A 115343-nucleotide genomic window follows, 5' to 3' on the forward strand; every position below is an offset into this window, starting at 1 on the left:
TCGTAGTGGAAGCCGAAGGCCAGCGCCTCTACGTGGCCGGCGACACCATCTGGTGCGAGGAAGTGCGCCAGGCCCTCGACCTCTACCACCCTAATACCATCATCGTAAATGCCGGCGCAGCTCAGTTCCTGCAGGGCGGCCCCATCGTGATGACGGCCGCCGACGTGGCCCAGGTAGCCCGGCACGCCCCACAAGCCACCGTGTATGCCGTGCATCTCGAAGCCGTAAACCACTGCGCCGAAGACCGCGCCACTACGAAAGCCTACTTGGCCCAGGAAGGTCTCACCGCGCGGGTCCACGTCCCCGCCGACGGCGAGTGGCTAAAGGTCTAACGGGAGGTAGAGACGCATATTTGCGTCTCGTCGTCCGCGCCCCCTGCGTAGCGCCGGACTACCAGCGTCTAGGCACACCACCAATCATTCAACGCCGAACCCGCGGCTCTACCTCAGTCATCCGTCATCCTAAGCCCTGCGAAGGACCTTCCTCGCCTGTATAGCAAACCCCATTCAACGCACAAAAGCCCCTTACCACGCAAGTAGTAAAGGGCTTTTGTCACGTTGGTAGGAGCTACAGGGGGGTAGGTGAGGAGGGGCCTTCACGCCACTTCGTTCCGTTCAGGATGACAGGCGAGACGACGCCAACTGTGCTACGCCGCGCCGGCGCCCTTTCTGGCTTCCCCGGCAGGCGTGGGGGCGGCCAGGCGGTAGAGCTGCTGCTTGAGTGGCTCCGCAACAAAGGCCACTTTGGCGGCTTTGCTCAGCTGCTGGCCAAAGCTGTAGGCCACATTCTGGAGGCGCACGTAGTCGTCGGAGCCTTCGGTGTTGCTGCCTTTGCGCATTTCCTGGTCGGTATCGGCCCGGTCGAGGTCTTTGGCGAGTTGCTGGAGGGCGGCCAGCTTTTCGGCCCCGAAACCATGCTTGCTTAGCTCGGCCTGGTCGCGGGTGGCGCTGCCGATGGCGCCGGGCAACAGGGCGCGCATCTTGTCGTGCTTCTGCCGGGCCTGGGCGTACTGCTTTTTGCCGTACTGGTCGAGGCGGCCGGCATTATTAGGAAAGGCCTGTTCCACATAGTAAAACAGCGCCTGCACCTGGGTGCGGGCCTGGTCCATGAGGGTCGTCACCTCCTGGGTGTCCTCTTTCAAATCGGAGCGCAGGGCCGTGCCCGAGGTAGCCGCATCGGCCGCTTCCAAAGCCGCCAGCCACTGCTGGCCGAAGGCGGCGGTAAAGGTGGGGTTGAAGGCCGCAAAAGCCGCCAGATCGTTGAGGTAATGCCCATGCATAGTGCGCATATCCTGGCGCATGACACTGTCGGGGCTGAGGTACTGCCGCGCCTCGGGTTTATTCTTTTTCATAAGGATAGAAGGATGGGAATGAATACTATCCGTAACATTAGCTAAAGCCGGCTAAGCTGGCAATAGACTGCTAGCCAGCACAGTATGCAAAGGCTTATTGCCGCTATGAACGGGAAGTACAGCGGTACAAACGCCCGTCACGCTGGCGTTAATGATCTTCTAAGCACCGTGCACGACCTTCCAAGGGGTGTGAACGATCTTCTAAAGCCCGTGCACGACCTTCTAAGGGGCGCGAATGATCTTCTAAGCGGTGTGAACGATGTTCTAAGCGGTGTGAACGATGTTCTAAGCGGTGTGAACGATGTTCTAAGCACCGTTAACGTTCTTCTAAGGCCCGTGAAGCATCCTCTAAGCGCCGTGAATGATCTTCTAAGCAGTGTGAAGAAGCTTCGAAGTAGCGGGAGTAACCATAGGAGCGGCGGGGGCAGGGGAGAAACGGAACCGGCCCGCTGTGGGCGGCCCGGACTTAGTAATGCTTAATTTTAAAACTGTGCAAATAGCTTCTGACTTCACGCCGCTTGTTGACTCTCTTAGTAAAGTCAGCTTCTGGATCTACATATCCCTTGCTACGAACTGCGCCGCCAACCACAATAACATCCGGACGGCACTTGTGCATACGAGTCGCTACTGTGTCAGCCTCGACAAATGGTAGCCCACCTCTAATGTCTAGAACCCGAAGTTTAGGGAATTGACAAAACTCAAGTGGAGCAGTCTCAAAATTGTTGAATAAATAATACTCTCCTCCACCCCGACCCTGAAGATGCAGATATCCCCCTGCTGGCAGCTCTTTAAAGTGGAATTTGTATTTCCAGGCGCGGGGATAAAGCCAGAGGTTACGCAACTTCATGCCCAGCAAAATGACCTCTACATTTTGAATGTTATTTAATGAGGTCGGTAAGCTACCTAATTCTTGGCCACGTAAGTCAAGTACGCGCACTTTATCAGGTTCTTGAAGGGCAACTTCTACGTCGTCGTACACTCCCCGCCGTTGCGCCTGCAGGCCCAAGCAGGCAAAACAGCCTAAGAGCAATAGAAATACTTTCATCTTGGCATTGGGTTAAGCCGGTTGCCCAGCTTCGATAGAGTCAGTCTTGTACAGTCACTCGGCACAGCCAAGCTACTGCGAGATAATATGCTGCAAGAGGTTGCTGACCTCAGTAGTAAAGGTTTTTGTGTCAAAATCAGGGTACTTTTTCTGACCTAGGGCAATTAGCTCAAAAGAGGATAGCAACCTTTCAATTAGTAATTGATATAACAGTCCATTAGAAGCTTTTACAGCTTCTTGGTAAGGCAACGCTATATCATAAGTTAAATACTTCTCAAGAGTATAAGGCGCATAAGTACCCTTGTATGTACGCTTAGCTCTTTGATAACGAGGTCGTCTGACCTTGAAGAAGGTATTGAACTCAGGAGATACGCAGATTACACCTATGCATAATTCCTGTATATCATTACCGTAGCTCTTATCTAAAAGCAACGATTTAAGGTCGGTATTTAATGCTGCTACTACAATATCGAGTCGGTTGCCCAATTGCCAACTGGTTTCTAGGCTTAAGAAGAACTTCATATAGAAGAACCAAATAAAAAGAAGAGCAGTCGGACAAAAAGGCCGACTGCTCTTAAATATGAAATCTTATACCAGCTCTGCCTACTCCCCCAGCTTCCGCAGAATCTCCTGGGCCGCTACGGCAATAACGGTTCCCGGGCCGTACACGCCGACGACGCCAGCGTTGTAGAGGAAGTCGTAGTCCTGGGCGGGGATGACGCCGCCGGCAATGACGAGAATATCTTCGCGGCCGAGCTGCCTCAGTTCCTGAATCAGCTGGGGAATCAGGGTTTTGTGGCCGGCGGCGAGGCTGCTCACGCCCACTACGTGCACGTCGTTCTCGGTAGCCTGGCGGGCTACTTCGCCGGGGGTTTGGAACAGGGGCGCGATGTCCACGTCGAAGCCCACGTCGGCAAAGGAGGTGGCAATGATCTTGGAGCCCCGGTCGTGGCCGTCCTGGCCCATTTTGGCCACCATCATGCGGGGGCGGCGGCCTTCGGCGGCGGCAAAGGCATCGGCGGCGGCGCGGGCCTTGGCAAACTCTTCGTCGTAGTTCATCTCGGCCGAGTATACGCCCGAAATAGCCCGGATAGTAGCCTGGTGGCGGCCGTACACCACTTCGAGGGCATCGGAAATCTCACCCAGCGTAGCGCGCAGGCGGGCGGCGTTTACGGCTAGTTCGAGGAGGTTGGCGGCGGGACCCCATCCCCCGGCCCCTTCCCCTCTGGGAGAAGGGGAGCCTGACGATTCGGTTCCAGTTTCAGGCCCACTTGCGTCGGGCTCCCCTCCCTTGCGGGGAGGGGTTGGGGGAGGGGTGGCCCGGGCCGCATCCGTCAGGGCTTGCAGGGCGGCTTTCACCGCGTCATTATCCCGCTCGGCCTTGATCTTGTTGAGGCGCTCAATCTGGGACTCGCGCACGGCGGCGTTGTCGATATCGAGCACGTCGATTTGCTGCTCTTCGCCCAGCTGCCGGTCGGTGAGGCGGTACTTGTTGACGCCCACCACGGTTTCCTTGCCCGAGTCGATGCGGGCCTGCTTGCGGGCCGAGGCTTCCTCGATGCGCATCTTGGGCAGGCCGGTTTCAATGGCCTTGGCCATGCCGCCCAGCGCTTCTACTTCCTGAATGAGGGCCCAGGCTTTGTCGGCCAGTTCGTGAGTGAGGCTTTCTACATAATAGGAGCCGCCCCAGGGGTCCACGACGCGGGTAATGTCGGTTTCGTGCTGCAGATACAGCTGGGTGTTGCGGGCAATGCGGGCCGAGAAGTCGGTGGGCAGGGCAATGGCCTCGTCGAGGGCGTTGGTGTGCAGACTCTGGGTGCCGCCCAGGGCCGCGGCCAGGGCTTCCACGGCGGTGCGGGCCACGTTGTTGAAGGGGTCCTGCTCGGTGAGCGAGTAGCCCGAGGTCTGGCAGTGGGTGCGCAGGGCGAGGCTCTTGGGGTTCTGGGGGTTGAACTGCTTCATGAGCTTGGCCCAGAGCAGGCGGCCGGCGCGCAGCTTGGCAATTTCCATGAAGTGGTTCATGCCGATGGCCCAGAAGAAGGAGAGGCGGGGCGCAAACTGGTCCACGTCCATACCCACGGCCAGGCCGGCGCGCACGTACTCCAGACCGTCGGCCAGGGTGTAGGCCAGCTCGATATCGGCGGTGGCCCCGGCTTCCTGCATGTGGTAGCCCGAGATGCTGATGGAGTTGAACTTGGGCATATTCTTCGCCGTGTAGGCGAAGATGTCGGCAATGATGCGCATGCTCGGCGCGGGCGGATAGATATAGGTGTTGCGCACCATAAACTCCTTCAGAATGTCGTTCTGAATGGTGCCCGCCAGCTTCTCCGGGGCCACGCCCTGTTCCTCGGCGGCGGTAATGTAAAAGGCCATAATCGGCAGCACCGCCCCGTTCATGGTCATGGACACCGACATCTGGTCCAGCGGAATCTGGTCGAACAAGATCTTCATGTCCTCCACTGAGTCGATGGCGACACCAGCCTTGCCCACGTCGCCTTCCACGCGGGGGTGGTCAGAATCATAGCCCCGGTGGGTAGCCAGGTCGAAGGCTACGCTAAGCCCTTTCTGGCCGCCGGCCAGGTTGCGACGGTAAAAGGCGTTGCTTTCGGTGGCGGTGCTGAAGCCCGCGTACTGCCGGATGGTCCAGGGATTCTGCACGTACATCGTGGCGTAGGGCCCGCGCAGGTAGGGAGCCACGCCCGCGCCGAAGCCCAGGTGGTCGAGTCCGGCTACGTCCTGGGCCGAGTACTGGCTCTTGAGCGTGATGCCCTCGGGCGTAGTAGTGCCGGCGGTGGTGGGAGTAGCGGCAGGCAGGGGCGCGGCGTCGTAGGGAATGTGGGCGAAGTCGGGTTTCATCGGGGCAGGCAGAAAGGCGGAAAGGGCGCTAATGGGAATCGGAATGCGGCAGGCAAGATACTTGGTTTAGGCCGAAAGAATATTTCCAGGGAGGGTAGTAATCAAGGAGGAATATTCTATATTTGACTATTATTATCCTTTACTCATTATTCACTATTTGAATGAAACAACAACTATCCTCCGTATTCTCGTGCGTGCTATTCGTGTTAGGAGCCGCCACTTTGCTGTTTTCCACTACCGCTCAGGCCCAGTCGGGGCCACAGCCGGGCTACGTCGTGTCCCTGGCCGGCGACACGCTGCGCGGCACTATTAAACCGGGCCGGGCAGAGCGCAACGCCGTGCAGTGCGACTTCAAAGCCGCCGGCCAAACCGAAAGTAAGATATATAAGGTAGGGGAGCTGCGGGCCTACGGCTCTTCCGTGCTAGCCTACGAAAGCCACCCCGTGCCCCGCTCCGCCGATACGGCTACGGTGCTGGTGCCCCGGTACCTGGAAGTCGTTACCCGGGGCCCGCTCACCCTGTACGCGCTAAGCTACCAGAGCAAGCCCCGTTTCTTTATCAGCGGCTACCGGCCCGGCAAAGTGGTCGAGCTGATTCAGCGCACCAACACCGTACAGCGCGGCGCGCAGCAGTTCGTCGTTACCCAGCGTCTCTATCAGGACACGCTGACCAAGGCTTTTCAGGGCTGCCCGGAGGCATCCCGGCAGGCCAAGGTGGTTGATTTCGGCGTCAATGAGCTGGAAAAAGCCGTGCGCAAGTACAACGCCTGCGCGGCACCCGGTTCAGTCGTCAAAAAGAACTCTCACCACGGCAACATTGCCTTTGGCATCATCGGGGGAGTAGCGGTATTCAACCAGATGAACATGGGCAACAACACCGGGGAGGACGAGCTGCACTGGCAATACGATGGGAATACGTACCTGACGGCCGGCCTGGAGGTCGTATTTACACCCGGCTTCAAAGGCGCCCCGTTCACTATTCACTCCGGCGTGCTGTACGAATCGGCGCGCACGTTCGAGTCGGACCACAACTTCTACCCCCTGCTGGCCTCTAAGCAGACGACCGAGCTCCAACTCAACTACCTGGTAGTGCCAGCCATGATTCGCTACTCCCTGGGCCACGGGCTGGTGCGTTTCTACGCCGAGGCTGGCCCCAGCGCCCGTTTTCTGGTGCACGTGAGCAAGGATGAGAAGATATACACGCCCACATTGGCCGGCAGCCCGCCAATTGTGCGGCCGTTGCTGGGGAGCTACAACAACCTCAACATCGGCTTGGGGGGCGGCCTGGGTTCTGAGCTGCATTTGCCCAACGGCCAGCAGATTTCCCTGGGCATGCGGGCCGAGAATGTCTTCGGGCCTTCCAACTACACCTCGGGTTCGGGCTTGCGCAGCGTCAATCTGCTGCTGGGCTACTTATTTACCAAGTAAATCAGGCTCATCAACCACAAGCAAAAACTCCCGGTGGAAGGCAGGCAAGCTGCTTTGCACCGGGAGTTTTTGTTTAGCGGCCCTGCAGGCGGGCCAGCACATCTTCGGTGCTGTAGCCCTCCACGGTAAATTCCTTGAAGCCGAACAGCGACACAGCCTCCTGCATTGTGGCCAGGTCTGCGGTGAGCAGGGTAGGGGGAATGAAGTCGGGCTCATCGACGGGCACACGGCACACGATGCGGGCAAAGTGGCCGAACTGGTCAGGGGTGGCATACATGAGCGTGGCGGCTTCGGGCGTCGAAAACAGCACCGACAACGTGCCTTCCGGATGACTAGCCTTCAGCGCCAGCCGCTCCTGAATCGGCAGCAGCCGCAGAAATGACTCCAGAATCACCTGGTTGGTATGGGTGCCTAGCAGCACTACGGCGGCGCGGCGGCGCTTTTTCTCGCGCCGCTGAAAGTGCAGGGCCGTAGCCAGGCGCAGCACTTCTGAGGGGTAAGCGGCCCGCGTCGAGTCGAATTCCTTGCTGCGCAACAGGCGTTTGGGGTTGTAGTCGAAGCTTTCCTGCGGGTTTTGAAACCGATTGGTGCCCACGATTACCTGCTCGCCGCTGGCAATGCGCTGAAATTGCGTTTGGGCCACCAGATGCAGCTCCTGCAGCACCATGCCAATGGCCGAGGGTAGGCCGCCGGCCGCTTCCACCCGCTGGAAAATGGCCCAGGCCTCACGGGCTACTTGGTCGGTAATGGTTTCGAGGTAGTAGGAGCCGGCGGCGGGGTCGGCCACACGGTTGAGGCCGGCTTCCTCGCGCAGAATCACGGGCAGGTTGCGGGCCAGGCGGCTCGAAAACTCGTTGGGACTCTGGTAGAGCCGGTCGAAGGGCGCCACGCTCACGGCATTGGCACCGCCGAGTACGGCGGCCATAGTTTCGGTGGTTACCCGCAGCAGGTTGGTATGCGGGTCGAGCGTCGTTTGGGACCAAGTGGCGGTAGCGGCAAAAATGCGCAGGTCCGCGGCAGCTTCGGCCGGTAGCCCGTAGGCGTGTAGCAGCGTGGCCCACAGGCGGCGCAAAGCCCGCAGCTTGGCAATTTCAAAGAAGTAGTTGGGATTCAAAGCAACCTGCACCTGAAACGCAGCAGCTACCTGCGCCAGCGTAACCTCTTCCGAAGGCAGCTGCTCGAGGTAGGTAGCAGCGGCGGCCAGCACGAAGCCGATTTGCTGCGTGACGGTGCCACCGCGGTTGGCAAAAAAGGCCCCGTTAAGCGTCAGGGCCCGAAATTCGGGAAAGTCGCGGGTCAGGGTCAGGATTTTGCGCAGGTCGCTGAGTTGGCCGGCTAGGTCGGGTGTGTGGTCGGTGATGGGGTCGAAGCGCAGAAAGCCACGTAGCACCGGCGTGCCGGTAGCCAGCAGCCGCTCCACAAAGCCCGCCGCACCCATCCGGATGGAATAGCCCAGGTAAGTAGTAGCCAGCGGCAGCTTGCGGCCCAGGTATTCCACATCAAAAGCCAGGGCATCGGTCAGCTCGAAGAAGATGCCATCGGCCCCCCGTTGCAGAGCATCGGCGGCCTGGTCGATGGCGTGGTGGCCCGTGTCGGCGGCGGCTACGGCGTAGGTCGGCACGTTAAGCCAGTCGGTAGTGGCAGCCCCCGTAAGGCCAGTGGCGGGCAGGCCGGCCAGCGCCTCACGGTGGTAAAACGGCTGCACCGTAATACCCTCGGTGGTGTGCCATTCCAGGGTTTCGGGGTCGGCGCCCTTCAGGTCGTGGCGGATGCGCTCCTGCCAGGCAGCGGTAGTAATAGAATCGAATTCAGAAAACGAGACAGGCGTAGAACGCGGTGCATCGGCCATAGAGAGGAAGATAAAGCCGGGAAACAGGGCCAGCGGCTGGAATGGGCTAAAGATACCGGATTGGGCGCATACCGTTGCCACATAGCCGCTGTTGGCACCAGGGAAGTTTGCCGTAGCTTTGTCGGCTATGGCCACACCTAGTAGTATGGTTTGGGCCATTATTTCTCTTTTTATCTTTTGTATGAAGCACCGTTTACTGCTGTTGTCCTGCTTGGCCCTATTGAGTTCTAAGAGTATAGCGCAAACCAATTTCCGGCCCGGTTACATCGTGCCTCTCTCCGGCGACACCCTGCGGGGTGAAGTCGATGCCCGCGGGGCCCAGCGGAACGCCCGGCTGAGCCGGTTCCGCTCATCGCCCACGGCACCCGTTGCCGAGTATCGGGCCACGCAGCTGCGGGGATATGGCTTCACCAACGACCGGGTATACCAGGCTGGCACGGTTACGCTGGCTGATTCGTCCTACCGCTCGCCCAGTGGGGAAATGCGGGCCGATACAGTGCAGCGCGCCGCTTTTCTCGAAGTCGTGGTGCTGGGCCCAGCTAGTCTACTGTTTCTGCGCGATGAGAGCAGCAACGACCATTTCTACCTGCGGATGGCGGCCGGGCCAGTGCAGGAGCTGGTGCAATCGACGCAGCGCGTGAAAGTAAATGGCAATGTTTACCAGCAGAAAAACGAGGAGTTTCGAAAAACACTGGCTGCTTCATTCCAGGCGTGCCCAGCCGTGCAGCCCGGCATCGTCTCGCTGCGGCTGGGGCTGAATGAGCTGACCAAAGTGGTACGCCAGTATAACGAGTGCATCGGTACTGCGTCGGTAGCGCCGGCCAGCACCACGCGCCAGAATCGTCTGCGAATAGGCCTGGTAGCCGGCGGCGAAGCCAGCCGGCTTTCGTTGCAGAATACGGCCTCAACTCCGGCCACCGATATCAAAGCCAAATCGACGGTAGGGCCGGTGCTGGGTGTATCGTTGCAGCTGGCTTTGGCGGGCGTCAACCAAACCATAGCGGTACGACTGGAAGCATTGGCTGAGCGCCAGGAATACGCCCATTCTACTAGTGCCGTCGATGCCAACGGCTTCGGTCCGCAGCAGGAGTTTCGCTTCAACTTGGCGAGTCTGCGCGTGCCGCTGCTGGTGCGCTATACGTTCCCGCGGGGCCAGATTCGGCCCTTTGCCCAGGTCGGCTTCGGCCTTAGCTACTGGCTGAAAACCCAAAATGAGAGTCGGGCCCGCTACCTGTACGGCGCTACCAAGCCCGAATTCGCGGCCTGGGCTCCCATCGTGAAGGAGCCGCGCAAGCTGGAAGCCGGGCTCCTCGGTGGCCTGGGCCTGACGACGGCGCGGGCCGCAGGCCGCAATGTGGCGCTGGAGCTGCGCTACGAACAGTCGAACGGCTTCAGCGACGGAAGGGCCGTGCCGGTTCGTATCGGGCGGTACTTTCTGTTGTTAAGCTACGATCTGACCAAATAGGCCGGACCGGATGGGTCGGTTTTGGTGCCCGTTGAGCAGTACCAGGTATGCTAAACACCTCGGACAGGCGTTACCCTCACCAAATAACTCCAGCGGCGTTACCTTTGCCTTCCGCCTATTCTCCTTTTGCATGTTCTTCTCTCGTTCCCACTCTTCGGCTCTTGGCTTGCTGCTGGCAGCCACCCTCACTTTTGGCTGCCAGCGGGGCGGCTACCAGGCCAAGCCGGCCCTGGCGCCCATCACGGCCCAGCCCGTGGGCAAAACCCAACCCGAAGACCCCAAAGCCGCGGCCACCATTGAGCCCTACAAGCAGCGCGTAACGCAGCAGATGAACGAGGTGCTGGGCGTAGCCCCGGTTGCCATTACCAAGAATGCGGGCGAGTCGCCGCTGGGCAATTTCGTGGCCGACATCCTGCGGGCGCGGGCCAACCAGGCCGTGGGCCAGCCCATCGATATTGGAGTAATGCACAACGGCAGTCTGCGCACCAATCTGGCCGCCGGTCCGCTTACCATGGGCTCCGTGTTTGAGTTGATGCCCTTCGAGAATGAAGTAGTGGTACTCGAAGCACCCGGCCCGGTGATGCAGGAATTTTTCACCTACGCCGCCCGCATGCACATGGCCGTTTCGAACGTGACCTACACCGTGGGGGCCGATAACAAGCCGGTAGACGTGCTCATCGGTGGCAAGCCCTTCGACCCGGCCCGCGCCTACACCGTGGCCATTTCCGACTACCACGCTGGCGGCGGCGACCAGATGACATTCTTTAAGGCCCTCAAGCCCCGCGGTACTGGCATCCTGATGCGCACGGCCATCATCGACCATATCCGCAGCCTCACCAAGCAGGGCAAGCCCGTGGAGGCCAAGGTAGAAGGCCGGGTGAAGGCAATGTGAGAAATGTGCTGGAATGTGTTTTGAATGTGGATAATGTGCTAATGTTCGTTTTCCATATTTCTCCCATTCTCCACATTAACGCTTGAGCTCATTTCTCCCATTCAACACATTTCCACATTCCTCACATTCATAAGATGAATCGTCGCGAGTTTCTCAAGCATACGTCCGTGGGTGCCGCCAGCCTGAGCTTGCTGGGGCTGAGCCTGCCTGCGGTAGGCCGCGATACTAAAAACGTGCGCCTCACCATTCTGCACACCAACGATATGCACTCGCGCATCGAGCCGTTTCCGGAGGGTAGCGCGCAGTGGGCCGGCATGGGCGGCATGGCGCGCCGGGCCAGCCTGATTGCGCAGATCCGGCAGCAGGAGCCCAACGTGCTGCTGCTCGACTCGGGCGACATCTGGCAGGGCACGCCGTATTTCAACTTCTTCAACGGGGAGCTCGAATACAAGCTCATGACCCAGATGGCCTACGACGCCAGCACCCTGGGCAACCACGACTTCGACAACGGCTTGGAAGGCCTGAAAAAGCAACTGCCCAACGCCGGCTTCCCCTTTCTGATTGCCAACTACGACTTCTCCCAGACCATTCTGGCGGGCCAGTTCAAGCCTTATAAGGTGTTCGAGAAAGGCGGGCTGCGCATTGGCGTGTTCGGTATCGGCATTGAAATGAGCGGCCTAATTGCCGACCGCAACATCGGGGGTACCAAGTACCTCGACCCCGTGGCTACGGCCCAGGCGATGGTAGCGCAGCTGCGCGGCCCCGAGCGGTGCGACATGGTAATCTGCCTCTCCCACCTGGGCTATAAGTACCAAAGCGCCAAAATTGACGACCATAAGCTGGCTGCGCAGGTGCCCGGCATCGACCTGATACTGGGCGGGCACACCCACACCTTCCTGGAAAAGCCCGACGTTATTGAGGGCCCCAACGGCCACCGCACGCTCGTCAACCAGGTGGGCTGGTCGGGCATCAACCTGGGCCGCCTCGACTACAGCTTCGAGCATGGCACCAAGCGGCTGGCCGTGGCCAGCTCGGCCGTAGTGCCTGTAACGACGGCGTGAGAAAAGCAAGGAAAACAGCGTTTTTTTGTATCCTGACTTTTCCACATTTTTGTCTCCCCCTAGAAAAAACGGGTCAATAAAAACCCGTTTGCTACCCTATTGTCCGCCCCGTAAGCACTTGTTGCTTTTGTCATAACTAATTGATGCTGAAGGATTGCCGAACTGTATGGGCCAACTGTCTTCGCGTCATCAAGGCTAATATTGGTGAGCAAAGCTTCCGCACCTGGTTTGAGCCAATCGTGCCGGTGCAGCTCCACAATAACGTCCTGATCATCCAAGTGCCCAGCCAGTTCTTTTATGAATGGCTGGAGGAGCACTATGTCGATGTATTAAAGAAAGGTATCTACCAGGAGCTGGGGCCAGAGGGGCGGCTGGAATACTCCATCGTGGTAGACCAGGGCAACAGCCAGAATAAGCCGCGCACCGTCAACATTCCGACTTCGCGCAAGGCTGCTGCGCCTACCCAGGCCGCCACGCCGGCCGCCGCCATTGCCGCCAGCGCCCTCACCGGCTCGGCCCGCAACGTGGCCGCCGCTGCCGCTGCCCCCGATACCAGCAACACCCTGCGCAACCCCTTCGAAGCCACCAAGGCCATCGACCGAAACTACGTGAAGTCGCAGCTGAACGGCACGTACTCGTTTGAGAACTACGTGGAAGGCGACTGTAACCGCCTGGCCCGCTCGGCCGGCCTCGCCGTAGCCAATAAGCCCGGCACCACCAGCTTCAACCCGCTAATGATATACGGCGGCGTGGGCCTGGGCAAAACCCATTTGGTGCAGGCTATCGGCAACCACATCAAGGCCACTTCGCCCGATAAGTTTGTGCTGTATGTGTCGGCCGAGAAGTTTACCAACCAGTTTATCGAGAGCCTGCGCAACAATGGGGTGCAGGATTTCGCCAATTTCTACCTGCTCGTCGACATCCTGATTCTCGACGACGTGCAGTTCCTTTCGGGCAAGGATAAAACCCAGGAGATGTTCTTTCACATCTTCAACCACCTGCACCAGGCCGGCAAGCAAATCGTGATGACCTCCGATAGGCCCCCGCGCGACCTGAACGGGCTGGAAGACCGGCTGTTGTCGCGCTTCAAGTGGGGGCTGACGGCCGATTTGCAGAGCCCCGACTTCGAGACGCGTATGGCCATCATCCAGAACAAGATGGAGCAGGATGGCATCGACATTCCGCCCCAGGTGGTGGAATACCTGGCCCACTCGGTGAATACCAACGTGCGGGAGCTGGAAGGCGTGCTGATTTCGCTGGTGGCCCAGTCAAGCCTCAACCGCCGGGAAATCGACCTGGAAATGGCCAAGCAGGCCCTGCGCCACATCATTGAGGAAGTGGAGGCCGAGGTAAACCTGGATTTCATCCAGAAAACCGTGGCCGAGTATTTCAGTATTTCCCTGGATTTGCTGAAAGCCAAAACCCGCAAAAAGGAAGTCGTGACGGCGCGGCAGGTGGCCATGTACTTCGCCAAGGAGCACACCAGCCACTCGCTCAAGAGCATTGGCTTCCACTTCGGCGGCCGCGACCATAGTACCGTCATCCACTCCGTCCAAACCGTTTCCGACCTGATTGACAGCGACAAAAACTTCCGCAACACGATTGTGGACCTGCGCAAGAAGTTCGTGAAGAAGTAAGCCCTACTATTGCATTGCCCATAAACAGGAAGGTCCTGCCGAGCCACGCTCAGCAGGACCTTCCTGTTTAAAAACGGATTTTGCCGTTATACCCGCGGGGCCGGGGCCGTTTCGCGGAGCGTGATGTTGTATTGGGCCGCAAACTGGCGGATTTCAGCGCGGAAATTCTCCCGGCGCTTGGGGCCTTTCACTTCGCGTAGGTTCAGGGTGTAGAGGTCGTTGGAGCGCAACCGGATGCGCAGCTGCATGGGCGCCAGGTCGATGGCCTCGATGTTTTCGGCGGCAAAAACCTGCTTGGGGCGAAACAAACCGCCTTTGTGCACGATGTAGCCGGGCGTAAACTCCAGGTAGCTCTGCGTGCCAAATACCGGCGCATTGTGCACCAGCACGTAGCCCAGATACACGAGGCTGAACACCAAGAACACGTAGTGCAGGAAGTGGTAGTCCTGCATGCCCTGGTCGGAAATAATCAGGAACAGGGTGTAGGCAATCCAGAGGCCACCGATGAGCAGCTGGCCCCAGAACGGGACCTTGGAGGTGTCGGCGGGCCGCAGCCGGATGCGGGTGGTTTTGGTAGCGCGGGGCATAGAAAGTAGAAGTCTGACCACAAAGTAAACGAAAAACCGGCAACGCGACGGGCGCGGCCGGTTTTCCATTACGGGTTGATTGGGAGAAGTTGATGGTTGGTAGTTGCACAAATAACAATCAACTCCCAACAATCAACAATCTATTTCAGCGTCGCCGAGGCCAGTTCCATTTCGGGCACGGCGCTCAGCAAAGCCGAAATGGGACAGTGCAGCTTGGCGTTTTCGGCCTGCTTCTGGAATTCTTCCTGCGTGATGCCTTCCACTTCGCCTTCGGTAGTCAGCGTGATTTTAACCACTTTGGGAATCTCGCCGGTGGTGTCGAGCGTCACTTTCGACTCGGTCCGGATCTGCTTGACCTGGGCCCCGGCTTTGGTGAGCTGCCCGGTGAGGAACATGGTGTAGCAGCCCGCGTGGGCCGCGCCGATGAGTTCCTCGGGGTTGGTGCCTTTCTCGCCGGCAAACCGGGCTCCCACCGAGTACGGGGCTTTTACCGTGCCGCTCTGGGTCGTGATTTCGCCGCTGCCTTTGATGTCGCCGGTCCAAACGGCATTTCCGCGCTGATTGATCATAGTGCTGTTGGTGTAGTTGAGGTTGTGTAGCTGAATATACTGATTCCGGGCGGCGGAGTTGGTGCAATTCCGCTTTGTGTTCCATCTTGCCTACTTTCCCGCCGCCATGAACCCGTCTACTTCAACCCAACCTACTGCTTCAGCCCGCTTTAGGCTGCTCCTCATCGGGCTGGGCTGGCTGGGTCTGGTGCTGTTTGCGGTAGATTGGTTGGTAGACGGTTGGAAGTTTGAAACGACCAGTTACGCGCTACTGCGCGTTTTTGACTTAATCAAGAACGTTCTGTTTGCCCTGTGGCCCGTGGCCGTTTGGCTGCAGCTTAGCGCCCGAATCAGTGACGCCTGGCGCTTCTGGGCTGGTATTTTGCTGGTTCTGGTAACAATACCATGCTGGCTGAGCTGTGGCTTTTTGCTCGTATTTGAGGACAGCGCGGTTTGGGAAGATGAAAAGGTGCAGTATGAGTCGGCCGACCCGCCCGTACGTATCGTGCAGCAGTACCGCGACACGTTTCCTACCAACCCCACCCAGTACCGGGTCGTAAAAATTACGCCGCTTTGGGGCCCTTGGCAGCACGTGGAGCCCGCCGATTCGGCCCGCTTCCCCGAAGAGCACTACCGCTAGATAGTACGCCTGCCGAACGACAACTTACCATTTTACCAACTTCACCATCTCCCCGCATGGGTCTGAAATCTGCGCTGAGCCGCCCGCTGGCCGCCTATATCACCCACCGCTACCAGCAGTGGCAGCAAGACCCCATAGCTACCCAGCAGCGCGTGTTCCGGCAGTTGATCGACAAAGCCAAGAACACGGCTTTCGGGCGCGACCATGACTTTGCCGGCATCCGGACGCCCGCCGACCTGGCCCGCCTGGTGCCCGTGCGCGACTACGAGGCCCTGGCCCCGTATTTCGAGCGGGTGAAGGCCGGGGAGGCCGACGTGCTCTGGCCCGGCAAGCCCGAATACCTGGCCAAAACTTCCGGTACGACTTCCGGCGCCAAGTATATTCCGCTCACCAAAGACAGTATTCCCAACCACATCAACGGGGCCCGGGATGCCCTGTTTCACTACATCCAGCGCACCGGCAAAAGCCGCTTTCTGGACGGCAAGCTGATGTTTTTGTCGGGCTCCCCGGCGCTGGAAACCGTGCATGGCATTCATACCGGCCGGCTCTCGGGCATCGTAAATCACCACGTGCCGGCCTACCTGCGCCGCAACCAACTGCCCACTTACCGCACCAACGTCATCGAGGACTGGGAAACCAAGCTCGACCACATCGTGGAAGAGACGCTGCCCGAAAACATGACCCTGATTTCGGGCATTCCACCCTGGGTGCAGATGTACTTCGACAAGCTGACGCAGCTGACCGGCCGGCCCGTGAAGGATATATTCCCGCAGTTCGACCTGTTTGTGTATGGCGGCGTCAACTTCGAGCCCTACCGGGCCAAACTGTTTGAAACCATCGGCCGGCCCGTGGACAGCATCGAACTGTTTCCGGCTTCCGAGGGATTTCTGGCGTTTCAGGACGAGCCCGGCAACCCCGGCCTGCTGCTGCTCCTCGACGCGGGTATTTTCTACGAGTTCATCCCCGCCGAGCGGTTTTTCGAGCCCAACCCGCCCCGCCTGACCATCGGGGAAGTGGAGCTGGACCAGCAGTATGCGCTGGTACTCAACTCCAACGCCGGCCTCTGGGGCTACAGCCTCGGCGACACAGTGCGCTTCGTAAGCAAAGCGCCATACCGCGTGGTGGTGTCGGGGCGCATTAAGCACTTTCTGTCGGCTTTCGGCGAGCATGTCATCGGTGAGGAAGTGGAGCAAACTCTGCGCGAGGCCATGAGCCGGTTTCCGGAAGTGGAAGTGGTGGAATTCACCGTGGCCCCGCGCGTAAGCTCCGACCCACAGCAGCCAAGCCGGCACGAGTGGCTCATCGAGTTTGCCCGCCCGCCTCACGAGCCTGCCGCATTTGCCGCCGCCCTCGACGCGGGCCTGCGCCGCCGCAACGTGTACTACGACGATCTGCTGACCGGCAACATCCTGGCCCCATTGCAGCTCACGGCGCTACCGGCCGGCGCGTTTCAGCGCTATATGAAAAGCCTGGGCAAGCTCGGCGGGCAGAACAAGGTACCCAGGCTGAGCAACGATAGGGGTATTGCGGAGGGGTTGTTACGTTAACCATTCGACGTAATGTTTAACTTTGAAAAGCAGCCAAGCCGAATCGTCTTTGCTGTCAGTATGGACGATGATTGGGACTGCACATTTGATGTGACGGTTGCCTACGGCACTATTGAAGCGCATATGCATTTCTATGGACAGCCTGATACGTGGAGCCAGTTTGGAAAGCAACTGCTTAACTTTCCGCGTAATCCTGCTGATAGTGCCGTATTTGAAGGGGGCGTCAATACAAAAGGCTACGACTTCATGTGCCTCAAAGCATATTGCTACGATGCCGGAGGACATACAGCCTTGAAAGTTATTATTGATAATAATGCAGAGGAGCCACGAGAGTGTCGGATCGAGTTTTCAATCCTCTCCGAACCAGCTTCTCTTACTCAACTAGGTCGCCTGTTGGCGGGCTGGGATGTCCGAACTGTTTCAGAAAGAATATGGGAAGCCCAAACGAGCTAAAAGCAAGCCTCTACGCCCTCTGCGAGCAATACGCTCAGGACCGCCTCGACGCCATTCAGGCCGCTATTCAGGCCGCTCAGGAGTCGGCCAACAGCGAAACCAAGAGCAGCGCCGGCGACAAGTACGAAACCGGCCGCGCCATGGCCCAGAATGAGCGTGACCGAAACCTAGTGCAGCTTCAGCAGGGCCGGCAGCTCCAGGGTGAGCTGCAGCGCATCGACCCCGACCGCGCCTGCGACACGGTGCGGCCCGGAGCGCTGGTACGCACCAGCATGGGCTGGTTTTTCATCAGCATCAGCGCCGGCAAGTTCCCGGTGGCGGGTGTTGATTACTTTGCCGTATCGGCGGCGGCCCCGGTGGCGGCGGCGCTGAGCGGCAAGCGCGCCGGCGAGGAAGCCGTGTTTAACGGGAAGAAAGTAAGGGTGGAGGAGGTGCTGTAGCCCGAAGCAGCTGCAAGCCAGTGCGCAGCCTGACTCCGTGGCTCAGCCGTTGGCCTGCTGTTGCGGTAATGCGTGGGTTACATATGGACTTACTTGAATATCTGGTAAGCTGAACAGTATCGTTAATAGATATTGCTCAGCTTATTTTTAGTTCAGTGCTATAATTTCTTCGAAAAAGCGCTTAGTATTGTTAGCGCGACCAGCCTGCCGGTTTCGCCACTCCGCCCTTTCCACTCACACCTGTATTGCAAGTAGTATTTGTGCCGGCCGTTTCGACGGCCGGCCAGATAAGCGCATGCCTTTTCCTGGCTTCCAGTGTCGGCGAATAGCAACAGGTATTTCTGTGCCTCCGAATGCCGTTGGCTCGGGCACCGGGCATCCTTACAGCGACTATTTTCTTATTCCGCAAAGCGGCTCAAGGCTGGTTTGCGACCCTGTTATCCCCGTGCGGGACGGCTATCTGCTAGCTGCCACCACTGCTGCTGCCCGCCGCTTTATCTGCCTTTATTTACCGGTTGGGCCGCTGCGCCCGCCCCGGGTTTTTCAATACCATTCACCAACTATTCCAAATCCAATGAATCTTGATGTTGCCGTTATCGGTGGGGGAGTGTCGGGGGCGTACTGTGCCTGGCGCTTGCAGCAGGAAAAGGCTGGCAAAGCCCGCGTCGCCTTGTTTGAGTACAGCAACCGCATCGGGGGGCGGCTGTATTCGGTTACCATTCCCGGGATGCCCCACGTGAAGGCCGAAGTGGGCGGTATGCGCTACATTCCCGACTCGCACGTGACGGTAGCCAACCTGATTGACCACTTGGGCTTGCCCACCCAAAACTTTCCGATGGGTGCGCCCGCGCCGGTGGGAGCCAACTGCAACCTGTATTATCTACGTGGCAAGCACCTGCGCCTGCACGAGCTCACCGACCCGGCCAAGGTGCCCTACAACCTCTCGTGGGCCGAGCAGGGGCTAGGCCCCACCAACTTGCAGGTGCAGGTAATGAACGGCATCTACCCTGGCATGAGCGGCCTGAGCCTGAGCCAGCTGATGCAGCTCAACGCCTTCGGTAAGCCCATGTGGAAATACGGCTTCTGGAACCTAATGGCCCGCACGCTCAGCAGTGAGGGCTACCAGTTTATGAAGGATGCCGGCGGCTACGACGCCAACGTGGCCAATGCCAACGCCGTGACCCAGCTGCCCGCCACCGAATACAGCGACAAAACCGAGTTTCTGACCCTGCGCGACGGTTACGACCAGCTGCCCATCACGCTGGCCAAGGAGTTCAACGATAAGTTTGCCGGCGCCATCCCCAAAGGCCAGCGCATTCATATGAACCACCGGCTGGCCGAAATCATCATCGGTACCGGCGAGTACCCCTACACGCTGTACTTCGAGCCCACCGAAACCGACCAGAAGCAGTGCACGGTGGTAAAAGCCGCGGCGGAGCGCATCACGGTGCGGGCCAAAAAGGTAATTCTGGGTTTGCCTCGCCGCTCCCTGGAACTCATCAAGAGCAGCTTCTTCGAAGACCCCGAGCTGAAGAAGAACATGGGCTCAGTGCTCATTCAGAGTGCCTTCAAGCTGTTTCTGGCTTACGAGCGGCCCTGGTGGCGCGCCCTGGGGCTGGTGGCCGGCCGCTCCGTCACCGATTTGCCGGTGCGGCAGGTATTCTATTTCGGCACCGAGGCCGAGCAGCCCCACGGCCTGCCCTATATGAACTCGCTGATGATGGCCAGCTACAACGACATCAGCACCGTGCCCTTCTGGAAAGGACTGGAAAAAGGCAAGGAGTACCCCGGCTACATTCCCGCCTGCATAGAGCCCGGCGTGACGGACGTAATACCGGACATGGAGTTCCGGGCCACCGACGAGATGGTGCAGGCCGCCAACCGGCAGGTGGCCGAAGTACACGCCCTGCCCGAAATTCCGATGCCGTATTCGGCCGTGTATCACAGCTGGAACGAAGACCCCTACGGCGGCGGCTGGCACGAGTGGAAAGCTAACTACCGCCTCGACCAGATTATGCACCAGATGCTGAAGCCCGTGGCCGACCAGGATATTCACATCGTGGGTGAGGCCTATTCCTACGACCAGGGCTGGGTGGAAGGCTCCCTCGATACGGCCGAGGCCATGCTCCAGAAGTACTTTCGGCTCGACCCACCCGCCTGGCTCGATGCCAGTGCCTACCCACTGCTGCCCGAGGCCAACCCGACGCCCACCGGCGCGGATACCCAGGCCTGCATCCCGTTTGAAGACGCTACCGACACGCTGGCCAAGATTACGCCTAGTTGCCTTGTGCCCGTGCAGCCCAGCTAAACCACTATTCTAAATTCAACCGCAGCTATTCTTTCAACTTCCTTATGACCGTTTCCGACTACATCCTAGCCCGGCTCAAGCAGCTTGGGCTGGAACATATCTTTGCCGTGCCCGGCGACTATGCCGGCCCTTTTCTCACGGTGCTCGACCAAACGCCCGGCATTATCCGGGTGCCCAACATCAACGAGCTGGGCTCGGGCTACGCCGCCGATGGCTACGCCCGTTTCCGGGGCATCGGGGCCGCCTGCGTGCAGTATGGCGTGGGCACCTTCAGCCTGCTCAACTGCACGGCCGGCTCCTACGTGGAGCGGGTGCCGGTGGTGGTCATTTCGGCCAGTCCCAAAACCTCCGACCGTAAGCTGGAGCGCGAAAAAGGCATCCTGTTTCACCACAGCACCGGCAACCTGCGCGCCGACCAGCTGGTGTTTCAGAGCGTGACGGTAGCCTCCGAAATCGTGCGCGACGCCGCGGTGGCCCCCGCCCAGATTGACCGCGCCCTGACGCTGATGCTCACCCACCAGCGCCCGGTGTACATTGAAGTGCTCAACGACGTGTGGGCCCAGGAGTGTGCCAAGCCGGTTGGAAGCTTGGCGGCCCAGCCCCCCGTCAGCGACCCGGCGGCCCTGGCGGCGGCCTTGGAAATGGCTTGGAACCGGATTCAGCAAGCCAAGCTGCCGGTGCTGTGGGCGGGCGTGGAAATTCAGCGCTACGGCCTCCAGGACACGTTGCAGAAGCTGGTGGATGTGAGCGGTATGCCCTTTACGACTACCAGCGTGGGCAAAACAGTGCTCGACGAAAGCCAGCCGCAGTTTATCGGCACCTACGCCGGCCCCGCTTCCCCGGCCCTGACGCGCGCCGTAATGGCCCAATCGGACTGCCCCATTGCCCTGGGTGCCATCATCACCGACGACTACCTCGACATCATGAAAGCCCCGTTCGGAACCATGATTGAGGTGACGGACGAGGAAACCCGCATCGGCTACCAGCACTACCCCTGCGTTACGCTCCCCGATTTTCTCCGCGGCCTGCTGGCCCGCTTCGAAGCCGCCGGCCCGAACCGGGTTTACGAGCTGCCCGTCGTAACGCCCGACGCGCAGCCGCCGCTCACCGGTCCGCTTACCTACAACACGTTCTATGGCGCGCTGAGCGGGTTTTTGCAGGCTCGGCAGCTCCTCAACGACACCGTGCTGGTGCTGGGTGAAAGTACTTCCCTGTATGTGTTTGGCAACCTGATGGGGCTGCCGCGCAACAGCTTCGTGGCGCAGGCTGCCTGGGGCTCGTTGGGCCACGAAACGGGTTGCGCGCTGGGCGTGGCCCTGGGCAGTGGCAAGCGCCCCATCGTAGTGGCCGGCGACGGTGGCTTTATGATGGTGTGCCAGGAGTTGTCGAGCTTGGCCCGGCAGGGTTCCAACGCGGTGGTATTCGTGATGAGCAACCAAGGCTACGCCATCGAGCAGGCCTTCGTGGATATCAACGCCTTTAAACCCGGCCAGGAATTCGCCGAGTTCGACATGCTGCCGGCCTGGGACTACGGGGCCCTGGCCCAGGCGTTCCGGGTGCGCGGCTACCGCGCCGAAACCGTGGAGGAGCTACAGCGCCTGCTTCCCGAAATAATGGCTAATACGGATGTGCCCTGCTTGGTGGAAGTCGTGATACCCAAGCACGACCTGGCCCCGCAGCTGGCCCGCCTGGCTGGGGCGCCGGCCGCCACCGAGTCGCGGCAGCAGCACAAGCTGGCCCTGGCCGCTTCCCGACCCGCTTAGGCTCTGTGGTTATGTCGTCGTCGACTTTCAATGGGGCTACTTTGCTCTCCTGTGCGGCCTTACCGCCGGTCGGGGTAATTCTGGTGGCCGATGCGGTTCCGCTGCTGCGGCAGGGGCTGGTGCAGGTGTTGGCGCAGGCCCATGCCGGCTACTGCCTGCTGCAGGCGGGCACTACGGCTGAATTGTTGCTGCTCACCCAGCAGCTCAGCCCCGCGCTGGTACTCACTGCCGCCGACCTGCCCGGCGCGCCGCCCCGGGCCGAAGGCCTGCTCACGGCGCTGCGGGAAATCAAGCCCGACTTGCCGGTAGTGGCGCTGACCGACCCCGTAGCCACACCCGAGCCGGACCTGCTGCGTCTGCTGCGGCACAACGTGAGTGGTCTTTTGGCGCGCTCCGCTTCCATTTCGGAAGTAAGTGAGATGGTGAGCAGCGTGCTGCAGCGGGGGCGTTTCTACAATGAGGCCACCCTGCGGTTGCTGCAAAGCCAACTGGCAGGCCGGCCCCGGCCCGCCCGCCTGCGCACCGAGCTTTCGAATCGGCAGCTGGAGGTGTTGCAGCTTATTGCCGAGGAGTACTGCAACGAGGAAATTGCCGGCTTGCTCTCCACCAGTGTGCGTACCGTGGAATACCATCGTAGCCAGATGCTGCAGAAAACCGGCACCCGCACCACGCTCGGATTGGTGCTGTATGCCCTGCGTCAAGGCGTGTTTGTCGATAAGGCGCTGAGCTAACCGAAGCTGCTAAAATCCTAGTGCTGGTACTAGGACTCAAACTTCTAGTGCCAGCACTAACGCGGCGGGCCACTTTCAGTGACAGATTTGTCAAGGGCTTTTCCCGCTAACCTTTCTACTCTACTTTTCCCCTCATGGCTACTCCACTTACCCTTTACGTCCCCATCAAGCAGGATCAACTTTCACAGGCCGCCGCTGCATATGCCCAGGAGAACTTTGTGCAGAACGTGAAAGCCGGCCTCGACGCGTCGGGCATCGTGCACTACGCCCGCCTGTCGCTGATTCCGAACCCCTCCGGCAGCGGCACCCTGGGCATCCTGCTCGATACGGTATTCGATGGCCCCATGAATCCTTACCTCGACTACTTCTGGCAAAACGACGGCACCAAGACTGCTTTCCAGGGTATTGCCGCCATTGCTCTCCATGCCCCTGAGCCGCCGGTAACCGACCAGACAGGCTTCGAGAACTTCATCGACAAAAATAACCTCAACAAGAAAGCCACTGACCTCTACCAGGCCTACGCGCTGACCGTCGAGATGATTGTGGGCTCACCGGAAGCGGGGGAGTAAACGGCCCGTTGCAACTGAGACCGGGCCGGTTTCGGCCGCTGCCCGCCGCGTTTGCCATTAGTCCGGAATCAGCCTGCCCGTCAGGCTGATTCTTTTTTTGACCAGCCTTTTCGTCCGCCCTTCATGACCACTGCCAGCCCTATCCCCAGTAAAGCCAATATTCAGGGCTTCATCGTCCGCGGCTACACGCACCCGTATTCCAGCCACCTGCTCTACCACTTCGGGGCGGCTGCCCAGACGGTCCCGTTCTTCAAGGCCCTCTGCGACCGGGGTATTCAGGATGCGCAGGACTGGGGGGCGAACAAGCCCGCCACCATCCTCAACCTCGGCCTGACGGCCACGGGACTGCTGCAGACCGGCACCCTGAGCGTCCCCGACCTTCAGGACTTTCCGCCGTCCTTCCAGCAGGGGCCCGACTCCCAAGGGTCGCAGGCCTCCCTGGCCGATGTGGGCCCTAGTGCTCCGGACCAGTGGTGGTATCAGAACTTCAAGACCGAAGACCTGCACTGCATCGTGCACGTGTACGGCCTGACCGAGGCCGACCTGGCCGCGGCCGTGGGCTACGTGGCTACTGCGGCCACCGCGGCCGGCGTGACGGAGCTGTTTGCCGCCCGCGACAACAAAAGTCGCCTGAACCAGTACCCGCTGCCCGTGGATGAGATTCACTTCGGCTACCGCGATGGTATCTCCGAGCCCGCCCTGCACTGGCGCACCGACGCCACGCCCGGCCCGCTCGACTATAGCGACCTGAATAACTTTCTGATCGGCTACCCACAATATGCCAAGCCCGGTCCCGGGCCCACCAGCCCCGGTAAGGCCGCCGACTTTGCCAAAGACGGCTGCTACAATGCCTTCCGGCTGCTGTACCAGGACGTGGCCGCCTTCAACACGCTCATCGAGTCGCAGGGAGCAGATAAGATGGAGTGGACGGCCGCCAAGCTGGTGGGCCGCTGGCGCAACGGCTCCCCGCTGATGCTGAGCCCCGACGCGCCCAGCCCGCTGACCCAGGACGCCGAGGACTTCCTCTACTATACCCCGGCCCCGGCCAACCCCGCCGACGCGGGCAATACCAGCAAGTGTCCGTTTTCGGCCCATACCCGCGTCACCAACCCGCGCGACCAGCAGATGGCGTCCTCGGAAGGCAAAACGCCGGTGCGCATTATCCGGCGCGGTGTACCCTATGGCGCGCCGCTGCCGCCCGGCTCCGCCGACGACGGCGTAGACCGTGGCCTGATCGGGCTGTTCTTCTGCGGCAACTTGGCCGCTCAGTTCGAGAAAATCAGCTCCTGGATGAACGTCAACAATTTCAGCACGAAGTTTCCGACGCCCCCGGTCCGGTCGTATCCTCAGGACGCCCTGCTTGGCAACCGCACGGTTCTTCCGAATGGAATACCTATCAATACCAGCTTTATCATCCCGCCGGCCACCCCGGGAAGCTGCCCGGTAACCACGCTCCGCAGCCTGCCCGAGCTGCTTATTACCCGCGGCTCGGCTTACCTGCTGCTGCCCAGCATCAGCTCTATCCGCCAGCTGGCGGGCCTGCCACCGCTGCCAGCGCTGCTGCGCGCCGCCAGTTCCGATACCGTATTTGGTCAGCCCCGCAAGCCCCGGCCGCTGCTGCCTATCGAAGATGACCACGTTGCCACCTCTCACTACTAACTCTTTCCTGCCATGCCCAATCCTCTACAACTAGTCCCCAATGACCTCAAGGCCGCCATTCAGCAGGCCATTGAAGTGGAGCTCAGCACCATTCCGATTTACCTATACACTTACTATTCCATTAACCGGGTACCGAATCAGCAGGACATGATTGTCTCGCTGACCAAGCGGTATGAGCGCGAGGGTCTGAGTCCGGCCGAGGCGGCTAAAAAAGCCCAGGACGTATCGGTGCAGGTGATGGTGCACGCCAATAAGGCCGGAGCCATCATTATGAGTGTGGCCGTGGAGGAGATGCTGCACATGGGCTTGGCCTGTAACCTGAAGCGCGCCCTGGTGGGTATGCCGAAGCTGGTGGGCAAGTCGCCGGCGAAGTACCCGGCCCAGCTGCGCGGGCACGTACCCGGTCTGTCGATTCCGCTGCGCCGCTTCGGCCTGGCCCAGCTCGACATCTTCAAGCAAATTGAGTTGCCGGCCAAGCCCGCCAAGAAGCTACTGACGGCCGAGCCTGAGGAGCCCACCCAGGAGTGGACCTCCCTGGCTGACCTCTACGGCTGGGTCAGCAAGCAGATTACCAGCAATGTCACCCCGGTCGACTTCACCAAGTTTGCCGACTGCCCCCAGCTGGAGCCCAACCGCGACTATTACGCCACTAACAACGTTAATACGCTTTACTACGACAAGGACCACAAGCCCAAATTCGTCAACAACGATGTGAAGCCCGGCAACCCGCACAGCGGCGGCGACCTGATCCGCATCGTGGACGTGAAAACGGCCCTGGCCGCCATCGACCTGATTGTGGAACAAGGCGAAGGACACGAAGACGAGCCCGCACCGCAGGCCACTGCCAACCGCCCCTGGAAAGGCCACGCCCACGCCGAAGCTGGCGAGCAGGCCGGTGAAGACCCCACCCAGGCTGAAAACGAGGATGACGACGCGGAAAAGTCGCACTACAAGAAGTATTGCGAGCTGCGCGACGAGCTGGCCGAGATGATCGGCGAGAAAGACGGCTCCCCGAATGCCTACATGCTCGACTACTTCGTGAAGCAGGTGCCCGACAACCCGACCACCGCCAGCTACCCCGCCGACGTGCAGACGATGTCGAACCTGATCAACGCGGTGTATACCTACCTGTTTATGATGACTGAGGCCTGCTACCTGCACGACGTGCCGAAGCAGAGGGAAATCTTCAATTTCGGGATGCACAAGGGCATGATATTCATCCTGAGCACCCTCTGCGACCAGATGACCTACACCAAGCTGCCCGGTGGCGGCGTGGCGGCGCCCACGTTTGAGAACTATGTGTTCCGCTCCGACAGCAGCCCCAAGGCCCAACTGCTGGAGCTCTACCACGCCATGCCGGCCAGCGTGAATCCCAACCCGAACGTGCTGGCCCGCATGAAAACGCTGCCCGATATGGCCAACGTGACCGAGCGAGTGCTCAGCTTCGCATAATCCCTTCCACCGCTTTTTGCTTTGCTACCAATGGATACTCCTAATACCACCCCGCCCGCCAACCAGGCCGGCAAAACGGGCGCTGAGAATGGCTGCGGCGCCCCGCCTACTCCCTTCGTGCCGTTGGAGCTGCACGCCTGCATGGGCCTGAACGCCTGCCAGGGCCACGACCGGTTCGGGACCAACAGCTGCGCCGGCTCGGGCTCCTGCGCCACCACCGAGCACATCTGCCACTCGCTCAACAACTGCCGCGGGCAGGGCGGCTGCGGCCTCTTCGGCAGTGCCGAGGAGCAGGACAAGCCCGGCATGAACGACTGCGCCTGGAAAGGCAGCTGCGCCACCCCGATTCAGGCGGAGCGCTTCAGCACCCAGGGTAGCAACAAGGGGCAAAGCGTGTGGTTGCGCGCCCGGCAGCTGTTCGAGGAGCGCCTGACCAAGGAACACCGTGAGTTCATGCCGGCTCCCTTCCCCAAGGGCCCATCCACGAAGTGGCTGAATGAGCAGGGCCCATTCGACGGCTGCGGCTCCAGCGGCGACCCGGCCGGTACCTTCCAGAACGGTGGCAAGCCCCAGGGCGTCACCCCAGGCCAGTCGTTCCGGGCCGGCCGGAAAGAAGGCTAGGCGCGACTCGGCGCCATAATATCAAGCGCCGGGTCGAACAGCTTGCCCAAAAGCCTGTCATGCTTCGGCAAGCTTAGCATGACGGTCTATATTGGTCGGTAATTCCCTTAACCAGAGTATTCGAATGGACGCTACTTACTACCAGCAGCAGGTGCAAAAGCTGCCCAAGCTCGGCCTCGGGCTGGGTTTGCGGCACGCGCACTTCAACTACATTCTAGAGCAATGGCCGGCGGTAGACTGGTTTGAAATCATTTCCGAAAACTTCATCGACTCCGGCGGGCGGCCCCGCTACGTACTCGACCAGCTGGCCGAGCGCTACCCGCTAGTGATGCATGGCGTGTCGTTGTCGGTGGGCAGTACCGATGCGCTGAACTTCGATTATCTGAGCCGGCTCAAACAGCTGGCCCGGGCCATTCGGTCGGCCTGGGTGAGCGACCATCTGTGCTGGACTGGGGCTATGGGCCTGAACACCCACGATTTGCTGCCCGTGCCCCTGACCGAGGAAACGCTGGCACACATCGTGGGCCGGGTGCGCGTGATTCAGGAGTTTCTGGAACGGCCCCTCATTCTGGAAAATCCCAGCACCTACCTCAGCTTCGCCCACTCCACCATTTCGGAGCCGGAGTTTTTGGCGCGGCTGGCCGAGGAAACCGGCTGCGGCCTGCTGCTCGACGTGAACAACGTGTATGTGACCTGCTTCAACAACGACCTCGACCCGCTGGCCTACATCGACGCGCTGCCCGCCGACCGTATCGTGCAGATGCACCTGGCCGGGCACCAGCACTGCGGCACCCACATCATCGACACCCACGACCGGGAAGTTTTGTCGCCGGTGTGGGCTTTGTTTCAGCGGGCCTGGCAGCGCACCGGCGGCGTGGCTACGCTATTGGAGTGGGACAGCCAGATTCCGCCCTTCCCTGAGTATCACGCCGAGCTGCTCAAGGCCCGGCAGTTTATGAACGAGCTGCCGCCGGCGCTGACCGCGCGGCCGGTGGTGGAGGCCGAAACGGGCGTGGTATCCAATCCGCTGAGCTTTCTGACGCCCGGTATCATGACTGAAGAGCCGATAATTGCTTCTTCGCGTGGCTGAGTCGGCGTTTACCCTGGCGCAGGTGCAGCACTGGATGCAAACGGTGCTGACAGATTCGGCCGGGCTGGGCGCGGCCATGCGCGGCGCGGCGGCCCAGGCGGTGCTGCCGCTGCAGCCCGCCGATATCGAGCAGCTCATTGCGCCTTCGAGCCGCATGAGCGGCGGGCAGCGGCTGGCAGTGTACCAGCGCGGCTACTTTGCCCGGCTGCTGGAGTGCATGGCCGGGCAGTTTCGGGTGCTGAAACAGGCGCTGGGCGAGGAGCTGTTCGAGGATTTTGCCCGCGAATACCTGGCCGTATATCCATCTGAAACTTATACCCTGGGCGAGCTGGGGGCACGTTTCGCGCAGTTTCTGGCCGAAACCCGCCCCGACCTTGACGCCCCGCCGGAAGAGCGCGAAGCCTGGCCCGACTTCATGATTGACCTGGCCCGGCTGGAGCGCGCCGCCTTCGTAGTTTTCGACGCGCCCGGCAGTGAACAACAACCGGCAGTGGATTGGTCAGCGGTGGCCGACGCGGCGCTGCGGCTGGCTCCGGGCTGCGAGCTGCTCCGCTTCCGCTACCCCGTGAATGGCTACTACCAGGCCGTGTACCGGGGCGAAAACCCGCCGCTGCCGCCGGCTCAACTCAACTTTTTGGCCATTACCCGCGTGAATTTCCAGTTGGTAATGTTCGAGCTGCAGCCGCTGCAGTTTCAGTTTTTGCAGCAGCTACAGCAGGGTCGCACCGTGCAGGAGGCCGTGGCAATGCTGGCTACACAGCTGGAAATGGGGCAGGTGCCGGCCGAGGTGCTGTGGCGGATATGGCGGGCAAAATGGCTGCCACGGGGCTTTTTTGTAGCCAGTTAATAGTTTCTTGCTACTGGGCTAAGCTATTCGGAACTCGCCGCCGCCCGCCAGATCCTCATCAACTTCAGAAGTATTGAAGTACCATAGGTGACCTGCATAGTCAGCTACCAGAGTTTCCCATCTGTTGATGCGGACAAACCACGCGGGTTGGTGCTCCAGACTTTCTACCAAATCATCGTAGCTAAATTTAGCCGCAACCTCGAAGAAAACGGCTGTATCGACTACCAGGATAAGCCCGGTATCGGAGCAGAACTGCTGCAGATTGTCTGTTGTGTTTTCGGCGCTGTCGAAATAGTGGATTCGGGCCACATCAAAGTCTTCCGTATCAGCCGTGAAGAGTGCGTACGGAATACTGGTGTCGGGAAAAATTATCCTCCTTAAGGCAGTTAAATCCCGACTTGCCAGTGTGGATGCGGAAGCTTCGGTGAAGTCACTGACGTACAGCGAATCGATAAAAATATACGTCTGGCCGAGCGTAAGCTTTAAGTGGCGTGGCATAGTATCACAAGTAGCTTGCCTACAGCTTCGGCAGCAAGCCCGAAATGCCCTTTATGTTGAGCCGCACAAAGCTCTTCACGCGGCCGAATTTGGCGGTAGTTTCTTCCAGCTCCTCATCTTTCTCCAGCTTGCTGGGCCGGTGCGTATCGAGCAGGCTAAAGATGGAATCGGCAATGTCGATATAGCCCAGAATCATCAGCAGCAGCAGTTTCTTCTCGTCTTCCTGGTAGCTTTTGGTGCGTACGGCCTTTACCAGACTGTCAAGCTGGTTGGTTTCGTCGATGAACAGGTCGCGCAAGTACAGGCGCTGCTGCTGGTAGTCAGCCAGGATTTCGGGCTCTACCTGGGCGGCCGAAAACGGGAAAGAGGTGGTGAAGGCCGTGGCGGCGCGAAAGTCCTTTTCGGCCGCGTATACGGTTTCAAGGTGCTTCTGCAGGCTGGCCCAAAGCCCGTTGCGGGCTTTGTCGAAGGCGGAAGGAGTAGCGGCGGGAGTTGGGTTTTCCATAATGAGGTAAGGATACGTGGGCAAAAGTACGCTGTTGCGCCGCCCAAAGCCGCCGTCCGCCGCTGCAAACTGAAAGTTCGGCTTACTTTTGTCTAAGGCCGCCCCACCGCGCCCCGTAGCTGTACCTCTCCATGTCTTCTCTCCCCAAACGCGTTACCCTGCTGGGCTCTACCGGCTCCATCGGTACCCAGGCCCTCGACGTTATCCGGGCCCACCCCGGCCGCTTTCAGGTAGCGGCGCTGTCGGCCCACGCCAACGCCGAGCTGCTGATTCAGCAGGCCCGCGAGTTTCATCCCGCCGTCGTTGTCATCGGCGACGAGCAAAAATACGAGCTGGTAAAAACGGCTCTGGCTGGGCAGAACACGGACGTGCTGGCCGGTAGCGCCGCCCTCACCGAAATTGCCGGCCGCCCCGATACCGATATCGTGCTGACGGCCATGGTCGGCTACTCGGGCCTGCTGCCTACGGTGGCCGCCATCCGGGCCGGCAAGGACATTGCCCTGGCCAACAAGGAAACCCTGGTGGTAGCCGGCCAGCTCATTACCCGCCTCGTGAAAGAGTACGGCGTGGGCCTGTACCCCGTCGACTCCGAACATTCGGCCATTTTCCAGTGCCTGGTAGGAGAGGAGCGCAACCCGATTGAGAAAATCATCCTCACCGCTTCCGGCGGTCCATTCCGGGGCCGCACGGCCGAGCAACTGGCTACCGTTACCAAAGCCCAGGCCCTAAAGCACCCCAACTGGGATATGGGCGCCAAAATCACCATCGATTCGGCTTCCCTGATGAACAAGGGCCTGGAGGTAATTGAGGCCAAATGGCTGTTCGGACTCAACGACGACCAGATCGACGTAGTGGTGCACCCGCAAAGCATCATCCATTCGCTGGTGCAGTTTCAGGATGGCTCGTTGAAAGCCCAGCTGGGACTGCCCGATATGAAGCTGCCGATTCAGTACGCACTGGGCTTTCCCGAGCGGCTGCCGTCCAGCTTCCCGCGCTTTTCCTTCCTCGATTATCCGCAGCTTACCTTCGAGCAGCCTGACCGTGCTACCTTCCGCAATCTGCCGCTGGCGTTTGAGGCCATGCGCCAGGGCGGCAACGCGCCGTGCGTGCTCAACGCGGCCAACGAAATAGCCGTGGCGGCCTTTCTGCGCGACGAAATCGGGTTTCTCGAAATGCCGACCTTAGTGGAAAGCTGCCTCACGAAGGTTTCGTACCTTGCCGAACCGTCGCTGGACGACTACGTGCAGACCGACCAGGAAACGCGCCGCGTGGCGCACGAACTGGTTGGCCGCCTGTAAGTGTTGTCTGGCGTAAGAACGTCATGCTTCGGCAAGCTCAGTATGACGGACCCTATAATTTCCCTTTCTACCCAATACCAAGTTTCGCTTTGGAAGTATTAATCATGGCCGGCCAGATGTTGCTGGGCCTTTCTATTCTGGTGGGTTTGCACGAGTTCGGGCACTTCGCCGCCGCCAAGTACTTCAAGATCCGCGTCGATAAGTTCTACATCTTCTTCGACTTCCTGTTTCCGATGCCGGGCGTGATGAACTTCGCTCTGTTCAAGAAAAAAATTGGGGAGACGGAGTACGGCCTGGGCTGGTTTCCGCTAGGTGGCTACGTGGCCATTCACGGCATGATCGACGAAACCACCGACGCCGACCAATTGGCTTCCGAGCCCCAGCCCAACGAGTTTCGCTCGAAGCCGGCCTGGCAGCGCCTCATTGTGATGCTGGGCGGCATCATCATGAACGTCATTACCGGCATCGTCATCTTCTCGGTTCTGACCTTCAACTACGGCGAGAAATACCTGCCCGCTTCCGAGGCCCGCTACGGCGTGGTGCCCAACAAGCTGGGTGAGGAAATGGGCTTCCGCACCGGCGACAAAATCGTCAAGATCAACGGCCGGCCCTTCACCGAGTTCGACGAAGTGTACAGCACCGACGTGATGCTGGGCACCAACAGCTACTACACCGTAGACCGCAACGGGCAGATCCTGGACATTCCAATTCCCAAGAATTTCATGGACCGGCTGTCTGATAAGGACCAGACGCCGTTTGTGCTGCCCCTGAACCCATTTGTAGTAGACCAGGTGGTGGCGGGCAGCGGCGCGGCCAAAGGCGGTTTGCAAACCAACGACCGGATTCTTTCCGTGGCCGGCAAGCCCACCCAGTTCTTCCCCGAGCTGCAGGAAGCCCTGAAAGCCAATGCCGGCAAAACCGTACCGGTGCAGGTGGTGCGCAACAATCAGCCCACCACCCTGCAGATTGCCGTCGACGAGGAAGGCCACATCGGCTTTATGCCCAAGTCATTGCTGAAGGAAGCTACCCGCACCTACAGCTTAGGTCAGGCTATTCCGGCCGGTACCAAAAAGGCATTCGGCGTGGTAACGACCCAGATGAAAGCATTTGGTAAGATTTTCCGGGGCGAGGCTTCGGCCCGCAAGTCGCTGGGTGGGCCCATGGCCATTGCCCAGCAGTACGGCGGCGTGTGGGACTGGATGCGGTTCTGGACCCTGACCGGTATGCTCTCGATGGTGCTGGCCTTTATGAACCTGCTGCCCATTCCGGCCCTCGACGGCGGCCACGTGCTGTTCCTGCTCTACGAGATGGTAGCCGGCCGCAAGCCCTCCGACTCGTTCCTCGAAAACGCCCAGAAAGTGGGTATGGTCATGATTCTGGGTTTGATGGTCTTCGTTATCTTCAACGACTTCTTCAAGCTGCTGTTCTAAGCAGCCTACTGAACGAAAAAGCTCCTGTCTTACTTAAGGCAGGAGCTTTTTCATTTCGCCTGTTCTCGCGCTATGCGTCGATTATTCTTTATTCTGGCCGGCTGCCTGCTTAGCCTCGCCGCCGTGGCCCACGCCTACCACGCCAGCATTATGGAGGTGCGCTACAACGCGCCCAAGCAACAGCTGGAAATAGCGCTGAAAGTTTTCACCGACGATTTTGAAAAAGCTCTTTCTGTTGGCCAGCCCCGCCCCATCAGCTTCGAGCAAACGCCCAAAACTCAGGTAACCCAGCTCACCACCGAAATGCTGCGCAAGTCTCTGGCCTTTGGCACCAAGCCCGGCGAAACGCTGCCGCTGCAGCTCATCGGCTTCGAGAAAGACCACGAAGCGCATTGGCTCTACCTGTCGGTGAAGCTGCCCAAACCCACCAATACCCTCGTGCTGCGCCACAAGCTGCTCGTAGCCACCTTCGCCGACCAGATGAACATCGTGAACCTCGATGCCGGCGGCAAAAAGCAAAGCGCCCTGTTCCGGGAAGGAAACGAGGAGCAGAAACTGGTGTTTTAGATGTGAGAAATGTGTTGGAATGTGGAGAATGTGTCATTGCGAGCAGCGCGAAGCAATCCGTCCTCTGAAATGTGCTGAGCCTCCTAATGTGAAAAGCCCTTTCCCGTCGCAACGAGAAAGGGCTTTCTGGTAAAAGAGCGCTGGTCGCTAGCAGAGGACGGATTGCTTCGCGCTGCTCGCAATGACACGTTGGGCATTAGCCTATCAGCACATTCCCCACATCAGCCAACCTTACTTCCAGTCCAGAGTGCCGTCGGCGGGCTTTTTGTCGTCGCCGGGCTTGGGCTTGTCCTCATCGGGCTTGATGAGGCGGAACTCCACACGGCGGTTGATGCGGGCGTCTTCCTCGGTTACTTCCTCTTTCAGCGGCTGCGTGCTGCCGTAGCCCATACTTTCGATGCGGTTGGGCTTGAGCTTGCCTTTTGTCTCAATGTAGTGCCGGATGGCCTCGGCGCGGTCTTTCGACAGGGTTTCGTTGAAATCCGGGTCGCCCTTGGAGTCGGTGTGGCCCTTGATGCTGAGCCGGAACGTGGGATGGTCGACCATAAACAGCGCAATGCGGTCCAGAATCGGGTGCATGGCCGCGCGGATGTTGGCCTTGTCCTGGTCAAACTCGATGTTCTTGAAAATCAGCGGCAGGCCGTAGTCGATGGAGTTGGTTACGAGCTTCATCACCGTGTCTCCTTTTAGCTCAAACTGCTTTTCCACCGTGAAATAGTCCGGGCTCTGGATCAGGATAACGTAGTGTGAGCCTTCAATCAGGTCGAAGTCGAAAGTGCCATCGGGGCGCACGTACTTGCTGGCCACCTCAATGCCGTTGTCGGTATCAATGACGCTCACGATGCCGTTGAGCGGCTTGCTGCTCACCGAGTCTACCAACGAGCCTTCGATGTGCGTGGTAGCCAGCGGCTGGGCTTCCATGGGCAGCGGGAAGGAGTAGAGGTCCAGGTTTTTCATGTCCTTCTGCTCCGAGCGGGCATAGTACAGATTTGTCGATTCGGTATCAATCGTGAAGTAGTATTCCGAGCCTTTGCCGTTCACCAGCGGCCCGATGTTGCGCGGCTCCTGCCAGCGGCCCCGCACGCGGTAGGTTTTGTAGATATCGAAGTCGCCGTAGTTCAGCAGCTGGCCCCGCGAGGAGAAGTACAGCACGTTGTAGAGCGGGTGGTAGTAGGGGCTCACCTCACTTTCGCGGGTATTTACCACCGGCCCCAGGTTCTGGGCTTTGGTCCACTGCCCGGCCTTGTTTTTGGCCGTGTACCAGATATCCGACAAGCCGAAGCCGCCGAGCCGGTCGGAGGCGAAATACAGCGTGTCCTCGTTGCGCGACAAGGTAGGCTGCGAATCCCAGGCCGGGGAGTTTACCGTGCTGCCCAGCGTTTTGGGTACCGTCCACTGCCCGTCCTTGAATGAGGATACGTACAGGTCGCAGTTGCCGTGGCACGTCGGGCACTCGCAGCGGGCGAAATACAGCGTTTTGCCATCCTTGCTCAGGCAGGCCGAGCCCTCGTTATACTGCGAGTTGATGGGCTTGGGCATGGGCTCGGCATCGGCCCACGACACGCCTTCCTTGCGCGAGGTGTACAAGTCCTCGTCCACGGCATCCTGAATGCCCCGGGTTTTGCGCTTCGAGGAGAAAATCAGCTGGTCGGCACCAGTACTCAGAGCGGGACCGTAATCCTCCACTTTCGAGTTGATAGCGTCGCCCATACTCGTGTACACACCCTTGGGCGGGTGAAACGTGGCAATGCTCTTGCGGTACTCCACGATGTCGTAGTACACCTTCAGCGGCACGTAGAGGTCGGCGTCTTTCTGCTCGAGCGAGTCGTAGTAGAGCTGAATCTTGCGCACGTCCTGGCGGTGATGCTTCAGGGCGAGGCGGTAGTAAGCCTTGGCTTTTTCCTCGTTGCCGGCCTTTTCCCAGAGCTGGGCCAGGCGCCAGAGCAGGGGCGTATCCTTGGCAAAGTTTTGAATGCCGAACAGCGACACGTAGGCTTCGAGCAGGTTGCGGGCCTGGTTGTAGTTGCGGCGCTTTTCAGCCTTCTGAATGGCTTTCAGCGCCTTTTTATCCTGGAAGTACGCCAGCTTGTTGACGTTGATAAAGTCGGGGGTGCCGTCAGGGCGCACCCGCAGCTGGCGCGTCACTTTGCCCGTGAGCTTGCGCGTCGGAGGGGGCGAGTTTTTTTGTTGGGAATGCCCCGTCCCGGTGAGAATAACGACGAGCAAGAGGGTGAGGAGTGGGCGTAGAGAGCGGAGCATAATTCAATAAGGCACAATGGCCGGTCCGAATGGCGCGGCGAAGATTCAAAAATAAGGATTTTCTCCGCTACGCAATGCGGCGGCCCGGCTGCCGGACTGGCGTGCTGTTGTGCCGCCTTGGCTGGTTTCACTCTCGTAAATTACCTTTTGGCGGCCGTGGCATAGCACTTGACAAAGACGTATATTCGGAAGCTCGCTCGCTTCGTCCTGCGTGTTGCCTGCTTTTGCTGTCATTCTGGCACCGCTTTCCCCTTTCCGACCCTCCTCTTTATGAGTTCATACGATCCGCGCAAGCCCAAAACGACCACCCTGCTCATGACCGAGGACCCCGCCGAAATGGTGTCCATCGTGGCTGCCGACCCGGATCAGCCCTTGTCGGAGCAGGACTCGCCGGATGTGCTGCCGCTGCTGCCCGTGCGCAATACCGTGCTGTTTCCTGGTGTGGTGCTGCCCGTTACGGTTACCCGCAAGAAAAGCATCCGACTGGTGCGCAAAGCGTATCGGGGTAATAAAATAGTGGGCGTAGTGGCCCAGAAAAACACTTCCAGCGACGACCCCACCCTGTCCGACCTGTTTGAGGTGGGCACCATGGCGCGCATTCTCAAGCTGCTGGTGCTGCCCGATGGCAATACTACCATCATCATTCAGGGCCAGAGCCGGTTCCGCATCGAGGAGCAAACCCAGGACACGCCCTACCTCACGGCCCGCGTGAGCTATTTCCCCGAGGCATTTCCCAACAAGACATCCAAGGAAGTAAAGGGTTTGGTATCGTCGCTGAAAGACGCGGCGGCCAAGATGCTCAAGCTCAACCCCGAAATTCCGCAGGAAGCCCAGGTGGCGCTGGATAATATTGAGTCGCCGGCTTTTCTGACCCACTTTCTCTCGTCTAATATCAACGTAGAAGTGGGCTTGAAGCAGAAATTGCTCGAAATCAACGACGGCGTGGAGCGTGGTACCATGCTGCTGGAGATGATGATGAAGGAGATTCAGCTCCTGGAAATCAAGCACGAAATCCAGACCAAGGTCCACACCGACATCGACCAGCAGCAGCGCGACTATTTCTTGCGTCAGCAAATTAAAGTGCTGCAGGACGAACTGGGCTTCGATGGGCCCGATCAGGAAATTGAGAAGTTCCGGCAGTTGGCCAAATCCAAAAAGTGGCCCGAAGCCGTGGCCAAGCATTTCAATAAGGAGCTCGAAAAGCTGGCCCGGGTAAACCCGCAGGCGGCCGAGTTTCCGGTGAGCGTCAACTACGTGGAGTTCCTACTCGATTTGCCCTGGGCCGAGTACACCAAGGACAACTTCAACCTGAAGCGCACCAAGAAAATCCTCGACCAGGACCACTACGGCATGGAAAAGGTGAAGGAGCGCATCATCGAGTACCTGGCCGTGCTCAAGCTCAAAAACGACCTGAAAGCCCCGATTCTGTGCCTCTACGGTCCGCCCGGTGTGGGTAAAACCAGCCTGGGTCGTTCCATTGCCAAGTCGCTCGGCCGCAAATACGTGCGCATGAGTCTGGGCGGGGTACGTGATGAGGCCGAAATTCGGGGGCACCGCAAAACCTACGTGGGCGCCATGCCCGGCCGCATTATTTCCCAGATCAAAAAGGCCGGGGCTTCCAATCCGGTGATTGTGCTCGACGAAATCGACAAGATTGCCTCCGACTTCCGCGGCGACCCTTCCTCGGCCCTGCTCGAAGTGCTGGACCCCGAGCAGAACTCGACCTTCACCGACAATTACCTCGAGGTGGAGTACGACCTGAGCAAAGTCCTCTTCATTGCCACCGCCAACTCGCTCGATACCATTCAGCCCGCCCTGCGCGACCGGATGGAAATCATTGACCTGACGGGCTACACGCTGGAGGAGAAAACCCAGATTGCCAAAAAGCACCTCTGGCCCAAGCAGCTCGCCGAGCATGGCCTGAGCCAAAAGGACGTGACCATCACTACGCCCTCCCTGCAGCGCGTCATCGACGACTACACCCGCGAGAGTGGCGTGCGGAGCCTGGAGCGTAAGCTGGGGGCCGTCACGCGCAATATTGCCAAGCACAAGGCCATGAAAGAGGCGTTTCCGGAGACGTTGGAGCCCAAAGACATCAGCCGCATCCTCGGGGCCGCCATCTTCGACCGGGACCTGTATCAGGACAACGAAACGGCCGGCGTGGTCACGGGCCTGGCCTGGACAAGCGTCGGCGGGGATATTCTCTTCATCGAAAGCCTGCTGAGCCGGGGCCGGGGCAAGCTCACGCTCAGCGGCCAGCTCGGCGACGTGATGAAGGAATCGGCCATTACGGCGCTGAGTTACCTGCGCAGCCGGGCCGAGGAGCTGGGCATCGATTACCGCGTCTTCGACCAGTACGACCTGCACATTCACTTCCCCGAGGGCGCGGTGCCCAAGGACGGCCCCAGCGCCGGTATTGCCATCTTCACCAGCATTGCATCGGTCTTTACCCAGCGCAAAATCCGCAGCCATTTGGCCATGACGGGCGAAATAACCCTGCGCGGCAAGGTGCTGCCTGTGGGCGGCATCAAGGAGAAGATTCTGGCCGCCAAGCGGGCCGGTATCAAGGATGTGATTCTCTGCGAAAAGAACCGTAAGGACATCAACGAAATACCCGCCGATTACCTCAAAGACCTGACCGTGCACTACGCCGACCGGGTGGATGACGTGCTAAAAGTAGCCTTGCTGGACGAGCAGGTGGCCCACCCCATCAAGCTCATCGTGCGCGACGAGCCGGCTGCTGCCGCCCTACCCAGCGTGGAAGTGGCTTAAATCGGGGCTCTGCTGAGTTCTGCTGTACCTGTGGGGAGGCTGGGAATAACTCCCTGGCCTTCCCATAAGTGTTTTAGGGCCTTGAGTAAATCCTCAACGCCTGAAAACAAATGTTTTAGTGCCTTGGGACTTCCTCAACGTCTGAAAACAAATGTTTTAGCTCCTTGAGGCTTCCTCACTGCCCGGAAATAATCGTTTTAGAGCCTTGAGGACTTCCTCAAGGTCTAAAAACAGATGTTTTCGGGCAGTGAGGACGCCGCACTGCCTCCAAACGATTATTTCCGGGCAGTGAGGAGTTCTTCTGGCGGGCGATACAATAAAGGGAACTGGCCGGGCGTCTTACCCAGGATGCTCCCCAAACAACTATCTTAGAGGTATGAATCGACTGCTACGCCGCCCGGCTTTCATCTGCTGTACTTTGTTGGGGGCCGGCTGCCTGCTGGCCCGGCCCGCAGCCGCCCAGATTGGCGGGCAGCAGGCCTTTTCCTTTCTCAACCTGCCCCCCAGCGCCAAGCTGGCGGGTTTGGGGGGCGTCAACGTGTCGTCGCGCGATGGGGATGGGACGATGCTGTATGGCAACCCCGCGCTGCTCAACAGCGAAATGGACGGCCGCCTGGCCCTGGGCTACGTCGATTTCCTGGCCGACATCAAGCAAAGTACCGCTTCCTACGTGTTCAATACTGAGCGGGCGGGCCGCTTCGGCATCGGCCTTACCTACCTCGATTACGGCAAGTTTGAGCAGTTCGACGCGGCCGGCAACAGCCAGGGAGAGTTTGCGGTAAGCGAGTATGCCCTGGGCGTGTCGGATGCCTACACGAGCGGCAACTTCACGCTGGCCGGTACACTCAAACTCGCCTTGTCGGGCATTGCCGGCAACCACTCGGTGGCTACGCTGGCCGATGTGGGCGCCCTGTTTAAGCACCCCACCCAGGATTTCAATGTGGGCCTGGTGGTGCGCAACGCTGGTATTCAACTTAAATCCTACGCCGGGGCCGAGCGGGAGCCAATGCCGCTCGACGTGCAGATCGGTACTTCCTTCAAGCCCGAGCACATGCCGCTGCGCATTTCCGTGACGGCCCACCACCTGCAGCAGCTCGATATCGTGTACCTCGACCCTAACGTGCGCGGGCAGCTCGATGAAAACAACCAGGAAATAAAGCCCAAAAAGAGCCTGGGCGACAAAATTGCCCGCCATTTCGTGGTCGGCGGCGAGCTTATTCTGGGCAAAAACCTGAACGTGCGCCTGGGCTACAACCACCTGCAACGCCGCGAGCTGCGCCTCGACAACACGGCCGGGGGCGCAGGTATCAGCTTCGGGGTAATGCTGCGCATCAGCCAGTTTCAGCTCGACTACACCCGGGCCGGCTACCATGCCTCGGGGGCAGCCAACTACTTCACCGTGGCCCGCAACATCGACACGTTGTTTAAAAAGTCCGAATAGGGGCCCAACTTTAGTAGCGCGAACTTTGTAGTTCGCGTCCCCGGACGACCTAATTGCGCGGGGGCGCGAACTGCAAAGTTCGCGCTACTGCTCTTCCTCTCTCTTCTCCCTCCACCTATGCTTGATTCTGCCACGTTTCTTACTCCGGCCCAGATTGTGGCCGAACTCGATAAGTACATCATCGGCCAGCACGATGCCAAGCGCCACGTGGCTATTGCCCTGCGCAACCGCTGGCGTCGCCTGCACGCCCCGCTCGATATGCAGCGCGAAATCGTGCCCAACAACATTTTGATGATCGGCTCAACAGGCGTGGGCAAAACCGAAATTGCCCGTCGCCTGGCCAGCATTGCCGGCGCCCCCTTCACCAAAGTTGAGGCCTCCAAATTTACGGAAGTAGGCTACGTGGGCCGCGACGTGGAAAGCATGGTGCGCGACCTAGTAGAGCAGTCGGTGAACATGGTGAAGCAGCGCCGCAAGGAAGAGGTGAAAAGCCGCGCCGCCCAGGCCGTGGAAGACATCATTCTCGACGCTCTGATACCGCCCGTAACGGGCAGTGGCCTCGCCACGGCCAAACCCTCGCTGGGCTTCGGCACCGACACCACCGGCGTACCCGAGTCGGACTACGAGCTGAACGAGCGGACCCGCGAGAAATTCCGCCTCAAAATCCGCAGCGGCGAACTGGACGAGCGCAAAATCGACATTCAGGTGCAGCAGCACGGCACGCCGGGCATCGGCGTAGTAGGCGGCCCCGCTGGCCTCGACGATGCTTCGTTGGCGGGCCTGCAGGACATGCTGGGCTCGATGATGCCCAAGAAAACCCGCAAACGGAAAGTCACCATTGCCGAGGCGCGCAAGATTCTGCTGGACGAGGAAGCGGCCAAGCTCATCGATATGGATGAGGTGAAGGACGAAGCCATCCGGCAGGCTGAAAACGCCGGCATCATCTTCATCGACGAAATCGACAAGGTAGCCAGCCGCGCCGGCAAGGGTGGGGGAGGTGGCCCCGATGTGAGCCGCGAGGGAGTGCAGCGCGACCTGCTGCCCATCGTGGAGGGCTCGGCCGTGAGCACCAAGTACGGTATCATCCAAACCGACCACATCCTGTTCATTGCCGCCGGGGCCTTCCACGTCGCCAAACCCTCCGACCTTATTCCGGAGCTACAGGGCCGTTTCCCGATTCGGGTGGAGCTACAGAGCCTGACCAAGAACGACTTCTACCGCATCCTGAAAGACCCCAAAAACGCCCTCACCAAGCAGTATGAAGCCCTGCTGCAGGCCGAAGACGTGCAGCTGTCTTTCGACGACGCGGCTCTGGAGCGGCTGGCCGAAATTGCCTTCGAGGTCAACGAAGAAGTGGAGAACATCGGGGCCCGGCGGCTGCACACGGTTATGAGCCGCCTGCTCAACGATATTCTCTTCGACGTACCCGACGTTATCGGGGCCCACGCCCACATTCAGATAACCCGCGAACTGGTCGAGGAGCGCCTGCGTGACATGGTCCGCAACCGTGACCTGAGCCAGTACATTCTCTGAGTTGGCGAGGCAGCAGGCAGTGAAATAGTGAGTGCCGCTTAACGGTAGCGGGTTTCCCCACGTAATCTGTGTGGGAGGCCTGCTGCCGCTAAGCGGTACTTCCCGTTTTACCACCTCACTATCTCACCCGCATGCATTATTACATCATCACCGGCGCTAGCCGCGGGCTGGGCCGGGCCTTGGCCGAAGCCGTATTGCGTCAGCCGGGCACCACCGTCATCGGCGTGTCGCGGCACGCAGCCATCGAGCACCCCCGCTACACCCACCAGCCCCTGGACCTGTCGGATATCATGGCCGTCGAAAACAACCTGTACAAGGTGTTTCCGCGCTGGACCGATGCGGCCAGCATCACGCTCATTAATAATGCTGCCGTAGTGGGCGAAATTGGCTATGTGGGCGAACAAACCAATGAGCACTTCAACTTCGTGTTCGATATAAATCTGGTAGCCCCGGCCATGCTGATGAATACTTTCCTCAGTGCCTATTCCGGGCTGAGTGTTCCGCGCACCATTCTCAACATCAGCAGCGGGGCCGCCCAGCGCCCTGTCGATGGCTGGGCTGCTTACTGCGCCTCCAAAGCCGCGCTGGAAGCCCTGACGGCCACTGCCCACAAAGAGCAAAGTCTGCGGGCCTCCGGTGTCCGGATTCGCAGCCTTTCGCCCGGGGTAATCGACACCTCCATGCAGGAGCACATTCGGGCGGCCGATGCGGCCAGCTTTAGCGAAGTTGCCCGCTTTGTCGATTCGCATGCCCAAGGCAAGCTGGCCGCCGCCGAAGAGGTAGCCGGCCAAATCGTGCAGTGGCTACAACGCCCTGGTGCGGCCCAGGAACCAGTAACCTTGCGCTTAGCCGATATTTAGATTCGTAACAAAAAAAGCCCCGACCAGAATGGCCGGGGCTTTTTGTATGCACAGAAGCTCGGATTAATAGCCGGGGTTCTGCTGGTCTTTCAGCGTGGGGTTATTGGCAGTTTCCAGGGACGGAATAGGCCACAGGAACAGGAAGGACGTAGCGTCGCCAGTCATGGGCACTGCTTTGGTACCAGGCGTAGCAATGGCACCTTTGCAAACGTAAGCCGCCGTTGCGATTTGCGCCGTGGTGTACTTGGCAGGAATACCGCCACCGGGTACGGGGCTGTAGGTCTTCTCACCCGACAAACGGTGGATATCGTCCCAACGGAAGCCTTCGGCCACAAATTCAATCCGGCGCTCGTTCAGGATAGCTCGAATCAGAGCATCACCGGTGAGGGAGCCGGGAGCATATTGATCGGCTGCCGCCACAGCACGGTTACGAACGGCGTTGAGCAAGGAGAGACCTAAGTCATTGTTGCCCAGGCGAGCAGCTGCTTCAGCCTGGTTCAGAATTACTTCTGCGTAACGGCTGATAGGAGCAAAGTCAGTGCTGGAGGCAGCATCCTTATACTTACGCGTTACGATGCGGGTAGCGTCCAGCTGCATAAGCTGGGTACGGCGCAAGTCGTCGCAGGTAAAGAAGGGGGCATTGTAGAGAATGGGGCTGATGGCCAACAGGGCACGGCCGGCACCGGCTGTGTTCTGGGTAGCAATGCGGGAGCCAAATACGTTGGGCAAGCCACCGTTTACACCGGGGTTATCATCCGCACTGTTTTCAATAGAGAAGATATTCTCGGCTACAACGGTAGTGCCACCCGGGAAAACGGCCTGAGGCGTTGGCATCAAAGCATAGCCACCAATGGGGCTGGTGAAAGGAGCCGCAGCGCTAACCAGCTTATTGCCTTCCTCTATTACTTTAGCCCAGTTGCCCTGGTGCTGCCGCAGACGCTGTTTCAAGGCAATAGCCGCGCCCTTGGTAGCTCTGGTCACCCGCAGGTTGCCCGAGCGGGTTACTGGCAAATTAGCCTCAGCCTTATCCAGGTCAGCCAGCATCTTATCGTACACATTCGCTACCGTGCCGCGGCCAGCGGCACGGGCCAGGGCTACTGCTTCTTCTGTGCTAATAGCCGACTCACGGTAGGGTACACCAGGGCTGGTGCCGTTGTTCAGCGTATACGGCTGCGAGAAGTGCAGCACCAGCTGGTGGTGCGATAAAGCACGCAGATACAGCAGCTCGCCCTCGTAAATAGCGGCCTGCTCGGCCGTAATTACGCCCGCCGCCGCCGCCGACCGAACGCCCGCCATGGTTACGTTGGCTTGGTTGATGACCGAGTAGCAACCGCTCCAGATGTTCACCAGGTTGGGGCTGGCAGGAGTAATGGAGTTGCCGTACACGATGAGGAAGAAGCCTGCCATATCAACGACATCTTCGCCGCGTACATCGTCTAGCTCCGTAGCTGCCGCACCGAAGGGATACCCCCGCGTTTGTAGCGCGCCACCTGCCAGTGCATCATAGAAGCCCGACTGAGCTGCGTTGTATACGCCCGTTACGGCCAGCGCTACCCGGGCCGGGTCGCCAAACACTACGTCTTCCCGCAGCGCATTCTTAGGGGCCAGATCAGTTACCTCGCAAGAGCTCAAGCCCAGCGTCATGGTCAGGCTGGTTGCCAGCGCCAGTGAACGGAAAGGAGTGCTTCTTATGGAAAAGAAATTAGTCATGTCTGTTTGAGTAAAATAAGCTTAGAACGACACGTTCAGACCGGCCATGATAACCCGCTGCTGTGGGTTGCTGTTGTTGTCGATGCCCGACTGGTTGTTCGACGTGTTACCCTGAGTAGCGGTAATGTTCGAGTTTACTTCCGGATCCACACCTTTGTACTTGGTGAAAGTTACGGCGTTCTGAATCTGGCCATATACCCGAACACGGCTCAAGCCCGTCAGGCCCAGTACGTTCTTTGGCAGGGTATAACCCAGGGTGATGTTCTGAATCCGGATGAAGTCACCTTTCTCCACAAAGCGCGTCGATGCGGCGTTGTTTTGGTTGGTGAAGTCCGAGTTGCCCTGGATAATGCGGGGCGTGCTGGTATTCGTGTTCGTCGGCGTCCAACGGTCCAGAATTTCGGTGCTGTTGTTCACAAAGTCCAGACGCAGCAATTGCTGACGCGTAACGTTCATGATTTTGTTGCCACCCGAGTAACGGGCAAACACCTCAAAATCGAAGCCTTTGTAGGTCACCGTGTTGGTCAGACCGCCGAAGAAGGTTGGGTTCGAGTTGCCTAGAACCTTACGGTCGGTAGCGGCGCTCAGCGTAGCAGCCTGGCTTACATCACCGGGGTTAGCGGGATTATACAGCGCGTAGCTGCGCGTATCCAGGTTGCCCTGTACCAGCGTGCCGGCCTGGTCCTGCTTACGGTAGATTGGGTTACCGTTGGCGGGGTTTACTCCTTCAAACTGATAGCCGTAGATAGCGCCGATTGGCTCACCTACCCGGGTCACGTTGTAAGGGTTCAGGATATCCTCGTTGCCATTGGCCAGGCGAGTAATTTCCGTGTTGTTGGTCGAGAAGTTGAAGTTGGTGCTCCACGAGAAGTCTTCCGTCCGGATATTCTGCGTGTTCACCGTCAGCTCGAAGCCCTTGCTGATCATGGCACCTACGTTGGCGTTGTAGCCATTCAAAGGAACCCCCAGGCTGATAGGCGTACGAACGAACAGGATCAGGTCGTCGTTGTCGTTCTTGTAGTAGTCAGCCGTTACCGTAATGCGGTTGTCCAGGAAGCCTAAGTCGATACCGAAGTCAGTTTTCTTCGAGTTTTCCCACTTCAGGTTCAGGTTACCAAACTGGCCGCTGGTGTTGTAGCCAATACCAGATTGGGAGCCATATTTAGCGGCACCAAACAAAGGCGCATAAGGATAGTCGCCAATCTCCGTGTTACCTACCACGGCGTACGAACCCCGCAGCTTCAGGTCAGATACGAAGCTGATACCAGCACTCTTGAAGAAAGGCTCTTCCGATACGCGCCAGCCCAGCGAGCCACCGGGGAAATAACCCAGCTGGTTGTCTTTGGGAAGCGACGAGATTTTATCGGCACGAACAGTAGCCGACAACAGGTAGCGGTCTTTGAAAGAGTAGTTAGCCCGACCGAAGTACGACTGATACCCACGCTCGTTGAAGTCACCGAAGATGTTGGGCGTGGTAATCGTGCCCGAGATGATGCTGTTCGAGCCGAAGTACAGGTCAGACAGACCCTGGCCTTGAGCCGTGAAGTACTGCTGACGCGACTTCTGCCACTCACCACCAACTACGGCGTTGATTTTGTGGTCGGTGCCCAGCGTGCGCTGGAAGGTTGCCGTTGCCTGGGAGTTCCAACGTACGTTAGGAGCCTGGCTTTGCAGTACAAGGCCATTAGCGCCGCGGCCGTCACCCTGGCGAGGGTCCCAGAACTGGAAGTCGTCGTTCAGGTTGGTGTCGGTACCAAACTGGCCCCGCAGCCGCAGCCCTTTTAGGGGCTCGATTTCACCGTAAACGTTACCCAGCAGGCGGTAGCTCAGGTTCCGATAAATGTTGTTCTCCAGCTGGAAAAGGATGTTGGGGTAGGCAAAGGAAATCGGAATGGTGTTGTTGCCTTGGCCCAGAGCACCCGAAGCAGGGTCAGAGTAGGGCGAGCCATCAGGGTTACGGGCCGGCACGTTCGGGAAAGCCGAAAGAGCGTTGGTAATGTTGCCCGACAAGCCGGCAGCAGACGTGTTCAAGCCGTTGGTTTCCGTACGGCTGGCACCCAGGTTAAATCCAACCCGGAACCAGTCTTTCACTTGCTGGTCAAGGTTTGAGCGGAATGAGAAACGCTTCAGGTCGTTGGCAATAGCTACACCTTTCTGGTTGGTATAACCACCCGAGAAGTAGTAGTTGGTTTTATCAGTTGCGCCGGATACCGACAAAACGTGGTTCTGCTGGAAGCCGGTGCGGAAGATGGCATCCTGCCAATCGGTGCTTACGGGGCTACCACCTTCCAGATAAGGGAAGGCAATGCCGGTAGAAGCCGGGTTGGCATTCTTGGCCTTCTCGTTGCTGATGGTAATGAAGTCTTCGGCACCCAGCACTTCGTACCGCTTCAGGGTTTTGGCCCAGCCAAAGTACGTGTCGTAGTTCACCTGGGCGCGGCCCAGCTTGCCTTTCTTGGTCGTAATCAGGATTACGCCGTTGGCAGCCCGCGAACCATAGATAGCCGAGGAAGAACCGTCTTTCAGGACTTCATAGCTCTCAATGTCGTTGGGGTTGATGTCAGCCAGGGGGTTGTTGGTGAAGCCCGAGCCAAGCTGGCTCTGGTTACCCGTGAAAATCGGAATACCATCCACTACAATCAGAGGGGTCGTACCCGACGAAATCGAGTTAACGCCGCGGATCAGGATGCGGGGCTGCTGACCCAACAGGCCCGAAGGCGTCGTGATGGTCACACCAGCGGCGCGGCCAGCCAATTGCTGCGCAAAGCTGGGCGAGGCGAGGTTCGCAATGGATTCACCCTTTACCGAGGCAATAGAGCCCGTTACATCCCGCCGCTCCTGCGTGCCGTAGCCAGTTACAACTACTTCACTCAGCTGCTTGCTGTCAACAGCCAGGCCCATGTTGAGCTGGTCTTCGGAGCCAATTGGTCGTTCGGTTTGAATGAAACCGATGGAGCTAAACACCAAGGTGCCACCAGTGGCGGGCACACTCAGCGTGTAAGTGCCATCAGAGTTGGTCGATACTCCATTGGAGGTGCCCTTAAGCAGTACGGTAACGCCTGGTAGGCCTTCACCGGACTGGCGGTCTGTTACCCGGCCGGATATATTCCGGTTCTGGGCTGTCACCTGTTGTAGCAAGGTGAACATGAGCAGAAAACTCATGAATAGAATTTTTTTCATGCAGAAAAAGGTTTGGGTTGGAACATTAAGCGGGGGCGAAATAACCGCTTTAACTTTTTAAAAATACTGACAGTTAGCCGAAACTAAATTCGTTCCGAGGGTTTTTTTCCAAGAATAACCTGGCTGATGCTATAAGTTAGTTATTTGTATATATAAATTATTCTTGTCTAATAGTCGAGTTTAATTAATTGTACAGAATATGCAAAATTTCGCCACTGCAGCAAGTATATTCTCCACTCTAGGGCAATAAAAAAGTGCTGACCCGATAAGGAGTCAGCACTTTTCAAGTAATGCCGGTAGGGTTGTCTATGGCAGTGGCTTGCGGAATACCGCAATGGCCGCATAGGGGGGCAGGGTCTGAGTGCCGGTAGGAGCGTTAAACTCATTTAGAGACGTGAGCATAATACGCCGGCCATCCGTTACCACAATGTCGAAAGTGAATACAATAGCATCACCTGCTAGCAGAAGATTGTTGAAGGCATTCGGATTTGTTGGTCGAACAGCAAGCAATTTGCCATCTGACAAGCGCTGCAGCCCTACCAGCACATCTTTACTGTTGATAGTAATAGTAGCCGGAAAGGAGCTGTAGTCACCTACTTTCACTCGCGGGCCTACTACGGAACCCCGCCGGTAGCTCTTGAATACTTCAACATGGTCGATCTTCAGGTCGCGGTCCTGGCCAGGATTGATCGTGAATTCGAACACCGGCTGGTTGCGGACACTAGACGGAACCGCCTTTGTGGTATCTACATTATAGAAATCTTTGCCGGGAGTAAGCTGGGGAAAAATAGCCGGTACGCTTTCAGCGGCCGGTGCGGGAAGCAGGCTTTCTTCTTTGCAGGAGGTGAGGGCCCCACCAGATGCAAGGAGTAGAAACAAGCCAAAAACTATTCTTTTCATGGAAGTCGGAGTTGTGATTGATGAGCAACAGCGCAAGCCTAGTTTACGTCCCAGAAAATCCGGTCTGTATACACGTTTGCCTGCGCCGGCGCATTGGGGTTAGACGTCAGGTCATCCTGCCGGTAAGGCAGGCGAATCGGATAATCTCCGGTCAGGCGCGTGTTTGGCTCTTTCGGGCTACCAGGCAGGGTAATAGCTGGGTAGCCCGTCCGGCGGTAGTCCGTGTAGATATCTTCGCCAAAGCCAAAGCCTGCCTTGTACTTCTCCTGCATGATAATGCGGAGTTTGCCTGCTACCGACGCTTCGGCATCGTAGCGCGCCAATACGGCCGTGATATAGCCTTCAATGGTTTGCGGACCTGACGCCGGACCCGTAGCCGGTATAAGCGGGCTGCCATCAGTAGTGGCAATTTCATTTACCTTGGCAAAGGCGGCTTTCATCCCCAGGTCCAGGGCCGTGCGGGCTGCCGTGGGGTTGTTCAGGATCATCAGTCGGGCCTCCGCCTCGGTAAAGCGCCGGCTGGCATAGGTCAGGAAGCGCTGGGCCACTATGCCCTTGCCGGAGTTTACATCAGCAATACCACCGGTGCCGTTGTCATATTTGCCCCCTACCGGATAAAGACCAGGCAGCGTACGGAAGGTGGAGTTAGCCTGGCTTTGGTTTGGACCGAAGCTGCCCACAAGAACCGTGATAAACCGGCCCAGCTGAAAGTCGGCCAGGGGGTTGGCTGCGGTAGAAGTGGCCTGGTTGTAGAAGTAGTATGCTAACCGTGGGTCAGGTTTACCGCCATTGTCAGCGTTAGCCAACATCATATCCACGTAGAAGAAACGACCAATCAGGTTTTCCCGGCTCGCCGTTACGTAGTCGGCAATGTAGCCGAGGTTACGGTTTTCCGGCGTAACGGAGGAATTGTATTTGAACTCGTAGTCATCAGTGTTATCGAGCATCAGCTCCTGCCCCAGCACTTCAGTTACCTTGGTGCTCAGGGAAGCGGCGTCCAAAACAGGGCCTGGGTTTAGGCGGATCTGGTTGTAGAGCTTCAGCTTCAGCGTCCGACCCAACCGGGCCCACTTAACTTTATTTCCCTTGTAAATCAGGTCGGCTTTATCCAGGCCGGTTGAAGTAACTGGTTTCGCCAGGTTTTCGAGGCCCGCATCGATGACGGTGAGCAGATCTTTATAGATTTCCGAGTCCTTATCGAATTTCGGGGCGCGGTTCGCCGAGCCGAGCAGTGCCTCAGAGTAGGGAATATCGCCCCATACGTCCACCATCTGGCTATACACAAATGCCTTTTGGATTTGGGCAATGCCTACATAATCCCAGCTCTGCGAAGCGGTGCCCTGCTTGATAACCTGCTCGTTGTTGATCAGGCAGTCGGAGTAGAGGCCAGCCCACTGGTTGCCGAATGAACTGCCATCGGGCGTATAGGAGCCCACGTCGCGCGTGCTGGCCAGTTGGTTGACCAAGGTGGAGGTAGCTTGGCTCAGCCCCAGGGCGCTTAGCCCGAGGTAAACGCTCATGGAGCCCTGGGTAGCGGGTAGTATTTCCTGAAGCCGGGCCGCAGTTGGGTTCAGTGGATCGACGTTGATGTCGTAGAAATCTTTGCAACCTGGCGTAGCGGCCAGCAAGCTCAGCAGAGCTACGGCAGCGGTACCTTTACGTAAATTCATATGAGAAGAAAACAAGAAGGTCAGGACTAGAAGTTAACCCGCAGGTTGATGCCGTAGCGACGCACGGAAGGCGTGTTGGTATACTCGATGCCCTGCACGTTAGAACCAGAGTTGAACGTGCTGGTTTCCGGGTCGAAGTTGGTGTACTTCGGAATGTTGGGCGAATACCACCACAGGTTGCGGCCCGATACGGAGACGTTGATAGAACCGAAAGGCGTCTTCTGGAGCAACGATTTGGGCAGGTCATAGCCCAGGGTTATTTCCCGCAGGCGAACCGTGGTAGCATCATAAATAGACTGCTCCGCCGTACCGTTGATTGCCGCTGAGCCAACACCGAAGTAGTAGTCGTTCAACGAAATGGCGGTGTTGTTCGGGATGGTGTTGCCGTTCGTGTCACGAATAGGCTGGTGGGTGCTTGGGTTGCCTTGCACCCCTTTGATGACCAACAGTTGGTCCCGGTCCTCGGTGTCCCTGGTTACGCCCCGGCCCAACTCCTGTTGCAGCGTAGTAGAATAGATGCTGCCACCTTTGCGGTAGTCAATCAGCGTGTTGAGCGTAATGCCTTTGTAGGAAAACTGGTTGATGAAGCCCATCAGAAACTGAGGGTTCGGGTTACCAATAATCTTGGGGTCCAGGGCCGGAATCATCCGGCCCGTAGTGGGGTCAATCAGCACGTTGCCTTGGTCGTCGCGGTCTACGTTGGAGCCATAAAGAGCACCGTAAGGTTGACCGGGCTGCAGGATTGGCTGTACCAGACCCGAGCCAAAGCCCGGATCAATAACGAGCAGGTCGAGGCCATCGGTCAGGCTCTCCACCATGTTTTTGTTGTGGGTGAAGTTGAACGTGCTCGACCAGCGGAAGCCACCTAGGTCCACTGGAATAACGGTAGCCGCTAGCTCCACACCTTTGTTTGAGATTTCGCCGAAGTTGGTAATCAGCACACCGTAGCCCGTAGCAGATGGCAGGGTCACTTTACCGATCTGGCTGGTGGTTCTGCGGTCATAAACCGAGGCATTGATTACAAAGCGGTTTTTCAGGAATGCCAGGTCGGTGCCGAATTCTACTTCCTTCGTAAATTCCGGGGTCAGGGCAGGGTTACCAATCTCAGAGCTCAAAGCCAGCGCCGGAATGCCGTTGAAAGGAAAGTCGGTAGTGCCGACGTTGTTGCCATAGCGTGGGTTGCTGACGTAGCGCGTCAGGCCGGCATCATACGGGTCAGCATCATTACCCACCCGGGCATAGCTGGCCCGAACTTTACCCGAGGAAAACCAGGGCAGTTCCAAATTCAAAGCCTCTGAGAAAACCAGCGAACCACTGGCACTGTAGTAGAAGAAGCCTTTGCCCGTGTTACCAATCTCGCCGTTTTTGTTCAGCGTAGATGATTGGTCCCGGCGGGCGGTAGCGTTAAGGAAAGCCCAGTCTTTGTAGCCTACGCCTACTTCGCTGAGCAAGCCCATCAAACGGCGTTTTTCAAACTGAGGGCCGTAGGGCTGTACAGCCGTGGTGTTACCCAGGTTGTCGATACCGAAGACGATAATGCCAGTACCCAGGAACGATTTCGCTTCAAACTGCCGCTGGTTGATCTGATTGCCAACCAAAGCACGTAGGCTAATGTCCTCCGTCAGGTTTTTGTCGAAGGTCAGTAATAGCGTTTGCTCCAGCTCCGTGAGCTGTAAGTTGTCTTCTACGATACGGCCAGTACCATATTTACCCGTGTTACCTGGGCGAATGGTAGAGCGGCGGGCATCCGTATACGTATTTACGCCACCCGTATAACTCAGCGTTAGCCATTCCTTAATAGCATAGCTGCCGTTCAGGTTAGCGGCTACGCGGTCTACCCGGGAAGTGTATGAGTTATTGGTCGTCGACCAGATAGGGTTGTCGGCTTGTTCAGAGAGCCAGCCAAAGACCGAACCATTGGTAACGGGGTTGGTGTTGGGCAGGCCCTGCAAATCAAGGTTACGGGGCATGAACATCAAACGCGACAAAGCCGATGAGCCGCCTTGGGCACTGCTACCACCCACCAGCGGGCCGCGCTGGGCCGAGTTGGTGTACGACACGTTACCGCCGACAGTGAGCTTTTGGAAATTGCCCGAACCACCGGCGCTGATGTTCGTGCGGACGAAAGACGAGTTAGGAATAATACCCTCGTTATCCGAGCGCGACAGCACAGTCGTGAACTTGGCATTATCACTATTTCCCGTCAGGGTAATCGAGTTGTCGAACAGGCGACCCGTGTTAAAGAAGTCCTTTACGTTATTGGGAGCAGCCTGGTAAGGAATAGTAGCGCCATCTGGGATGTTAGGAAAGGCGGGGTTGCCAGCTTGCGGATGAGGAATGGAAGTAGGGGCCTGCGGACTGCCGAAGCGTGGGCCCCAAGAGCCGTTAGTCGTGAAAGGACCAACGAAGTTAGCCCCGGTGCCGTAGCTATTCTGGTACTCGGGGAGACCTGCTACGTTTTCGATGGAATACGAAGAGCTATAGCCAAGCTGAATGCCTTTGGCACCGCGCTGGCGGCTACCCGTTTTGGTTGTAATCAGAATTACACCACCTGCAGCCCGTGAACCATACAAGGCAGCAGCAGCAGCACCTTTCAGAATTGTCTGCGACTCAATGTTGTTCGGGTCGATATCAACGGCCCGGTTCGAGTTTACAGTACCTTCTATCAACACGTTGTCTGAATCGAACTGCCGGTTGTCGAATGGTACACCATCGATAACAAACAGCGGTCCGTTGGTGCGTGTCAGCGACGTATTACCACGGATGATAATCCGGGTCGACCCCCCTGGGGTGCTACTGGCACTGGTTACGTTTACGCCGGTTACTTTGCCCGCCAAGGCGCGGATTGCATCCGGCTCTGACTTTTGGACAAGCTGATCAGCAGAAATGTCAGCAATGGCATAGCCCAGGGCGCGCTTCTCGCGGGATATGCCCAAGGCAGTTACTACTACTTCATTCAGCTGTTCGGTGTTAACCGAAAGAGTGACATCAATGGTATTGCTGTTGGTAATGGCGCGCTCTTGCGAACCGTAGCCCAACTGTTTGAACACAAGAGTGGTTGCATCGGCAGGAACAGACAAGGTATAGGTTCCTTCAGCATTGGTAGCTGTACCAATGCTGTTTCCTTTTACCAAAACGCTTACACCAGGTAAGCCGTCATTGGTAGTGGCATCAAGCACTCGTCCTGAAATTGACCGATTTTGCGCCCAAGCGCGCCCAATCAAAGTCAAAGACAGGAATAAACTCATTAGTAAGAGTTTTTTCATGAAGGAGTAGGTGAAAATGAAACAAAGTAAGTGAGTACTAGGGCGAAATGGTGATCCTAAAAATAGGAATAATTTCTTACTGAACATTGACAATATAGGGCTACTACATTCCTTGGATTAAGATTCTCAGCTTATTACTAACTGCCCGGTTGCAAGGGTAGAATTTGCTGCTGGTTATGTTATTGGATATGACTAATAAGCGCCAACCGGAAAGTTATAAGCACAAAAAAAGAAGGGCTGCCATAAGTGGCAGCCCTTCTCAATATAGATTTTCCGAAGATTACTTCTTATCCCAGAAAACACGGGTAGTTACAACGTCGCCACCAATAGCAGCCGAAGCAGCCTTGTAGTTCGGACCGTTGAGGTTAGCCTCAGTGGTTGGGTAAGGAAGACGCAATGGAATTTCCGAAATAGCCTGAGCAGGCTTCGTCAACTTAGGATAGTCCAAACGACGCCACTCTTTCCACGACTCTACGGGGTTATTGTAGAGAGCAACCCACTTCTGGATGCCAATTTTCTCTTGGAAAGTAGCACCCGAACCTGATCCACCATAAGCGACAGTAGGCTGAGCCAAGTAGGTAGTTGCTTCAGCAGCGGTACCGCCCCACTCTGTGATAGAGGCAGTTACCCCAGCTTCATAGTGTGCAGCAGCAGTACCACCAATGGTGTAACCACGCTCTTTCGCCTCGGCCAGCAGGAACTCTACCTCGGCATAGTTCATCAGCGTGCCAGCAAACGTTGGGTTCTCCAGCATAGCGCCCGGAGCCGAGTTGTTAGCATAAGCATTAGGAGCACCGTAAGTACCACCTTTGAACGTGGTCTGTCCAGCTACTGGCTTGAAAAACTCGTCGATACGTGGGTCACTCCAAGCATTGAGCTTGTCGATGAACGTGTTGGCACCTACGAAGTCGGCACGGCCACTCTGAATGAGTGATACCCACAGTGGGTTCGTATTTGGCGCAGCTGCCAGGTACGTTAGCTTGGCATTATCCGCATTGGAAGAGATAAGCTGCGACAAGTCAGCAGCGGCTGACTGAGCCAGCGTTTTGGACGCTGCCGGATCATCGTCAGCAATCGTCATAGCCAGACGCAGCTTCAGCGAGTTTGCAAACTTAACCCAGCGCGTCATGCTACCCGAGTAGTACAGGTCGGCAGTGCCCAAACCAGCGGCGCTAGGTTTCATCGACGCAATAGCTGCATCCAGGCGCTTGATGATGTCGGCATAGATAACCTTGTCATCGTCGTACTTCGGCGTCAGGTTATCAGAGTTCAGGGCAGCCGAATACGGAACGTCGCCGAACGTGTTTACCAACACCGACCAGGTGTAGACTTCCAGTACTTCGATGCAGGCCAGCTGGTTGGCTTTGACGTCTGCATTGAGGAGGTTGTCAGCAGCAATAATCTTCTTGCCTTCGTTCAGGTCGCTCAGCACATCCCGGTACAATGGGTCCCAGAAGTTGCGGTTGATCTGACGAGTGTCAATGATGTACTGGCTTTCGTCTGGGTAGGTCGTTTCAGCCCAATACTGAACGTACAGACGGAAAGGGTTGCTGTTGATATCTGGGGTGTTGATGGTATTCGACAACATCCGCTCAGCGTTGCTGACCAGGGAAGTCCCGGGAGCCGATGTAGCCGCCTTGGGGTTTACGTTGTCGTAATCTTCCAGCTTGCTGCACGAGGAGGCAAGCAATACCGCCGGAATGCAGAATAGAAGGGCCTTTTTCATTGGTCTATTTCGATTAAGATGTCGGGTGATTTTCAATTAAAATGAAAATCTCAGGTTAAATCCAATGTTTCTGGTCGTTGGATAGCTGCCAGACATGTAACCTTGGCCCAGGTTGCCGCTGCTCAAGTTATCTTCTGGGTCAGCGTAAGGAACATCCTTCTTGATGATCCACAGGTTACGGCCAGTCAGCGAAATATCTACGCCTTTGATGCCACCTACTTTGGCCAACAGCGGAGCTGGCAGCGAATAGGTCAGAGAAGCCTCTCTCAGCTTAACAAAGCCGGCGTCGTAAACGTGCATTTCCTGGGGCTGGTTGTAGCCATATGCACCTTCACTGTTTTCGGTACGGATGTCGTTCTTCGAGCCATCAGCCTTAACACCGGGGAAGATGATACCACCACCTTCGGAGATTGGCAGACGCGAAGGGTTACCCAAGTCGTTGTTGCCAACCGTTTCTGGGTACAGGCCAGTGCCGTAGCCATAGTACGTGTCCAAGTTGAAGAGCTGACCACCTTGTTTAACGTCCAGCAGGAAGTACAGCGAAATGCCTTTGTAGGCAACAGTGTTCGAAAGACCACCCGTCCAATCGGCATTGGGGTTAGCAATGACGGTGGTAGAGGGAGACCGCACGTACAGACCGTTAGCGCCAACCAGCTTCTCACCGTTCAGGTAAGTGAAGCCAGCGCCCCGGATGGTGCCGAAAGGCTGACCAACCGTAGCGTTCGACGAAACACCACCCTGGTAGGTAGCGATAACGAGGTTATCGGTGCCTTCAGCCAGGCTCAGGATTTTGTTGCGGTTACGAGTCCAGTTGGCGTTTACCGTCCAGCTGAAGTTGTCGGTTTTAACCGGCGTAACGAAAGCCGTCAATTCGATACCCTTGTTTTCTACTTCACCCGAGTTTACAAACTTGTTGTTGAAGCCAGTGGTGGTAGGTACCAGAATTGGAATGATCTGGTTGATGGTGCTCGAACGATAAAGCGTTACGTCAAAGCCCAAACGGCTGTTGAGGAAAGCCATTTCGATACCACCTTCCGTGCTACGGGTTCTTTCGGGCTCCAGCTCAGCATTGTTCTGCGTGTTAGGCAGCGAAAACAGCGGAATCGAGCCAAAGCTACCTACGGGAACGTTGGTTTCAGTACCCTGCTTGTTGTAGCTGTTGAAAGTCGAATAAGGTGATGCGTCCGAGCCTACTTCAGCATAGTTGAGGCGGGCTTTACCATACGACAACCACGATACGTCTTTCAGCAGTTCCGAGAAAACGAAGCTACCAGCTACCGAAGGGTAGTAGTACACGTTCTTGCCTTCTGGCAGGGTCGAAGATTTGTCTCTTCTGCCGGTTACGTCCAAGAAAGCGAGTTCCTTGTAGCCAAAAGTGCCGCTGGCGAAATAGCCATCTACACCCCAGCGACGGTCCGTCTCAATTGGGGGGTTCAAGGGGTTCACCGAGTTCGACAGCGAGTACAGACGTGGAACTACCAGACCACCGGAAGTGGAAGAGTAGATCGAGCCATCCTGCTGTCTTCTGAAGTTAGAGCCAATCAGACCACGGAAGCTGAAATCTTCCGTAATGTTCTTGTTGAAGTTAACAATCAGGTCGTAGTTGGATTCACGCGAGGTGCGGTCGTAGCGCGTGTAGAAAGGAACACCGGTGCTACCAATAGCATTGCGCTCTTCCTGCTTCTCGTCGTACGAGTCCAGCGTTACGCGGCCCATTACGTCTACCCAGTCAGCAATTTTGTAGGTAGCTACAATGTTACCGAAGTAGCGGTAGCGCTCATCGTTTTCAGCATTCTCATAACGAACCCAGTAAGGGTTGTCAGAGTAGATTGGGCGTAGATCCGTGGCGCTACGTGGGTTCCACGTAATGTTCTGCTTGTTACGGAAGTAAGCCTCTTTCTGCTCTTTGATGTCAACGTTGGTCTGGAACCACTCGCGGAACTGCTGCATCGGGTTCCAAGAATCGTAGCCTGTGCCATAGCGACCCAGGCCCTGAGTTTTGGTGAAGTTAATGGCAGCGCTGGTAGTCAGCTTAGGCGTCAGTTTGAACGAAGCCGCGAAGTTGGCCATGTTCTTCTTGATTTCGCTGTTTGGCAGGATGCCTTTATCGTTCGTGTTGGTATAGCCCAGCTTGAAGGTGGCCGTTTCGTTACCACCATCAATGGTGATGTTGTTGTTCAGCGAAACAGCATTCTCCAGGAGGTATTCAGGGCCATTCTCAGCAGCTACCCAAGGAGTAGCCTGGCGGTAGGTAGGGGAGGTTGGGTCGAGCGAGTTCCACTGGTGAACCAGCAGGTTACGGTCAAACTTGGCACCGTAGGAAGCATCTTCAGTGAAAGGAACAACCAGGTCCAAAATACCGTCGCCGTTCATGTCACGCTGGTTGAAGTAAGCATCTTCGTCAGGACCGTAGTAAGCGCCGTAGCCGGCACCGTACTCTTTCTGATACTTAACGAACGTGCTCTTGTCAACGAAGCCCATTTGAGCACCCGTGTTGATGGTAACGCCCAGGCCACGCTTGCCTTTCTTGGTCGTAATCAGGATTACGCCGTTCGAAGCACGCGAACCGTACAGAGCCGTTGCGGCAGCACCCTTGAGGATGGTTACCGAAGCAATGTCGTCGGGGTTCACGTCGGCACCGGTGTTGCCGTAGTCGTAACCACCACGACCCGAGGTCTGATCCGAGTTGTTAGTGTTGGTGTTAGCAATCGGAACACCGTCAACTACGAACAACGCTTGGTTGTTGCCATACAGCGACTTTTGGCCACGGATAACAACGTTCGTCGAACCACCCAGGGTGTTGTTTTGCTTGATGTTAACACCAGCAACTTTACCCGACAGCGAGTTGATGAAATTGGGGTTACGAGCTTTCGTCACGTCGTTTCCTTCTACCTGCGTAGCCGAGTAAGGAAGCGAGTTACGGGTTCTTTCAACGCCCAGTGCGGTTACTACTACCTCACCGAGCTGCTTCGTGTCAGCAGCCAGACCGATATCGATGGTGGAGGCAGTGCCGATTGGCCGGTCAACGGAGATGTAACCGATGGAAGTGAAAGAGAGAGTAGTAGCCGTAGAAGGCACACTCAGGGTATACGATCCATCCGAGTTTGTGGAAGCACCAATCGTAGTGCCTTTCACAAGAACGGTAACTCCGGGAAGACCCTGACCGTTGGCACGGTCAGTGACCCGCCCAGAGATGGCTCGGTCCTGCGCGATGGCCTGCTGCAACAGGCTAGTCATCAGCAGGATGACCATAAATAAGAGTTTTTTCATGTGACTGTTAGTTTGGTGAGTGAAAAGGTGAAGAAATAGTTGTGAAAGTGGGCGAATAGGGCAAGTATAGCGGGAAAAACCCCATTTAGCAACTTTTAGGAAACATAGAAGCAAGTGCTTGACGCTGCTGCTCTTCATTTTATCTTCATCTCCATTTCTCCTATCTGACTTAATTGTACTGCCAGATGCGCGCATCGCCCATCTTAAAGATAACAAAATAGTAACCAAACAACGAGCTGGGCCACGTAAAAAGCCATAGCCAGCACAGAATCTGACTATAGCGCTTGGTCAGTTTTGCATTAAAAAGCCTTTGATATACTCATCCAAGTCGCCGTCCAGTACTGCCTGCACATCGGTGCGCTCAATACCGGTACGCAGGTCTTTGATTAGCTTGTAGGGGTGCAGCACGTAGTTGCGGATCTGAGAGCCGAAGTCAATTCGCTTTTTACCCGCTTCAATCTTGTCGCGCTCGGCATGGCGCTTGTCCATCTCGATCTGGTAGAGGCGCGACTTGAGCATGCGCAGGGCATGTTCCTTGTTCATCAGTTGGCTGCGCTCGATCTGAACTGCGATAATGATTCCGGAAGGAGCGTGGGTGAGGCGCACGGCCGTTTCCACCTTGTTTACGTTCTGGCCACCGGCCCCGCCAGCCCGGTAGGTATCCCAGGTAATATCAGCCGGATTGATCTGGATATTAATGGTCTCATCGACCACCGGATAGGCAAACACCGATGCGAATGAGGTATGCCGCCGGCCACTGCTATCGAAGGGCGACATGCGTACCAGACGATGAACCCCGATTTCACTTTTGAGGTAGCCGTAGGCAAAGTCGCCGTCGATTTCCAGGGAAGCCGACTTGATGCCGCCACCCTCACCGGGCTGATAGCTGAGCTGCCGCACGGCGAAACCGTGCTTCTCGCCCCACATGATGTACATGCGCATGAGCATTTCGGCCCAGTCCTGGCTTTCTGTGCCCCCCGCCCCGGGGTTGATATCGATGATGGCCGATAGCTGATCTTCCTCATCGGAGAGCATGCGCTTAAACTCCAGCTGCTCCACCATCTTTTGAGCGGCCTCGAATTCCTGCTGAATTTCAGCCTCCGAAACGTCGCCTTCCCGGTAAAACTCAAATAGCACATCTACGTCACCAACGGCTTTCTCCACGGCCTCGTAGTCATCGGTCCAGACTTTAACGGTCTTGATTTCCCGGAGAATTGTCTCGGCTTTCTTGGAATCGTCCCAGAAGCCGGGTGCGGTGGTCAGTTTTTCGGTTTCAACCACCTGCTCCTTGCGAGCATCGTAGTCAAAGGTACCTCCTCAAGGCCTCAGCGCGGCCCTTCAATTCCTTAACCTGATCTTGGGTCATGGGAAAAAAAGCTAAATGATGAAAAAAAGGGTGTCTGGCAAAGATAGCCAATGCGAAACGCCCACCCCCGATTAAATACCGGAGGTGGGCGTTGGCCTGTTTAGGACAATTTGGGCCGTTATACCTGCACCATCCAACCGTGGACGTCGGCTGCTTCGCCGGTGCGAATGGCACTCAGCATCGCACTGGCTTTCTGCGAAAACGAATTCGAGGTAGGAGTTGGCAGCGCGTAATCCTGGCCTTGGAAGCCAATGGTGGCAATAGGAGCAATAGTAGCAGCAGTGCCTACGCCGAAGGCTTCCTGCAGAGTGCCGGCTGCCTGGGCCGCCATTACTTCGGTGGCCGATACGCGCCGCTCTTCCACTGGCATACCCAGGTCGCGGGCAACCTGTAGTACGCTTTTGCGGGTGATGCCATCCAAAATAGAGGTGCTGAGAGCAGGCGTTATCACCTTGCCATCAATAACGAACATGACGTTCATTGTGCCCGATTCCTCAATAAACTGGTGGGCCGATGAGTCAGTCCAGAGGAGCTGGTGGTAGCCTTCCTGCTGGGCCAGCTTGGTGGGCCACATAGCCGCGCCGTAATTGCCGGCCGCTTTGGCATAGCCCGCCCCGCCTTCGGCCGAGCGCACAAACTTCTCTTCGAAACGCACCCGCAACGGCTTGTTATAGTACAAGCCTACAGGGCAGGTGAAAATCATGAAGCGGTAGCTGTCGGAGGGCCGCACGCCGATGAAGCCGTCGGTGGCAAACATGAAAGGGCGGATATACAGAGCGCTACCGGCAGCATCGGGTACCCAAGTAGAATCGAGACGAATTAGCTGGGTGAGGCCCTGCATGAAAAGCTCCTCGGGAATAGCCGGCATGCACATGCGCTCAGCCGACAGATTGAGGCGGTGCAGGTTGTCGTAGGGGCGGAAGAGGGCAATATCGCCCTGCGGATTCTTGTAGGCTTTCATGCCCTCAAAAATGGCCTGACCATAATGCAATGCCGAGTTGGCGGGGCTCACGGCCATGTCGCCGTAGGGCACAATCTGAGGCTCCTGCCACTCACCATCCTGGTAGTCGACGAAGAACATATGGTCGGAGAATACCTTGCCGAATTCAAGATTGTCTGGATCCAGCTGCTGGAAACGCGAAGCCGTGGTGCGCTGGGTCCGGATGGTGAGAGTGTCGAGCATAATGCAGGATAGTGGGAGAGTGGGAAAAGAGCGGGTGGGAATGGAGAGGGTAATGCTTGAAACGGGCCTAGGAGAGCCGTGGTTTCCAGCTAACTTCTTCGGCGCCTAATTCGTGCGCCATTTGCCGGCCGAGCACGAAAAGATAATCCGACAGACGATTCAGGTACATCACAACGAGGTCGGCCACGAAGGAGTCTTCGCGCAGGGCAATAACCAGCCGCTCGGCGCGGCGGCATACGCAACGGGCCACGTGGGCAAATGATACGGATGGGTGGCCACCGGGCAGAATGAACACGCGCAACTCGGGCAGCGTCTCGTTCATCCGGTCCATTTCACGCTCCAGCAGCAGCACATCTTCCTCGTGCAGATCCGGAATCTTCATCTTCGACTTTTCCGGGTCGGAGGCCAAAGAAGCGCCCATCGTAAACAGGCGGTCCTGGATTTCCTTGAGTAGGTCGCGGCGGCTGGCGTTTACCTCCTGGTCGCGCACCAGACCGATGTAGGAGTTGAGCTCGTCGACGGTGCCGTAGCACTCAATGCGCAGGCTGGATTTGGGGACGCGGGTGCCGCCAATAAGGGAAGTGAGGCCTTTGTCGCCGGTTTTGGTATAGATTTTCATGCAGAGCAATAAGCGCGAAGGACGAAGAGCAGGAGCTGAGGTTGCAGAAACAACAAAAAAGTCAGCTCAATGTCGGTTGTTGCTTATTGCGAAGTTAATTGCTGGTGGTGGGTAGCAATGTCGGTATTCACCGCATCGGACTCTACCAGCCCGTCGCGCAGGCGCACAATGCGGTGGGCGTAACGGGCAATATCCTCTTCGTGAGTTACCATAATAATGGTATTACCCTTCACGTAGAGCGCCTCAAACAGGTCCATGATTTCGTGGCTGGTCTTAGTGTCGAGGTTGCCCGTGGGCTCATCGGCCAGGATAATGCTGGGGTCATTCACCAGGGCCCGGGCAATGGCCACGCGCTGCCGCTGCCCGCCCGAAAGCTCGTTGGGCTTGTGCTTGGCCCGCTCACCGAGGCCCACGCTGCGCAGGGCATCCATGGCTTTTTCCTCGCGCTGACTTTTGCTGTAGCCCGCGTAAATCAGCGGCAGGGCCACGTTGTCAAGGGAGCTGGCGCGGGGCAGCAGGTTGAAGGTCTGGAATACAAACCCGATTTCCTTGTTGCGCACCTCCGCCAGCTGGTTGTCCGACATGCGGCTGACGTCTTTACCGTTCAGCACGTAGTTGCCGCGCGTAGGCGTGTCGAGGCAGCCCACGATGTTCATCAGCGTGGATTTGCCGGAGCCGGAAGGGCCCATAAAGGCTACGTACTCGCCGCGCTGAATGGTGATGGTGACGGACCGCAGTGCCTGGATGAGCTCGGTGCCCATCTGGTATTCCTTCGCAATATCGTGCGTCTCGATTACAGGGGGTAGCATAGGCAGCCGGGTTTGGTCCTTAATTCCAGGGGGTAGCGGAAGCCGCCTGAGTGGCCCGCCGCGCGTTATACTGCGTAAGAAAGGTACGGTATTCCGTAGGTGAAAGCAACGTGCGCAGTTTTTCCAGCGAAGCCGCCGCATATTCGCTCAATCCGGCCGGTACGGCGGCCAGGGTATAGGCCTGCAGCAGCGCTACCGATTCGGGGTTGTATTCCAGGCCTTTGAGCAGAGCGTTATAGGCTGGCATATCCTGCTGGCGGCTCAGGTAGAAATCAGCAGCGGCCAGCACACCTTCTTCCAGAAACGGGGCTTCGCGTACTATGCGGCCAAATAGCTGTGTAGCCCGGGGCTGGTTGTTTTCCTGGCGGGCCAGGGCGGCCTGGTAATACAGCCGGTAAGGTGCGTCGGGGCGGGTGAAGTAGCCGTTTTCGACCACCTGGCGCAACGGAGCCAGCTGCTTGCCAGCTAGATATATCTGCCCGCGGAGCACGTTCCAAGCCGAGCCCGACGCGGTTTTGGTTGCCGGTGCCGGCGCAAACGACTCAATGGCCTGCTGCGCCGATGCCAGCTGCCCGGCCCGCAATGCCCGCGGAATCTGGGCCAGCAGGGCGGCTTCCCGTGCCGCCGGGTTGCTTAGGGCTGCCGCCCGCGGAATCAGGCTTTCGGGGTAAAGCGAGTTGCCGCGCAACACCAGATAGCGCGCTTTTACCGAATCGGAGGCCGTAGCGTATTGCGTGTTGAAATCCAGATTCAGTACCGAAAACAGTTGCCGGGCCCGCCGCCCAGTCCCGAAGGTCTGGTCGGTCAGCGCCTTTGCTACCGATGCCCGAGCTGAGTCGGGTTGGTTGAGCAACGCCTGTGCATAGGCTCGAAACAGCGCCGCCTCAGTGTAACCGTTGCGGCTGGCAGTGGCAAATCGGGCCGCCGCGGAAGGGTATAAACGTTGCTCCAGTAGCCATAAGCCCCACAGATTCTGGTAATAGGCACTGCCCGCTGAGTTGCCGGTGGTTAGGGGCAACAGCGTGGTTTGGGCTTCTACCAACTGGCCGCCATAGTGCTGGGTGAGAGCCCGCAGAAACGTGAGCTGATCAGCATACGCGGCATTTTCAGGCTGCTGCACCAGCCGGGCCAGCAGCCGAAGCTGGCTGGTGTCGGCCAGAGTGGCGCGGTGCAGGCCGTCGTGGTAGAGGCGGGCAAACTCCGCGGTAGTCAGCACCGGAGAAGGTCCGTTTGCCGGCCGCGGCTGCTCGGGCTTACCGCTCAGTAGGTTGAGCAACGACACATTGCTGGCCCAAGCCGCGCTGTTGGTTTTCGGCTGCTCGGCAATCAGCTTACGCGCGGCCTCACCCTGTTGCGTCTGGAGCAGAAAGGCCAGTCGGTTGGCCTGAATCAGGCTGTTGTCGGGTGCCAGGGCTTCGGCCCGTTGCAGGTAGTGTTCCACCGAATCTGTGAGGGCCGAGCGGGTGTAGAGCTGGGCTAGGTCATTGGCCAGACGGGCACTGCGGGGCATACTTTTGATACCCTGACGCAGCACTTGGAGTCGGTCAAAAAAGTCGCCGGGCTCGTTGTAGAGGGCCGCCAGGCGCAGGGAAATCTTTTCGGACGGCGCCCGGCTCAAAGCCCGGCGTAGCGCGTTGATTTCGTTTTGGCGCTGGGAGCGGAAATGATACAGCGCCGCCCGACCCATGCTGGCGCGGTGGTTGTGCTGGTCGAGCACGTCACTTTCGGCGTAGTAGCGCTCGGCCAGCAGGGCTAGCCCTTCACTGTTCTGCTGCTCTTCGCTCTGCAGGCGCGTCAGGTCGCCCACGTTGTTGAAGTAGCCGGCTTGCACCTGGTCGAGCACGTAGTTGTTGTTGCGCATCTCCACGGCTACTATAGCCCCGATGGCCACTATATACACGATATAGAAGGGCAGGCGACGCGGCTCATACACCACCCGAAACACGCGCAACTTCTGCCGGATCAGGGTAATGTAGTTGATGAGCAGGTAAAGCAGGAAGGCGGCCCCGCCCGCCAGCAGCGCCAAGGCCGTGAAGTCGCGCGCGGCGGCCAGCAGCGGGTCGTTGGCGGTAGCAAAGGCAAAGCCCAGAAAGCCGGTAGCCAGCGTGAGCAGAATGAGCAGCAGCAGCCGGGCGGCTTCCAAGGGCACCCACTCGGCGAAAGTAGCGGCCCGCCGCCCCAAATTCAGCCAGCTGATAACGGCGGCTGGTAGCAGCAGCACCAAGGGGTCGAAACGGACGCCGGGCAGGATGAGCAGTTCCCCATTGTTCCAGTAGTACATGAGTAGCGTGCCCAGATACAGCAGGCTAACCAGCAGAAACGGCAGCAGCCCGAAGCGGCTCTTGGGGTTTTCAGCCTGAGTATTGAACCACAGCAGGCCGTAGATATTCTCGAAAAATAGCCACAGCACGAGCATAGCCACGGCTGCCGCCCCGCTGCTGGTAGCGTAGCTCACCAAGTGCAGCGCGGTAGTATCGGCCGGGTTGTCGCTGCGCAAAAACAGCAGCGTGCTCAGGCCCGCTACTAGCAGGCCAAATGTGAGCAGCCGCCAGCCAAACGACACATCCGGCCAGAAGGCGTGAAACACAAATGCCGGCACGCCCAGCGCCAGCAAGGTCAGAATCAGAAAATACTGCTCCCGCGAATCAAAAATGCCGAGCATGTCGGCATTGAACGACATGAGCAGAAACATCAGCAACGCCATGCCCGCTACAAACACCAGCCGGGGCAGCGTGCTAATGATGGCCAGGTAAAAAACCATGCAGACGGCCACCAGTCCCAGCAGGGCCGAGGCAGCATCGGGCCGCACAAAAGGACCAATAACGTCGTGGGATTCCGTAACGAGGTAGCCGTTGACACGCACCGGCAATTCGTCGAGGCCCACGCACACCTGCTGCAGCACGGTGGGAACGGGCTTGAGCTGGGCTATTTCCTGGACCCGCAGCGTGTAGTCGTCGCCGGTGAAATAGTAGTAGACGGCCAGGCCGAAAGCAATGCCGGCCACGAGGCTCAGCACCCACAGGGCACTGCGCCAGCCAGCGGGGCGGGACGAAGGAAGGAGAAGGGCCAAGGGAAACGGTTATTCCAGCACTTTAGGTACGCGGAAGTAGTCGGAATCCTTGCGCGGAGCATTGCGCAGACCTTCCTGGTGGCTTACCGAGTTGCGGGCCACATCGGGGCGCAGCACGTTAATTTCGTGCGACAAATGCACCAGCGGCTCGACATTGGTCGTGTCCAGCTCGCTGAGCTGGGCCACCCAATCCAGGATTTTGTTCAGGTCGCCGAGCATCTGCTGTTCTTTCGTGGCGTCGAATTCGAGGCGGGAAAGGTGGGCCAGTTTGCGCAGGGTAGATAAATCGGTACTCACGGTCAGAGAAAAAAGTAAAAGTTCAACTTAAGAGTTTGGCAGTCCCAACTCCGCGCCGGGTGGCGTGGTTGGGGCTGGGTCTGCAGCAGCGGGGGCCGTAACTACCGGCCGGGGCCGGCGCACGGACGATGCTTCTGGGATGCCGGCGGCTTCGGGGCGGAAGGCGCTGGCAATAGTACGAAAAGCCTGGTCCCGAAGCCGGGGCACGTCTTCCGTAGTAAGGCCCTGGGTGAAGATAGGCTCGTGAATAACAACCTGCAGTGGCGTGTAGCGCACCCGGATACCGCCCACATCGGGCATAAACCGGTGGTTGAGTGGCATCGAAACCGGCACGATGGGGAAGCCCGTAGCCACGGCCAGCAGAAACGCGCCATCCTTGAAGGGCATCATTTCCTCGCCGGGCTTTTTGGAAATCGTGCCTTCGGGGAAGATGACGATGGAACGGCCCGCTTCCAGCGTCTGGCGGGCCTGCACCATGGCCCGGCCCCGGCTCACAGCGCTGTTGCGGTTCACGGTGATATAGACGCTGCCGAAGATCGGGCCCCAGAGCGGTACTTTGGCCAGGGCGCTTTTGCCGATAATGTTCAGGAAGCCCGGAATGGCCTTGAACAGTACCGGAATATCGATATAGGAGCTGTGGTTGGAAACGTAAATGCAGGGCTGGGAGGCAGGCAGCGGGTTTTTACGCACGATGTCCACCGGCATGCCCCACATTCGAATGGCAAACGTGGACCAGCCCCGGTTGATGCTGTGCAGGTGCTTGTGCAGCGCCGGCCGCCGCCCCAGCAGCACCTGAATCGGGTAGGTGACTACGAAGGGTAGCACAAACCAGAACGTGCTCCAAGTGGTGTAGATGCGGTGCCAGATAAATTGCAACAGTCGACGCATACCGCAAAAATACGAGCTATAAACTTAGGAGCCCTACTTGGGCTACCGGGCCGGCAGCTCAGCCCTGTCGACTGTTGAGCACCCGTTCTGCTTTGAGCAGGCCCGCCACGCTGATGGCATCGGTGATGCGGTTGTCCATTGCCATAGCCACGGCTTCGGCCAGGGGCAGTTTCCAGAGGCGCAGATCTTCGGTTTCCTCGGGCTCTACCTCGCCGGCTTCCAGCTCTTCGGCCAGAAACACGAAACCTTCCTCATCCGTCACCGAGTTGGAGGTGTGCAGGCGGGCAATATTGGTCCAGCGCCGGGCCGTGAAGCCAGTTTCCTCCTTCAGCTCTCGCTGTGCCGATTCCAGAATATCCAATTCGATTGGGCCGCCGCCCATCGGAATTTCCCAGGAATACTCGTTCAGGGCGTAGCGGTACTGGCCCACCAGCCAGGTGTTACCGTCGGCATCCACGGGCACGATACCGAGGGCCTTGTTTTTCATTGAAACCACTCCGTAGATGCCCCGGCCGCCTTTGGGGTTGACAACCTGATCTTCCCGGACGCTGATCCAAGGGTTCTGGTAAGTTATTTCTGAGCTCAGCGTCTGCCACGGATTATGGGTTGCATCGAAGTCGGGCGAGGGAATATGCGACATAGAATGAGGCTGGAGTAGTAAGCGGGACATGGCAAAGGTACAATTCCTGGGAATAGCCAAAAACAGCCCTTGCCCGTCTGTCGGGCTGCAGGCCGGATTAGTCGGGTAGGAAGCCGCGTTTGACAAAAACACCTCAATAAGTACCTGGCAGCAAGTAGTTTTGTCGTAGAAAGGAACCAACGCAAACAGCGGTTGTGGAAAGGAAGTCGCTGTTTGTGTAGCCCCGACCGGGCTAAGGAGTAGGGTGGATGAATTTCTGCCGGTCGGTGCAAAATAAAGAGCCGTTGCCAAGAGCAACGGCTTTTTTTGTGCCTATACTTTTCCCAAGCAGGCAGGCCAAAATATTGTAGGTGCTGGCGGCGGCCCGGGCTCAACCCCAGCACTAAGGGCCGCGTACCAGTCAGTAACTGGCTGTTTACATCCCAGCCGGCCCCGGATATTTTTATGGCAAATCAACCCAAAAATCAGTCCGCTCAGCCCCAGCCCGGGGACCCATTGTTCAACCTGAAACACGCGCAGGCCGAAGCCGAGCTAGTCCAGAATACGGGCGGCCTGGGGCCCATTACCAACGAATACATCACCACCGACGAAGATAATGACCTCGACGAAGGCCCGCGCGACAAGCAAGGCAACCGCCGGGGCGAAACCGGAACGCCCGAAGTGGGCAGCACCGCCGGCCGCCACTAACTGGTGAGGTTGTGAAATGTCGAAGTTGTGCTGCATCTGCACCAACCATATCCTCTCACATCCTGACCAATTGATTTCCATATAATTTCAACTTCTCAGGAAAAGGCCTCTCCAGTTGCTACGGCAGCTGGGGAGGCCTTTTTGTTGCTGCACTGGGCCCGAGTGTGCTGCCCCGTGCGCTACCTTTGCCGGCCTATGCTGCTTGCCTCTCACACCCACCATCCGCTGGAAGCGGGCCTCGACGAAGCCGGCCGGGGCTGCCTGGCGGGGCCGGTTTTTGCCGCCGCCGTTATTCTGCCGCCCGATTTTGCTCCGGCTTACCTGAACGACTCGAAGCTGATGACCGCCAAGCGGCGCGAAACGATTCGGAAGGAAATCTGCCGGGAAGCCGTGGCCTGGGCCGTGGGCGAGGCCAACACCGACGAAATTGCCAGCATCAACATTGCTCAGGCCAGCTACCTGGCTATGCACCGCGCCGTAGCCCAACTGCCCCAGCCACCGACTCACCTCATCGTCGATGGCAACCGCTTCAAAGCGTATCCGGGCATCGAGCATACCTGCTTTATCAAGGGCGACGGGCGCTTCCGCAGTATTGCTGCGGCCTCGGTGCTGGCCAAAACCTTCCGCGACGACCGGATGCATGAGTTGGCCGAAGAGTTTCCGATGTATGGCTGGGAGCAGAATGCCGGATACCCTACGCCCAAGCACCGCGCCGCCATCCGGGAATTCGGCCCCAGTGAGCACCACCGCATGGGTTTCCGGCTGCTGTAGGTGGTGAAGTTGTGAAATTGTGAAGAGTATCCTTGCGAGGCGCAGCCGTGTCAATCCATCCTCTGCGCAGTACGCCCCGGCCTTTTACCAGAAAGCCCTAACGCCTGAGTAGACGTTAGGGCTTTTCACTGTAGGAAACGCAGTGCATTTCAGAGGACGGATTGCTTCGTACCTCGCAATGACACAATTCCTCCTTTCACAACTTCACCGTTAGTCTTTCAACCGCAGCAAATCTAGGAAGAGGCTGAAGCCGTCGACGGTAGAGCCGCCTTCACCGAACTTGTCGAAGTTCAGGGGCTTAATAATGTAGCCGCTCACGGCTAATTCCCGGGCTTTGAGGCGGTCAGTTTCCAAGTCGGAGGTGGTCATGATGAATATGTTCAGGCCCACAAACTCCGGGTCGGAGCGCAGAGCTTCGAGCAGCTCCAGCCCGTTCATGCGGGGCATGTTGATGTCGAGCATTACCACGCTGGGCTTGGCAATCTGGGCCTGACCGGCTTCGCCGCGCAGCAGTTGCAGCGCTTCCCGACCGTTTTTGGCAATGTGCATCGGGACGTTAATATCGTGCTTCCGTAACTCACGTTGCACATTCATGACGTCCATCTGGTCGTCTTCAACGAGGAGAATACTGGGGGCAAGGGCGTCGGTAGACATATTCGTGGGAAATGAAATCGGAACTGAAACTACCGTCTATACGGCAGTTTCTATATTCAGACGGTCTTAGATACCAATTGGGCAGACGAAATGCGTCGTTCGGCGTGTAGGGCGCGCTCCTTAGGCCAGGTGAAAATAAAGGTAGCGCCCTGTCCTTCTGCCGATTCAACGGAGATAGTGCCGCCCTGCCGCTCCACTATTTTCTTAACGATGGCTAGCCCCACGCCGGTGCTTTCCAAGGTGTCGCGCTCCACTAGGGTCTGGAAAATGACGAAGATCCGCTCGTGGTACTCCGGGTCGATGCCAGGGCCGTTGTCGGCCACGGTGAAAGTGTACTGCAACCGGTCTTCGCGGCAACCGATGCGTACGAGGCCCTTTTCGGGCGCGTCGTGATACTTAAGAGCGTTGCTGATCAGGTTAGTGAATACCTGCTGGAGCTGCACCCGGTTGGAAGTCAGCGTGGGCAGGTAGCTGGGCAGCTCCACCCGAAAGCCCTCGGGCGGCGCCAACGAATCCACGATTTCGGTGAGCAGCTCCCGCACGTTGATGCGCTCATCGGCCTGTTTGGTGCGCCCCACGCGGGCCAGGTCCAGGATGCCGGTAATGAGGTTTTCCATGCGGTGCACCCGGGCCCGCATCAGCTGCAGAAACTCCCGGATGTGCTCGGGCACGTCTTGGCCCATGTCTTCCTCAATCCAGCGGGAGGCACTTTCGATGCCGCGCAGGGGCGCTTTCAAATCGTGGGAGACGACGTAAGAAAACTGGTCGAGCTCCTGGTTGCGGCGCTCCAGCTGGGTAATGGTCGAGTCGATGGTGCGTGCCATCACGTTGAGCGAGTCGGCCAACTCGCTGAGCTCATCCTGGGCGGTGTCGTCGATGCGAGTGGTATAGTCGCCGGTGGCAATCTGGCTTGAAAGGCCTACCATCATATCAATACGCCGGGCAATGAGGCGGGTGATGTAGGTTGCCCACATCAGCCCGATGCTGATGGCCAGCACCGTGACGATAATCGAAATCAGGCGCGTTTGCCGGATACTGTCTTCCAGCTTCTGCCGCACTTTGTCACGCTCGGCCAGCTCGGTGCGCTCGAAGCCGGCAAACAGCACCCGGATCTGGTCCATGATCTGCTTGCCGGTCAGGCTTTCGGCTAAGCTGCGGTGCTCCATGCCTTCCATCCCGATCTGGTCGGCCTGACGGCGGCGGGCCTCGCGCTTCTCACTGATGAGTAGGTGCGAATAGGCCGACCACTGCTGATAGAGCCGCTGGGTGCGCATGATGCGGGCGTACTGCGGGTCGTCGGGGGTAATCTGGGTGCGCAGCTCCGAGAAGCGCTTCAGCAATTCCTGCTCGCCCTGGTAATAGGGCTGGAGCACGGCCTCACTGCCGATGAGCATATAGCCCCGGAAGCCCGATTCCATGTCGATAATATTGCGAAACAGGGCTGAGGCTTCCCCCGTGAGCCGCTGCGAAGCCTGCACCCGCTCAGAGTTGCGCAATACCAGGCGGGAAAGCTGGTAGTTGACGATAACCACCATAGCAAACAGGGCCGAGATGACCAGGAAGCCGGCAAATAGTTTGGTGGAAAGCTTGAGCTTCATGCCGCGCAGCAAGGAAAAAAGACCGGGAAAATATTAGCGAGGCGTACGCAGGCGGGTCTGGATAGTTTGCAGCAGGCGCGGGATTCGGTCGATAGTAGGCAGCAAGTCAGCAAGGTCTTCCCGGGCCTGCTGTGAGAAGCCCTGCAGGTACATATCCATCAGGCGGTTGGCCTCCTCGTGCAGCTGCCGGTGCACGCGGTCCAGTTCGGCCCATTCGGGCACGTTGCCCATTGAACTTTGCCGGTGCTCCGTAATCCAGATGCCGAGGCTGCACTGGTCTGGGTCGCGGATGGGCCCTTCGGCCAGGTTGGTGCCGTTGAGAAAGGAGCGGAGGCGGGATTTAAATTGCTGGTGCCGGGTCAGGGCCGTGTCAAAGTCCTGTTTCAAGTCTGTATTCATAATAAACTGCCCGTGAGTGGCAGCGTAGGAAGGGTGGGGTAAAAGAGCCGCAATGGCCAAGGAGAAACCCTGGCCACTACCGCCGGAAAGCTCGGCCGTACACGACGGGCGCGAGGCTTGTACGCTCCGGCCGGCGGAAATGGCTAATTTCGCCCGTCCCTTTCGCGGCGTATCATCCAAAACCTTTCTCTCCACCTCCCAACCCGCCCCATGGCCGAAGACCTCAAAACCGTTGTCCTTAATGACGTTCACCAGCAGCTAGGCGCCAAAATGGTCCCGTTTGCCGGCTACAATATGCCCGTGCGCTACTCCTCCGACCTCGATGAGCACCGCACTGTGCGCCGGGCCGTGGGTATGTTCGACGTATCGCACATGGGCGAGTTCCGGGTGCGCGGCCCCCAGGCTCTCGATTTGATCCAGCGCGTGACCAGCAACGACGCCAGTAAGCTCACCGACGGCAAGGCTCAGTACTCGTGCCTGCCCAACGAAGACGGCGGCATCGTGGACGACTTGCTGGTGTATAAGCTAGCCGATGAAGACTATATGCTGGTGGTAAATGCTTCCAACATCGACAAGGACTGGGACTGGATCAGCCGGTTCAACACTAATGGGGCCGAAATGGAGAATATTTCGGATCAGACCAGCCTCTTTGCCGTGCAGGGCCCCAAGGCCGCCGAGGCCCTCCAGAGCCTGACCGATACCGACCTGGCGAGCATCCCGTACTACAGCTTCGTACAGGGCACGTTTGCCGGTGCGCCGGGCGTCATCATCTCGGCCACGGGCTACACCGGCGCGGGCGGCTTCGAGCTGTATATTCCCAATGAGCACGCCCAGCAGGTGTGGGACAAAATTATGGAAGCCGGTCAGCCGTTTGGCCTGAAGCCCATCGGGCTGGGCGCGCGCGACACGCTGCGGCTGGAAATGGGCTTCTCACTCTACGGCAACGACATCGACGACACTACCTCGCCTTTGGAAGCGGGCCTGGGCTGGATTACCAAGTTCACCAAGGACTTCACCAACTCGGCCAGCCTGAAAGCGCAGAAGGAGCAGGGCGTGACGCGCAAGCTGGTGGCTTTCCTGATGGATGGCGCGGGCATTCCGCGCAGCCACTACGAGCTGGTGAATGAGGCCGGGGAGAAAATCGGGGAGGTGACTTCCGGTACCCAGTCGCCGTCATTGAGCAAGGGCATCGGCCTGGGCTACGTAACAACGGAGTACAGCGCGCCCGGCAGCCAGATTTTCGTGCAGGTGCGGGGCAAGAACTTCCCGGCTACCGTCGTGAAGCTGCCGTTCGTGAAAGGCACGGAAGAGGCGTAAGCGGCTTCTGACTACAAAACGTCATGTCGACCATTCTGCGCTTCAAGCAGAGAGGAGACATGACGTTCTTTTTTTATGTTCTGATCAGCTCTCCCATTCACCATTTCTTTCCAGATGCCCTCCCTCGATATTTGCTTTAGCCCCGAACTGCTGCCTTTGTATGATCTGCGAGGTAAGGTGGCCGTGGTGGTCGATATTCTGCGCGCTACGTCTTCCATCGTCACGGCGTTGGCGGCGGGCGTTACGCACGTAGTGCCGTTTAGTGAGCTGGAAGAGTGCCGGGCGCTGGCCGTGCAGGGCTACCTCACGGCCGCCGAGCGGGACGGGCGGCAGGCTGAGGGCTTCGATTTGGGTAACTCGCCCTTCGGCTACCTCGATGGGGTGCTGGCGGTGAAGGGCCGGGGCGTGGCCATTACCACCACCAATGGCACCCGCGCCCTGCACCTTTCCCTGGGTGCTGACGCTGTTGTTATCGGTGCTTTCCTCAATCTGGAGGCAGTGGCACGGTTTGCCAGAGAGCAGCAGAAAGACGTTGTAGTGGTGTGTGCCGGCTGGAAAGGTATGTTCAACCTGGAGGATACCGTATTCGGAGGCGCGCTGGCCGAGCGGCTCGCAGGTGAGTTTGACACCACTGGCAGCGACGCTACCTTGGCCGCCCGGCAGCTGTGGGAGCAAGCCAAGCCCGATCTGGCCGGCTACCTGCTACAGTCGGCCCACGTGCGCCGCCTCAACAGCCTCGAAGCGCACGAGGATATGGCTTTCTGCGTGCAGCTCGATACCTACGACCTGCTCCCGATCTGGCAGGACGACCGGCTGGTGGCTAACGCGTAACGGCCGGTGCTGAAATCCCGTCAGTGACCCTCGGAGCAGCTTCGGACAGCTTAAGTAGCGTATTGGTCACCCCAAAAGGCTTGACGATGACCCGCGAACCGGCGACGATGACCCTTGAAGCTCTGACGATGGGTCCTGAACCGTTGACGATGACCCTTGGTAGGCTGACGATGACCATAGAAAGCCTGACTATGGCCCTTGAAGGTCTGACGATGACCCCCGAAACGCTGACGATTAGTCCCGAAACCGTATCGGTCAGCCCAAGACTCTGGCAGTAGCCCTGAAAACGAGGACGGGCTAGTGGAGCTTCTCGTTGTTGCGGTGCCGGTCGGCGTCGCGCAGGGTTTTCTTTTCCAGGTTGCGCCGTAGGGCTTCCGTCAAGTCGACGCCGGTTTGGTTGGCCAGGCAAATGACCACGAACAGCACGTCGGCCAGCTCATCGGCCAGCACTTTATCCTTATCCGACTCCTTGAAAGACTGCTCGCCATACTGCCGGGCAATGATGCGGGCCACCTCGCCCACTTCCTCCGTGAGCATGGCCATATTGGTCAACTCATTAAAATACCGCACCCCAGTGGTCTGAATCCAGGTATCAACAGTCTGTTGGGCTTCTTCGATGGTCATAAGGGAGGTTCTGAAGGTAGGAGGGTGTGATGGTATGAGGGATAAGGAGGGGTAAGGATGAGGGCAGGAGGGGAATGCCAATTAATTACCTCCTAAACCCATACCCTCTTACCCTCACACCCTTTCCAACGAGTCCAGCACGATAGTCACGGGGCCGTCGTTGACGAGGCGCACCTGCATGTCGGCGCCGAATTCGCCGGTGGGCACGGGTTGGTTCAGAAGCTTTTCGAGGAGCTGCACGAACTGCTCGTAGAGGGGAATGGCGACGGGCGGCGGGGCAGCCCCGATGTAGCTGGGGCGGTTGCCTTTGCGGGCATCGGCCAATAGGGTAAACTGGCTGACGACCAGCACCTGGCCCTGCACGTCCTGCACGCTGCGGTTCATCTTGCCTTCCTCGTCGCCGAAAATGCGCAGCTGCACCAGCTTGCGGGCTATCCAGTCGAGGGACTTGAGGTCATCGTCGGGGGCAAAGCCGGCCAGCACCAACAGGCCGGGGCCAATCTGGCCGGTGACGCGGCCCTCGACGGTGACGCTGGCTTCGCGGACGCGCTGAATAACTACTCGCATAAGAGGCAGGGCAGAAAGGGGAGGATAGATGTTGCGGCGGGTTTTTCGTACTTCGCGGTGCCAACCGGCAATCCGCACACGTAGCTAATGGCCGCCACGAAGAACGACAATCTGCCTCTGAATTCTGCCCTGTGGCTGCTGCCGGCGCTGTTGGCCGTGGCGGTAGTGCGCCTCTACGGCCTGAGCGAGGCCGCCCTGCCCGACTACGACTCGGTGCGTAACTGGCAGATTGTGCGGGAAATAGCCACTGGTAACTTTCGGAATCTGTTTCACCACGGCAGCCCCGGCTTCTCGGTGCTTTACGTGCCCGTGGCTTGGCTAACCAGCAACTTTCACGTCTTCCAGCACCTGAACGCGTTGCTGGCCGTGGCCGCTGTGGGCCTACTGGCCAACTTCGTGCGGCGCGAAGCCTGCCTTACCGGCCCCGAAACGGCGCTGCTTACGCTCTTCATCGGTACCTCCGTTTTCCTCACCTTCTCGGGCCGCGACTTTACCATGGGCTCGGCCTCACTGCTGGTGTTTGCCGGGCTGCTGCGGGCGTATTATCAGCGGCTGCAACGCCCGAGTCCTATAGCGCTGCTGCGGGCGGCGCTGTGGGTGGCCCTGGGCTTGTGCATCAACTACAAATTCATCCTGACGCTCCCGATTCTGGCCGTTTTTGAGCTCTTACAGCGCGACGGGCTTTTGTGGCGGCAGCGCAGCTGGCTGCGGGTAGTAAGTATTGTGGCCGCGCCGTTCGTGGTATTCGGGCTGGTGGGTGTGCTGGCCGGGCTGCCTTGGTACCGGTGGCCGGCGGTGTACTACAACGTGCTGTTTCCGGGGGTAGCCAACGCGGCCGGCCGGCAGGGCAGCGTGCAGCTCGACTTGCTGTACTACCCTTTAGTTATGCTGAAGTTTGAATCGTGGCTGGTGCTGCCATGGCTGCTGCTGTTGCCACTGGTGTGGCGGCGGGAACTGTTTACGGCGCTGCAGCGCATCAATCTAGTGCGCTACCTGGCCGTGTGGGGTTACGCGTATCTGGCCGGAATGTCGTTGCTGCTCAAAGCGCCCCGCGGATTGCTATTGGTGTATGGGCTATTCTACACGCTGGCTTTTCTGAGTTTGCGGCGCTACGCGGCGGGTTGGGGACTGGCGGTGGTGGTACTGGCTGCCTGCACTTCCAACATGAGTCGGATTGAGCGGGAGGTGTATGCCTACACGCCGAGTAGCTACCCGCGGGTAGCCCAGTGGCTGCAGCAGCGCGGCGGCACCAAAGTGGCTAGCACGGTAGGGCTGGGTTTGGCGCCATTCGGTATTGATTCGGTAGTCAGTATTACCTCCGAAAAACAGCTGCCGGCCTTGCGTAAGCGCGGTTTTCAATACGTGCTGCTCGACGGCTATTACCTTGTAACCAACGTGCCGCAGTTCGACTCGCTGCGGCGGCAGCAGCCCGTAGCCGAATGGTCTGAACCCATGTTGACCTCGCCACTGCTCTTTTTGGAGCACACCGAATATACAGGCCTGAACTACGTGAAAACCCTGGTCCTGCAGAGCCGGGCCCACCATGACTCAGTGCAGCTCCGGCTGTACCGGCTGCAGTAAGCTGTTGGTGCTGCAAGTATGGAGACTTGCCTCGTGCACCTGCCAACAGACGCGGCTGCGTCGAAGTCTGTGGCCAGAGTCAGTAGCGCGAACTTTGTAGTTCGCGCCCCGCGCAAGTAGCGTCGTGCTGGCACGCGAACTACAAAGTTCGCGCTACTACCAGCCTACCGCAGAATCTTCAGGCTGTCGAGCGTGTGCTGGTATTTGCGGGCGTACTGCTTGTGTTGGGCGTAGGTTTCGGCGAAGTCGGAGAAGCCGCTGTGGTCGGGGCGGGCACAGAAGAAGTAGAACTTGTGGGCTGCGGGCTTGAGCACGGCGTTCAGGCTGCTGCGGTTGGCCGAGGTAATGGGACCGGGCGGCAGGCCTTTGTGCTTGTAGGTGTTGTAGGGCGAATCCACGAGCTTATCCTTATTGAGCACACGCTTCACCCCAAAGTTGCCAATTGCCCAGAGCAGGGTTGGGTCGGCCTGCAGGCGCATGCCGGTGCGCAGTCGGTTCAGGTACACTCCCGCAATGATGGGCTTATCGGTGGGCTCAGAGGTTTCGCGCTGCACAATGCTGGCCAGCACGTGCACCTGCGTGGGCGACAACCCCAATGAGTCGGCCTGCTGCCGGCGCTGCACGGTCCAGAAGCGGTGGTGCATGGCGGCGGCCGAGTCCAGAAATTGCGCGGCCGAGGTGTTCCACTCCAGCCGGTAGGCGCCGGGCAGAAACATCGTCAGAATGGTGGTAGTATCGAGGTGGTAGCGACGCAGCAGCAGGCCGTTGTCGTTGAGGAGCCGGCGTAGCTGCCCCGAGTCGGCCTCCAGCTGCCGGGCCACCTGGCGCACGAGTTGGGGCTTATACTTAAAGGCATCGAGGGTAAAGGCCACCGTATCCTGGGGGCCGTGCAGCAGCTTCTCTACTAAGGCCGAGTTGCCCAGCTCCGGTGTGAGCAAATAGCGGCCCGGCCGCACCTGGGAAGGGTAGTTGCGCCAGCGGGCCACCCGCTCAAACGTTGCCGGGTCGCGCAGCAGTTCGTGCTTCCGCAGCGAGTCGAGCACAGCCTGATACGACGAGCCGGTTCGGATGTAGAGGTAGGCTGGTCCGAAGGCTGAGGCCGTCACGTTGGGCTTCCACAGCAGCAGCCAGCCCTGGTAAAGTACCGCACCGCCAGCCAGCAGCAGCACTACTAGTAAAACCCGCGCTACCCGCCACCAGAGCGGCGCAGACTTGGGAGAAATAGGTTGAGTCAAAATAGAAAGCAGCGGCTTTTTTAGGGTTTAATGGCTTTTGCCACCACCCGCTGCCAGACAAAGGTAAAGTCTCCGTCGGCAACCTCGTGAATCTGAAACTGGTGCTGTGCTTCGGCCGAAGCCGTTCGGAACTCGTGGCGCACGGCTTCGGCAGCAGTACCCGTACAGCCGGCTTTTTCCAGCCAGCCATTGAGTGGCATGGTGCCATCGGGAGCGGCCGGCTCCACTTGCTCCACTTGCAGGCCGGCTTCTTCCAATGCGGTTCGCCATTCCTGCGGGGCCAGGTTACGGGCGTGCGAAGGGTCGCGCAGCTTTTCTAGGCGGTTTTGCCACCGGCTTAGTTCCGGCTCGTTGTCGGGTACCGTTGTATCGGCCAGCAAAAACCGACCTCCAGGCTGTAGTACGCGTTTCACCTCGGCCAGGAACTGTGGCACCGAATCAAAATGGTGCGGGGCCACGCGGCAGGTAACGATGCTGAACGACGCGTCGGCAAACGGCAGGGCTTCCGCGGCGCCTTCCTGCCACGTCACGTTGTGCAGCCCCAGCTGCTGCTGCTGCTGCCGGGCTGCCTCGGCCAGCATCCCCGTCGATACATCCAGCCCCACTACCGACTGCACCAGCGGTGCAAAGGCCAGGGCTGTGAAGCCCGTGCCGGTGGCCACGTCGAGTACCGTATCGGTGGGCTGGGCATCGGCATGCTCCAGCAGCCACCGCAGCAGCGCTTCACTCCAGCTGTTCCACTGGGTGTTGTAGTGCGTAGCCTGGCGGTCAAACTGTTCTTTGGCGGTAGACATGGGGTTTGGGTGTTAATTGTTGATAGTTGGTTATTTCTAAGAACGTCATTCCGGGCAAAGTCGTGGAATGACGTTCTTAGAAACAACCAACTACCCGCCATTTACCAGCGTGGCAATGGCTGCTTCCAGCTCCTTGGTACGCTGCTTTCGCTCGATTTCCACCGGCGCTGCGGCCCGCACTTCGCAGTCGGGAATGGGGCACCGCTCACAGGTTTCGTTCACAATACGGATTGGAATGGCCGGGTCGTCCAGGAAACGAACTTTCTGCTTCAGGTTGTCGTCGCAAAGCAGGCCCACTGTTACGCTCACGGCTGGCTCGCCCGGCCCGCCGGCCCGAGCCAGAGTCAGGCACAGGTACTCGTCGTCGGTGCCGAAATAGTGGGAGCGTTGGGCCGAAATAGCCGTGTAGGGCGTCGAAGACGGCGGCTGCTGGCGTAGCTCCGAAATCAGGCGTAGCGACACCCAGCGGCGGCAGTAGTGCTCGTGCAGCTCGTTGCCGTGGGGGTTGTGCAGGCGGGAGAGGTGTAGCTCCTTGGTCAGCAGAAAGCCCGCGTCGGCATTGGCCTGGTCGAAGCGCAGGAAAAACAGGCTTTGCAGCCCGAAGTGGCGCGGTAGCAGGTTGGTGATGCGCTGCATGAACATCTCCGGCGACACGTCATACTTGGTCAGCAGGTCCAGAAATGCCGTCGGGTCCCACTTTTTACTGGCAAATAGCTTCTGGAAGTCCCGCGTCAGGCTGTCTTCCTCCATCAGCAGCGCCCCGGCAAAATACGAGGCCTTGAAGTTGTTGAGCACCTCATCGAAGCTGCGCACCGGGAAGCTGGCATTCACGTAGGGCCGCTCCCGCAGGTTAAGGTAATTGAAGGCAATTTCGCGGCCCAGCACGAAGGCCTCTTGGGCCCCAGTCAGGCCCGGGCGCATGAGGAGACGTTTGGTTTTGGGCTGAAATACGGAGCGCAGCCGGCCCAGACTGGCGTACTCGCCCAACTTGATGCGGTCCACGCTGTAGCCGTACTTGTTGGTCAGCACCCGCTCCAGCTGCTGAGTGGCGAAAGGAGCGGCTACCATCAGCTTCTCTTGTCCCACGAAGGTGCGCACGTCCTGCTCCAACTCCTCAAAGTAGTTGTCGTGCATCTCCTGGTAGGAGCGCAACGAGGCCAGAAAGAAGTGTTCCTGCCGCATTTCGTAGTTGCGCGCAATTTCGAACAGCGTCCCGATAAAGGCGTTCATCTTGGCCGGCGCGTCCGAAATCAGCTCCACGATGCGCACTGGGTCCAGCCCGAACATTTCCAGCGGAAACTCCTTGAGCAGGTCCGATTGTAGCAGCTCGGAAATGGGTTCCAGCTTGCGGCTGAGCGTGAGCGAGGTAAGCTGGTCGTAGCTGACTTCCAGTACCTTGCTTAAACTCAGTATTTTATCGGCTTTGGGGTATTTCTTGCCCTTTTCAATCTCATTCAGGTACGACACCGATACGTCGCAGGCCCGCGCCAGCTCGGCGGGAGTAAAGCCGCGCTCTTGCCGCAACTCGCGCAGTTTCAAACCAAAAATTAACCGGACAACCTGACCGTGACTGAGCATAGGTGGATAGAAAAGAAGGATCGGCTAGACGAAAAACGACCCTAAGAGCAGCAACAAGAAAAAAGATAACGGCTTAAAAGCCTTGCAAAAATAGGGAAAACCCAGCTTTTGTAAATTTTAGCGAATATTCGCTTGATTAATAAAATTCGCTAACGTATGTTTGGTTATATTCTTTCCAGCTTCTCTCCAAAACAACTTAGCTTATGTCACCTTTCGCAGAACCCCAAACGCTAGTTTCGCCGCCCGCCTACCTCACGCCGGAGCGGGTGAAAGTAATCGGAGCCTACTCGCCCGAGTTTGCCGAAATCCTGACGCCCTCGGCCCTGGCCTTCGTAGCCGAGCTGCACCGCCGCTTCGACCGTACCCGGCGCGAGCTGCTACTACGCCGCGAGGCCCGGCAGCGCGAGTTTGAAGCCGGTATCCTGCCCGATTTTCTGCCCGAAACTCAGATGATTCGGGACAAGCCCTGGACGGTAGCGCCAGTGCCCGCCGATTTACAGGACCGCCGGGTGGAAATCACTGGCCCGGTGGAGCGCAAGATGATTATCAACGCCCTGAACTCGGGCGCCAAAGTGTTTATGGCCGACCTGGAAGATTCCAACTCCCCAACCTGGGCCAACGTTATTGAGGGGCAGCGCAACCTGCGCGACGCCGTGCGCCGCACCATTTCGCTGAGCACGCCCACCAAGGAGTATAAGCTGAACGACGTTACGGCCACGTTGGTAGTGCGGCCCCGCGGCTGGCACTTGGTAGAAAAGCATGTGCTGGTCGATGGGGAACCAATCAGCGCTTCCATGTTCGACTTCGGACTGTACTTTTTCCACAACGCCCACGAGCTGTGCAGCCGGGGCAGCGCGCCGTACTACTACTTGCCCAAAATTGAAAGCCACCTGGAAGCCCGGCTCTGGAACGACATTTTCGGCTTTGCCCAGTGGTCGTTGAAAATGCCCAAGTGCACCATTAAAGCCACGGTGCTGATTGAGACGCTGCCCGCCGCTTTCGAGCTGAACGAAATCCTGTATGAGCTGCGCGAGCATAGCGCCGGACTCAACTGCGGCCGTTGGGACTATATTTTCTCCTACATCAAGCGCCTAGGGCTCAAGCCCGAGTTCCGGCTGCCCGACCGCGCCCAGGTGACAATGACGGTGCCGTTTATGGCCGCCTACTCCCAGCTCGTCATCCAGACCTGCCACCGGCGTGGAGTGCACGCCATCGGGGGTATGGCTGCCCAGATTCCGATTAAAAACGACCCCGAAGCCAACGAGGCCGCGCTGGAGAAAGTGCGCCTCGACAAAGTGCGGGAGGCCAAAAACGGCCACGACGGTACTTGGGTAGCACACCCCGGATTGGTGCCGGTAGCGTTGGCCGTGTTCAACGAGCTGATGCCGCAGCCCAACCAGATTGACAACAAGCGCGAAGACGTGAAGGTAACAGCCGCCGATTTGGTGAAAGCGCCCCAGGGCACCATTACCGAGGAAGGGCTGAAACTCAACATCGACGTGGCCATTCAGTACCTCGAAGCCTGGCTGGGCGGCAACGGCTGCGTGCCGATTTACAACCTGATGGAAGACGCGGCCACGGCCGAAATCAGTCGGGCCCAGGTGTGGCAGTGGCTGCACACGCCCGGCACTACGCTGGCCGATGGCCGCGAAATCACCGTGGAGCTGTACCGTTCCTACGTGCCGTTGCAGCTGGAGAAAATTCGGGCGCTGGTGGGCGAGGAGCGCTACACCAACGGCCAGTATCTGAAAGCCGCCCGCCTCTTCGACGGCCTAGTGACGAGCCAGAAATTCGTGGAATTCCTCACGGTGCCGGCCTACGAGCAGCTGGCGTAGCTAAACCCTGCTGATACGGGCCGGCTGCCTTCTAAGCAGTAGGTCGCCCCACTTGACTCGCACGACCAAAAACGTGCCCCACTTTCTTATTGCCTTTTCCGAAAAGCGGCTTTTCAGCCTGCCGGGCCGCGCATTGCCTTTTTCTAACTTCCTCAACCACTTCCTTTCAACCCGCAGGCCGTGCCTGCCCAACGTACTCTCCCATGAACAAGCAAGAACGTATTGCCAGCATCAACAAGGACTGGGCCACCAACCCGCGCTGGAAAGGCATCGAGCGGCCTTACTCGGCCGAGGACGTGGTGAAGCTCCAGAACTCCATCCGCATCGAGTACTCGTTGGCCCGGCAGGGCGCTGAGCGGCTCTGGAGCCAGCTGCACTCGGAGAAATACGTGGCTGGCCTGGGCGCCCTCACCGGCAACCAGGCTGTGCAGGAAGTACAGGCGGGCCTGAACGCCATTTACCTCAGCGGCTGGCAGGTGGCCGCCGATGCCAACGGGGCCGGCCAGATGTACCCCGACCAAAGCCTTTACCCAGTGGATAGTGTGCCCAACGTGGTGAAGCGCATCAACAACGCCCTGCTGCGCGCCGACCAGATTCAGAACCTGAGCGGGGAGGGCGACGTGCATTGGCTGGTGCCCATCGTGGCCGACGCCGAAGCTGGTTTTGGGGGCAACCTCAATGCGTTTGAGTTGATGAAGATGATGATTGAGGCCGGAGCCGCTGGGGTGCATTTCGAAGATCAGCTGTCCTCGGCCAAGAAGTGCGGCCATTTGGGCGGCAAGGTGCTGGTGCCCACCCAGGAGGCCATCAACAAGCTGGTAGCCGCCCGCTTAGCCGCCGATGTGCTGAGCGTGCCCACGCTGGTAGTAGCCCGCACCGATGCCGACGCCGCCGACCTGATTACCTCCGACGTGGACGAGCGGGACCTGCCCTTTGTGCTCACGGGTGAGGAGCGTACCAGTGAAGGCTTCTACCGGGTGCGGCCCGGCGTGGAGGCGTGCATTGCCCGGGGCCTGGCCTACGCACCCTATGCCGACCTGCTCTGGATGGAAACCTCTCACCCCGACCTGGAGCAGGCCCGCGCCTTTGCTGAGGGTATTCACGCCGAATTTCCCGGCAAGCTGCTGGCCTACAACTGCTCCCCGTCGTTCAATTGGGCGTCTAAGCTGAGCGTGGAGCAGATGGAAACCTTTCGGGAGGAACTGGCCGCGCTGGGCTTCAAATTTCAGTTTATCACCCTGGCCGGCTTCCACGCCCTCAATACCAGCATGTTTGAGCTGGCACAGGCCTATCGGGAGCGGGGCATGGCGGGCTACTCGGAGCTACAGGAGCGGGAGTTTGCCCTCCAGAAGCACGGTTTCAAAGCGGTGAAGCACCAGTCGTTCGTAGGCACCGGCTACTTTGATGCGGTGCAGAGCGTGGTGTCGGCTGGCAAAGCCAGTACCTCGGCCCTGGTGGGCTCCACGGAAGAAGCGCAGTTCAGTCATTAAGACGCGGATACTTCGCGTTTCGGAAGCAACGCAGGCCCGTTGTACGTACGTTCCACGGCCTCTACAGTACCAAAATGCCCGTGGGACGTACGTGCTACAGTCTTCCCGGTGCCAAAATGGGTATGGGACGTACGTCCCACGGGCTTCACAGCAACAAAATGGGCATGGGACGTACGTCTCACGGCCTACCCGGTGCCGAAATGGGCATGGGACGTACGTCCCACGGGCTTCCCGATAACAAAATGGCCGTGGTACGTTCGTACCACGGCCATTTTAATTCTACCGCTGGGGTGTCTTCAAGGCTCGGAGCCGCTTAAAATGGGGCGGCTATCTGCTCGTAGCTGAGGTCGTGGCGTTGGCAGGCATCCTGTAGAATGGTCTTCTGCCAGGGGCGCAATACCTGGTCGGCACCCAGCTCGATGATGTCGGCCACGAGGCGGTTGGAAAGTACCAGGTTGGCTACGTACACATTTACATCGGCCGTAATGTGGGCCTTGAGCTGAATCAGGAGCTGTTCGCGGGCATCGGCTTTGGCGGCTTTTTCACCGCTGAGGCGGCGACGGAACGGAAAACGGCGCTGCTCACCGGTAGCGGCCGGCTCGGGCACCGATACGAAGTTGTCGGGCGACAGGGCCGCCAGTTGCTCCAGATAGGGGTTGCGCTTCAGCTCAGGGTGCAGGCCGCGGGTGTTCTTCCAGTCGTTGGCATCCCGCGGGGTGTCGCGCACGAGCTCGGGCAACCGGTCATTGGCAAACACCATGTAGGGCGGCTTGTCGAGCTGGCGTGCTACCTGGTCGCGCAGCATGTACAGGTCGCGAAATAGGGGCATTTCGGCCGGCAGAATGCGGTATTTGCCAGCTACACGCAGGTAGGGCCGCTCGTCGCGGGTGTAGCGTACTTCTTCCAGGGCGGCGTTTTCCTGGTCGGCCCACTCGGTGCGGCCCAGTTCGGCCAGCTTGGCGCGCAGGCGGTCGGCCAGCTCAAAGAGGTAGAGCACATCGTTGGCGGCATACACTTTCTGGGCTTCGGTGAGGGGCCGCTTCAGCCAGTTCGACTTCTGCTCGCCCTTATCCACCTCCAGCCCCAGCTCGGCCTGAATCAGGCGGCCCAAGGAAATGTTGTTGTCCGATTCGCCCAGCAGCGTATACTGCACGCTGGTGTCGAGAATGTTGCGCACATGTACGCCATAGAGCTCGTCGAGCAGCAGGATATCGGACTTGCAGCTGTGGAACACCTTCTCGATGGCCGGGTCGCGCAGGAGCGCCCAGATGGGCTCCAGATCCTGGCCGGGGTTGGTCAGTGGAATCGGGTCGAGCAGATACACCTGCTGGCCGTCGAAGATCTGAATCAGCGCCAGGTTGCGGCCGTAGCGGTGCCGCATATCGTCGAATTCGAGGTCAACGCCCAGGCGCGTAGCGGGGCGCAGGGCCTCGGCGGCCTGCTGCATCTCAGCAGCGGTAGTCAGGTAGTGAATAGTAGGTGTAGACATTCAGGCAAGGTCAGAAAGAGGGCGGCGGGGCCGCGGAATGATGGCCGGAGCCATTTGGGTAAAGGTAGGCACGGCCACCGAGCAAAACCAACAGGCCCAGAACAGCCCGCTACTTTGCGGCTAAGCTGGCCACGGGCAAGCTCTACGACGGCCGACGCAGGGCGCAAGAAAGGCGAAAAAAGCCCACCCCGGTGTGTATCGGTATAAAAGCCAGTGGAGCCAGTATAGTAAACGATGAAAAGGTAAGGATTTGTGCCGCGTTCCGCGCTGTTTTTCCTCGGTTTAAGCCTCGTCTTCGTCGTCCTCGTCGTGTTGGCTGAAGTCCAGCTCCCGGGCCACTTCCAGCGCCTCCTGAATAACTTCTGCCATCAGCGGCTTGGTATCGGCGTCGAGGGTACGCTCGAAGAGGTTGAGCAGCAGCTCGCCGTCCTCGTTCACGTAGAGGTTGGTGTAGAGCTTCTCAAACAGCTTGGCGTCCTTGGTAATGGTAGCGTCGATTTCGCCCACCGATTTGGCCTTGAGGGCGCGGTGCATCACTTCCATCACCTTGCGGCTTTCCTCATGGTCGCCCAGGTCGGCCAGCAGCTTGAGAATGGCCATGGCCACGGCCAGGCGCACCCGCTCGAAGCGGAAGGCAATATCGGGCCTGGCGGCCTGCTCGAAGGAGCGGTAGGCCGAGACGTCGGCGGCGGACAGGAACTGGGCGGCTTCGGCTTCGGTACGGAAAGCTTCGTGCAACAGCTGCTCGTAGTGGGTGGCGCTCATGGAAGGAGGAACGGGCTGGAAAAGCGGCCGGTACCCAAAGTAGGGCGGGCCGCTAATGAAAACGGTGTATTTCGGGTGCTGACTGTAACCCAAGCGCCCAAAGGTACGATTGGAGAAGACGCAACCGGCTGCCGAAGTTGTTTCAAGGCTGATGGCGGCCGCCCGCAGCCCGGTTTATTGTTCTACTTAACTGCTTTACAACGATGACGCACAAAAAGAAATGGTTGGTTTTTGCCCCCTCCGGACTGATGGTAATCGGCTTTGGCAGCTGCTTGGTGCAGTGGGCCAGCCAAATGAAGCAAAGCGGCGCGCCTACCTCGCAGTGGGTGGCGGCCGGCACGGTAGCGCTGGGCGTGTTCAATGCCGGCGTTTGCCTCTTTGGCCGGGGCGTAGCCGAAAGTGTACTCTACCAGATTCGGGAAAAGGAAACCGCGCCGGCGGAAAGTAATTGAGTAGAACCTGGTTCTGAGTAGCACATCATGTCGAACGCAGGGAGACATCTCGCGTGGCGTCGTTGGATTAGTAATCATACCGCCAGCACGCGAGATGTCTCCCTGCGTTCGACATAACGTTCTTTCTTAATCTGTCTGCACAAGGCTCTAGCGGCCGGCCAGGCGCTGCTCCTCGCTTTCCTCCAGGTCGTTGAGCTCAATCTTGAGGGCTACCACCGAAATCTGGATTTCCCAGAGCGACAGGGCCAGCGAAGCCAGTAAAGCCAGCAGGCTGCCGCCAAACACCAGCGCCCCGGCCGAATTGAAGCCCGCGTAAATCAGGAACATGGCCAGCACGCAGCCCAGCATGGAGCCCACACCCACAGCCTGCATGCTGCGCACCATCTCCACCCGCCGCCGCAGGTTGTGAATCTGCTGGATCAGGTGGGGGCTATGGGTGGTCTTGTACTGGGTTTTGAGCGTGCGCACGATGTTGACCAGGGCCAGGAAGCGGTTGGTATAGGCCAGCAGCAGCAACGACAGCGCCGGAAACAGCAGGGCGGGAGTGGTAAGGGTGATTTCCATAGGCTGAACAGAGGATAAATGGGCAGGAAAACAGTGGTTCGGCTGGTGTGCTGTTGGGGAAAGATGTTCAAAGTAGCCGCATAATCAATAGGTTTAGCTTTGCTTTTCCATATTCCTCCTCGCCGCTATGCCCTGCCGTTTCCCGCTGACCCACACTTGCCAGGCGTTCTACCGCCACATCCGCGTCGTGGCCCTGACGTTGCTGCTGCTCGGGTGGAACGGGGCATGGGCGGTGGCGCAGTCGGCTGCCCAGCCCACCATTACCGGCTTGCTCACGCCGGCCCAATACCTGGGCTATCCGCTGGGCAGCCGCTTCACGCCCCATGCCCGGGTGCTCGACTACGTGCAGCACGTAACCCAGAATGCTGGCGGCCGGATGCGCCTGCAGCCCTATGGAAGCACCTACGAAGGTCGGCCGCTGGAAGTGGTGCAGGTGGGCACGCCCGAAAACCTGGCCCGGCTGGAAGACATCCGGCTGAATAACCTGCGCCAGGCTGGCTTAGAAACCGGGGCTGTGGAGCAGCAGCAGCCGGCCATTGTGTGGCTCAGCTACAACATTCACGGCAACGAGGCGGTGTCGTCGGAGGCAGTGCTGGAAGTGCTGTATGACCTGGCCAACCCCGGAAACGAGCAGGCTCGGCAGTGGCTGCAAAACGTGGTGGTGCTGCTCGACCCCTGCGTGAACCCCGACGGGCGCGAGCGGTATGTGCAGTGGTACAACCGCGTGCGAAGCCAGCAGCCCAATGCCTCACTCTACGCCTGGGAGCACCACGAGCCCTGGCCTGGGGGCCGCTACAACCACTATTTCTTCGACCTGAACCGCGACTGGGCTTGGCAAACCCAGCAGGAAAGCCAGCAGCGCGTGGCCCTCTACAACCAGTGGCTGCCCCAGGTACACGCCGACTTCCACGAAATGAGCCTGGACGACCCCTACTACTTTTCGCCCGCTGCTAAGCCATTTCACGAAGACATTACCCCCTGGCAGCGCAACTTCCAGAACATCATCGGCGACTACAACCGCAAGGTGTTCGACCAGCACAACTGGCTTTACTTCACCCGCGAAACCTACGACCTGTTTTACCCCAGCTACGGCGACACCTACCCCAGCTTCAACGGCGCCATCGGCATGACCTACGAGCAGGGTGGCTCGGGCCGGGCCGGCATTCGGGTGGCCAAAGCCGACGGCGACACGCTCACCCTGCGCCAGCGCATCGACCACCACCACGCCGCCAGTCTGGCCACCATTCAGGCCACCGCCGACCGGTACACCGAGCTGGTGCAGGAGTTTCAGAAATACTATACTAATGCCCGCACCAAGCCCAAAGGCGAATACAAAACCTTCGTGCTCAGCAGCAGTGGTGACCCGGGCCAGCTGCGGGCCTTTACCGCCTACCTCGACCGGCAGCAGATCAGCTACGGCTACGCGGGCCGGCAGCTGCGCACCCGGGCCTTCAGCTACGCCACCGGCAAAACCGAAAACGTGCAGCTACAGCCCCAGGACGTGGTAGTGAGCATGTATCAGCCCAAATCGACGCTGGTGAAGGTGCTGTTTGAGCCCCGGCCCGCGCTGGAAGATTCCCTCACCTACGACATTACTTCCTGGGCTTTGCCCTATGCCTACGGCGTGAACAGCTACGCGCTTTGGTCGCGCCTTGACCCGCAGCCGCTGAAAGACGTGCCCAGTAAAAACGTGCAGCAAGCCGGTGTAGTGGGCAGTACTACCACCGCACCCTACGCCTACGTGTCGCGGTGGAGCAACGTGCAGGACCTGCGCTTTCTGAGCCGTTTGCTGCAGCAACGCATTAAGGTGCGGGTGGCGCAGCGGGCTTTCGAGGCTGAGGGGCAGAAATACCAGCCCGGTACGCTCATCATCACCCGCACCGGCAACGAAAACCTGGGGGCGCGCTTCGACCAGCTGGTGCGGGCTCAGGCCGATTCGGCGGGCGTGCGGGTGCAGGCCGTGCAGTCGGGCTTTTCTACCAGCGGCGCCGACCTGGGCTCGGGCTACGTGCGCTACGTTAGCCGGCCCAACGTGGCTGTAGTGGCCGGCGACGGAGTGTCGCCCACGGCGTTTGGGGAGGTATGGCACTTCTTCGAGCAGCAGTTGGGCTACCCCGTTACGGTGCTGGGGGCCGACTACCTGCGCACGGTGCCGCTGCAGAAGTTCGACGTGCTGATCTTGCCCGACGGTGACTACTCGGATATCTACTCCGAGAAGGGCCTCGAAAACCTGAAAACTTGGGTACGAGGGGGCGGTAAGCTCATTGCGCTGGAAGGTGGGGCAGCATTTCTGGCCAACAAAAAGGATTTCCTACTCAAAACCAAAGCGCCCGATACTACTGCCCGCAACGGCAACTCCTACCAGCTGCTGCGCCGCTACGCCGACGCCGAGCGGCAGCAGATCGGGGAGCGGGTGCAGGGCAGCGTCTACCGCGTGCAGCTCGACAACACCCACCCGCTGGGCTTCGGCTACGGGGCTACCTACTTCGCCCTGGTGCGCGACACGCTCAATTATCGTTTTCTGGGTCCGGGCGGCTGGAACGTGGGCGTGCTCAAGCGCGACAATTACACGGCCGGCTTCACTGGGCGCGGGGCCCGCCGCAAGCTCACCGATACGTTTGTGCTGGGTACCCAGGAAATGGGCCGCGGCCAGATTGTGTACCTAGCCGACAACCCGCTGTTTCGGGGCTTCTGGCAGGGCGGCAAGCTGCTCTTCGGCAACGCACTGTTTTTCGTGGGCCAGTAGAGTTGTTGGTTACTAGCCATAAAAAAAGCCCTGTCAGCTAGCTGACAGGGCTTTTTTGCGGAATTCGTAGCAGACTAATCTACTACGTCCTCAGCTTTGTTTTTCACGGCTTTAGCGCCCTTTTTCACGGCGCTACCGGTTTTCTGGGCACCTTTCTTTACTACGTGGCCGGTCTTCTTGCCAGCGTACTTAGCATCCTCTTTGGTGTTGTAGGCAGCTTGGCCGGCCTTGGTGCGGCCCGAGCGGCTTTCTACTTTCACCGTCCCGTTGTCCCGTACCTCAGCGGTGGTTTTGGCACCAGTGGCGTCGTCACGAACGGTGGTTTTGGTATCCTGCGCGTGTGCAGCAACGGAAAAGGCTACCATTGTCAGCAGCAGTGCTATCTTTTTCATAGTATGGAAAGTCAAGGAGGAAATGGAAATTATAGGTCCTTATACGGCCCCGATAAAATAGGTTGTACACGCACTGAGCGCAGCACAACAGACAGCTAATAATCAGGTCAGAAACTACCGCAGAAAATCAGCGTGGCATAGGAAAACACCCTGTTAAGGCAGTAACAGGGAACTGTCGCCGTAGCTCAGGAAGCGGTAGTCGTGGGCCAAGGCGTGGTCGTACACGCGGCGCCAGTCGGAGCCGATGAGGGCCGCCACGAGCAGCAGGAGGGTGCTTTCGGGCTGGTGGAAATTGGTAACCAAGCCCCGTACCACCCGAAACGTATAGCCGGGCGCAATCAGCAGTTGGGTAGTAGCCTGAATCGTGTCGGAGCCGGTGCGCTCCAGGTAGTCCAATAGCGCCTGCAGGGCTTCGGCCAGCGGCACGTCGGGCTGGCCTTCGTAGGGCTGCCACTGCGTAACGTGCAGCGTTGGCTCGTCGGCGGGGGGTAACTGCCGGGCCAGCCGGGCCCCGAGCCAGTACAGGCTTTCGAGGCTGCGCAGGCTGGTGGTACCCACGGCAATGATGGGCCGGGGCGCGTGAGCCAGCAGCTGCCGAAGCACGGCCGCGTTGGCCGATATGGGCTCGGCGTGCATGGCGTGGCTGGCCATCTGGTCGGCTTTCACGGGCTGAAACGTGCCGGCCCCAACGTGCAGCGTCAGCTCGGCAGTGGCAATGTGGCGGGCTTTCAGGTCGGCAAATACCGCGTCGGAAAAGTGCAGGCCGGCCGTGGGAGCCGCTACCGCGCCCTCGTGGGCGGCATACACTGTCTGGTAGCGTACGGCGTCCACGTCGGTGTCTTCGCGGTTCAGGTAGGGTGGCAGGGGTAAATGGCCAGCGGCCCGCAGAACCTCGGCAAATGGCACGGCAGCCGGCTCCCAGCTAAACTGAATCAGGGAGTAGCCGTCGGCGGCTTCGAGCCGCTCGGCCGTCAGCGTGGCGGGCTCATTATTCAGAGTAAAAGCCACCTGCACGGGGCCGGATTTCCAGCGCTTGCCATTACCCACCAGACATTTCCAGGCGCAGCTGCCGGTTTGCTGCATGGCTAGCTCCACGGCGCGGTGGGGCGCTACCGGCTCCAGACAAAACAGCTCGACGATGCCGCCGGTGGGTTTCTGGCAAAAAAGCCGCGCCCGCACCACTTTGGTGTTGTTGAAGACCAGCAGCGCATCGGCGGGCAACTCAGCCGGCAGGTCCGTGAAGCGCTGGTCCTGGATGGTACCGGCGCGGTACACCAGCAGCTGCGACTGGTCCCGGTTGGGCAATGGCTCCGGCGCGATGCGCGCGGCCGGCAGCTGGTAGGTGAAATCGTGGATGGACAGCAGGCGTGGATCGGGGAAGGCAGACATAGACTGCAAAGGTACACGCCCGGCGCGGGTTAGCCGGTAGCCGACCTTACCGAGTTACGCTACTTGGGTCGCCGGAAAAACATCAGGTGCTGCTGAGGCAGGGTTTCCACACTTTCAATAAACTCCAGACCCACCGCCTTCATTTCCTTACGGGCCTGCTCCACGCTCATCTTATGAATGCGCTTGATGGGCACTTTGGCATCCTCGGCCCGGTATTCGGCCAGGGCTACCCGGCCGTTGGGCTTCAGCGCGGTTTTGATGGCGCGCATCATTTCTCGGGGGTGGTCAAATTCGTGGTAGGCGTCTACAATCAGGGCCAGGTCGACGCTATTGGGAGGCAGGTTAGGGTTTTGTACCGTACCCAGCACTGGCTCCACGTTGGGGGCGTTGTTGCGCTCCTTGTTGTCCTGCAGGTAGGTTATCATCTCGGGCTGAATATCGACGGCCAGCACCTTGCCCTGCGGCACCAAGGCACTCATCCGAAACGAGAAATAGCCCGTACCGGCCCCAATATCGGCTACCACGTCGGTGGGCTTAAGGCGCAGGGCTTTCAGGAGCACGTCGGTACCTTCCTCCGCCTGCCGGCCCGAGCGCTCCAGCCAGTCGGCGCCTTCGTGGCCCATTACGTGGGCAATCTGCCGGCCCAGGTAATAGCGGTTGATGCCGTTGGGGTCGGCTGGTGCACGCACCTCGTAGCCGGTCGTGTCGGGCACCGGGGCCTGCCGGCGCTGGTCGGCTACGGCTGCCACGGTACTTTCCGTGAGGGGTTGGGTACAGCCCTGGCTAAGGAAGACAGTCAGAGCCCACGAGCCCAGCACAAATGGAGAAGGAATGGTCATACGCACAAGTGCAAATAAACTGCGTTCAGACAAACATCCATAAGTAGGGAAGGGTTCGATTCGATTTTGCTGGCTACTAACGAGGAGAATTCAAAATATTTTATATTCTCTAAAGCGTGTCGCTCTTAGTGAGTTGAGGTGAAAAAAATGGATATAAAACAGTTGGTAAATAACAAAGTTGAGCCACTCTTTATATTTTGGCCCGTAGAAAGCCTGTTTTTGCATCCTTCACCCTCCTTTTCAAACCACATGAAACACGTATCCGGACTTTTACAGAAGCTAACGGCCTTTGCCGCCGTAGTAGTGGCTCTGAGCAGCTGCAACCGTGCTGAGTACGCCATGCTGCCCAAAACCTCGTCTTATCACGGTGCCGAGCATCGGTCGGTAAGTGTGAAGCCAGCTTCCGTAGCCACGCCGACTCCTGAGGCCGTAGCGGCCCCCGAAGCGGTAGCAGTAGCTCCCAAAGCCGAAGCCGCCCCCGCAGCAGTAGCCGCTCCTAAAGCAGTAGCTGCTGCTCCCGCTGCCTCGAAGGCAACGGTAGCCGCCGCCCCAGCCCAGGCTGAGGCCGCCCAGGGCCCGGTTGCACCGGCCAAAGCCAAGCGTAAGCTGAACGTGCTGGAGCGGGCAATGGTAGCTAAGGTGGTAAAGAAAGCCGACAAGCTGAGCAACAAGATGCAGCTCAACAAGCACAGCGAGGCTGCCAGCGCCAACAAGCTGCAAGGCAAGCTGCGTCAGGGTATCATCCTGGTTTTGATTGGTATCCTGGTCGAAATTCTGGGCGCGGCCCTGTCGAGCGGTATCATCTACCTGCTGGGTGCGCTGCTGATTCTGGTTGGTCTGGTACTCATCGTACTCTACCTGCTCGACGAAATCTAGCAGCTGCCGGTTCGTAATTAGAAAGCCCCGCTGGTGTATCCGGCGGGGCTTTTTTCGTGTCATGCGGATACGGTAGGTGACTCTCGTTTCAGGCTTTTCAGACAGCTGACAGAAGCCATTCGGTGCTTAGTCAGGCCTGAAGTGCTCCTTGGCATTTGGCAGCAGCCGGAAATTCGCGTGCTTACGGATGGAAGTATAGTAATCCGCTATTGAACGTTGCCATTATTCGTGCCCTATGAAGCTCTTCTGCTTCTGGCTCTTGCTCGGCAGCCTGCTTGCTGTTAGCTGCCAGAGTACCCGGCTGGCCGCCACGCTGCCCGCATTACGAGAATATGGCGCAGCAGCGCCCCATTCGGTACCAACGGCTGCCGATTACGCCGACCAGGCCGCCTTATTGCCCGCATTTACGGCCAGTGCTGCCCCGAATACGCTGCCAGCGCCGGAGCTAGGGCCACCAAGTAAAATTCTGGGGCCCCGCCAAATACCGTTACCAGCTCGGGCCCCGGCTAGCCACCCGCTGGCCCCCGATACCACTATGCGTCGCCCATCAGCTTCCGGCCCCGACCCAGCTACTACCCGCACGAATATCGTTGGAACTGTAATAGGAGCCGCCGGGATTGGCTTGCTGCTGACGGCTGATATCAAGATCTATGAGGTGACAACCACTAAAGATCGGGGCAGTTTTTTGAAAGTGCTGGGCGGACTTTTTCTGACCATGCTGGGAGTAGCTTTGGCTTTTAACCAGGGTAAAAACGGGCGCCGGCGGCTGCAGCGGGAAACCCGTCGGGCAGAACGTCTGGCCAAACTCAAACCCGAAGTCATCAGTGAAGCGGAAGCGGAAAGACGCCGCAAAAGAGCCTCGCGCCGCTCCGGACTATTCGTCATGCTGGGCGGTGCGCTACTGGTTGGGGTAGCGTTTCTGCTAAATCCGCTGGCTACTATAGTCTTTTGTCTGCTCGGGGCAGCTGTGCTAATAGCCGGATTCCTGTTGGTAATCGGCTTTGTTTAACCGCCGCCTCGTTTCCGGCTACATTGGGTCCACGTCGGCTACCAAGCGGGCCTGCTTGAACTCTTTCTGATCTTTCACCACGTTGATGGCCTCCGAAATCTGGCCTTTGGCATGCTTGAGCACCGTGTGTTCCCGGTCGAGCTTGATGGTAATTTCCTGCAGGTAGAAGTTCCGGATGCGGAAGATATAAGGAGCCTCCGGACCCAGCACGGCCTCCCGGCCCAGCCGGTACACCAGCTCCTGGGTGAGCAGAATAGCGGCCTGCTCAGCCACCAGTTGGTCGACGTGCTTTACCGTGAGCCGGATAACGCGCATGAAGGGCGGAAAGCCGTACTCGCGCCGCTGGGTAATTTCGTACTCGTAGAATTCGAGGTAGTCGTTGCGGATTACCTTGTCGAAAATCACCTGGGCCGGGTCGGCCGTCTGGATGATGACTTTGCCCTTCTTGCCCTTGCGCCCGGCCCGTCCGCTCACCTGCACAAACATCTGGAACGCCCGCTCGTGGGCCCGGAAATCCGGATAATGAATGATGCTGTCGGCGTTGATGATACCCACCAGACTCACGTTGGCAAAGTCCAGACCCTTGGTCACCATCTGAGTGCCTACCAGCACGTTGGTCGTCTGCTGCTCGAAGTCCGAAATAATCTGCTGGTAGGAGTTCTTGGCCCGGGTCGTGTCGAGGTCCATGCGCTGCACGTTGGCCTGGGGCAGCATGATCTTGAGGTCGTCCTCGATTTTCTCGGTGCCGAAGCCCACGGTTTTCAGGTTGCGGGAGCCGCAGGCGGGGCACTCCACCGGCATCCGGTCGTGGAAGCCGCAGTAGTGGCAGCGCAGCTCGTGGGCGTGCTTGTGGTAGGAGAGGCTCACGGCGCAGTTCTTACACTTCGGAATCCAGCCGCAGTCGAGGCAGGAAATGAAGGGCGAGTAGCCGCGGCGGTTCTGAAACAGGATAACCTGCTCCTTCAAGCCCAGCTTCCGCTCAATCTCGCTCAGCAACTCGGGCGTGAAGTGGTTGAGCATCTTTTTGGCGTCGCGCTGCTTGCGCGTATCCACCAGCTCAATTTCGGGCAGGCCGGCCTCGCCAAACCGCTTGCTGAGCGTAACTAGGCCCCAGCGCCCGGCCCGGGTCTGGTAATAGGTTTCTACGGCTGGCGTGGCCGAGCCCAGCAGGGTTTTGGCACCCTGGAAGTTGGCCATCATCAGGGCCACTTCCCGGGCGTTGTAGCGCGGGGCCGGGTCGTACTGCTTGTAGCTGCTCTCGTGCTCCTCGTCCACGATGATGAGCGAGACGTTATCAAACGGAAGAAATACCGCCGACCGCACGCCCACTACCACCTGAAAGCGGCCCGACAGCACGCCGTTCCACACTTCCACCCGCTCGTTGTCGGAGAATTTGGAATGGTACACGCCCAGGCGCGTACCGAACACGCGCATCAGCCGGGTGACAATCTGGGCTGTGAGGGCAATTTCGGGCAGTAGGTAGAGCACCTGTCCGCCGCCGTCGAGGGCCTTGCGGATCAACTCGATGTAGATTTCGGTTTTGCCCGCGCCCGTTACGCCGTGCAGCAGTACAATATCCTTTTCGCCAAACTGCTTGAGCACCTCATCGTGGGCCGACTGCTGGGCTTCGCTGAGCGTGAAGGGCATCTTGGCTTCCGGCGAATCATCCATCGGGAAGCGCGACACAATGACGTCGAACTGCTCCAGCACGCCGTTTTTGATGAGCGTATTCACTGCCGAAGGGGAGAGGTGCGGGGCGCTGGTGAGGTAGGCCTTTTCGATGCCTTGGTGGTTGGCGTGCACATTCTGGTACACCGGCACGCGCTGCAAATAGCGCATTAGCACGTCGAGCTGCTTGGGCTTGCTCGCCAGGCGGGTAAACAGCTCTTCAATGGCTGCTTCCTCCACGAAGTGGTGGGCCAGCCGCACTTTCTTCACCACTTTGGGCGAATATTTATCAGCCAGGTGCTCAAACAGGAAGATGACGTCCTTCTGAATCAGGGACTTGATGACCTTGTGAAAGTTGGTGTTGCCCAGCAAATCCCCGACTTCGGTAAAAGTCAGCGCCTTGCCATCCTCGGAGCTGAGTACATCCACGATTCGCTCTTCTTGCTCGCTCAGCGGGTAGGGGTTGGCCTCGGGCACGTAGGCTGGGTGCAGCTGAATGCGCGACTCCGAGCTGAGCTTCAGCGCCGAGGGCAACGCCGCGTTGATAACCTCGCCTAGGGTGCACATATAGTAGTCAGCCATCCAGCGGAAGAGCTTCAGCTGGGCCTGCGTCACCACTGGCGCATCGTCGATAAACTCCAGGATGTACTTGGCCTGGTACTGCGCCGGCGGGGTTTCGTGCACGGCAGCCACGATGCAGCTGAGCGTCTTTTTGGCCCCGAACTGCACAATCACGCGGCCCCCGATAACGACGTCGTCGTTCATCTCGTAGGGCACGCGGTAAGTATACAGCTTGGGCAGCGGCAGGGGCAGAATTACGTCGACAAACAGCGTGACGCGGTCGGCTCCGGCGGCTTCCGGCTGGGCAAAGTCAAAGGAAAGGCTCAACGGACAGATCAGCTAACAACAGGACCACAAAGGTAAGCCGAATTGCGGGCCGGAGGTTTCCGCCGGGCCAGCACTTGGGCTTATATGGGTCAGGGCCAACCACTAAAAGTTAGCCGGCCACATGGTTGGGCAGTTGCGCCAGGGCCTCCGCTACCGAATGCACCGGCTGCTGACAGCTACGGTTGAAACACACGTAAAGGGTGGTTTGGCCGTTTGGGGCCGTGCGCTGCCGCAACAGCGGCAGCTCGGCCGCTGCTGGGGCACCGGCCAGTACGGCGTGGGGCAGAAAGTGCCGACCCAGCTCGGCGCGCATGTCTTCTGCTTCGGGCCCCACAATGGCAATTTCGGCCATTGGTTGCAGCAGGGCGGCGTAAAGAGCAGCCCAGTTGGCCAGGTGCTGCGGTTCTTTCACTACCAGTTCCTGCACTTGAGCCAACATGGTAGCGGCCAAGTCATGGTACTCGTCGTTTTCCAGGTGCAAACTTAGCCGCAGCAGGTTGTGGGCCATTACCGAATTGGAGCCGGGAATTACATTGTCGAACAACTCCTTTTTGCGAGCAATAAGTTTTTCCCCTGCATCGTCGGTATAGAAGAACTGGTTTTCCTTCGGGTCGAAGAAGTGGGTCAGCACGTACCGGGCTAGCTCATCGGCCTCGTGCAGCCACTGCGCATCGAACGTGACTTCGTAGAGCCCTACATAAGCCTGAATAGTCAGCGCATAGTCTTCCAGAAACCCGTCGATGGTGGCGCGGCCGGCTTTGTAGTTGCGGTGCAGCCGTGGGCCGTGGCGCAGGTTTTGTTGCAGGAAACGCGCGTTTTGCAGGGCCAGGGCCAGAAATTCAGCTTCGCCAAAGGCCCGGTAGGCATCCACGAGGCCAATCAGCATGAGGGCATTCCAGCCGGTCAGAATTTTGTCGTCGAGGCCCGGCCGTACCCGTTTGGCGCGGGCCCGCATGATTTTCTTTTTCCACTCGGCTACCAACTCGGCCAGCACCTCGGGCGCCAGCTCGTGGCGGGCGGCAAAGTCGGCGTCCGACTCGTGGCGGTGCAGAATGTTGCGGCCATGCTCCCAGTTGCCTAGGGCCGTGCAGTTGTAGTAGTCCGAAAACAGCGGCTCCTGCTCGCCGATAATGTGCTGCAGCTCCTCCTTCGTAAATACGTAAAACTTGCCTTCCTCGCCTTCACTATCGGCATCCAGGGAAGAGTAAAATCCGCCATCCGGACTCATTAGCTCCCGCTGCACGAAAGCAATAGTGTCGTAAACTACCGTGCGGAAAAGCTTATCCTGCGTCAACTGATAGGCTTCGGAATATAAGCTGACTAGTTGCCCGTTGTCGTAGAGCATCTTCTCGAAGTGGGGCACCAGCCACTCGGCGTCCACCGAATAGCGGGCAAAACCGCCACCGGCTTGGTCGTATATGCCACCCCAGGCCATTTCGCGCAGCGTCAGCACGGTGTGGGTAAGGGCCAGGGGGCTACCGGTGCGAGCGTGGGCGCGCAACAAAAACCGCCCAATGCTGGGCATCGGAAACTTTGGGGCGCGGTTCATGCCGCCTTTCTCTGGGTCAAACCGTATGCTCAGGTTATACACCAGCAGCTGAAACTGCTCGGTTGATACCGCCAGCTTTGCTGCTGTGGCACCATATTTTTCCAGGTCACTGGCCCGCAGCACCCGCGCAAATTCCTCGGCCGATTTGTCGAGCTGCGCCCGGTCTTCTCCCTGATACGCTTGGCCGATACTTTCCAGGAGTTGCGTCCAGCTACGGGGCGGGAAGTAGGTGCCGCCATAGAAGGGCTTGGCCTCCGGGTTCAGAAACACGTTCAGCGGCCAGCCGCCCTGTACGCCCATTGCCTGCAGAGCGTCCATGTACACTTGGTCCACGTCGGGCCGCTCTTCCCGGTCTACTTTGATGCACACGAAATGGGCGTTCATCACCTGCGCAATGCGCGGATTTTCGAACGATTCCTGTTCCATAACATGGCACCAGTGGCAGGCAGCATAGCCAATGCTAACCAGGATGGGCTTTTGTTCGGCCTGAGCGCGGCTCAGCGCCTCCGGCCCCCATGGGTACCAGTCCACCGGGTTGTGGGCGTGCTGCAGCAAATACGGGCTGGTTTCCTGGCTGAGGCGGTTGGCTGCCGCCGACGATGGGGAAGAAGACATGGGCACGGTGCTGAGGGTAAAAAACAAAACCCGACCACTGGGGCCGGGTTTTGTTTACGAAGCTGATGGAGTTTCGTCGGCCGCCGCTTTCTTACGGGGTGGCCGGCTGCGTTTCTTCGGGGCCTCCGCTTGGGGAGCTTCCGGAGCTGGTGCCGGGGCGGGCGGCGGGGGCGTTTTTGCCTTACTCACCTTTGGCTTGGCAGGCTTCGGCTTTGCGGCTGGCGCTTGGGCTGCCTCCGCCGGGGCTGCTTGGGGCTTGGCGAGTTTCGGCCGGGTCGTTGCCGCCACCTTGGCCGCTGGTTTGGCCACCGGCTTTGCTTCTGGTTTCGGCTTGGCAGCAGCTTTGGCCCGCGGCTTTTTCACTGCGGCGGCCGGCGTAGCCTCTGGCATCGGTTCCGGCGCAGCCGGTGTGGAAGCTGCTTCCGGTGGTGCTACGGGGGCCGGAGTCACTGCTACGACCGGCTCCGCTACCACTGGTGTGGTTGGCGCGGCCGTGGCTGGCGGCTCAACGGGTGGTGTTATGGGCTCAGCAGGCGCTTCTGCGTACAGGGGAGCCGGCTTTTTGCGGTTGGCGCGGGGCGGCGTGGTAATGATACGGTCTTTAGCCACGCGAGGCTTTTTCTCCGCTCCAGCCCGACCGCCTTTGCTGCGGGCCGGGGCTTTGGGCTCCGGCTGCTCGGGTATCGACAGTTCTTCGTCCGAGTCGTCATCGTCCATCACCTGCAGCCAGTCGGCTTTCGGCTCAGGGCGGGGCTGTGGAATAGGTGTCCGTACGGCTGCCACGGGTCGGGCGGCCTCAGCTACCACCGGCTGTGGCTGAGCTTCCGAAGCCACAGGTTCAGGCGTTGCCACAGGTACCACCGGAGCCTGAACTGGGGCCGAGTAGCTTTCCGGCTCTGCTGGCGTGGTAGAGAGAACTTCTTCGGACTCGGAGCTGGTCACAGCCTCCGATACGGTGGCGGCTGCGGCTTCGGCAGCCTGCTGAGCATATAGCTGAGCGGCCTTTTTGCGGGCCGTACGCTTGGCACCACCCCGGCTGCGCCGCTTCTTCTTGGGGAAAAGCGGGGCTTCAGTTGCCGCGGCCGATTCGAGCGACTCTTCTTCCGAATCATCGTCCTCATCATCCTCGGCATCATCTGCTGCGGTCAACTCTGCCACCGGCGGAGTTGAACTGGGGACCGGCGTCGGAGCCGGTACCGGCAGGGGAGTGGGTACCGAAGCCAAATACACAGGCTGGTCGGCCGGTTCGCCAATATCAATCCGCTCTTCATCATCATCCGGCTCGGGCTCTGGCAGAGGGGCAGCTTTGGCCTTTGGCAATGCCACCAATTGCCGCTCTATCTCCTGCATTTCGGCTTGCACATCGGCCTGGGTGGCAAGTTTCTGCAGGCGGGCCAGCGTGGCTTCCAGGAATTCGCGGTGTTCCGGCGCTTCGGCATACAGGGGCCGGTGGGCCAGGGCCTGCCGCACCGATTCCCACTCGCGGCGGAAACGGCCGAAATTGCTGTCGAAATACGTGCGGGTAAACCGCTCCCAGATATAGTTTTCCGCCGTTTCCGACGGGTGCAGCATATCGGAAGCGTAGAAACGGTAGTCGCGCAAATCGTCCAGCAGCAGTTCGTAGGCCGGAAAATACGACACGTCCGGTAGCAATTCGCTCAAATAGTGGCAGGCCACGCGTAGCACCGACTTACTTACTGAGTTAAGAGGCAGCGTGTCCTTAAGGTGGCGCACCGGGCTTACCGTCAGAATAAAACGCAGTTTGGGGTTGGCCCGCCGCAGGTAGGCGTGGGTTTCCGCTACGGCATTGATAATTTCGTCCGGCGTGAGCAGCACTTTCTCAAACCGCTCGGCCGGTACTTTGTGGCAGTTGTTAACCACCTCGTCGGTTTCCAGCAACCTGTAGGCGTAAGCTGTGCCCAGCGTGAGCATTACCACATCAGTATTTTGCAGAAACTCGCCGGTTTCCCGCATCAGCTCCTGAATCTGCTGGAGCAGCGTCACAGGCGAGTCGGCGCCGATGGTGGCGTGCAAATCGTAACTCTGCCAGCGGCCCCGGGCTTCCACCAGATGCTGTTGCCAGTCTTGATCTTCGCCGGCGGCCGCGCGAAGCAGCTGGCACGCCGAAAGCGGATTAAATACGGTACCAAAGGGGTTAATTAGTGTCTTAACCTTGGTGGCGGCCAGCCGGCTGCCGATGGTATCCGAAAAGCACGAGCCCACCGTCAGCACTTGGGCCGAGAGCGGCAGCTGTTGCGGGTGCGGCGTAAGTGGTAATTCAGTACGAAACATTCTACAGTAATAAGGCCCGATAATGGCCAACGAACAGGCAACCTACTCAACTCTGTTCTTTCAGCCAAAACCGGGGCGAAGGAATAGCAGGGGAGAGGCCGATACAAATCTTACGGGCCTTGGCGCCGCCCGGATTATCTTATCCTTTGGCTAAAGGTATACACCTCTCACCAATAAGCTGTTTCACTCCGCTACGGTATGGGAGCCTGCATCCTTGCCCAGGCAGAAGTAATAAGTAGCAAAAAAGCCTGACTACCGCGGTAGCCAGGCTTTTTAAGTATGCGAAGTGGCAGCAGCTTACTCAGCTACTACGTTGAAGCGCACCTGGTGCTTCACTTCTTTGTGCAGGTTGATGGTAGCCGTATACTCACCAGCCGACGCAGGCTCCTGATCGAAGGAGATGCGCTTGCGGTCTACGTCTACGCCCTTGGCTTTCAGTGCCTCGGCCAGCTGCAGGGTGGTAACGCGGCCGAAAATCTTGCCGGTTTCGCCCACTTTGGCTTTGATATCGAAAGCAGCATCACCGATTTTGTCGGCAATAGCCTGCGCGTCACCTTTGATCTTGTCGGCTTTGTGAGCAGCCTGACGTACGTTCTCGGCAACGATTTTCTTGTTGGTCTTGTCGGCCAGAATCGCCAGACCCTGCGGCAGCAGGTAGTTACGACCGTAACCGGACTTTACAGTAACGATGTCGTTCTTGTAGCCCAGGTTCTTGACGTCGTCTTTCAGAATTACTTCCATGTCAGTCTCTGTAAGAAGGGTTTACTTCAACGAATCGGTTACGTAGGGCATCAAGGCCAAGTGACGGGCTTTGGCCACGGCTTGAGCAATTTTGCGCTGGAATTTCAGGCTGGTGCCGGTGATACGACGGGGCAGAATGCGGCCCTGCTCGTTCACGAACTTCAGCAAGAAGTTCGGGTCTTTGTAGTCCACGTACTTAATGCCGTTCTTCTTGAAGCGGCAGTATTTCTTGCGCGTGTCCTGCTTGTGGATTTTCTCGTTGGCTAGGCTCATGGTCTTATTGGGCTACGGCTTCCGATTGTTTTTGAGCCTTCTGCTGGTTCATCTCGCCGTTGCGACGACGCTGGCTGTAAGCCACCGCGTGCTTGTCGAGAACGGTCGTCAAAAAGCGGATGACACGCTCGTCGCGGCGGAACGCCAGTTCGAGTACGTCAACGATGTTACCTGAGCCAGTGAATTCCACCAGGAAATAGTATCCGGTGTTTTTCTTCTGGATTGGGTAAGCAAGCTTCTTCAGACCCCAGTTTTCGGAGTGGATAATGTCGGCGCTATTTTCCTTAAGCACCTGCGAGAACTTCTCGATCGTCTCTTGTACCTGCGTCTCGTTCAGAACGGGAGTCAGGATGAAGACCGTCTCGTAATTTCTTACTTCCATTAGACGGGATGAAAAAATTAAATGAGAAAAATGAATCAGGGCGCAAAGATACCATTTATCTGGGTTTATACTTAACCTGAATGCTAAATTAATCTGAACTCAGCAAATAAGCTGCCTAACTGTGGTCAGAGCCAAACCTTTGAAGCTAAGATAAGTTAGCAGAAGGAGTAGTATTAAACCGAGGGAGGCGCAAGCTCAAGTGTGGCGGACAATAATGTATTCCTATTATATAAGGAGATACACCGCGACGGTTTTTAGAATGATTCTAAGCAAGCTGGAATGGGCGAAAATTAGCCCGGGCAGGTTTGCGGTCTGCGTTTCCCGACCTACATTTGTGGCCTTGAAGTACCCCTGCCTTTCTTTTTCCCAGTCACATTGTGCTATGAATAGCATCCGACTTCGTCCCCTTTCTCACTTCTTTCTAGCACTGTTTCTGACGTTTGCTGCCGTGGGTAACACCACCGCCCAGCAAGGAGAAACTGCTCCGGTTGCCACTGCGCCGGCCGCTAGCAAAGATGGCGTGACGCCCGGCTCTACTGCCGCCGCCGCCCCAGCTGCCGCTGCGGGTGCTACCACCGGTGATGCCGCTGCTATCAGCGCTGGCGCCGCGCTGTTCACGCAAAACTGCGCCCAGTGCCACGCCATCAATGATGTAGTAGTAGGCCCCGCCCTGAAAGACGTCCACAAACGTCGCACCATTTCCTGGCTGATTCCGTGGATCAAAAACTCCAGTAAGGTTGTCGCCAGCGGCGATGAGTACGCGGTGAAGATCTTCAACCAGTACCAGAAGCAGCAGATGCCGAGCTTCCAGCTTTCCGATGCTGAAATCACCTCGATTATCTCCTACGTAGCCGCTGAGAGCGACAAGCCTTCGGCAGCTACTACTGGCGGAGTTACGAAGGAAAATGTTGGTGACGCTGATGGAGCAGGTGGTGCAACTGCTGCTAATGCTAGCAGCAGCACGATGGATATCCTGCTGATTGTATTGGTAGTGGTGCTATTGGTGCTGGTAGTAACGCTGGTTATCATCGCCAATATCATGAAAGATGTGCTGCGCGGCCGCAAAGACCTTGATGGTCGCGACGTGGAGCAGTTGGAGCAGCGCTTCGACCTGGCTAAAATCTACAAGTCGCCCGTTGTGCGCGGTCTGGCGCTTGGCTTGTTTGCCTTGGTTGTACTGTATGAGTCGGTGCAGGGCGTAATGGCCATTGGCCTGACGCAGGGCTACCAGCCTACCCAGCCTATTGCCTTCTCGCACAAGCTGCACGCCGGCGAAAACCAGATCAACTGCTCGTACTGCCACACTTCGGTATACAAGAGCAAGAGTGCCAACATTCCTTCGGCTAACATCTGTATGAACTGCCACGCGCAGATCAAGACGGAGTCGCCCGAAATCAAGAAAATCTACCGCGCTATCGAGCGGAAGCAGCCTATCCAGTGGGTTCGAATTCACAACCTGCCTGATCTGGCTTACTTCAACCACTCGCAGCACACCCAAGTGGGCGGCATCGAGTGCCAGACCTGCCACGGTCCGATTCAGAATATGGAAGTAGTGTACCAGTATTCGGCCCTGACCATGGGCTGGTGCATCAACTGCCACCGCGAAACGCCCCTCAACACGAAGGGCAACGGGTACTACAACAACCTCGTGAAGCTGCACGACAAAGCCAACGGTGCTGCACCGTTCACGGTATCGTCGAACGGCGGCACGGAGTGCTCGAAGTGCCACTACTAGCCTGACAGGTCTTAGGTACTCCGGCCAAAGCAGCTGCTTTCGGAGCGCCTAAGACCTGCTTTTTCTTACAAAAACACGCATACCAACTTAGAGACTTACCGGACCAGAATCCAAGTCGCTAAGTCCCTAAGACCCTAGTCCCCAAAAAACACGATGCAAGAGTCGCCTAAGTACTGGAAGGGAATTGAGGAACTGGAAAGCTCACCGGAGTTCGTAAAAGGCGCGTTCAGCGAGTTTGCGGATTTTCTGCCGGTGAAGGAATCCCACGGCTCTTCCGACGCCGCGGTAGCCCCGCGTCGCGACTTCCTCAAACTCATGGGCTTTGGTATTGCAGCCGCCACCTTGGCAAGCTGCGAGGCCCCGGTCCGCAAGGCAATTCCCTACCTCAACAAGCCAGAAGAGGTTGATCCGGGTATTGCCAACTTTTACGCCTCCACTTATTTCACCGGTACCGACTACAACAGTGTGTTGGTAAAAACCCGCGAGGGCCGGCCGATTAAGCTAGAAGGCAACCCCGAGTCGCCGATTACGCGCGGCGGCCTGTCGGCCCGTGCCCAGGCTTCGGTTCTGAATCTGTACGACAAAGGCCGTCTGCAGCACTTTGCCATCAAGGGCAAAAAAGCCGCTACCGACCAGGTCGACCAAGAAATCCGCACGAAGCTGGCTGGTGTTACCGGTCGTATTGCCATCGTGTCGCCGACCATCATCAGCCCGAGCACCAAAAAGGTAATTGCCGAGTTTGCCTCGCGTTATCCTAACACGGAGCACGTGATGTACGATGCCAACTCCCAATCAGCATTGCTGCGGGCTAATGGCGGCGTATTGCCTTCGTATGATTTCAGCAAAGCCGCCGTTATCGTGAGCTTGGGTGCCGACTTCCTCGGTACCTGGCTTTCACCGGTGGAGTTTGCCAAGCAGTATATCGTCAACCGCAAAGTTTCGAGCGAGAAGAAGACCATGTCGCGTCACTTCCAGTTCGAAACCGCCCTGACGCTGACCGGCTCTAACGCCGATGTACGCGTACCAGTGAAGCCTTCGGAAATGGGTGCTACCGCACTGGCTCTGTACAACGCCATAGTTGGCGGTGGCGCGGCTGGTTCGGCCCAACTCAAGAAAGCTGCCACCGAGTTGAAAGCAGCGGGTGGCCGTGGTCTGGTTGTTTCGGGCTCCAACGACGTAGCGGTGCAAACCCTCGTGGCCGCCATCAACCAGGCAATCGGCAGCACCGCTGTTGATCTGGCCAGCCCGTCGATGGTACGCCAAGGTGATGACGCCCGTTTGCTGCGTCTGGTGAATGATATGAACGCCGGCTCGGTAGGAGTGGTGATTTTCTATCATGCCAACCCCGCTTACGACCATCCGCTGGCCGATAAAGTAAAGTCGGGTATCGCCAAAGTGCCGCTGAGCATCTCGTTCAACGACCGTCTGGACGAAACCGGCTCGTTGTGCTACTACGCCTGCCCCGACCACAACTTCCTGGAGTCGTGGAACGACTTTGAGCCGAAGCGTGGCTTCCTGAGCCTAAGCCAGCCCACGATTTCGCCGCTGTTTGCTACCCGTCAGGCCCAAGATAGCCTGCTCACCTGGGCCGGCAATCCGCAGAGCTACTACAACTACCTGCGCGCCTCGTGGCGCGGGGTGCTGGGTGGCGACTTCCAGGCTGCCTGGGATAAGGCCGTGCACGATGGCGTAGCTGTTGGCACCCTGTCGCCGGCTCCGGTAGCTCAGACAGCCCCGGCCATGAGCGCCGACCAGGCCGTAGCGGCTATCAACTCCGCGCCGAAAAGCTCGGGTGTTGAACTAGCCCTCTACGAGAAAGTTGGTGTTGGCGTAGGCAACTACGAAGGCAACAACCCTTGGCTGCAGGAACTGCCCGACCCGGTTTCGAAAGCTACCTGGGGCAACTACGTAGCCGTTCCCCGCGCTATGGCTGTGAAAAACAGCTGGGAGCAGGGCGACGTGCTAAAAGTAACCGCTAACGGCAAATCCATTGAGCTGCCCGTGCTGATTCAGCCCGGCCAGGCCAATGATACCGTGAGCATCGCCATTGGCTACGGCCGCGAAATGGCCGGCAAAGTGGGCGACAAAGTAGGTGCCAATGCGTACCCGCTGGCTGTCGTGCGCGACAACGGTATCGTGTACACCAACACGGTAACGCTGGAGAAAACCGGTGCTCAGTCGCCCATTGCCCAAACCCAGACGCACCACACCATCATGGACCGCAAGCCGGTCGTGCAGGAGTCGACGCTGGCCCAGTACATCAAGGACCCGAAAGAGGTAACTGAGTACGAAAAGATTTCGACGCCCGACGGCCTGGAGAAGCCCAATAAGGTTTCGCTCTGGCAGGACTACGAATACAAGAACCACCACTGGGGTATGGTTATCGACCTCAACTCGTGCATCGGCTGCGGCTCGTGCGTGATTGGGTGTCAGGTTGAAAACAACGTAGCCGTAGTAGGCAAGCAGGAGGTTATCAACCGCCGCGAGATGCACTGGATGCGTATCGACCGTTACTACAGCTCGGACGCCAGCAAAGAGGATTTCGAAGAGAAAGGCAAGCTGGCTACCTACGCAGCCATGGAAGACCCGTCGGAAAACCCGTCGGTTATTTTCCAGCCGATGCTTTGCCAGCACTGCAACCATGCTCCTTGCGAAACTGTGTGCCCCGTACTGGCTACCACCCACAGCTCGGAAGGTCTCAACCAGATGACCTACAACCGTTGCGTTGGTACCCGCTATTGCGCCAACAACTGCCCTTATAAGGTTCGTCGCTTCAACTGGTTCTCGTACTACTCGAACGACAAGTTCGAAGACGTAAACGGCCACATGTTCACGGATCTGGGCCGCATGGTTCTGAACCCCGACGTAACGGTTCGGGCCCGCGGTGTAATGGAGAAATGCTCGTTCTGCGTTCAGCGCATTCAGCTCGGTAAGCTGGAGGCCAAGAAGCAGAAACGTCGTCCGAAAGATGGCGAAGTGGTAACCGCCTGCGCGCAGTCGTGCCCCACCCAAGCCATTGTATTTGGTGACATGCGTGACCCGGAGTCGCAGATTTCGAAGATCATGCGTCGCGAGGATGGTGAGCGGGGCTTCCACGTACTGGATGCCATCAACGTGCAGCCTAACATCACGTATCTGACCAAGATCCGTAACACGGAAACTGAAGTTCGCAACGCTTAATAATAGGGTCAAGGAGCTTAGGAACTTAGGGTAGGGGAGATGTCCGACCACTGGTTCGCCACATTTACAAGACCCTAAATTCCCAAGACCCCAACTAACCAACAAAAACTATGCAGCACGTATCGCCTGTACGGGAGCCGCTCGTAACCGGGGGGAAATCGTACCACGACGTCACTCAAGACGTGTGCCGCCAGGTAGAAGCCGCTCCGAATGTTCGGTGGATGGCCGCCCTGAGCGTAGCGCTCTTCTTCCTCGGTATTTTTCTCTACTCCGTGTACCGCACCCTGTGGTATGGTATCGGAGAATGGGGTCTGAACAAAACAGTCGGCTGGGCCTGGGACATCACCAACTTCGTGTGGTGGGTAGGTATCGGTCATGCCGGCACGCTGATTTCGGCCGTTCTGCTGCTGTTCCGTCAGAAATGGCGGAGCTCTATCAACCGGGCCGCAGAAGCTATGACGATCTTCGCCGTAATCTGCGCCGCTATGTTCCCGGTGTTGCACATGGGCCGTCCATGGTTGGCATTCTACGTTTTCCCCCTGCAAAACACGCTTGGTTCGCTGTGGGCAAACTTCAATTCGCCCCTGCTCTGGGACGTATTCGCCATCTCGACCTACTTCACGGTGTCGCTGGTATTCTGGTACACCGGTCTGGTACCCGACTTCGCCACCATCCGTGACCGGGCTAAGGGCCCAATTGCCAAAGTAGCTTATTCGCTTCTGAGCATGGGCTGGACGGGTTCGGCCAAGCATTGGAGCCGCTACGAAACCGTGTCGCTGATTCTGGCCGGTGTTTCGACGCCGCTGGTACTGTCGGTACACACCATTGTATCGATGGACTTTGCAACCTCAGTTGTTCCGGGTTGGCACACCACCATCTTCCCTCCCTACTTCGTGGCCGGCGCTATCTTCTCCGGTTTCGCCATGGTGCTGACCCTGATGCTCATCACCCGGGTAGTATTCAAGCTGGAGGATTACATTACGATGGAGCACATTGCCCTCATGAACAAAATCATGATGATTACGGGCTCTATCGTGGGTGTAGCTTACATCACCGAGTTCTTCATTGCCTGGTATTCGCAGGTTGAATTCGAGCAGTACGCCTTCATCAACCGTGCTACTGGTCCTTACTGGTGGGCTTACGCTTCGATGATGACCTGCAACGTAATTACGCCGCAGTTGGTATGGATCCGGAAAGTGCGCTATAGCATTCCGCTGACCTTCATCCTGTCGATCATCGTTAACATTGGGATGTGGTTCGAGCGTTTCGTAATTATCGTAACCTCGCTGCACCGCGACTACCTGCCTTCGAGCTGGGTAATGTTCTCGCCGTCGATCATCGACATTGGCATCTATGTAGGTACGCTGGGCTTGTTCTTCACGCTGTTCCTGCTCTTCGCCAAGTTCTTCCCCGTGATTAACATGGCTGAAGTGAAGACCGTGCTGAAATACACGGTGGACAACGGTCCGACCTACACCGGTCATGACCCGCACCACGACCTGATTCACAAGCCAACCACCCACGGAGTGCCTGCCACGGCTCCGGTAAACTACAACAAGCATGACTAAGCGCTTCGCCCTCGGCATCTTCGACGACGAAGACGTGCTGATGCACGCCATTGAAAACGTCCGCGCGGCGGGCGTTAAGATCCACGAAGTGTTTACCCCGTTCCCTATTCACGGCATCGATGATGCACTGGGTATCGAACGGTCCCGCTTGCCCATCGCCGCGTTTTTCTACGGTATGTGCGGTCTGGCCTTCGCGCTTTGGATGCAGATCTACATGCTGGGCTTCGACTGGCCGATGATTATTGGTGGTAAACCGCACATTGCGCTGCCCGCCTTCATCCCGGTATCTTTCGAATTGACGGTATTCTTTACCTGCCACGGTATGGTAATTACCTTCTACACGATCAGCAAACTGTATCCACGCTGGAGAACTCCCGTGCTGGATGTACGCTCGACGGACGACAAGTTCGTTATGGCTATTGAGCTCAACGAGAATTCGGACCTCAACGGCTTGAGCAAACTGTTGCGTGAGAACGGCGCATCGGAGGTGAACGAAAAAGAAATGACTAAGAACTAATGACGCACACGCTGAAACTAGGTCTGCAGGCGTCGGCCATTCTGTTTGCCTCGGTGCTGACGACCAGCTGCAACCGTGCCGATGACCCCGGCATTGAATATGCGCCGCAGATGTACGAATCCATTCCGTACGACCCACTGCGCCAAGTGAGCACCAATACGGTAAACCCGATGGGCATCAATGAGCGCACTCCTGTAGTGGGCACGGTGCCCCGGGGTAAACTCAACTACTACTCGCACATTCCCAAGGATAGCGTAGTATTTGCCGAGCGCCGCCTGCGCAACCCGTACTCCTATACTAAAGCCAACCTCGAAGAAGGCAAGGTGCTTTACACCCGCATTTGCTCGCACTGCCATGGTGAGGCCGGCGCTGGCGACGGGCCGGTTGGTGCCAAATTCAAAGGGGTGCCGAACTACTCGGCCGGTTCTTACAAGACGATGAATGATGCCCATATCTACCACGTGATTCAGTGGGGTAAGGGCCGCATGATGCCGCACGGCTCTATCGTAAACCCTGAGGAGCGCTGGAAAATCGCCATGTACGTCCGCGTACTGCAGCGCGGTGAAGGCCCTGATGGATTGGCCAAGCTGGTAAACGTCAGCAACGACTCGACCCAGATGACGGACCGCGCTACGCAAAAGCCTACGCTCGAGGCGCAGGCTGATAAAGCTTCAACTACTCCCGGTCAAGGTGACCAGGCACGAAACGGAACGGCGAACTAACTATGGCAACTCTGACGCATCAAGAAAGCGCCACGGCTGAATACCTGGAGCTTTCGCCGAAAACCCGCCGGACATTCATCAGCATTATCGTTGCTGGTGTAGTAGTGCTGGCAATCGGCCTCATTCTGGCCATCATGAATGTTGGGGGCCACGAGGCGGCCGCCGCTCACGGTGCTGGACACGCAGCCGGTGCCGCTGAGCATCACGAAGGTAGCCCCCTGTGGCTGAAACGCCTTTTCGTGAGCTTGTGGCACAACAACGTCTTCTTCGTGGGCGTGTCGGCTATCGGTACCTTCTTCGTAGCGCTGCAATACGTAGCCTATGCCGGCTGGTCGGTAGTTATCAAGCGCATTAATGAAGCAATGAGCGTATGGCTGCTCCCCGGCCTCGCCATCTTCCTGGTAGTATTCTTCCTGGGCCGCCACGATCTGTTTCACTGGACGCACGACGGTATCATGACGAAGGGCAGCGAGAACTACGATGCCATTATTGCTGGCAAGAGTGGTTTTCTGAACCTGCCTTTCTACCTGATTCGCATGGTTGTTTACTTGGGCATTTGGTGGTTCTTCACCGAGCGTCTGCGCAAGATTTCGCTGGAAGAGGACTTGAACGGTGGCACGGAGTATTTCCATAAGAGTATCAACGTAGCCGCTCTATTCCTAGTGCTCTACGCTGTAACCTCGTCGATGTCGGCTTGGGACTGGGTAATGTCGGTTGACGTGCACTGGTTCTCTACCATGTTCGGCTGGTACGTATTCGCCTCGTGGTGGGTATCGGGCATCGCTTTGACGACGCTGACCGCTATTTACCTCAAGCAGGCCGGCTACCTTAAGTATGTAAACGCCAACCACCTGCACGATTTGGGTAAGTTCATGTTTGGCTTTAGCATCTTCTGGACCTATGTGTGGTTCTCGCAGTTCATGCTGATTTGGTACGCCAACCTTCCTGAAGAAGCCGTTTACTACAACCAGCGCCTAGGTGGCTTCAATGGTGCCTATACTTGGATGTTCTACTTCAACCTGGTTATCAACTTCGCTTTCCCTTTCCTGGTGCTCATGCGCCGCGATGCCAAGCGTCAGATGATCATGCTGAAAATCGTGAGCATTGCCATCCTGATCGGCCACTGGTCGGATTTCTATTTAATGCTCATGCCCGCAACTATGAAGGGCGACAATGGGTTTGTAATAGAGATTGGCGTCGCCTTGATCTTCCTGGGTAGCTACCTGATTCTGTTTACCAAGCGCTTGGCGCAAGCTTCGCTGGTACCGGTCAACCACCCGTTCTTGGACGAAAGCGTGCACCACACGACTTAATTAGACATGAGTATTGAGAAGTGAGAAGTTAGACTTGATTGTGTAACGAAATCTCACTTCTAACCTCTCAACTCTCACCTCTTCACTCAACTAATGATTGCTCTTGGTATTCTTCTGGTACTCGTGCTGCTGCTGGTCGTGTTCGGCCTGCTGTTTCGCATCCAGATCCTGACTTCCATTTTCTCGGGCAGCTCCACGCGCGAGATTGGCACGAGTAACCGCGTTAACGCCATCCTGATGATTGCCTTTATGGTAATCGGTGGGGCTGCGTTTGCTTACTCCTTCATGGATAATTACGGCAAAATGAACCCTCCGATTGCGTCGGTTCATGGCCATGAGATGGAGCGCCTATTCTGGACGACGATGATCATCATCGGTATCGTATTCGTCCTGACCCATATTGCGCTGTTTGTGTATTCCTACAAATACCAATATAAGGAGGGTCGCCGCGCTTACTTCTTTCCCCACAACAACAAGATCGAAATCATCTGGACGGTAATTCCGGCCATCGTGATGGCTGGTTTGGTATTCGCCGGCTGGAAAGAGTGGACCAAAATCACCGGTCCGGCTCCCAAGGACTCGGTAGTGCTGGAAGTAATGGGCAAGCAGTTCAACTGGCTTGTACGTTACCCCGGCCGCGACCAGAAGCTGGGTGTAGTCAACTACCGTCTGATCGATGCTACCAACGAGTTCGGCTTCGACCTTAGCGACAAAAGCGGCTTGGACGACTTTGTTGCCGGTGAGATTCACGTGCCTAAGGGCCACCCTGTACTGCTGAAGATTCGCTCGCGCGACGTACTGCACGCAGTATATATGCCGCATTTCCGCGTGCAGATGTATGCCGTGCCTGGCATGCCGACCAAGTTCTGGTTTACCCCAACCAAAACGACCGACGAGATGCGCGCCCAGCTGGGCAACCCTAAGTTCAACTACGAGCTAGCCTGCAACCAGATCTGCGGCCGGGGGCACTTCGCTATGAAGCTGAACATCATCGTGGACGAGCCGGACGATTATGTAGCCTGGTTCTCGCAGCAAAAGTCTTTCTCAGAACAGAACCCCGATGTTCTGGCCAGCTTCAAGCAGAAATCGGATAAATTGGGAGAAACTGAAAACGCTCCGGCCGCTGCCGCTGTTGTTACTTCGGCTGCCAAGGCCTCGCTCTAACTCTTATTTAACGCACGCTCTCTTTTATGGCTGCTAACCTTCCTACCCAGTCTCAAGTGCAAGGTGGCATCGGGGTAACCGAGCCGCACACCGAGCACGATGAGCACCTGCACCACGACGAGCACCATGACCAGCACTGGCTGTTCAAGTACGTCTTCAGCCAGGACCACAAAGTAATTGCTAAGCAATTCCTGATTACCGGTATTTTCTGGGCAATCATCGGTGGTACGCTCTCCAGCTTGTTCCGTCTCCAATTGGGCTGGCCTGAGTCTACCTTCGAGTGGCTCTCGCCTTTTCTCGGTAAGTGGATCGAAGCCGGCAAGCTGAACCCCGAGTTCTACCTCGCTCTGGTAACGATGCATGGTACCATCATGGTATTCTTTGTGTTGACGGCCGGTTTGTCGGGTACGTTCTCCAACTTCCTGATTCCGCTGCAGGTAGGTGCCCGTGACATGGCTTCGGGCTTCATGAACATGCTCTCGTACTGGTTTTTCTTCCTGTCGAGCATCATCATGTTTACCTCTCTGTTTATCGAAACAGGCCCCGCTTCGGCTGGCTGGACAATCTACCCGCCACTGAGCGCCCTGCCGCAGGCTATTCCTGGCTCGGGCATGGGTATGACGCTCTGGCTGGTGGCAATGGCGCTGTTCATCGTGTCGCAGCTGCTGGGTGGTGTCAACTACATTACGACGGTAATTAACCTGCGTACCCGCGGCATGTCGATGTCGAAGCTGCCCCTGACCATCTGGGCTTTCTTCCTGACGGCTATTCTGGGTCTGTTGTCGTTCCCGGTTCTGTTTTCGGCCGCGCTGCTGCTGATCTTCGACCGTTCGTTCGGTACGTCGTTCTTCTTGTCAGACATCTACATTGCCGGACAGGCGCTGAACCACCAGGGTGGTAGCCCGATTCTGTTCCAGCACTTGTTCTGGTTCCTGGGTCACCCTGAGGTATATATCGTTATCATGCCGGCCATGGGTATGGTATCGGAAATTCTGGCCACCAACGCTCGTAAGCCAATTTTCGGCTACCGCGCTATGATTGGCTCGTTGCTCGGTATTTCGCTTCTATCATTCGTTGTGTGGGCTCACCACATGTTCGTAACCGGGATGAATCCGTTCCTGGGTTCGGTCTTCATGTTCCTGACGCTGATCATAGCCGTACCGTCAGCTGTGAAAACCTTCAACTGGCTGGCTACGCTGTGGCGCGGTAACATCCGCTTCACTACGGCTATGCTGTTCTCGATTGGCTTCGTGTCGCTGTTCATCTCGGGTGGTCTGACGGGTATTATCCTCGGTAACGCCGCCATCGACATTCAGATGCACAACACTTACTTCGTGGTAGCTCACTTCCACTTGGTAATGGGTAGCTCGGCCTTCTTCGGTCTGTTTGCTGGTGTGTACCACTGGTTCCCTAAGATGTTCGGCCGGATGCTTGACGAGAAGCTGGGTTATATTCACTTCTGGCTGACTTTCATCGGCGTATACTTGGTGTTCATGCCAATGCACTACGTAGGTATTGCCGGTTTCCCCCGCCGCTACTACGCTTGGACTGGCTTCGACTCGTTCAGCCAATTCGCTGACCTGAACAAGTTCATTTCGGCAGCCGCTATTCTAGCCTTCTTTGGTCAGTTCATCTTCGTCTTCAACTTCTTCTACAGCATCTTCCGTGGGCGTCGGGCTACCGAGAACCCCTGGAACTCGACGACGCTGGAGTGGACGACGCCGGTGGTTCCTGGTCACGGCAACTGGCCCGGAGAAATTCCCGCCGTGTATCGTTGGCCTTATGACTACAGCAAGCCCGGTGCTGCTGAAGACTTCATCCCGCAGAACGTACCATACTCGCAGACGCAGTCTTCAAACCTGCCCTACGAGCGGGACATGGAAGAATAGCCTTTCGAATGCCATTTGAAACGGGCCGCTGTATCCACGGCGGCCCGTTTTCTTTTCCCGAGAAACGGGGAAATCCGGTACCGGCACCATCGGTTGGATTTCCCCGTTTTGCTGTCCGCCAAACTCGTCTTTCAATTGTTTATAGGATAGCAAAAGCACCCGTAATAAGTATGATGATACCTGCATTTGTGCGCCGCTTTCGATTCATCGGAATCTTGACGGTGGTGGCCGTGTACCTACTGATACTGGTAGGTGGAATAGTACGTAGCACTGGCTCGGGCATGGGCTGCCCCGACTGGCCAAAATGCTTCGGCAGCTGGATTCCGCCTACGGAAGCCAGCCAGTTGCCTGCTGACTACAAAGAAATTTATACGGCGCAGCGGGTAGCCAAAAACCAGAAGCTGGCCAAAACACTGCAGCGGTTAGGCTTCAAGCAGGTTGCCAGTGAGATTTTTGCCCATCCAACCCAGTACATCGAAACGGACTTTAATGTCACCAAAACCTGGATTGAGTATGTCAACCGCCTATTAGGAGCGCTTATTGGCATCTTTGTATTCCTGACGGTAATATTTGCCTTGCCTTACTGGCGGCGCGACCGGGTGGTGTTCTGGCTGGCGTTCTGGTCGTTTCTGCTTACCGGTGTGCAAGGCTACTTAGGCTCGTTGGTGGTTTCTACCAATCTGCTGCCCATCATGGTCACGATTCACATGGGCTTGGCTCTGGTAATCGTAGCCATGCTGATTTATGCGGTAATCCGCTCCCAGCGGGAGGAGGCAACCCCCGAGCCCGTATCGGCCACTTCCAACCTAGCTTTGTGGCTGTGGCTGATTACAGTGCTAACATTCGTACAGATTGTACTGGGCACTCAGGTACGGGAAGAGGTAGATATGGTGGCTTTTGCGGCCAACTACCTAGACCGGGCAGGGTGGGTAGAGCAACTCGGCAACATATTCCGGTTTCACCGCACTTTTTCCGCGCTGCTGCTACTGCTCAATGCCTACGTGGCGTATCGGCTGTACGTGCTGCCCTCCGGCCGGCTGCGGCAAATGGCCGTGGTAAATATGGTCCTGATCGGATTGGAAATCGTGGCGGGGGTAACGTTAGCCTATTTTGCGCTGCCGGCCGCCGTACAGCCGATTCATCTGACGCTGGCCACGGTGTTGTTCGGAACCCAGTTCCTGACCATCGTTTTGTATAGTCGGGCAACGAAATTCGAGCGGCAGGCCGCTTATCCGGGCGTTGTTGCGTAACTTTGCGGCCCCGTTTGAGGCTGATCTGGCGGGAGTTTTGATTGCGTAGAATGACGAAAGCCAAAGCCTATTTCCAGTTAATCAAATTCCGACTGGCATTCACGGTGGCCTTTTCCAGTGCCATTGGCTATCTGCTGGGCGCGCAGGAATTCAACTGGGGCGGGGCGGTGCTGGTGCTGCTGGGCGGGCTGGCCGTCACTGGCTCGGCCAATACCATCAACCAGATCCACGAAATAGACCTGGACAAGCTCATGAAGCGCACGGCTAAGCGGCCCCTGCCAATGGGCGTGCTGAGTGCCGCCGAAGCCTGGGGGTTTGCTATTGTTATGGGCGTGGCCGGGCTCTTTATTCTCGGGTACTTTTTCAATACGCTGGCCGCGGCTTTGTCGCTGTTGTCGCTGATTCTGTACGGCTTCGTTTATACCCCGCTCAAGACGATTTCCCCCATTTGTGTGGCCGTAGGCGCCATTCCGGGCGGTATGCCGCCGCTGCTGGGCTGGGTGGCTGCCACGGGTTTTTT

Annotated in this window: 94 protein-coding genes (2 of these 94 only partly in view); 49 read left to right on the plus strand and 45 right to left on the minus strand. The window is 58.2% G+C overall.

Annotation, left to right across the window (positions count from 1 at the left end):
• Nucleotides 1-332 carry the 3' end of an MBL fold metallo-hydrolase gene (locus LGH74_RS05670; RefSeq protein ID WP_226173247.1) on the plus strand. 430 nt of this gene lie to the left of the window's left edge, so only the last 332 of its 762 coding nucleotides appear in the window; its start codon lies off the left edge, out of view; its stop codon occupies nt 330-332.
• A 314-nt stretch (nt 333-646) separates the two neighbouring features.
• On the opposite strand, the gene LGH74_RS05675 is transcribed toward LGH74_RS05670, so the two are convergent.
• Nucleotides 647-1351: a hypothetical protein gene (locus LGH74_RS05675; RefSeq protein ID WP_226173248.1), complete on the minus strand. Its 705-nt coding sequence runs from the start codon at nt 1349-1351 to the stop codon at nt 647-649.
• An 84-nt stretch (nt 1352-1435) separates the two neighbouring features.
• Here LGH74_RS05675 and LGH74_RS05680 point away from each other — a divergent pair, with 84 nt between their 5' ends.
• Nucleotides 1436-1831, plus strand: coding sequence for a DUF948 domain-containing protein (locus LGH74_RS05680; RefSeq protein WP_226173249.1), 396 nt, complete (start codon nt 1436-1438; stop codon nt 1829-1831).
• Here LGH74_RS05680 and LGH74_RS05685 read toward each other — a convergent pair.
• The 3 genes from LGH74_RS05685 to scpA all read right to left on the minus strand — a co-directional run bounded on the left by LGH74_RS05685 (nt 1818) and on the right by scpA (nt 5252).
• Nucleotides 1818-2396 (minus strand): leucine-rich repeat domain-containing protein, encoded by a 579-nt coding sequence (locus tag LGH74_RS05685; protein WP_226173251.1) that lies wholly within the window; start codon nt 2394-2396, stop codon nt 1818-1820. The two genes, LGH74_RS05680 and LGH74_RS05685, sit on opposite strands and share 14 nt — an antisense overlap.
• Nucleotides 2397-2468: 72 nt before the next feature.
• Nucleotides 2469-2918, minus strand: coding sequence for an Imm44 family immunity protein (locus LGH74_RS05690; protein WP_226173252.1), 450 nt, complete (start codon nt 2916-2918; stop codon nt 2469-2471).
• Between the two features lie 81 nt (nt 2919-2999).
• Entirely contained in the window at nt 3000-5252 is a 2253-nt protein-coding gene (gene scpA, locus LGH74_RS05695) for a methylmalonyl-CoA mutase (protein ID WP_226173253.1), read from the minus strand.
• Nucleotides 5253-5413: 161 nt separating this feature from the next.
• On the opposite strand from scpA, the gene LGH74_RS05700 reads away from it, so the two are divergent.
• Complete coding sequence (locus LGH74_RS05700; RefSeq protein WP_226173254.1) at nt 5414-6679, plus strand: porin family protein; 1266 nt, start codon at nt 5414-5416, stop codon at nt 6677-6679.
• Between the two features lie 73 nt (nt 6680-6752).
• On the opposite strand, the gene LGH74_RS05705 is transcribed toward LGH74_RS05700, so the two are convergent.
• Nucleotides 6753-8687 (minus strand): methylmalonyl-CoA mutase family protein, encoded by a 1935-nt coding sequence (locus LGH74_RS05705; protein ID WP_226173255.1) that lies wholly within the window; start codon nt 8685-8687, stop codon nt 6753-6755.
• A 22-nt stretch (nt 8688-8709) separates the two neighbouring features.
• Here LGH74_RS05705 and LGH74_RS05710 point away from each other — a divergent pair, with 22 nt between their 5' ends.
• From LGH74_RS05710 to dnaA, 4 genes are all read left to right on the plus strand, one after another.
• Nucleotides 8710-9993 carry an outer membrane beta-barrel protein gene (locus LGH74_RS05710; protein WP_226173256.1) on the plus strand — a complete coding sequence of 428 codons (1284 nt, stop codon included), beginning with the start codon at nt 8710-8712 and terminating at the stop codon, nt 9991-9993.
• 130 nt (nt 9994-10123) lie between these two features.
• A complete protein-coding gene (locus tag LGH74_RS05715) occupies nt 10124-10885 on the plus strand; it encodes a 5'-nucleotidase C-terminal domain-containing protein (protein ID WP_226173260.1) in 762 nt (253 codons plus the stop codon).
• A 134-nt stretch (nt 10886-11019) separates the two neighbouring features.
• Entirely contained in the window at nt 11020-11946 is a 927-nt protein-coding gene (locus tag LGH74_RS05720; RefSeq protein WP_226173262.1) for a bifunctional metallophosphatase/5'-nucleotidase, read from the plus strand.
• 143 nt (nt 11947-12089) lie between these two features.
• Complete coding sequence (gene dnaA, locus LGH74_RS05725) at nt 12090-13583, plus strand: chromosomal replication initiator protein DnaA (RefSeq protein ID WP_226173264.1); 1494 nt, start codon at nt 12090-12092, stop codon at nt 13581-13583.
• Nucleotides 13584-13669: 86 nt separating this feature from the next.
• Here dnaA and LGH74_RS05730 read toward each other — a convergent pair whose 3' ends face one another.
• Together LGH74_RS05730 and LGH74_RS05735 are read right to left on the minus strand one after the other, a co-directional pair.
• Nucleotides 13670-14170 carry a hypothetical protein gene (locus LGH74_RS05730; protein ID WP_226173265.1) on the minus strand — a complete coding sequence of 167 codons (501 nt, stop codon included), beginning with the start codon at nt 14168-14170 and terminating at the stop codon, nt 13670-13672.
• Nucleotides 14171-14310: 140 nt separating this feature from the next.
• Nucleotides 14311-14739 (minus strand): OsmC family peroxiredoxin, encoded by a 429-nt coding sequence (locus tag LGH74_RS05735; RefSeq protein WP_226173266.1) that lies wholly within the window; start codon nt 14737-14739, stop codon nt 14311-14313.
• Nucleotides 14740-14845: 106 nt separating this feature from the next.
• Here LGH74_RS05735 and LGH74_RS05740 point away from each other — a divergent pair, with 106 nt between their 5' ends.
• The 13 genes from LGH74_RS05740 (at nt 14846) to LGH74_RS05800 (ending at nt 28838) form a co-directional block, all read left to right on the plus strand.
• A complete protein-coding gene (locus tag LGH74_RS05740; RefSeq protein WP_226173268.1) occupies nt 14846-15358 on the plus strand; it encodes a hypothetical protein in 513 nt (170 codons plus the stop codon).
• A gap of 56 nt (nt 15359-15414) precedes the next feature.
• Nucleotides 15415-16905: a GH3 family acyl-acid amido synthetase gene (locus tag LGH74_RS05745; protein ID WP_226173270.1), complete on the plus strand. Its 1491-nt coding sequence runs from the start codon at nt 15415-15417 to the stop codon at nt 16903-16905.
• Nucleotides 16906-16917: 12 nt separating this feature from the next.
• Nucleotides 16918-17358, plus strand: a complete 441-nt coding sequence (locus LGH74_RS05750) for a hypothetical protein (RefSeq protein WP_226173272.1) — start codon at nt 16918-16920, stop codon at nt 17356-17358.
• Nucleotides 17337-17798, plus strand: a complete 462-nt coding sequence (locus LGH74_RS05755; RefSeq protein ID WP_226173273.1) for a 3-oxoacyl-ACP synthase — start codon at nt 17337-17339, stop codon at nt 17796-17798. The genes LGH74_RS05750 and LGH74_RS05755 overlap by 22 nt, the downstream gene beginning before the upstream one ends.
• Nucleotides 17799-18372: 574 nt before the next feature.
• Nucleotides 18373-20106 carry a flavin monoamine oxidase family protein gene (locus tag LGH74_RS05760; protein ID WP_226173274.1) on the plus strand — a complete coding sequence of 578 codons (1734 nt, stop codon included), beginning with the start codon at nt 18373-18375 and terminating at the stop codon, nt 20104-20106.
• A gap of 44 nt (nt 20107-20150) precedes the next feature.
• Nucleotides 20151-21869: an alpha-keto acid decarboxylase family protein gene (locus tag LGH74_RS05765; protein ID WP_226173275.1), complete on the plus strand. Its 1719-nt coding sequence runs from the start codon at nt 20151-20153 to the stop codon at nt 21867-21869.
• Between the two features lie 11 nt (nt 21870-21880).
• On the plus strand, nt 21881-22600 hold the full coding sequence (locus LGH74_RS05770) for a response regulator transcription factor (protein ID WP_226173276.1): 720 nt from the start codon (nt 21881-21883) through the stop codon (nt 22598-22600).
• 134 nt (nt 22601-22734) lie between these two features.
• The gene (locus LGH74_RS05775; protein WP_226173277.1) at nt 22735-23169 is read left to right on the plus strand and encodes a hypothetical protein; all 435 of its coding nucleotides are present in this window, start codon (nt 22735-22737) and stop codon (nt 23167-23169) included.
• Nucleotides 23170-23292: 123 nt separating this feature from the next.
• Nucleotides 23293-24828 (plus strand): Dyp-type peroxidase, encoded by a 1536-nt coding sequence (locus LGH74_RS05780; RefSeq protein ID WP_226173278.1) that lies wholly within the window; start codon nt 23293-23295, stop codon nt 24826-24828.
• A gap of 12 nt (nt 24829-24840) precedes the next feature.
• A complete protein-coding gene (locus LGH74_RS05785) occupies nt 24841-26280 on the plus strand; it encodes a ferritin-like domain-containing protein (RefSeq protein ID WP_226173279.1) in 1440 nt (479 codons plus the stop codon).
• A 30-nt stretch (nt 26281-26310) separates the two neighbouring features.
• Nucleotides 26311-26901, plus strand: a complete 591-nt coding sequence (locus LGH74_RS05790; protein ID WP_226173281.1) for a hypothetical protein — start codon at nt 26311-26313, stop codon at nt 26899-26901.
• Between the two features lie 124 nt (nt 26902-27025).
• On the plus strand, nt 27026-27991 hold the full coding sequence (gene bufB, locus LGH74_RS05795) for an MNIO family bufferin maturase (RefSeq protein ID WP_226173283.1): 966 nt from the start codon (nt 27026-27028) through the stop codon (nt 27989-27991).
• A complete protein-coding gene (locus tag LGH74_RS05800) occupies nt 27984-28838 on the plus strand; it encodes an HvfC/BufC family peptide modification chaperone (protein WP_226173284.1) in 855 nt (284 codons plus the stop codon). The genes bufB and LGH74_RS05800 overlap by 8 nt, the downstream gene beginning before the upstream one ends.
• A gap of 18 nt (nt 28839-28856) precedes the next feature.
• Here the strand turns inward: LGH74_RS05800 and LGH74_RS05805 are convergent, their stop codons facing one another.
• Complete coding sequence (locus LGH74_RS05805) at nt 28857-29336, minus strand: hypothetical protein (RefSeq protein ID WP_226173286.1); 480 nt, start codon at nt 29334-29336, stop codon at nt 28857-28859.
• Nucleotides 29337-29355: 19 nt separating this feature from the next.
• Nucleotides 29356-29841 carry a hypothetical protein gene (locus tag LGH74_RS05810; RefSeq protein ID WP_226173288.1) on the minus strand — a complete coding sequence of 162 codons (486 nt, stop codon included), beginning with the start codon at nt 29839-29841 and terminating at the stop codon, nt 29356-29358.
• A 131-nt stretch (nt 29842-29972) separates the two neighbouring features.
• On the opposite strand from LGH74_RS05810, the gene LGH74_RS05815 reads away from it, so the two are divergent.
• From LGH74_RS05815 to LGH74_RS05825, 3 genes are all read left to right on the plus strand, one after another.
• Nucleotides 29973-31139 carry a 1-deoxy-D-xylulose-5-phosphate reductoisomerase gene (locus tag LGH74_RS05815; RefSeq protein ID WP_226173289.1) on the plus strand — a complete coding sequence of 389 codons (1167 nt, stop codon included), beginning with the start codon at nt 29973-29975 and terminating at the stop codon, nt 31137-31139.
• Nucleotides 31140-31228: 89 nt separating this feature from the next.
• Nucleotides 31229-32569, plus strand: a complete 1341-nt coding sequence (rseP, locus tag LGH74_RS05820; protein WP_226173291.1) for an RIP metalloprotease RseP — start codon at nt 31229-31231, stop codon at nt 32567-32569.
• Nucleotides 32570-32641: 72 nt separating this feature from the next.
• A complete protein-coding gene (locus LGH74_RS05825) occupies nt 32642-33136 on the plus strand; it encodes a DUF6702 family protein (RefSeq protein WP_226173293.1) in 495 nt (164 codons plus the stop codon).
• 231 nt (nt 33137-33367) lie between these two features.
• On the opposite strand, the gene LGH74_RS05830 is transcribed toward LGH74_RS05825, so the two are convergent.
• A complete protein-coding gene (locus LGH74_RS05830; RefSeq protein WP_226173295.1) occupies nt 33368-35395 on the minus strand; it encodes an OmpA family protein in 2028 nt (675 codons plus the stop codon).
• A gap of 270 nt (nt 35396-35665) precedes the next feature.
• Here LGH74_RS05830 and lon point away from each other — a divergent pair, with 270 nt between their 5' ends.
• The 4 genes from lon to LGH74_RS05850 all read left to right on the plus strand — a co-directional run bounded on the left by lon (nt 35666) and on the right by LGH74_RS05850 (nt 42001).
• Nucleotides 35666-38167 (plus strand): endopeptidase La, encoded by a 2502-nt coding sequence (lon, locus tag LGH74_RS05835; RefSeq protein ID WP_226173297.1) that lies wholly within the window; start codon nt 35666-35668, stop codon nt 38165-38167.
• 376 nt (nt 38168-38543) lie between these two features.
• Complete coding sequence (gene porQ, locus LGH74_RS05840) at nt 38544-39608, plus strand: type IX secretion system protein PorQ (RefSeq protein WP_226173299.1); 1065 nt, start codon at nt 38544-38546, stop codon at nt 39606-39608.
• A gap of 117 nt (nt 39609-39725) precedes the next feature.
• Entirely contained in the window at nt 39726-41141 is a 1416-nt protein-coding gene (gene hslU / locus LGH74_RS05845) for an ATP-dependent protease ATPase subunit HslU (RefSeq protein ID WP_226173301.1), read from the plus strand.
• Between the two features lie 131 nt (nt 41142-41272).
• Nucleotides 41273-42001 (plus strand): SDR family NAD(P)-dependent oxidoreductase, encoded by a 729-nt coding sequence (locus LGH74_RS05850; RefSeq protein ID WP_226173303.1) that lies wholly within the window; start codon nt 41273-41275, stop codon nt 41999-42001.
• A 63-nt stretch (nt 42002-42064) separates the two neighbouring features.
• Here the strand turns inward: LGH74_RS05850 and LGH74_RS05855 are convergent, their stop codons facing one another.
• The 15 genes from LGH74_RS05855 to LGH74_RS05925 all read right to left on the minus strand — a co-directional run bounded on the left by LGH74_RS05855 (nt 42065) and on the right by LGH74_RS05925 (nt 66595).
• Nucleotides 42065-43711 (minus strand): RagB/SusD family nutrient uptake outer membrane protein, encoded by a 1647-nt coding sequence (locus LGH74_RS05855; protein ID WP_226173305.1) that lies wholly within the window; start codon nt 43709-43711, stop codon nt 42065-42067.
• Between the two features lie 21 nt (nt 43712-43732).
• Complete coding sequence (locus LGH74_RS05860; RefSeq protein ID WP_226173307.1) at nt 43733-46891, minus strand: SusC/RagA family TonB-linked outer membrane protein; 3159 nt, start codon at nt 46889-46891, stop codon at nt 43733-43735.
• Between the two features lie 306 nt (nt 46892-47197).
• Nucleotides 47198-47791 (minus strand): hypothetical protein, encoded by a 594-nt coding sequence (locus LGH74_RS05865; protein ID WP_226173309.1) that lies wholly within the window; start codon nt 47789-47791, stop codon nt 47198-47200.
• Nucleotides 47792-47829: 38 nt separating this feature from the next.
• Nucleotides 47830-49461, minus strand: coding sequence for a SusD/RagB family nutrient-binding outer membrane lipoprotein (locus LGH74_RS05870; RefSeq protein WP_226173311.1), 1632 nt, complete (start codon nt 49459-49461; stop codon nt 47830-47832).
• Nucleotides 49462-49487: 26 nt separating this feature from the next.
• Complete coding sequence (locus LGH74_RS05875) at nt 49488-52814, minus strand: SusC/RagA family TonB-linked outer membrane protein (RefSeq protein WP_348532986.1); 3327 nt, start codon at nt 52812-52814, stop codon at nt 49488-49490.
• A gap of 193 nt (nt 52815-53007) precedes the next feature.
• Nucleotides 53008-54453 (minus strand): SusD/RagB family nutrient-binding outer membrane lipoprotein, encoded by a 1446-nt coding sequence (locus LGH74_RS05880; protein WP_226173313.1) that lies wholly within the window; start codon nt 54451-54453, stop codon nt 53008-53010.
• Nucleotides 54454-54489: 36 nt separating this feature from the next.
• On the minus strand, nt 54490-57723 hold the full coding sequence (locus tag LGH74_RS05885) for a SusC/RagA family TonB-linked outer membrane protein (RefSeq protein WP_226173315.1): 3234 nt from the start codon (nt 57721-57723) through the stop codon (nt 54490-54492).
• Nucleotides 57724-58011: 288 nt separating this feature from the next.
• A protein-coding gene (gene prfB, locus LGH74_RS05890) for a peptide chain release factor 2 (protein ID WP_226173317.1) occupies nt 58012-59089 on the minus strand; the annotation gives its coding sequence in 2 pieces (ribosomal slippage) (nt 58012-59037 and nt 59039-59089; 1077 coding nt in all).
• Nucleotides 59090-59207: 118 nt separating this feature from the next.
• Nucleotides 59208-60272, minus strand: coding sequence for a branched-chain amino acid aminotransferase (locus tag LGH74_RS05895; RefSeq protein WP_226173318.1), 1065 nt, complete (start codon nt 60270-60272; stop codon nt 59208-59210).
• 67 nt (nt 60273-60339) lie between these two features.
• Nucleotides 60340-60891, minus strand: coding sequence for a cob(I)yrinic acid a,c-diamide adenosyltransferase (locus tag LGH74_RS05900; protein ID WP_226173320.1), 552 nt, complete (start codon nt 60889-60891; stop codon nt 60340-60342).
• An 83-nt stretch (nt 60892-60974) separates the two neighbouring features.
• Nucleotides 60975-61700 carry an ABC transporter ATP-binding protein gene (locus LGH74_RS05905; protein ID WP_226173321.1) on the minus strand — a complete coding sequence of 242 codons (726 nt, stop codon included), beginning with the start codon at nt 61698-61700 and terminating at the stop codon, nt 60975-60977.
• A 19-nt stretch (nt 61701-61719) separates the two neighbouring features.
• On the minus strand, nt 61720-64770 hold the full coding sequence (locus LGH74_RS05910) for a hypothetical protein (RefSeq protein WP_226173322.1): 3051 nt from the start codon (nt 64768-64770) through the stop codon (nt 61720-61722).
• A gap of 9 nt (nt 64771-64779) precedes the next feature.
• Nucleotides 64780-65067: an Asp-tRNA(Asn)/Glu-tRNA(Gln) amidotransferase subunit GatC gene (gene gatC, locus LGH74_RS05915; RefSeq protein WP_226173323.1), complete on the minus strand. Its 288-nt coding sequence runs from the start codon at nt 65065-65067 to the stop codon at nt 64780-64782.
• A gap of 27 nt (nt 65068-65094) precedes the next feature.
• Nucleotides 65095-65955: a lysophospholipid acyltransferase family protein gene (locus LGH74_RS05920; protein WP_226173324.1), complete on the minus strand. Its 861-nt coding sequence runs from the start codon at nt 65953-65955 to the stop codon at nt 65095-65097.
• Nucleotides 65956-66013: 58 nt separating this feature from the next.
• Nucleotides 66014-66595, minus strand: coding sequence for an NUDIX domain-containing protein (locus LGH74_RS05925; RefSeq protein ID WP_226173325.1), 582 nt, complete (start codon nt 66593-66595; stop codon nt 66014-66016).
• Between the two features lie 444 nt (nt 66596-67039).
• Here LGH74_RS05925 and LGH74_RS05930 point away from each other — a divergent pair, with 444 nt between their 5' ends.
• On the plus strand, nt 67040-67282 hold the full coding sequence (locus LGH74_RS05930; protein WP_226173326.1) for a hypothetical protein: 243 nt from the start codon (nt 67040-67042) through the stop codon (nt 67280-67282).
• A gap of 195 nt (nt 67283-67477) precedes the next feature.
• Nucleotides 67478-68053, plus strand: a complete 576-nt coding sequence (gene rnhB / locus LGH74_RS05935; protein ID WP_226173327.1) for a ribonuclease HII — start codon at nt 67478-67480, stop codon at nt 68051-68053.
• 210 nt (nt 68054-68263) lie between these two features.
• Here the strand turns inward: rnhB and LGH74_RS05940 are convergent, their stop codons facing one another.
• From LGH74_RS05940 to LGH74_RS05950, 3 genes are read right to left on the minus strand one after another with little or no spacing between them, the layout of a single operon-like run.
• Nucleotides 68264-68707, minus strand: coding sequence for a response regulator (locus LGH74_RS05940; protein WP_226173329.1), 444 nt, complete (start codon nt 68705-68707; stop codon nt 68264-68266).
• Between the two features lie 56 nt (nt 68708-68763).
• Complete coding sequence (locus tag LGH74_RS05945) at nt 68764-70305, minus strand: sensor histidine kinase (RefSeq protein ID WP_226173330.1); 1542 nt, start codon at nt 70303-70305, stop codon at nt 68764-68766.
• A gap of 33 nt (nt 70306-70338) precedes the next feature.
• Nucleotides 70339-70704, minus strand: a complete 366-nt coding sequence (locus tag LGH74_RS05950; RefSeq protein ID WP_226173331.1) for a CZB domain-containing protein — start codon at nt 70702-70704, stop codon at nt 70339-70341.
• 210 nt (nt 70705-70914) lie between these two features.
• Here LGH74_RS05950 and gcvT point away from each other — a divergent pair, with 210 nt between their 5' ends.
• The 3 genes from gcvT to LGH74_RS05965 all read left to right on the plus strand — a co-directional run bounded on the left by gcvT (nt 70915) and on the right by LGH74_RS05965 (nt 73130).
• A complete protein-coding gene (gcvT, locus tag LGH74_RS05955; RefSeq protein ID WP_226173332.1) occupies nt 70915-72021 on the plus strand; it encodes a glycine cleavage system aminomethyltransferase GcvT in 1107 nt (368 codons plus the stop codon).
• A 114-nt stretch (nt 72022-72135) separates the two neighbouring features.
• Complete coding sequence (locus tag LGH74_RS05960; protein WP_226173333.1) at nt 72136-72852, plus strand: 2-phosphosulfolactate phosphatase; 717 nt, start codon at nt 72136-72138, stop codon at nt 72850-72852.
• Between the two features lie 86 nt (nt 72853-72938).
• Nucleotides 72939-73130: a hypothetical protein gene (locus LGH74_RS05965; RefSeq protein WP_226173334.1), complete on the plus strand. Its 192-nt coding sequence runs from the start codon at nt 72939-72941 to the stop codon at nt 73128-73130.
• A gap of 19 nt (nt 73131-73149) precedes the next feature.
• Here the strand turns inward: LGH74_RS05965 and LGH74_RS05970 are convergent, their stop codons facing one another.
• Nucleotides 73150-73476, minus strand: coding sequence for a nucleotide pyrophosphohydrolase (locus LGH74_RS05970; RefSeq protein ID WP_226173335.1), 327 nt, complete (start codon nt 73474-73476; stop codon nt 73150-73152).
• A 114-nt stretch (nt 73477-73590) separates the two neighbouring features.
• Nucleotides 73591-74043, minus strand: a complete 453-nt coding sequence (gene dtd, locus LGH74_RS05975) for a D-aminoacyl-tRNA deacylase (RefSeq protein ID WP_226173336.1) — start codon at nt 74041-74043, stop codon at nt 73591-73593.
• Nucleotides 74044-74130: 87 nt separating this feature from the next.
• Here dtd and LGH74_RS05980 point away from each other — a divergent pair, with 87 nt between their 5' ends.
• Nucleotides 74131-75624 (plus strand): ArnT family glycosyltransferase, encoded by a 1494-nt coding sequence (locus tag LGH74_RS05980; RefSeq protein ID WP_226173337.1) that lies wholly within the window; start codon nt 74131-74133, stop codon nt 75622-75624.
• Between the two features lie 164 nt (nt 75625-75788).
• Here the strand turns inward: LGH74_RS05980 and mltG are convergent, their stop codons facing one another.
• The 3 genes from mltG to LGH74_RS05995 form a co-directional block, all read right to left on the minus strand.
• The gene (gene mltG / locus LGH74_RS05985; protein ID WP_226173338.1) at nt 75789-76859 is read right to left on the minus strand and encodes an endolytic transglycosylase MltG; all 1071 of its coding nucleotides are present in this window, start codon (nt 76857-76859) and stop codon (nt 75789-75791) included.
• 20 nt (nt 76860-76879) lie between these two features.
• Nucleotides 76880-77653: a class I SAM-dependent methyltransferase gene (locus LGH74_RS05990; protein WP_226173340.1), complete on the minus strand. Its 774-nt coding sequence runs from the start codon at nt 77651-77653 to the stop codon at nt 76880-76882.
• Between the two features lie 90 nt (nt 77654-77743).
• Nucleotides 77744-79192, minus strand: coding sequence for a helix-turn-helix domain-containing protein (locus LGH74_RS05995; RefSeq protein WP_262904530.1), 1449 nt, complete (start codon nt 79190-79192; stop codon nt 77744-77746).
• 242 nt (nt 79193-79434) lie between these two features.
• Between LGH74_RS05995 and aceB the strand changes: the two genes are divergently transcribed.
• Nucleotides 79435-81066 (plus strand): malate synthase A, encoded by a 1632-nt coding sequence (aceB, locus tag LGH74_RS06000; protein WP_226173344.1) that lies wholly within the window; start codon nt 79435-79437, stop codon nt 81064-81066.
• A 203-nt stretch (nt 81067-81269) separates the two neighbouring features.
• On the plus strand, nt 81270-82556 hold the full coding sequence (gene aceA, locus LGH74_RS06005) for an isocitrate lyase (RefSeq protein ID WP_226173346.1): 1287 nt from the start codon (nt 81270-81272) through the stop codon (nt 82554-82556).
• A 313-nt stretch (nt 82557-82869) separates the two neighbouring features.
• Here the strand turns inward: aceA and LGH74_RS06010 are convergent, their stop codons facing one another.
• Nucleotides 82870-84045 carry a ribonuclease D gene (locus tag LGH74_RS06010; protein WP_226173348.1) on the minus strand — a complete coding sequence of 392 codons (1176 nt, stop codon included), beginning with the start codon at nt 84043-84045 and terminating at the stop codon, nt 82870-82872.
• Between the two features lie 282 nt (nt 84046-84327).
• Nucleotides 84328-84810: a hypothetical protein gene (locus LGH74_RS06015; RefSeq protein ID WP_226173350.1), complete on the minus strand. Its 483-nt coding sequence runs from the start codon at nt 84808-84810 to the stop codon at nt 84328-84330.
• A 203-nt stretch (nt 84811-85013) separates the two neighbouring features.
• On the opposite strand from LGH74_RS06015, the gene LGH74_RS06020 reads away from it, so the two are divergent.
• Nucleotides 85014-85262, plus strand: coding sequence for a hypothetical protein (locus LGH74_RS06020; RefSeq protein ID WP_226173352.1), 249 nt, complete (start codon nt 85014-85016; stop codon nt 85260-85262).
• 147 nt (nt 85263-85409) lie between these two features.
• On the opposite strand, the gene LGH74_RS06025 is transcribed toward LGH74_RS06020, so the two are convergent.
• The gene (locus LGH74_RS06025) at nt 85410-85826 is read right to left on the minus strand and encodes a DUF2721 domain-containing protein (RefSeq protein ID WP_226173356.1); all 417 of its coding nucleotides are present in this window, start codon (nt 85824-85826) and stop codon (nt 85410-85412) included.
• 127 nt (nt 85827-85953) lie between these two features.
• Here LGH74_RS06025 and LGH74_RS06030 point away from each other — a divergent pair, with 127 nt between their 5' ends.
• Nucleotides 85954-88572: a M14 family metallopeptidase gene (locus LGH74_RS06030; RefSeq protein WP_226173357.1), complete on the plus strand. Its 2619-nt coding sequence runs from the start codon at nt 85954-85956 to the stop codon at nt 88570-88572.
• A 74-nt stretch (nt 88573-88646) separates the two neighbouring features.
• Here the strand turns inward: LGH74_RS06030 and LGH74_RS06035 are convergent, their stop codons facing one another.
• The 3 genes from LGH74_RS06035 to LGH74_RS06045 form a co-directional block, all read right to left on the minus strand.
• Nucleotides 88647-88964 (minus strand): hypothetical protein, encoded by a 318-nt coding sequence (locus LGH74_RS06035; RefSeq protein WP_226173358.1) that lies wholly within the window; start codon nt 88962-88964, stop codon nt 88647-88649.
• Between the two features lie 153 nt (nt 88965-89117).
• Nucleotides 89118-90353: an S-adenosylmethionine:tRNA ribosyltransferase-isomerase gene (locus LGH74_RS06040; protein ID WP_226173366.1), complete on the minus strand. Its 1236-nt coding sequence runs from the start codon at nt 90351-90353 to the stop codon at nt 89118-89120.
• 59 nt (nt 90354-90412) lie between these two features.
• The gene (locus LGH74_RS06045; protein ID WP_226173367.1) at nt 90413-91192 is read right to left on the minus strand and encodes a class I SAM-dependent methyltransferase; all 780 of its coding nucleotides are present in this window, start codon (nt 91190-91192) and stop codon (nt 90413-90415) included.
• A gap of 249 nt (nt 91193-91441) precedes the next feature.
• On the opposite strand from LGH74_RS06045, the gene LGH74_RS06050 reads away from it, so the two are divergent.
• Nucleotides 91442-92068 carry a hypothetical protein gene (locus tag LGH74_RS06050; protein ID WP_226173368.1) on the plus strand — a complete coding sequence of 209 codons (627 nt, stop codon included), beginning with the start codon at nt 91442-91444 and terminating at the stop codon, nt 92066-92068.
• 622 nt (nt 92069-92690) lie between these two features.
• Nucleotides 92691-93077: a hypothetical protein gene (locus LGH74_RS06055; RefSeq protein WP_226173369.1), complete on the plus strand. Its 387-nt coding sequence runs from the start codon at nt 92691-92693 to the stop codon at nt 93075-93077.
• 18 nt (nt 93078-93095) lie between these two features.
• Here LGH74_RS06055 and priA read toward each other — a convergent pair whose 3' ends face one another.
• From priA to rpsF, 6 genes are all read right to left on the minus strand, one after another.
• A complete protein-coding gene (priA, locus tag LGH74_RS06060) occupies nt 93096-95633 on the minus strand; it encodes a replication restart helicase PriA (protein WP_226173371.1) in 2538 nt (845 codons plus the stop codon).
• 109 nt (nt 95634-95742) lie between these two features.
• Nucleotides 95743-97797 carry a thioredoxin domain-containing protein gene (locus LGH74_RS06065; protein ID WP_226173373.1) on the minus strand — a complete coding sequence of 685 codons (2055 nt, stop codon included), beginning with the start codon at nt 97795-97797 and terminating at the stop codon, nt 95743-95745.
• Nucleotides 97798-97851: 54 nt separating this feature from the next.
• The gene (locus LGH74_RS06070) at nt 97852-100089 is read right to left on the minus strand and encodes a GSCFA domain-containing protein (protein ID WP_226173374.1); all 2238 of its coding nucleotides are present in this window, start codon (nt 100087-100089) and stop codon (nt 97852-97854) included.
• A gap of 297 nt (nt 100090-100386) precedes the next feature.
• Nucleotides 100387-100830, minus strand: a complete 444-nt coding sequence (rplI, locus tag LGH74_RS06075) for a 50S ribosomal protein L9 (protein ID WP_226173375.1) — start codon at nt 100828-100830, stop codon at nt 100387-100389.
• Nucleotides 100831-100851: 21 nt separating this feature from the next.
• Entirely contained in the window at nt 100852-101103 is a 252-nt protein-coding gene (gene rpsR / locus LGH74_RS06080; RefSeq protein ID WP_100338887.1) for a 30S ribosomal protein S18, read from the minus strand.
• Between the two features lie 4 nt (nt 101104-101107).
• A complete protein-coding gene (rpsF, locus tag LGH74_RS06085; protein ID WP_135464846.1) occupies nt 101108-101485 on the minus strand; it encodes a 30S ribosomal protein S6 in 378 nt (125 codons plus the stop codon).
• Nucleotides 101486-101867: 382 nt separating this feature from the next.
• On the opposite strand from rpsF, the gene LGH74_RS06090 reads away from it, so the two are divergent.
• The 10 genes from LGH74_RS06090 to cyoE form a co-directional block, all read left to right on the plus strand.
• Nucleotides 101868-103220, plus strand: a complete 1353-nt coding sequence (locus LGH74_RS06090) for a c-type cytochrome (protein WP_226173376.1) — start codon at nt 101868-101870, stop codon at nt 103218-103220.
• A gap of 153 nt (nt 103221-103373) precedes the next feature.
• Nucleotides 103374-106400: a TAT-variant-translocated molybdopterin oxidoreductase gene (locus LGH74_RS06095; protein WP_226173377.1), complete on the plus strand. Its 3027-nt coding sequence runs from the start codon at nt 103374-103376 to the stop codon at nt 106398-106400.
• A gap of 110 nt (nt 106401-106510) precedes the next feature.
• Complete coding sequence (nrfD, locus tag LGH74_RS06100; RefSeq protein ID WP_226173378.1) at nt 106511-107968, plus strand: NrfD/PsrC family molybdoenzyme membrane anchor subunit; 1458 nt, start codon at nt 106511-106513, stop codon at nt 107966-107968.
• The gene (locus LGH74_RS06105; protein WP_226173379.1) at nt 107961-108485 is read left to right on the plus strand and encodes a DUF3341 domain-containing protein; all 525 of its coding nucleotides are present in this window, start codon (nt 107961-107963) and stop codon (nt 108483-108485) included. Before nrfD ends, LGH74_RS06105 begins: the two co-directional genes overlap by 8 nt.
• A complete protein-coding gene (locus LGH74_RS06110) occupies nt 108485-109207 on the plus strand; it encodes a c-type cytochrome (protein WP_226173380.1) in 723 nt (240 codons plus the stop codon). The genes LGH74_RS06105 and LGH74_RS06110 overlap by 1 nt, the downstream gene beginning before the upstream one ends.
• A 2-nt stretch (nt 109208-109209) precedes the next feature.
• Nucleotides 109210-110520 carry a quinol:cytochrome C oxidoreductase gene (locus LGH74_RS06115; protein ID WP_226173381.1) on the plus strand — a complete coding sequence of 437 codons (1311 nt, stop codon included), beginning with the start codon at nt 109210-109212 and terminating at the stop codon, nt 110518-110520.
• 93 nt (nt 110521-110613) lie between these two features.
• Complete coding sequence (locus LGH74_RS06120) at nt 110614-111684, plus strand: cytochrome c oxidase subunit II (protein ID WP_226173382.1); 1071 nt, start codon at nt 110614-110616, stop codon at nt 111682-111684.
• Nucleotides 111685-111710: 26 nt separating this feature from the next.
• Nucleotides 111711-113573, plus strand: coding sequence for a cytochrome c oxidase subunit I (locus LGH74_RS06125; RefSeq protein WP_226173383.1), 1863 nt, complete (start codon nt 111711-111713; stop codon nt 113571-113573).
• Between the two features lie 170 nt (nt 113574-113743).
• A complete protein-coding gene (locus tag LGH74_RS06130) occupies nt 113744-114823 on the plus strand; it encodes a COX15/CtaA family protein (RefSeq protein WP_226173385.1) in 1080 nt (359 codons plus the stop codon).
• A 50-nt stretch (nt 114824-114873) separates the two neighbouring features.
• On the plus strand, nt 114874-115343 hold the 5' portion of the coding sequence (gene cyoE, locus LGH74_RS06135) for a heme o synthase (RefSeq protein ID WP_226173386.1). Its footprint extends 382 nt past the window's final position; 470 of the gene's 852 nt are visible here — the first part of the coding sequence; it begins with the start codon at nt 114874-114876; its stop codon lies off the right edge, out of view.

This window comes from Hymenobacter lucidus, assembly GCF_020447265.1.
GTDB lineage: Bacteria > Bacteroidota > Bacteroidia > Cytophagales > Hymenobacteraceae > Hymenobacter > Hymenobacter lucidus.

What these genes read in the sequence shown, in the direction of transcription:
- LGH74_RS05780 (WP_226173278.1), top strand. Translation starts at nt 23,293, where the DNA reads ATGACCACTGCCAGCCCTATCCCCAGTAAAGCCAATATTCAGGGCTTC.
- LGH74_RS05770 (WP_226173276.1), top strand. Translation starts at nt 21,881, where the DNA reads ATGTCGTCGTCGACTTTCAATGGGGCTACTTTGCTCTCCTGTGCGGCC.
- LGH74_RS05875 (WP_348532986.1), bottom strand. Translation starts at nt 52,814, where the DNA reads ATGTTCAGTAAGAAATTATTCCTATTTTTAGGATCACCATTTCGCCCT.
- LGH74_RS05765 (WP_226173275.1), top strand. Translation starts at nt 20,151, where the DNA reads ATGACCGTTTCCGACTACATCCTAGCCCGGCTCAAGCAGCTTGGGCTG.
- LGH74_RS05960 (WP_226173333.1), top strand. Translation starts at nt 72,136, where the DNA reads ATGCCCTCCCTCGATATTTGCTTTAGCCCCGAACTGCTGCCTTTGTAT.
- LGH74_RS05710 (WP_226173256.1), top strand. Translation starts at nt 8,710, where the DNA reads ATGAAGCACCGTTTACTGCTGTTGTCCTGCTTGGCCCTATTGAGTTCT.
- LGH74_RS05830 (WP_226173295.1), bottom strand. Translation starts at nt 35,395, where the DNA reads ATGCTCCGCTCTCTACGCCCACTCCTCACCCTCTTGCTCGTCGTTATT.
- LGH74_RS06045 (WP_226173367.1), bottom strand. Translation starts at nt 91,192, where the DNA reads ATGACCATTCCTTCTCCATTTGTGCTGGGCTCGTGGGCTCTGACTGTC.
- LGH74_RS05680 (WP_226173249.1), top strand. Translation starts at nt 1,436, where the DNA reads ATGCAAAGGCTTATTGCCGCTATGAACGGGAAGTACAGCGGTACAAAC.
- LGH74_RS06120 (WP_226173382.1), top strand. Translation starts at nt 110,614, where the DNA reads ATGATTGCTCTTGGTATTCTTCTGGTACTCGTGCTGCTGCTGGTCGTG.
- LGH74_RS05685 (WP_226173251.1), bottom strand. Translation starts at nt 2,396, where the DNA reads ATGAAAGTATTTCTATTGCTCTTAGGCTGTTTTGCCTGCTTGGGCCTG.
- LGH74_RS05920 (WP_226173324.1), bottom strand. Translation starts at nt 65,955, where the DNA reads ATGCGTCGACTGTTGCAATTTATCTGGCACCGCATCTACACCACTTGG.
- LGH74_RS05930 (WP_226173326.1), top strand. Translation starts at nt 67,040, where the DNA reads ATGGCAAATCAACCCAAAAATCAGTCCGCTCAGCCCCAGCCCGGGGAC.
- LGH74_RS05805 (WP_226173286.1), bottom strand. Translation starts at nt 29,336, where the DNA reads ATGCCACGCCACTTAAAGCTTACGCTCGGCCAGACGTATATTTTTATC.
- LGH74_RS05865 (WP_226173309.1), bottom strand. Translation starts at nt 47,791, where the DNA reads ATGAAAAGAATAGTTTTTGGCTTGTTTCTACTCCTTGCATCTGGTGGG.
- LGH74_RS05790 (WP_226173281.1), top strand. Translation starts at nt 26,311, where the DNA reads ATGGATACTCCTAATACCACCCCGCCCGCCAACCAGGCCGGCAAAACG.
- LGH74_RS05740 (WP_226173268.1), top strand. Translation starts at nt 14,846, where the DNA reads ATGAACCCGTCTACTTCAACCCAACCTACTGCTTCAGCCCGCTTTAGG.
- LGH74_RS05700 (WP_226173254.1), top strand. Translation starts at nt 5,414, where the DNA reads ATGAAACAACAACTATCCTCCGTATTCTCGTGCGTGCTATTCGTGTTA.
- aceB (WP_226173344.1), top strand. Translation starts at nt 79,435, where the DNA reads ATGTCACCTTTCGCAGAACCCCAAACGCTAGTTTCGCCGCCCGCCTAC.
- LGH74_RS06130 (WP_226173385.1), top strand. Translation starts at nt 113,744, where the DNA reads ATGATGATACCTGCATTTGTGCGCCGCTTTCGATTCATCGGAATCTTG.
- LGH74_RS05850 (WP_226173303.1), top strand. Translation starts at nt 41,273, where the DNA reads ATGCATTATTACATCATCACCGGCGCTAGCCGCGGGCTGGGCCGGGCC.
- LGH74_RS05990 (WP_226173340.1), bottom strand. Translation starts at nt 77,653, where the DNA reads ATGTCTACCGCCAAAGAACAGTTTGACCGCCAGGCTACGCACTACAAC.
- LGH74_RS06105 (WP_226173379.1), top strand. Translation starts at nt 107,961, where the DNA reads ATGACTAAGCGCTTCGCCCTCGGCATCTTCGACGACGAAGACGTGCTG.
- LGH74_RS06030 (WP_226173357.1), top strand. Translation starts at nt 85,954, where the DNA reads ATGCCCTGCCGTTTCCCGCTGACCCACACTTGCCAGGCGTTCTACCGC.
- rnhB (WP_226173327.1), top strand. Translation starts at nt 67,478, where the DNA reads ATGCTGCTTGCCTCTCACACCCACCATCCGCTGGAAGCGGGCCTCGAC.
- hslU (WP_226173301.1), top strand. Translation starts at nt 39,726, where the DNA reads ATGCTTGATTCTGCCACGTTTCTTACTCCGGCCCAGATTGTGGCCGAA.
- LGH74_RS05940 (WP_226173329.1), bottom strand. Translation starts at nt 68,707, where the DNA reads ATGTCTACCGACGCCCTTGCCCCCAGTATTCTCCTCGTTGAAGACGAC.
- LGH74_RS05675 (WP_226173248.1), bottom strand. Translation starts at nt 1,351, where the DNA reads ATGAAAAAGAATAAACCCGAGGCGCGGCAGTACCTCAGCCCCGACAGT.
- LGH74_RS06035 (WP_226173358.1), bottom strand. Translation starts at nt 88,964, where the DNA reads ATGAAAAAGATAGCACTGCTGCTGACAATGGTAGCCTTTTCCGTTGCT.
- LGH74_RS05965 (WP_226173334.1), top strand. Translation starts at nt 72,939, where the DNA reads ATGACCCGCGAACCGGCGACGATGACCCTTGAAGCTCTGACGATGGGT.
- LGH74_RS05760 (WP_226173274.1), top strand. Translation starts at nt 18,373, where the DNA reads ATGAATCTTGATGTTGCCGTTATCGGTGGGGGAGTGTCGGGGGCGTAC.
- dtd (WP_226173336.1), bottom strand. Translation starts at nt 74,043, where the DNA reads ATGCGAGTAGTTATTCAGCGCGTCCGCGAAGCCAGCGTCACCGTCGAG.
- LGH74_RS05945 (WP_226173330.1), bottom strand. Translation starts at nt 70,305, where the DNA reads ATGAAGCTCAAGCTTTCCACCAAACTATTTGCCGGCTTCCTGGTCATC.
- LGH74_RS05905 (WP_226173321.1), bottom strand. Translation starts at nt 61,700, where the DNA reads ATGCTACCCCCTGTAATCGAGACGCACGATATTGCGAAGGAATACCAG.
- LGH74_RS05815 (WP_226173289.1), top strand. Translation starts at nt 29,973, where the DNA reads ATGTCTTCTCTCCCCAAACGCGTTACCCTGCTGGGCTCTACCGGCTCC.
- LGH74_RS05860 (WP_226173307.1), bottom strand. Translation starts at nt 46,891, where the DNA reads ATGAAAAAAATTCTATTCATGAGTTTTCTGCTCATGTTCACCTTGCTA.
- LGH74_RS06095 (WP_226173377.1), top strand. Translation starts at nt 103,374, where the DNA reads ATGCAAGAGTCGCCTAAGTACTGGAAGGGAATTGAGGAACTGGAAAGC.
- LGH74_RS06110 (WP_226173380.1), top strand. Translation starts at nt 108,485, where the DNA reads ATGACGCACACGCTGAAACTAGGTCTGCAGGCGTCGGCCATTCTGTTT.
- LGH74_RS05705 (WP_226173255.1), bottom strand. Translation starts at nt 8,687, where the DNA reads ATGGCCCAAACCATACTACTAGGTGTGGCCATAGCCGACAAAGCTACG.
- bufB (WP_226173283.1), top strand. Translation starts at nt 27,026, where the DNA reads ATGGACGCTACTTACTACCAGCAGCAGGTGCAAAAGCTGCCCAAGCTC.
- rpsF (WP_135464846.1), bottom strand. Translation starts at nt 101,485, where the DNA reads ATGGAAGTAAGAAATTACGAGACGGTCTTCATCCTGACTCCCGTTCTG.
- LGH74_RS05855 (WP_226173305.1), bottom strand. Translation starts at nt 43,711, where the DNA reads ATGACTAATTTCTTTTCCATAAGAAGCACTCCTTTCCGTTCACTGGCG.
- LGH74_RS05810 (WP_226173288.1), bottom strand. Translation starts at nt 29,841, where the DNA reads ATGGAAAACCCAACTCCCGCCGCTACTCCTTCCGCCTTCGACAAAGCC.
- LGH74_RS05785 (WP_226173279.1), top strand. Translation starts at nt 24,841, where the DNA reads ATGCCCAATCCTCTACAACTAGTCCCCAATGACCTCAAGGCCGCCATT.
- LGH74_RS06070 (WP_226173374.1), bottom strand. Translation starts at nt 100,089, where the DNA reads ATGTTTCGTACTGAATTACCACTTACGCCGCACCCGCAACAGCTGCCG.
- LGH74_RS05775 (WP_226173277.1), top strand. Translation starts at nt 22,735, where the DNA reads ATGGCTACTCCACTTACCCTTTACGTCCCCATCAAGCAGGATCAACTT.
- lon (WP_226173297.1), top strand. Translation starts at nt 35,666, where the DNA reads ATGAGTTCATACGATCCGCGCAAGCCCAAAACGACCACCCTGCTCATG.
- dnaA (WP_226173264.1), top strand. Translation starts at nt 12,090, where the DNA reads ATGCTGAAGGATTGCCGAACTGTATGGGCCAACTGTCTTCGCGTCATC.
- LGH74_RS06050 (WP_226173368.1), top strand. Translation starts at nt 91,442, where the DNA reads ATGAAACACGTATCCGGACTTTTACAGAAGCTAACGGCCTTTGCCGCC.
- LGH74_RS06015 (WP_226173350.1), bottom strand. Translation starts at nt 84,810, where the DNA reads ATGAGCGCCACCCACTACGAGCAGCTGTTGCACGAAGCTTTCCGTACC.
- LGH74_RS05720 (WP_226173262.1), top strand. Translation starts at nt 11,020, where the DNA reads ATGAATCGTCGCGAGTTTCTCAAGCATACGTCCGTGGGTGCCGCCAGC.
- nrfD (WP_226173378.1), top strand. Translation starts at nt 106,511, where the DNA reads ATGCAGCACGTATCGCCTGTACGGGAGCCGCTCGTAACCGGGGGGAAA.
- LGH74_RS05825 (WP_226173293.1), top strand. Translation starts at nt 32,642, where the DNA reads ATGCGTCGATTATTCTTTATTCTGGCCGGCTGCCTGCTTAGCCTCGCC.
- LGH74_RS05950 (WP_226173331.1), bottom strand. Translation starts at nt 70,704, where the DNA reads ATGAATACAGACTTGAAACAGGACTTTGACACGGCCCTGACCCGGCAC.
- LGH74_RS06040 (WP_226173366.1), bottom strand. Translation starts at nt 90,353, where the DNA reads ATGTCTGCCTTCCCCGATCCACGCCTGCTGTCCATCCACGATTTCACC.
- LGH74_RS05715 (WP_226173260.1), top strand. Translation starts at nt 10,124, where the DNA reads ATGTTCTTCTCTCGTTCCCACTCTTCGGCTCTTGGCTTGCTGCTGGCA.
- rplI (WP_226173375.1), bottom strand. Translation starts at nt 100,830, where the DNA reads ATGGAAGTAATTCTGAAAGACGACGTCAAGAACCTGGGCTACAAGAAC.
- LGH74_RS06115 (WP_226173381.1), top strand. Translation starts at nt 109,210, where the DNA reads ATGGCAACTCTGACGCATCAAGAAAGCGCCACGGCTGAATACCTGGAG.
- LGH74_RS06010 (WP_226173348.1), bottom strand. Translation starts at nt 84,045, where the DNA reads ATGTCTACACCTACTATTCACTACCTGACTACCGCTGCTGAGATGCAG.
- porQ (WP_226173299.1), top strand. Translation starts at nt 38,544, where the DNA reads ATGAATCGACTGCTACGCCGCCCGGCTTTCATCTGCTGTACTTTGTTG.
- LGH74_RS05880 (WP_226173313.1), bottom strand. Translation starts at nt 54,453, where the DNA reads ATGAAAAAGGCCCTTCTATTCTGCATTCCGGCGGTATTGCTTGCCTCC.
- LGH74_RS05755 (WP_226173273.1), top strand. Translation starts at nt 17,337, where the DNA reads ATGGGAAGCCCAAACGAGCTAAAAGCAAGCCTCTACGCCCTCTGCGAG.
- LGH74_RS05870 (WP_226173311.1), bottom strand. Translation starts at nt 49,461, where the DNA reads ATGAATTTACGTAAAGGTACCGCTGCCGTAGCTCTGCTGAGCTTGCTG.
- LGH74_RS06025 (WP_226173356.1), bottom strand. Translation starts at nt 85,826, where the DNA reads ATGGAAATCACCCTTACCACTCCCGCCCTGCTGTTTCCGGCGCTGTCG.
- LGH74_RS05980 (WP_226173337.1), top strand. Translation starts at nt 74,131, where the DNA reads ATGGCCGCCACGAAGAACGACAATCTGCCTCTGAATTCTGCCCTGTGG.
- LGH74_RS05690 (WP_226173252.1), bottom strand. Translation starts at nt 2,918, where the DNA reads ATGAAGTTCTTCTTAAGCCTAGAAACCAGTTGGCAATTGGGCAACCGA.
- rpsR (WP_100338887.1), bottom strand. Translation starts at nt 101,103, where the DNA reads ATGAGCCTAGCCAACGAGAAAATCCACAAGCAGGACACGCGCAAGAAA.
- LGH74_RS05895 (WP_226173318.1), bottom strand. Translation starts at nt 60,272, where the DNA reads ATGCTCGACACTCTCACCATCCGGACCCAGCGCACCACGGCTTCGCGT.
- LGH74_RS06020 (WP_226173352.1), top strand. Translation starts at nt 85,014, where the DNA reads ATGACGCACAAAAAGAAATGGTTGGTTTTTGCCCCCTCCGGACTGATG.
- LGH74_RS06065 (WP_226173373.1), bottom strand. Translation starts at nt 97,797, where the DNA reads ATGTCTTCTTCCCCATCGTCGGCGGCAGCCAACCGCCTCAGCCAGGAA.
- LGH74_RS06125 (WP_226173383.1), top strand. Translation starts at nt 111,711, where the DNA reads ATGGCTGCTAACCTTCCTACCCAGTCTCAAGTGCAAGGTGGCATCGGG.
- LGH74_RS05745 (WP_226173270.1), top strand. Translation starts at nt 15,415, where the DNA reads ATGGGTCTGAAATCTGCGCTGAGCCGCCCGCTGGCCGCCTATATCACC.
- LGH74_RS05750 (WP_226173272.1), top strand. Translation starts at nt 16,918, where the DNA reads ATGTTTAACTTTGAAAAGCAGCCAAGCCGAATCGTCTTTGCTGTCAGT.
- LGH74_RS05730 (WP_226173265.1), bottom strand. Translation starts at nt 14,170, where the DNA reads ATGCCCCGCGCTACCAAAACCACCCGCATCCGGCTGCGGCCCGCCGAC.
- LGH74_RS05970 (WP_226173335.1), bottom strand. Translation starts at nt 73,476, where the DNA reads ATGACCATCGAAGAAGCCCAACAGACTGTTGATACCTGGATTCAGACC.
- LGH74_RS06090 (WP_226173376.1), top strand. Translation starts at nt 101,868, where the DNA reads ATGAATAGCATCCGACTTCGTCCCCTTTCTCACTTCTTTCTAGCACTG.
- scpA (WP_226173253.1), bottom strand. Translation starts at nt 5,252, where the DNA reads ATGAAACCCGACTTCGCCCACATTCCCTACGACGCCGCGCCCCTGCCT.
- gcvT (WP_226173332.1), top strand. Translation starts at nt 70,915, where the DNA reads ATGGCCGAAGACCTCAAAACCGTTGTCCTTAATGACGTTCACCAGCAG.
- LGH74_RS05735 (WP_226173266.1), bottom strand. Translation starts at nt 14,739, where the DNA reads ATGATCAATCAGCGCGGAAATGCCGTTTGGACCGGCGACATCAAAGGC.
- aceA (WP_226173346.1), top strand. Translation starts at nt 81,270, where the DNA reads ATGAACAAGCAAGAACGTATTGCCAGCATCAACAAGGACTGGGCCACC.
- LGH74_RS05900 (WP_226173320.1), bottom strand. Translation starts at nt 60,891, where the DNA reads ATGAAAATCTATACCAAAACCGGCGACAAAGGCCTCACTTCCCTTATT.
- LGH74_RS05925 (WP_226173325.1), bottom strand. Translation starts at nt 66,595, where the DNA reads ATGTCGCATATTCCCTCGCCCGACTTCGATGCAACCCATAATCCGTGG.
- LGH74_RS05885 (WP_226173315.1), bottom strand. Translation starts at nt 57,723, where the DNA reads ATGAAAAAACTCTTATTTATGGTCATCCTGCTGATGACTAGCCTGTTG.